Below are 113242 nucleotides of genomic sequence, written 5' to 3' on the forward strand. Positions count from 1 at the left end.
AGCGCACTCGGGAACATGCCGCCCGAAGAATATGAACGCAACTATTACGCTGAAACAAACGGCCCGATAAATATCGAAGCCGCCAACAAAACGGCGGCATGAAACCCGGGACGGTTCATCGCCAGGCGGAGCTCGTCCCGGGTGGCCCAGCGTTGCCGGTCGAGGACGTTCTTCTGCAGCAACGCGAAGAACGACTCCATCGCGGCGTTGTCGCCACACGCGCCGACGCGGCCCATCGATCCAGTGATGCCGTTGTTCTTTAGCACCCGGACGAAGGCGTTAGACCGGAATTGCGACCCGCGGTCGGAGTGCAGGATCGTCCCCTCGATGGTCCGCTGCCCGATCGCGTTCCGGGCGGCGGCGACGGCCAGCGACGCTTTCATTCGGGAGTCGATGGAGTAGCCGACGATCTTGTTCGAGTAGACGTCCTTGATAGCGCAAAGGTAGATCTTGCCCTCGTCGGTGCGGTGCTCGGTGATGTCGGTCAGCCAGAGCTGGTTCGGGCGCGTCGCGGTGAACTTCCGTTTGACGAGGTCGTCGTGCACCGGCGGCCCAGCCTTCCGCGTCAGGCCACGTTTCTTCGCGAACACACTCCACAGCCGCTGCTGGGAGCAGAGCCGCCAGACTCGGTTCTCACCCGCAGCGAGGCCCGCGCGGCCCAGTTCGTCGGAGATGAACCGGTAACCGAACGCGGGGTCGTTTTGGTCGGCGTCCCAGGCGGCGTTGGTGAGGTGGGCGTCATCCCAATCGCGTTGCGACACCGGGTTACGAACCCATTGGTAGAAGGCTTGCTTGGAGAAGTTCAATACCCGGCAGGTCACCGTGACAGGGATCCTGTCGACGGCCAGTTCACGGACCAGCGGGTACATCATTTTGGGTTGACGTCCCGGGAGAGATCGGCGACGGCACGGCGCATGACCTCGGCTTCTTGCTCAAGCAGCCGGATACGTTTCTTCGCATCCCGCAGTTCTGCGGACTCCTTCTCGGTCATACCCGGCTTGACGCCTTCCTCGACGTCGGCTTTTTTCAGCCAGTTCATGAGGCAGGACTCCGAAATTCCGAAGTCTTTCGCGATCTGGTTCAGCGGGGCTTCGTGCTTCCGGGCGACCGCGACAACATCACGGCGAAACTCGGGTGGGTAGGGCTTGAGCATGATGACATCTTTCCAGTGAAGACGAAGCTCCACAGGTCAGGAGTCAACCAAACCGGGGGCAGTCCCCCCCTGATTGCGAAGAGCCCCAAAACCCGGGGCTTGACACACAACGAAGTTACTGACGGGCCCGATAGCAGGCAAAGCTTGAATCCGGGACAGCACCGGGCCGGTGTGAGTATTCATTCGCCCGCCGTGTCCTTGAGACCGCACCCTCATGCGGCGCGGTACTTATCGGCCTAGGACTTCTTTGGGCATCGCTGACCTGTCGACAAGCAGTGCTTCAATAAGTTTCAAGTACTCGTGCGCATAGATTATCGAGGATCGTGTCGTCAGGACCGATTCCATGCCGGCCAAGCCCAATACATGACGCTCTTCTGTGGACAGAGTCAAGAACCGCCGCAAGACAATCTGCGCGTCGTGTACGGAGGAGGGCTCAAATAGCATTCCATTGACGCCATCCTGTATAAGTTCAGGCACACCGAAAACGTTCGTTCCCAGGACCGGCAGACCAAACGCCATCGCCTCCAGCATTGAACGTGGCAGTGACTCGATGTCAGATGCCAGAATGAATGCATCGGCGCTGACATACCATTCATCAATGTCCGGCGTCATTGCGATGAGGCGGATTCTCTCTCCAGACTCCAGGTTGTCAACAACACGATGAACAGCGTGGGAATATGGTCCATCGAAGTCGCCGACCATGGCCAAGACCGCTTTCGGAAAATCAACGGCAATCTGCTCGAATGCCAGGGCCAGCAGTCCCTGAGCCTTCCGAGGTTCATATGTCCCGATGCAGAGAATCACGATTTCTTCGGGCGCAATGCCGAGCCGCGCACGAGTCGCTGTTCTGTCAAGGATAGCTTTCGCCGTAGCTATGGAATCAAGATCGATTCCATAATCAACGCGAACACCTCGCTCTGGCCGAACCACGTGATCGAACATTGCTCGAGTGGCGTCCGCTTCAAAGACTGCAACATCCACAAGATCAAAAGCTCTTAGGAAAGCACTCCGGACGCCAAGGTCTGGCTGGACCCCGAATCCAATTCGGAGGAAGACCTCCGGGCTGAAGCTCTCGTGAATCGCCCAAATCGACGGTATTCCGAGACGTGATGCCAATTCCACACCCCAAAACGAACCCAGGGTGTTCGCGATTGCAAAGTTGATGTCCGTCAAGCTCACTAGTGAAACTAGCTGATACATCCACTGCTCGAATTCAACGGATTGGCTAGGCGCGAATCCAACAATTTGCACCTCAGCCCCTAGGTCCTCCAATTCATCTCGGAGAACTCCATCGTGCATTGCAAGTACCGTGCACTTTACAGAACCGGTGGCAAGCATGACCTTTAGAACTTCGTGCAAGTAGAGCTGGCCACCACCTAGACCGAGATGGTGCGTCGCGATCAGAATGTGAGGTATCCGGGCCGTGTCCCGCTCTCTCCCCGCGATTGCCGCGCTCCGGCATTGCAATACGGCGACTCTTGCCGAGTCTAGAGTCGGTTCGGCCGAACGTTCACTGAGGCAGAGGACGCGTTGTCCTATGATTTCCTGCCCCTCCGCACCGACGGCTAACGCCGTTACGACGAACTCCGCGCCGTATTCACCAGGCATTTCAATAGTCGCTTGCCACCCTGCCAACGCTGCGTCAGAATCCGCAATGTGTTCCTCCAGGTCGGGCCTCGGTATCGATAAGATTCTGGCTCGGACGAAGAAAACATCGTCAATGAGAATATCTAGATGGTCATAGCCGAGGCCGGAGCGAAACCATCCGGACAAGTTCACGACCCTGTCACAACTGCGTGCCTCGGGTAGCGGCAGGTCGAGTGACCCGATTTGTTGCACTGTCGGCAGAACGACTGATCTTTCGCCCACTAAATCTTCGGTAAGGCCCCCTTCCAAGACCAAGACAGCCGAAACAGCAAAGGTCAGACGCCCGATTGACGCCCGATCGAGATCGACTGTCCAGCCGGCAGTTGCACCCCAGGCAGTAGCCTGCGTACCGGCCTCAGCGACCGGCGTTGCGATGCCAGTCGTTGCTTGAGCACATATCACACCATCAACAGCGATCAGAACTGCACGGATGCTCCCATGCGGGAGGGCCGCCCATCCTACTATCTGCACAGCATCCGGGAAAAGTCGAATTTCGAGAATCTGGCCGGGAATACGACCGGGTCCAGCACTCAGAATTGAACGAGATACACGTTTTAAGTGCGATTTTGTCCGAGAAAGTGATCGTCGTGCCACATGCTTGATTTCGGAGAATTTGACGTGCGACATATACAGGAATTTCCAGACTGATAAATTTAAGGGAACGTATATGAATGCAGGCTACGCAGTCAGTGCGTTCCAGGTCTGTTCGACACCAATTTTAAAGTCAATGGGTGAAAGCCCGGTAAGTGCTTGGTAGGAGGAGGAGTCGAGCACGATACTTTCAATATCAAACCCCCGAGATTCGAAAAAGTTCAACTCGATCCGTTCACCACTGACTTCTTGCAGAATTTGGTGTAATTGAAGCAGCGAAGTCCCGACGCCGGTGCCCACATTCAACACATTCGGGCCACCAACACCTAACGTGGCGACCACCGCAGCTGCAACGTCTTCTACGTGAATGTAGTCGCGAACAGATCGTCCCGTTCCGAAGATAGACAGCGGCCGCCCGTGGATAACTGAATTCATAAATTCTGCGATCACACCTTGATTTCGACCGACGGGCTGAAGGGGACCGTAAGCATTGGCGACGCGGAGAACTCGAGCTCGGACTCCGTATAGGTCTCGATACATTCCAATATATTTTTCAGCAGTGAGTTTCATGATCCCGTAGGACGTCAATGGGTCGGTCGGGTGATCTTCCGGGACGGGCAGAACCCGAGGATTGCCATAGACCGTACCGCCAGAGGACAAGAAAACAAGCGACACATCGGGTCGCGTCCGAAGGGCTTCCAACAGACTAATGAGGGGGCTCAATGATTCAGCGATATCGGTGAGAGGAGAAACATTGGACTGGTAGGGCAATAGCCCCGTGAAAGAGTAGACGACGTCCGTCACTCCGTCGAGTATTCTCTCGTATGCGTTGACATCGGAAACTTTTTGTTCCACAAAGTTCGCCCGTCCGAGACCAAGCGGCATCCTTTCGGGGCGCCGACGGCCCACAACCGATACTCGATGGCCATCAAGCAGGAGGTGGCGACTGACCGATGTGCCGATGAATCCTGTTCCACCCAGTACGACCACGGAACGAGTGGTCGAATCACGAAGGATTCTCTTACGCGGGTCAGCGTCTAAATGACCTGGCAGTTGCAGCATCGGCATCGCTTCAAGCACAGGCCCCACACCCCCCGGAACATTCGTTTCAACTTCATATGACTTTACAGGAAAATTCACCATAAACACTCCCTAGCGAAACGCAGGGTCAATCGACTGCGCAGAGCGGGCTCGGGCTTTTCCACATTGTCACCGATCGACCGTCTGGCAAATCGAATTCAGCGTCAATGTCGAACCCCACAGATACAGCGGCACGAACCAAGGAAGAAGTGTCGATTCTGGGCTCAAATTCGTTGATCCCACTCGGCGATGTCAGTAGCCAACAGGTCGTGCTAGCAGGTCCGGATTCCAGCCATTCCTTGTATCCGAGAAGGCTATCTGGAATCGTTGTCGGATCGACCTGCGCGACGCCGATTCCGTACTCAAGCCGGTAGAGAACGGGCACTTGAACACTATTCACGTTAAAGAAATGATGGCGAAACCCGAAGGCGACGCTCGCTGTCGTTGGGACTCTAGTGATTCTGTCGGCAACAAATTCGTTTGCCACCCGCCATCCCGGTGCCGAGTCACGGTCGCTGATGACCCCCGCCGTCGTGTCCAAGTATGCAGGATTTACGGCTAAATCTTGTGTCACCATTAGCCCGCTGACACCTGGAATGTCGATTGTTCGCTCACGTGCGAGAGGAGAGTTCACAAAAAACGATTGCGTCGAAATCACGAGCGGCAACACAAGGAGCGTTGCGATTACGACCGCCTGCAACCCTCGTTGACGATCTCTAACCAACACGCTCACAAAGCCCCAGGAGGCAACAACAATTGCAAGAGGAATTAGGGGGAGACAGAATCCGACGCCGCCATTTTCGGAAGTAGCAATCGCGAAACAACCGACGACAACCATGAGCGCACAAGCGAAGACTGGTGATGCAACAGCGATCCGCACCGCCTCCAGTCTCCGGCCCCGCCTAGCGAATTTCAGGCAGACTCCGAGCGCGCAAGCCCATCCGAGCAAGATAATCAGGAAGTGCGGCAGATAGAGCATGGAGGTCAGGCTCAGTATCGTCGACGAGAGCATTGTAGTGGTACTTCTTGCGTACTCCTCGCTATGAGCCCCATACCCATAGCTGGTTAAATACTCGAAGACCAGTGTTCCGCTCGGAAGAAGCCACATGCCAGCCACGAGGAGCGAGGCAGTGATTGCGATTCCGGTATTGATGAGTCGTCGACCCCGACCGTCCCGGGCAAACACCACCTGTGCGAGCACGACCACTGCGATACCCGGAATGAAGGCGAGGGCCATTGTTCGAGATAGCGGCATCAGCCCGATGCATATACCCAGCACTATTGCCCACCGCCAACTCGTCATTTGCTTCGTACGCATGAGCGCATATGCCGTAGCCACTGTGGCAGCGGTTGCAGGAATGGCAAAGTAGTACAACCGCGTCATCTGAATGAACCCCGGTGATGTTGCAAGCAGAATTAAGGAGATCCAAATCAAGGGTTTGGATCCAAATTGCTTGGCAATGACAGCGGTAAGCCCCAGGCTCAAGGCAGCAAGAAGAACGACAACGGCCATCGCAGAGGCAAACGTCGGTCCAAATGCCAGAAAGAGTATTGATGAAAGGGCAGAAGTGAGCGGCGCCTGGACCCCAGGTGCCAAGACTGTGTCGAACCAACCGGACGGACCGGAACGCACACCACCGAAATAATTGTTTAGCGCCATCGCAAAATAGCCATCTTCATCGATGTTGTGCGGCTGACCAGCCCGATTCTCGAGTAGCCACGCTAAGTTGGCGGCAACCCAAATCGTAATGAAAAGGACGACGGCAATTCCGCTTATATGCCTGCGAGCCTGTTTGACAAAGCCAGTTTCGCCCCGGTCTAGTAAGCCCCGGCGCGCCACGACTCGACCGCCATTCATCCCAAAGAGCAATTTCTTCATTATGAAGTCAATTCTACTAGGTTGTCGTTCCCCCCCTGGCAGCAAGTTAGGCTGGCCGAATGCCAAACAAAAAGGTTGGTCCCATATGAGCACTGCTCAGGTTTTGTCCAATATCGACGCACGAGCTCTTCGTGTCCTGGTTATTATTCCTACCTACAATGAAGTGCAGAACCTCGCCGAGATAGTGGTTCGCACATTCACCCACAGCCCGCATGCACACGTCCTAATAGTCGACGATGGCAGTCCAGACGGGACCGGTGGACTCGCCCATCAGATGGCAACCGAAGATCCACGGGTGCATTTGATTGCACGGACTGGAAAACTGGGACTCGGCTCGGCATATCTCGCCGGTTTTCAGTGGGGATTAGCGCGCAACTATGAAGTTCTCGTGCAAATGGACGCCGACGGCTCGCATCCTCCCGAAGCACTGCCCGGAATGATATCGACGCTCACCTCTGCATCGGGTGACGGGGTTGATCCAGGGCTCGTAATTGGGTCTAGATGGGTTCGAGGTGGCGCTGTCGAAAATTGGCCACCTTCACGCCAGCTCTTGAGCCGTGGTGGCAACGTTTACGCGCGTATAGCCCTCGGCATCCGCATCAAGGACGCCACGGCAGGCTATCGCGCGTACCGAGCTGAAGTCCTCCAAGCCATCGACTTCGACACCGTGAATTCCCACGGTTACTGTTTTCAGGTCGACCTCACTCTTCGCACACTGGGGTCCGGCACCAGCATCATTGAAGTTCCAATCACGTTCAGAGAGCGTGAACGCGGCGAGTCCAAAATGAGCCGAAATATTGTGCTCGAAGCGATGATAAAGGTAACAATCTGGGGTGCTGCACGACGCGCTGGTCAGATGCGCGACTTCCTGCGCAAAACCCCGCGTGGTTCGCCTTTAGAGCAGGATAAAAGGAAATCATCTGGCATCCGCTTGCCCTTCTGAGGCGCTCTCTGCGGTCGCGTCTCTCCATGCCCAGATGTTGCACTGGAGATCCATACCGATGGCCGACGGCACCGTTCTAAAGGGACGCACCGCAGCGACGGGCGTAGTTAGATGCACTCGGAACCCTTGGCGACGTAATAGTGATAACAAATCTGGCAGGCTCTGAGCCTGACCCACGAATGAGTGGTATTCCACAAATACTCTCTCGACTTGCCAAAGGTGCGTTTCCGCGTCTAGAAGGACCTCCGTTTCAGCACCCTCAATATCCAACTTCAGCAGGTCAACATGCCCGAGCCGATCAATAGCTTCTCCCAGGTCATCCGTGCGGACCGTCAGCGTGTCGTCGGAGTGAACCGCGCTTAATTCCAGTCTTCCCCCGTCGCTTCCTTGCACGACGAACTTTGAGCCTAATTTGCTTGTACTCAGCGCTGAACAGTGGAGTTCCGGGCTTGAGTAATGCCTGAGATTGTGACGCAGAGCATCAAAAATCTTCGGATCTGGTTCAAAAGCAATTACTTTCGCCTTGGGCCAGCGTGCCAGCCACCATAGACAGGCAACCCCAATATTTGCTCCACCATCAATAATTGTTGGTCGATCGCCCTCGAAGTCAAAATCATAGATTTCCAGCACCACGATTTCCCGATACTGAGATACAAATGACGGACCATCCATGAGTTGGATAGACGCCCCCATTAAGTCTGTTTCTGCGGAGACTAAAATCGGAGATTCCCAGAGACGATCAAGTTCTACTTCGTAGTCAGTTTCAGCCATCGTGTGTCCTCGTGAAGAGATTATTGTTTGACGTCGGCTTTCACGAGCAAGCAGAAAGCCGTTCTGCTCCATTTTCAGTCTTCTTTTAGCCTACGTGGTTGGCAAGTGAATCTGGGCCCCCCCAGTCAATTAGCAGAAGTCCCCGAACAATTTTCAGTGCCTTTAGTGGAAGTTTCGGGCTTATACACGATCCAATCGCCCGACCGGATGCTCGCCTACATGATCCGAGACACCCCCTGCAGGGCGATCCAAGAAAGGCTCAGTTTGTTGTTCGTGGGCACGTCGCGGGACCTTGCCCGGTTCGTGAGTGTGCACCTGGTAGCGATCGGCATCAATGCCGCGGCGCTTCTTCTGCTCGTAGAGGTAGAGGTGGCAACGGTGCCGCCGCTGCTCGCGCCGCTGATCATTCTCATGGTCACTACGCTGCTGAGCTTCTTCGGGCACAAGAAGTTCTCGTTTCGCCGCAGCAGTGAGTGAGCGGACTGGGGTGCGTGGCGGCCTCCGGTTTCTCGCGCTGCGGGTCGAGGCTGGTGGGGTCTCAATCGCTCGTTCCTCACGCCTCGACCAGCGGGTTTGGGCTGGCGGCCTGAGGGCTACGGGGCCGGGGTCGCCGTAGGGGCTGGAGCCAGCGCAGAGGCTATCATGGCCTGGATGGCGGCGTAGTCGGGGTTCTCGGGGTCGATACCGTTTTCGGGGATCAGGGGCACCGACACGACCGGCAGTTCCTTCGTCTTCGCTGCCAGGTTCACGAAGTAGCCGAGCATTCCCTGCGGCACGTCGGTCTTCACGACGCGGGTGCCGGCGGCGGCCACTCCCTGAAACTTGGTGAGCACGTTGGCGGGGCTGGCCTGCGCGAGGAGGGCTTCCTGCATCTGGGTCTGGCGTTGCATGCGGTCGTAGTCACTCGTGCCGTGACGGGAGCGGGCGTACCAGAGGGCGTGGTAGCCGTCCATGTGTTGCATGCCCGGCTCGAACCAGAACAACACCGTGGTGAAACTCTCGTCGGTGTGCACGGGAACGCGGTTCTTCACGTCGATGTCGACGCCGCCGAGGGCGTCGATGAGGTCAGAGAAACCCTGCATGTCGATCAGCACGTAGTACTGAATGGTGAGCCCGGTGATGCCCTGCGCCGCCTCCAGCGTCGCCTGAATGCCCGGGGAACTTCCCTCGGCCACGGCATTCGGGTAGTACTCGGGGCGTTTGAGCTCGGCTTCGGTAAAAATCGAGTTGAGCATGCACGCCGAGACGTCGCATCCGTCGATCGATCCGTATCCCTCGGGGTACAGCGCGCCGAGCGAGGAACCGGCCGAGAACGGCACGTCCTCGAGGTTGCGCGGCAGGCTGATGGTCGTGGCCTGGCCGGTCGTGGCGTCGATGCTGACGACGGAAAGACTGTCGGGGCGCAGCCCGTCCCGGTCAGCGCCGGCGTCCCCGCCGAGCAGCAGGATGTTGTAGCGGCCATTGACCGGCGGTTCACTCGGACCGGCGACGAAGACGGAGGAGAGGAATCCGCTCGCCGAGGTCGCGACAAAGGCGCCATAGCCAGCCGTGCCGCAGACGACGACCATGAGGGCCGCGGAGAAGGCGGCGATCAGCGGGCGGGCGCCGGGCGCGGCTTTCAGCAGGTTGATCAGGCTGAGGGTGTTGACGGTGAGCACGAGCCAGGTGAGCGCGTAGAACGCGAGCACTGCGGCGGCGACCCAAAGGCCGATCGTGCTCGTGAACACCGTGAGCACGGCCTCGGGCCAGAACAGGTAGACAGCCCCGGCGACGATTGCCGAGGCCACCAGGATGAGCGTGGCGCCGAGGCCGAACCGGCCGAGTCGTCGATTGCCGGCGAGTACCTGCGCCGAACCGGGGAGCACGAAATTGAGTACGACCAACCACCACGCACGCGTCGTCATGATGCGCGTGGAGCCGGAATTCGGGTGCCGGATCGGGTCAGTCACACTGCTCATAATCGCTCTTGGAGGTCCCGGTTCTTCTGCTCGACCAGGTCGGCGAGTGCGACGGAATAGTCTTCGAGCTTCACGCGCAGCGCGTCATCGCTCGTGGCGAGAATCTTGATCGCGATGAGCGCGGCGTTCTTGGCCCCTCCGATCGACACGGTCGCGACCGGCACGCCGGCCGGCATCTGCACGATCGACAGCAGCGAGTCGAGGCCGTCGAGCAGGCCGAGCGGAACAGGAACCCCGACCACGGGCAGCGTGGTCATGGCAGCGAGCATACCGGGCAGGTGCGCGGCTCCCCCGGCTCCGGCGATGATCACCTTGAGTCCACGGGCCTGCGCGTTGCGGCCATAGTCGAGCATCTTCTCGGGGGTGCGGTGCGCAGAGACGACCTGCACCTCGTGCGCCACCCCGAAGTCCTTGAGGGTCTGCGCGGCGGCACTCATGACGGTGAAGTCGGAGTCGCTGCCCATGACCAGGCCGACGAGCGGCGCGCTGGATGTCTCGGTGTTGTTTGGCACGCAGATGATCCTATGGCTCAGTCCTGAAAGATTTGTGCAGTGGCGCGCGCCTGGTAGGCGACTTCGTCGAGATCGTCGCCGCCGGCGGTGACGTGCCCCACCTTGCGGCCGGGCCGTGAGGCCTTGCCGTAGTTGTGCACTTTCACCAGCGAATGCTGCGCGAGCGCCGTCCCATACCGGTCGCCCAGCGAGCCTGAGGCTGGTCCGCCGAAGATGTTCACCATGACCGTCCACGGGTCCCTGGCACCGGTCGCACCGAGCGGCAGGTCAAGCACCGCCCGGAGGTGCTGCTCGAACTGGCTGGTCGTGGACCCGTCGATGGTCCAGTGACCGCTGTTGTGCGGGCGCATCGCCAGCTCGTTGATGAGGAGGCGCTCATCCGTGGTCTGGAACAGCTCGACGGCGAGCACCCCGGTGACGCCGATACCCTCGGCCACGGCCATCGCGATGTCGGTGGCGACATCGGCGAGACGCCCCATGGAGTGGGGGGCCGGCGCGATCACCTCGGCGCAGACGCCGCCCTTCTGCACGGTCTCCACGACCGGCCAGACGGCAATCTCGCCGCTCGGACGACGGGCAACCACCTGGGCGAGCTCGCGGCTGAAGTGCACCAGCTCTTCGACCAACAGCGCGCCGCCGTTGCCATCTTCAACGAGCGCCTGAAACCAGTCGTCGACGTCGTGGGCGTGACTGACCACGCGCACACCCTTACCGTCGTAGCCGCCACGGGCGGTCTTCACGACCGCCTGGCCGCCGTGGTTTTTCAAGAAGTCGGCCAAGCCGGTGACATCGGTGATGCGCGCCCAATCGGGCACGGGCAAGCCAAGTTCGGCGAGCTTTTCGCGCATGAGCAGCTTGTCTTGCGCGTAGAGCAGGGCGTCGGGGCCGGGGTGAACTTTCACGCCTGCGCGCACGAGCTCGCGCAGAATCTCCTGTGGTACGTGTTCGTGGTCGAACGTGATCACGTCGACGGTTTTCGCGAAGGCGAGAACGGTGGGCAGGTCGCGGTAGTCGCCGACGGCGACAGCCGCGAGCTCGGCGGACATACCGTCGGCTTCGGCAAGAACCAACAGATCAATGCCGAGGTTCACGGCCGCTGGAATCATCATGCGGGCCAGCTGTCCTGCGCCAATCACACCGACAATCAAAGCCATCTGTTCACCATTTTCTATGCCAGGGTTCAGCTAAACGCGCGTGGATACGCAGCCCGGGGGTTGTGAACCGCCGTAGACTGCGAGACTTCAGTGCTTTTCTACTTTACCGAACGTCGGACGGACGCATGTCGATCACCCTGAAGCAGCGCCTGCTCAGCTTTCTGAGTCAGGGCCTCAAGTTCGGCGCCGTCGGCGCGCTGGGCTTCGTGGTGGACCTCACCGTCTTCAACCTGCTGCGCACGACCGTGCTGGACTCCACCGAGGTACACGCCGGCCCCATCTACGCCAAGATCATCTCGACCGTGCTGGCTATTCTGGTGAACTGGCTCGGCAACCGGCACTGGACCTTCAGGAAGAATCGCCAAAACCATACGGCACGCGAGGGCCTGGAGTTTCTCGCGGTGAGCCTGGTCGGTATGGGCATCGGCATCGGATGCCTCTGGTTCAGCCACTATGTGCTCGGCTACACCAGCGTTCTCGCCGACAATATCGCCGGCAACGTGGTGGGTCTTTTTCTGGGCTCGGTGTTTCGCTTCACGCTGTACCGCTACTGGGTGTTTGCGCCGAGTCGCAGCGGCGCGTCGGCATCCGCTGCCCATGCGGACACTCGCAGTGGCGCGATTGCGCTAGCGGCGGCCCCAGAACGCTGACTCGTCGGCGTGCGCCGACTGCTCCTGCCGGCGGGAACCCATGACGGTCACCGACTGCTCCATCAGGTCGTGCAGCACGCTCTGCACCAGGTCGACGTTGGGAATGTCTTTCAAGATGAGCGGATGCTCCAGCCCCGAATTGATCAGCACCGTGCCCGAGTGGAACCCGGCCTGCAGCCAGTTCTGCCGCACGCTCACGTCGTAGCCGCGGCTGTGCAGCAGTTCTTGCCGGGTGCGCACGAAGAATCCGTGGCGAAAGATGATGCGCCGGGTGGTGATCGTGTAGCGCTTGGTCAGCCAGGCGGCGAGCGGCAGCAGCCAGCCCAGCACGGCCAACACGATGGCGCCCGGCAGCAGGGCCGCGTTCTGCCAGGGTTCGGGCAGGTTGCCGGCGAAGTAACCGGTGGCGCCGGCCAGGGCGAAGAGCAGCAGGGTGGGCCAGAGCAGCACCCGGGCGTGCGGGCGTAAGCGGGCGACGACCTCCTCCGGCCGACTCTCCCGGGCGTAGCCGGAGGGTTCGGTCTCGTTGGTCTCTGTCTTCTTCGGTTTCATTACTTCTATTAATACCTCAGGTGGGTGACATCGCCGGCGGCGACAGACCGTTCTTCGCCATCGGCCTGGTTGACGACTCTGAGCCGTCCCTCGGCGTCGATGCCGGTGGCGGTGCCGACCAGGTCGACTCCGCCGGGCAGTTCCACCCGCACGACGCTGCCGAGGGTGCCACAGAGTCTCGACACTTCCGCGTGGAGACCGCTCTTCTGTGCGTCACCGTCGGCTTCGACGAAGGCCCGATACAGGGTGACAAGCTCGTGCAGGTAGGCGGCGAGTACTGCGTCCGGGTCGGGCGCGGTGCGGGTGACTAGCAGGAGCGAGGTCGAGGTGAGGGTGGGCAGGTTGTGTTCATCGAGCGAGAGGTTGAGGCCGGCGCCGATGACGATGCCCTTGCCGTCGGGCAGGAGTTCGCACAGGATGCCGCACACCTTGTAGCCGTCGATGAGCACGTCGTTGGGCCACTTCAGGGTCGTGTCGTGGCGGGGATCCTCGGCCTCTTTAAGATTTACGTCGTGCACCGGCGGCGTGCTGGCCTCAACGATGGTGCGCACGGCCCGGGTCATGGCGGCGCCGGCCAGGAGGGAGAACCAGCCGAGGCTGTGCGGCGGTAACTCCGGGCGAATGAGTACGGAGATGGCCAGGGCTTTGCCGGTCGGGGCCAGCCAGACACGACCGAGCCGGCCACGCCCCTGAGTCTGGTTGTCGGTGACGACCACCGAGAGGTCGGGCCAGGCTGCGGCATCCGCCTCAGATAAACCAATAGCACTGGCGAGATCTTTGAGCACATCGTTGGTGGAGGAGGCCTCGGCACGGTATTCGAACCGGCTCACCTCGTTGCGGCTGAGCGAAAAATCCATCGTGCCTACCCTCTCGTGTGCATAACTCCTGCAATTCTCTCGAATCCGGCCTCAAAACACCTATTTCGGGCAGTTTCTGAAGAAATTGCAGGAGTTATGCACGGGGAAGTCCGGTTTCTGCAGTCCGAGAGGGACCCGATGGAGGGGGAAAGAACCAGTGTTGCGGGGCAAAGTTGTAGAACATCGTCAACGAGGAGCGGTCGGGGGGTGCCGGTAGAGTGAAATGGTGACTGACAAGACGCCCGCCGCGGCACCCGACCTGTATACGACGGCGGGAAAACTCGCCGACCTCAAGCTGCGCTATCACGAGGCTGTGACCGCCAGCGGGGCCACCGCCATCGAGAAGCAGCACGCCAAGGGCAAGATGACCGCCCGCGAGCGCGTCGACCTGCTGCTCGACCAGGGTTCTTTCGTGGAGCTCGACGAGTTCGTGCGGCACCGCACCGTGGCCTTCGGCATGGAAAAGAAGCGTCCCTATGGCGACGCCGTCGTCACCGGCACCGGCACGATTCACGGCCGCCAGGTGGCCGTGTACTCCCAGGACTTCACGATCTTCGGCGGTTCGCTCGGCGAGGTCGCCGGCGAGAAGATCATCAAGGTGATGGACCTCGCCCTGAAGACCGGGGTGCCGATCATCGGTATTCTCGACTCCGGCGGAGCGCGCATTCAGGAGGGCGTTGTGGCCCTCGGCAAGTACGGAGAAATCTTTCGCCGCAACACGGCCGCCTCGGGCGTCATCCCGCAGATCTCGATCATCTGCGGCCCGGCCGCCGGCGGCGCGGTCTACTCTCCAGCGCTGACCGACTTCGTGATCATGGTCGACAAGACCAGCCAGATGTTCGTCACCGGCCCCGACGTGATCAAAACCGTCACCGGTGAAGACGTCGGGATGGAGGAGCTCGGCGGCGCCCTCACCCACAACAAGGTCTCCGGGGTATCGCACTACCTCGCGAGCGATGAGCCCGACGCGCTCGACTTTGCCCGCGCACTGCTGAGCTACCTGCCCGACAACAACCTGGCCGAGCTGCCGGTGTTCGACAACGAGGTGGAGCTTGAGACAACGGATGCTGACCGTCGGCTCAACACGATCATCCCCGACTCCCCCAACCAGCCCTACGACGTGAAAACGGTCATCGAGCACATCGTGGACCGCGGTGAGTTTCTCGAGACGCAGCCACTGTACGCCCCGAACATCGTCGTGGGCTTCGCCAGGGTCGAGGGCCGCTCGATCGGCATCGTCGCCAACCAACCCAACGCCATGGCGGGCACGCTGAACATCGAGGCCGGTGAGAAGGCCTCACGGTTTGTGCGGTTCTGCGATGCGTTCTCCATTCCCATCCTCACCCTGGTGGACGTGCCCGGCTTTCTACCGGGCACCGACCAGGAATGGACCGGCATCATCCGTCGCGGGGCGAAGCTGCTCTACGCCTACGCCGAAGCCACCGTGCCGCTGGTCACCGTCATTCTGCGCAAGGCCTACGGCGGCGCGTACATCGTGATGGGGTCCAAGCAGCTCGGTGCCGACACCAACCTGGCCTGGCCGACCGCGGAGATCGCCGTCATGGGCGGCCAGGGCGCCGTGAACATTCTCTACCGCGCTGAGATCAAGGCGGCCGAGCAGGCCGGCGAAGACGTCGCCGCTGTGCGCACCCGCCTGGCCAACGAGTACACCTACAATGTGGCGAGCCCTTTTCTCGCTGCGGAGCGCGGGGAGCTCGACGGCATCATCGAGCCCGCCGCCACCCGTGTGTCGGTCGTCAAGGCCCTGCGCGCCCTGCGTACCAAGCGGGCCACCCTGCCCGCCAAGAAGCACGGAAACATCCCCCTCTAATGCCCAAGCCCTCAGAGTTCGATCCCTCGGAGCTCATTTTCGTCACCGGACACGTCAGCGACGTCGAGGTGTCGGCGGTGAGCGCCATCATCCGTGGGCTGTTGCGGGAGGAATCCGACGAGCGTCGGGCGGCTCCCGTACAGCACCGGAGCGCTTGGCAGCAGGGCCAGCGCGCCATCCGCCAGCCGGTGCACCCCGGCGCCGGCCGCTGGCGCGGCTTCGCTGGCTGACCCCCGCCGACGCCCCACCTTCTTCATGGACGGGGCCAGTTTAGAAACTGGGCCCCGGTTCACAAGGTGGGCCCGGACGGAGTGGAACCAACCTCGTGTCTGTCCTCCTAAATGCCGACAGCGCGAATTTGAAGAATAGTGCATACTGGAATTGCTCGGTGGAACTCCTGGAGTTTCACCACCAATCATTCGCTGACTAGGGTAAGCGAGCGAATGTGTTGGGGGCGAGAACGGATGGCATTCGGGTTGTCGTCCTTTCTCGAATAAACGGTAGGGGACCAGCTTCGGCTGGTCCCCTTTCGCGTACCCAGGGTCCCGAACAGGGAGCAGGGTGATTAGGGCGTGATCTGACGAGGGATTTCCAGCCACAGGTTGACCTCATCGTCACCCGCAGAGTCCGGCCCGAGGGCACTCACCGCCGGGTCGGGGCTCGACAGCCCCACCACGGTCACCGCGACGGTCGCGCTGTCGGCCGCGGTACGCACAATGATCTTGTCGGCGCTCGTCTGCTCAAGGGCGAGGGCGAGGGTGCCCAGCACGTCATCGAGGGCCCCACCGCCCAGATCATCGATACCGCCCTCGTCGAGGAGCGTAACGCTGGCTCCGCGACGCCGGGCAGCCATGACCTGTTCCCGCACCGCGTGGTTGAGCAGGCGGCGGCCGCGGATCTCATCGCGAATGGCCGCTTCGAGAAACCGGCATTCCTGCTGTTCCTCTGCGGTCAGCTCACCGTCGGTCTCGCTGATGCGTCGCAACATCGGCATGGCAAGGCGCATGGTCTGAGTGAGACGCACCTGGCGCTCGTAGAGGTGAGCCTCCTGGGCTGCGTGCCATCCGCTCGCCTCGCGCTCGGCTCGGGCATACTGGCGGGCGTCCCGGCTGGCCTTGACCAGGGCACGGGAGAGCACCGCGGCTGCGACCACCCAGACCACGCTTCCGATGACGCCCAGTCCCCCGAGTTCGCCGACTCCGGCCCAGATCACACTGTGGATGACGAGCACGGCCACACCCAGCAGGGCCAGTTGGGGACGCTTGCGGGTGGCAGTGATGGTCATCAGCGTGCCGATGGCGGCGACGTACCAGGTGGCGTAGCCGAGATTACCCGAAGAGCCATCGAGCTGGCTGCCCACGATCAGTGGGAGTGCCGCGCTGACCGCGACGTTGAACAGCGCCAACGGCAACGACATGCGCATCGGGCTGCTCGGCCACAGACTCGCCGTTGTCGCCCCCACATACAGGCCCATGGCGACCAGGATCGGCACCGACGACGCCGGCTCTTGGATCGAATACAGCCCGAGAATCACGTGATAGCCCGAGAACAGAGCCGCTACGACGAGGGTGAGCGTGCGCGACACCCCGACAACGCTGGTCATCAGCGATCACCCGCCCGGTCGGCGTCGAGACTGGTGACGACATACTCGACCGAAGCGGGCGCCACTCGAAGCCCCGCATCACTGCCCCCATCCGTTTCGCTGTCGGCGGAGACCTCAACCCGCGGCCAGCTGATGACCACGGTCGTGCCCTGGCCGGGGCTTGAGTTCACCACGGCGACGCCACCCACGCTGGCGATCCGGTCGCGAATAGAGACTCGCACGCCGAGCCGGGCACTGGCCACGCTGGTCGGATCAAAGCCGCAGCCGGTGTCGCTGATCTCGATGCGGCATCCGCTTTGACCGTTGCCGCAGATCGTCAGGCTGCGCATTTGCGCTGCGCCGGCGTGCTGCACGCTGTTGACCATGGCTTGCACGCTCGCCGCGTACAGGGCCTCGGCGACGAACTCCGGAATGCTCAGGCCGTCGACCCCCCGCTCGGCGACGGTGAAAGCGCCGGTGTTCAAGGCGGCGCCACGAAGGCGGTCCACCAGACGGCTCACGTCGGTCGTCGCATCGTCGAGGGTTCGTTCGCCATTGGCCTCCTGCAAGCGGATGATGGCGCTGCGAGCCATAGCCGCGGCCAGCTCGGCTCCCTTGGCATTGCGCACACCGGCGGCCGAGAGCAGAGTCGCGAGAACGCTGTCGTGCACGATCGAGTCGACCTCGACGCGTTCCATCTCGGTCGCGTGGTGGCGCACCGCCACGGCGTATTTTGCCAGGGCATTGGACTGGGCGGTGTCGACCTTGTCGGTCGCGTCGCGGAGCACGTAGATGATGATGAGCACGACACCGCCGAGCAGCATGGCGTAGCAGGTGTCGAGGGCGGCGAGCAGGTTTTCGGCCGCACCGCCGGAGGGCAACACCCGCACGAGTCCAAAGACGACGGGCGTGACGACTGTGTAAATAATGGCCCAGAGCAGCGGAAACGCGATCGCCGCGCACGAGGTCGCGACGGTGCACAAGTACCAGAGCCACGGTTTGCTGTCGAGAACGGCCGTGGGGTCGCGCATGACGAGCGGCCAGACGATGAGGGCGATGATGTAGACGGCCGCGATAATGCCAGCCGTAGTGCGGATGCCGCGCCGAACCAGCGTTGCGGCCACGAACACCAGAATTGACAGGCCCAGGACGATCCCGATGGGCACGGCGGAACCGGGCTTGCGACTTTCCAGCTGTTCGAGCATAAGCGGCAGCGTCTGGAGAGCGAAGACCACCGCGACACCGGCCACCGAACGGGACAGGGCGATCTCGATCTGGGCGTGGCTGATCGGATTGCGCGGGTGCCGGGGCCGTCCGAACAGGTCGTCCTGGAAGTCGGCCGGATTGACCGCGCCGAACGCGGCCGTATCGGTTGACACCAGGGCGCCCGGGCGGGCGGCCCGTTTAGACACCGCGGTCACCGTCGGAGGCGTCGAGTCCTGGCAGGATTCCGTCTTCGACGGCGCGGCGCAGCAGGTCGACCTTCGTCGGCGCTGGGCGGCCGACCTCGACGTACTTGACCCGGATTCGGTCCAGGTATTCCCGCGCGGTGGAGTGCGCGATGCCGAGCTGCAGGGCAACCATCTTCAGTGGCAGGCCCGAGGCGTACAGGTGCAGAACGTCGCGTTCACGGCGACCGAGCTGAGCCTTGGCGAAGTCGCGGTCGGCGTCGATCGCGGTGGCCCACTCGAGGTTGTTGAGCACGTCGCCCCGAGCAACGGATGCCACGGCGGCCATGACCGTGGTGGTCGGCGAGGACTTGGGGATGACTCCGGCGGCGCCGGCGGCGAGTGCCTCACGCACCGAGGCAACCCGGTCGGCGATGCTGTGCACGAGCACGGCCGAGCCGGTGCTCGCGACGAGGTGCACATTGTCGGTCACGAGCGAACCGTCGCCGAGCGAGAGGTCGAGCACGATCACGTCGCACGCTCGTCCGGCGAGGCCATCCACAAGGGCCTGAGCGGTCGCGGCGGCGAACAGCACCTCGTAGCCGGAGTTTTCGCAGGCGGCCTGCAGGCCCAGTCGCACCGATTCGTGGTCGTCGACGATACCGACGCGAACGGACTGCTCGGGGGTGCTTGGGGTGGGATCAGGTAGTGCGTGACTCACGGTGTCGCTGTCCTTCTCGTTGGCTCGTCTTAAGGATAGCTATTTGCTGAGCAGTGCGACGGCCTCAACGTGATGGGTATTGGGGAACAGGTCGAAGGCTCGGAGGGTGCGCAGCTGGTATCCCTGCTTCTGGAACAGCGCAACGTCACGGGCCAGGGCCACCGGGTCGCAGGCCACGTAGACGATTTGCCGGGGGGCCAGGGCCACCAGCTGATCGACGACGGCGGTGCCGGCGCCGGCGCGCGGCGGGTCGAGCACGACGGTGGCGGCGGCGAGACGGGCGCGCTCCGCGGCATCCGCCTCGCGTAGCAGACGCTGCAGATAGCGGTCGACGCGGTCGGCCTCGGCGGTGGCGCCCGCCCATTCCTTGAGGTTGCGGGCGGCGAAGGCGACCGCTTCCGGGTCGCTTTCGACCGAGGTGATGCGGGTCGACGCGCCGAACTTGTCGCCGACGGCCGCGGCGAGCAGGCCGACACCGCCGTAGAGGTCGAGGTTGGAGGCGCGCGGGTCGAACTGATTGGGGTCGATGATGTTCTGCACCGCGTGGTATAGCGTGTCGGCGGCCATGGAGTGCACCTGCCAGAATCCGGACCGGTCGAGTTCAAACTCGCGGCCGTCGACAACCTCGTGAATCAGACCGTGCGGCACCCGCTTGGGCTTGCCGTTGGAATCCTTGGCCGAGACGAGCACCTGCACATCGCCCTTGCTCGGTGCGACCAGGTCAACCTTCGCGGCGTTGTGAAACAGGGTGTCGAGCGGGGCGCGCAGCTCGAGTTCGTGTTCGGCGAGCGGCAGATCGTCGACCGGGATCACGCGGTGGCTGCGGGCAGCGTACGGGCCGATGGTGCCGTCGGCGGCCACGTGCAGGCTCACCCGGGTGCGCCATCCGGTGCCGTCCATCGCGTCGCCGGGGCTGGCCTTGGCGCTGACCGCGACCGGTTCGACGACCACGTCGCTGTCGATCCCGGCCATGCGCGTCAGCGCGTCGGCGAGCACCTGGCGTTTGAGCTCGCGCTGAAATCCGAGCTCAATGTGCCCGAATTCGGCACCGCCCGCGCGGTCTTCGGGGGCGCGATCAACGGATGCTGCGCTCCAGATGTGCGGCTGGCGTTCCGGGGCGGCGTCGAGCACGGCGACCGTCTCAGCCCGCCAGAAGCTCTTGTGGTTGGCCTCGGTAAGGCGCGCGCGCACCCGTTCACCGGGCAGGGTGTCGCTGACGAAAATGACGCGACCCTCATGACGGGCGATGAAGATTCCGCCGTGCGCGACGTTGGTGATGTCAAGCTCGAGCTCGCTGCCGACCGTTTCGGAGGGGGGGCTGGCGGCGGCCTGGGGCTGGTGACTCGAATTGCTCATTCCTTGATGATCCCACACCCCCTTCCTCTCGTGCTCGATCGAGCCTGATTGAATGGAGTCACCGAAACTGCGAAGGACAAGCATGCGCCTCTATCTGGCCTCCACCTCTCCGGCCCGGCTGGCCCTGCTCCGGGCGGCCGGCATCGAACCGGTGCTGATCAACCCTGACGTCGACGAAGCACGAGTCGTCGCCGAGACCGAGGCTGCCGCCGGAGCCGCGCTCGCGCCGCGGGATCTCGTGCTGCTGCTGGCGCGGGCGAAAGCTGAGGCGGCGGCATCCGTTCTGCCAGCGGAGCCGTTGAACGGGCTGCTGCTGGGCGGCGATTCGGTGTTCGTGCTGGACGAGGTCATCTACGGCAAGCCGCATACCGCCGAAGCGGCGCGGGAACGCTGGGAGCGCCAGCGCGGGCGCACCGGAACGCTGTACTCGGGGCATTGGCTGATCGAGCTGACAGCCGGAGTGCCGAGCGACGCGGTCGGTGCGGTTGCGGTGGCCGAAGTGACCTTCGCCGACGATCTCGACGATGCCGAGCTCGACGCCTATATCGCGACCGGCGAACCGCTCTATGTGGCGGGAGCGTTCACGATCGACAGCCTCGGCGCTCCCTTTATTACGAGCATTGTCGGCGACCCGTCCACCGTGGTGGGGCTGTCACTGCCGACGCTTCGACGGCTGGTGCGCGGCCTCGGGCACGAGTGGCCGACGCTGTGGAATCGCCCCGGAGCGCTGTCATTGTAGGCATCCGCAAGAATCTGGCCGGTCTTTTTGTGGGAGAGAACCAAAATGGATGCGGTGCGGCCCAATAGGCTAAGTGATTGTGTCACTCATAACGAAGGTCCTCATCGCCAACCGAGGCGAGATCGCCGTTCGGGTCATCCGTGCCGCGAAGGACAGTGGAATTCTCTCTGTTGCCGTCTACGCCGACCAGGATCGCGATTCCCTGCACGCCCGTCTCGCCGACGAGGCGTACGGTCTCGACGGCACCAGCGGTGCTGAAACTTACCTGGTCATCGACAAGATTCTGTCGATCGCCCGCCGGAGCGGCGCTGACGCCGTGCACCCCGGCTACGGCTTTCTGGCCGAGAACGCTGACTTCGCCCGCGCCGTGATCGGCGCCGGACTGATCTGGATCGGGCCGTCGCCCGAGGCGATCGAGCAGCTCGGCGACAAGGTTTCCGCCCGCAAGATCGCCGAAAAGGTCAACGCGCCGATGGCGCCCGGCACCCTGAACCCCTGCACCGACGCCGCCGAGGTACTCGCCTTCGTCGACGTGCACGGTCTGCCCGTTGCGATCAAGGCCGCCTTCGGTGGCGGCGGCCGCGGCCTCAAGGTCGCCCGCACCCGCGAGGAGGTCGCCGAGATGTTCGACTCCGCCACCCGCGAGGCCATCACGGCTTTCGGTCGAGGCGAATGCTTCGTCGAGAAGTACCTCGACTCCCCCCGCCACGTCGAAACGCAGTGCCTGGCCGACCAGTACGGCAACGTCGTCGTCGTGTCGACCCGCGACTGCTCGCTGCAGCGCCGCCATCAGAAGCTCGTCGAAGAGGCGCCGGCGCCCTTCCTCACCGAGGCACAGACGACCGAGATGTATCGTGCGTCCAAGGCCATCCTCAAAGAGGTCGGCTACCTCGGCGCTGGCACCTGCGAGTTTCTCATCGGCCAGGACGGCACCGTCTCGTTCCTCGAGGTCAACACCCGCCTGCAGGTCGAACACACCGTCTCCGAAGAGGTCACCGGCATCGACCTCGTGCGCGAACAGTTCCGCCTCGCTGAGGGCGGCGAGCTTACCTATGGCGACCCCGTCGCATCCGCTCACTCGTTTGAATTCCGTATTAACGGAGAGGATGCCGGCCGCGGCTTTCTGCCCGCGCCCGGCCCGATTCACGTGTTCAAGCCGTCCGGCGGCCCCGGCGTGCGCGTCGACACCGGCGTGCAGTCCGGCGATGTGATCAGCGGATCCTTCGATTCCCTGATCGCCAAGCTCATCGTCACCGGCGCGACCCGCGAAGAAGCCCTGGAGCGTTCGCGCCGCGCCCTCGACGAGTTCGAGGTTGCCGGCCTGCCGACCGTGCTGCCCTTTCACCGCAAGGTCGTGCGCGACCCGGCCTTCGCTCCGACCGACGGCAAGCCGTTCAGCGTCTTCACCCGCTGGATCGAGACCGAGTTCGACAACGACATCGAACCGTGGACCGGCAGCATGGAAGACGCCGTCGGACCGCAGAAACGCCACAGCATCGTCGTCGAGGTGGACGGACGCCGCATCGAGGTGACCCTGCCGACGCGTCTGCTGCCCGGCGGCGCAAGCGCGCGCTCGGTGGGCCCGGCCCCCAAGCGTCGCGGCGGTCTGCACACCGTCGATACCGCCACCGGAGACGCCATCAAGGCACCGATGCAGGCGACCATCGTCAAGCTACTGGTCGCCGAGGGCGACATTGTCGTCAAGGGCGACCTGCTGCTCGTGCTCGAAGCGATGAAAATGGAGCAGCCGCTCGTCGCCCACCGCGACGGCACCGTGGGTAACCTGGCCGCCGTCGTCGGCACGACGGTCTCCTCCGGTTCCGTTCTGCTGACGGTCTCCGACGCCGCGTAGCCCGCTCGACACCCGTCGATTGGCTGGCAGCACACCAGGCTTGCGCACGATTTTGCCGGCGGGGTTGGGGACAAGGCAACCGCTCCTCAGCTTCAACAATGCCGGTTTTCAGGAAGGCTCCGAGCGCACCATTCGGAGCCTTCCCACGCACCCGCGATGTCTGAGCGAGGAGCGGATGACCCGGTTTCCGCGGCCTACCGCCGAACCCCAACCCCGTCCACACAAGCAGGGGCAGGGCGTCGCGAACGCGGGCTACCCCGAGAACTGCGCGGGGATTTAGGGGCTAACGGACGACGTGCATGGCGCGCGCGGCATCCGTTATGGAACCGGTGAGCGAGGGGTAGACCGGGAACGTGCGAGCGACCTCGTCGACCGTGAGCCGGTGCTCGACCGCGAGAGCCAGCGGGAAGATGAGCTCGCTCGCCTTGGGGGCGACGATAACGCCACCGATGACGGTTCCGCTGCCGGTGCGGGCGAAGATCTTGACGAAACCGTCCTTGATTCCCATCATTTTGGCCCTCGGGTTCACGGCAAGCGGCAACTTGTAAATATCGCCCTGGGCGAGTCCGTCTTCGATCTGCTTCTGGGTGTAGCCGACCGTCGCGATTTCAGGCTGCGTGAAGATGTTCGCGGCGACGTTGCGAATCTCGATCGGGTTGACGGTGTCGCCCATGGCGTGGAACACCGCGGTGCGGCCCATCATCGAGGCAACGGATGCCAGCGGGAGCTCGGTCGTACAGTCCCCGGCCGCGTAGATGTTCGGAATGGAGGTGCGGGCGACCCGGTTGGTCTGGATGTGCCCGGACTCGGTGATCTGCACGCCGGCCTGCTCGAGGCCGATATTCGCGGTGTTCGGAATCGACCCGACGGCGATGAGGCAGTGGCTGCCTTCGACCGTGCGTCCGTCTTCGAGGGTAGCGACGACACCGGTCTTGGTGCGTTCCACCGAGGAAGCACGCGACTTGGAGAGCACGGTCATACCATTGCGCTTGAACACGTTCTCAATCACGTTGGCGGCGTCGGCGTCTTCCCCGGGCAGCACCTGGTCGCGGCTGGAGATGAGGGTGACCTTCGCGCCGAGGGCACGGTAGGCGGAGGCGAACTCGGCGCCGGTAACGCCGGAGCCGACGACGATGAGGTGTTCGGGGATCGCCTTGAGGTTGTAGAGCTGGGTCCAGGTGAGAATGTGCTCGCCGTCGGGAAGTGCGGAGGACAGCACGCGCGGGCTGGCCCCGACGGAGACGACGAGGGTGTCGGCGTCGATGCGGTCGAAGTCGGTCGCGGTCGAGTCGCCGGAGGTGGCGACGATAATACCGGTGGTGCCGTCGAGCCGTCCGTGGCCCTGCACGTAGCGCACACCAGCGCGAATGAGCGTGGCCTTCATATCTTCGGACTGCTGGCGCGCCAGCGCGAGGAGGCGCTTGTTCACTGCGGCCAGGTTGATGGCGACTTCGGGGCGCGTGGGCTTGCCGGTTTCGCCGCGCACGAAGAACTGCACACCGAGGTCGGTAGCTTCTCCGATGGAGTTGGACGCCTCGGCGGTGGCGATGAGGGATTTGGAGGGGACGACATCCGTTATCACGGCGGAGCCGCCGACACCGACGCTTTCGATGAGGGTGACGTCGGCACCCTGCTGTGCTCCGGCGATGGCCGCTTCGTATCCGCCGGGCCCTCCACCTAATACTGCGATGCGTTGCTTGCGTTCGAACTCATAGGCCATGTAGTCCATTCTCGTGGCCCGCGCACCCCCCGCCAAACCGTGGGTATGTTCGCGGCGCGCGGATCGTCCGCCAAATCGGCCCAATTCGAGCCGTATTGTCGCCAGAGTGCCGGTTCGGCGCGCCGATGGGGAGAATTCGCGCAAAATCTCCGCCTGGTTGGCGGGGGTTCTAGAGTAGTGAAATGTTTACGAACGAGATCAACCCGTTAGACCTGCCCGAAACTGACCCGTTTGAGGCAGCTCGGTCGGCCGCAGCGGAGATCGCCGGCATCACGGGAGTGCCCCGGCACGACATCGCCCTGACGCTCGGCAGCGGCTGGGCCAAGGCGGCCGACCTCATCGGCGAGACCACGCACACCGTGGCCGCCGCCGACATCACCGGGTTCAGCGCCCCCGCGCTGGCCGGCCACGCCGGCACCCTGCGCTCGATTCTGCTGCCCGGCGGCAAGCGCGCGCTCGTGATCGGCGCCCGCACGCACTACTACGAGGGTCACGGCGTGCGCCGGGTCGTGCACAGTGTGCGCACGGCAGCGGCCGCCGGAGCGACGACGATGATCCTGACCAACGGGGCCGGCGGCATCCGTGAATCGTGGAAGCCGGGAACTCCGGTGTTGATCAGCGACCACATCAACCTGACCTTCGATTCGCCGATCGAGGGCGCGAACTTCGTTGACCTGACCGATTTGTACTCGAAGCGGCTGCGCAATGTCGCGCGCGGCATCGACCCTTCCCTCGATGAGGGCGTGTACTGCCAGTTTCGCGGGCCGCACTACGAGACGCCCGCCGAGGTACAGATGGCCAAGGCGATCGGCGGCCACATCGTGGGAATGTCGACCGCGCTTGAGGCCATCGCTGCTCGGCAGGCCGGCATGGAGGTGCTGGGTCTTTCACTCATTACCAACCTCGCCGCCGGCATTCAGTCGACCCCGCTCAGTCATGGCGAGGTTATCGAGGCCGGTGCTCTGGCCGAACCTGTGATCAGTGCGCTCCTCGCGCGGATCGTGGCAGCGCTGTGAGCGGCCCGGATCGCGACAACGTCGAGCAGCCGGTCGAACGTAGTGGCGGTCGTCACTCCGGCCCGCCAGCGGATGCGACTGTCGAAGTCACCCCGCCAGGCACGCCGGCTTCCCCGCACGTCACCGACGCCGACCCGGCCGACGAGACCGCGACTCCCACCCGCGCCCTCCCGATCGTGCAGGACAGCGACGACGCCGGCTCAGAACCGACCGTCGCCATTCAGACCATTGTGCCGGACAACGACGATGACACCGTGCAAGCGACGGTTGCCATTCAGACCATCACGACCGACGATGGCGCTGAGATCGACGACCTAGCGACCGCGCCGGTGACCCACGAGACCCCGGAGACCCCGACCGACCGCACCGCGACGCTGTTACAGGCCGCGCGGGCCTGGCTGAACCAGGACCCAGATCCGGAGACGCAGGCACAGTTGCGCGCTCTCATCAATGCCGTCGGCGACGGCGACACCGCAGCGCTGTCCAATCTGCATTCCCGGTTCGATACCCGGCTCGCCTTCGGCACGGCCGGGCTGCGCGGTGAGATTTCCGCCGGACCGAACCGCATGAACCGCGTGCTCGTCTCGCAGGCCGCCGCTGGCCTGGCCACTTACCTGCTGCGACACGCTGCGCCCGGGGTGACCCCGTCAGTCGTCATCGGCTACGACGGACGCAAGAACTCACACGTTTTCGCGACCGACACTGCGGCGCTGATGGCGGGCGCGGGGGTGCGCGCCATCCTCTTGCCGCGTCTGCTGCCCACGCCCGTGCTCGCCTTCGCCGTGCGGCATCTCGACGCAAGCTGCGGCGTGATGGTAACGGCCTCGCACAACCCGCCGAACGACAACGGTTACAAGGTGTACCTGGGCGGCGTGAACAATGGCGCTCAGATCGTCTCCCCCGACGACAAGGCCATCTCGGACGAGATTCTGCGCGTCGCCGCCGACGAGCACGTGCCGCACCTGCCGCGCGCCAGCTACGAGACCGCCGAAGAAACCGTTGTCCAGGCCTACATCGCCGAAACGGCCAGCATCGCCCACACACCGCGGGCGCAGGTGAATGCGGTGTACACCGCCATGCACGGCGTCGGCTGGGACACCACCCGCCGCGTGCTCGAAAAATCCGGTTTTGATCTGCCGACCCTGGTTGACGCGCAGATCGCGCCCGACGCGGCCTTTCCCACCGTCGCCTTTCCGAACCCTGAAGAGCCCGGCGCGATGGACCTCGCCTACGAGACTGCGCGTGAGGTGAGCGCCGAGCTCATTATTGCCAACGATCCCGACGCCGACCGGCTTGCCGTCGCCATTCCCGACCTCTCAAGCGCGAGCGGTTATCGCCGGCTCAGCGGCAACGAGGTCGGAGCGATTCTGGGCTGGCGCGCCGCGGCCCTGGCTACTGCAGACGCCTCAAACCCGGGCGCGCTCGCCTGCTCAATCGTGTCATCGCCCGCCCTGCACGCGGTAGCGGATGCCTACGGCCTGCGATTCGTCGAAACCCTCACCGGGTTCAAATGGGTGTCGCGGGTGCCGGGCCTGGTCTACGGTTTCGAAGAGGCGCTCGGCTACCTGGTCAACCCGGACAGCGTGCGCGACAAGGACGGCATCTCGGCAGCGGTCGCCCTGCTCTCGCTGGTCAGCGACCTCAAGTCGGAAGGGACGACCCTCGCCGGCTACCTTGACCGGTTCAGTGAGAAGTTCGGACACTACGCCTCGGGGCAGATCTCGGTGCGGGTCTCCGAAGTCTCCACGATCGCCCTGGTCATGACGCGCCTACGGGAATCCCCGCCGACCCATGTCGGGCGCATTCGCGTCGACGAGATCGACGACTTTCGGTGGGGGCTGGGTGACCTGCCGCCGAGTGACGTGTTGCGCATCCGTTTGACCGACGGATCGCGCGTCATGGTGCGCCCGAGCGGTACCGAACCCAAGCTCAAGGTGTATATCGACACCCGAAGCACGGTCGGCACCCTGGTCGAGCGCCGTGCCGCGGCGCAGGCCGCCCTCGACGAGCTCGACCGCGGAATGCGCGCGCTGATCGAGTAGGTTCTGGCCTGCGGTTCGTCGTGAGGTGCTTGCGATTCACACCGCGGCATTTGTTGCGGACCTGATCGAGTCGGTGGCGGCGTCCGCTCGCCGGGCCCACCCTAGGGCCCTGGGCCCGTGATTTATCATGGGCCCACCGACCGGGCCCGGGCCCGGTCGGTGTTCGGGAGCTAGCCGAGCAGGGAGACCGCCCGGGCGATGACGAGGGCCAGCAGCACGAAGCCGCCGAACGACTCGATCCCCATGAGCGCTTTAGCCCGGAGCGAGAGCGGCATCGTGTCGGTCGGGCTGAACGCCATGGAGTTCGACAACGAGAAGTAGACATAGTCGAAGAACGAAGCGACCCAACCGGTACGCTGCGACGACCTGGCGGCGACCTCCTCGATAGCGTCGTGGTCTTCGTCCTGGGGAAAGCGAAAATCAGCCGGCGGAAAGTCGGCCCGGTCGGTATGACGCCTCGAGACCGGGCCGCCGCGGTCGAGTTCCCAGTAGACCAGCGCGAAGGCGATGACGTTGGTGACCCACACCTGCAGGGCAGCGAGCAGCAGTGTCGGCCCGTCATCCTTACCGCCCGACGTGAGCTGGATCACGAGTTGCACGAGGGCGACTTCGTTGGCCGCGACCAGCAATACCGCCTGGCCGGTGGCGAGGTACTTCGACCAGCGGGTTTCGCGATGCAGCCGGTGGGGGTTGAGGGCGAGGAGCGGAATCAGCATGGCGAGCCCGATCGCGACGACCGTGTAACGCAGCCCGGGCAGGAACGTACTCGGCAAGGTGGCATACAGCGTGAGAGCTACCAGCAACCCCAGTACGGCCGGCCAGCGGTGTTCGGCCCGTGCACCCTGCTTCACGCTGTCGCTCATGCGCTGAGCCTAGGCCCGTCGCGGGCGCTCGCGCCACTGCTCGAGGCGTCGCCGTCCAGGCCGTCGGTGTGCTGCCCGGCGTGCCGCTCGGTGTGTTCGCCGCCGGGCCCACCTTACGGTCCTGGGCCCATGATCTATCATGGGCCCACTTTCCGGGCCCGGGCCCGGAAAGAAACGCGGCCCGGAACGCGGCGGGGCTAGGAGCCCAGCGCGATGTCGAGCTTGGCGACGAGTTCGTCGACGTCGAAGTAGTTGTTGATGACGATCACATCGGCGTTGGTTTTGCCGATCGCGTCGACAAGCTCCGAGGAGGTCAGGATAACCTGGGCGTCGGCCGCGGCGGAACGCACGCCGGCGACATCCGTTGCCTGTACGCTTGCCTCGATCTCAAGCCGTTCGAGCGCGCGCTCGGCGTTGACCTTGAGAATGGCCGAGGTGCCGAGGCCGACGCCGCACATCACGACGATCTTCACGAGAAGACGCTCTGCACGAATTCCGCGGTGGTCGCGCCGGCCAGCGCCGGAATCACCGCCGGGTCATTGAACACGTTGGCGAGTTCGGCGACGAACTGCAGGTGATCGTCGGCGCCGGCCACGGCCAGGCCGACGATCACGCTGACCGGGTCGTTGTGCGGGTGCCCGAAGGCGACCGGCTCAGCCAGAGTGACGACGCAGAGTCCGTCGGTGAGAACATCCGCTCCCGGCCGCGCGTGCGCGAGTGCCAAGCCGGGCGCGATAACGATGTAGGCACCGAATTCGTGGATCACCGCGATCATGCGATCGGTATAAGCGGATGTGGCGGCGCCCGAACGCACGAGGGCGTCGCCGGCGGCCGTGATGGCCGCGGTCCAGTCGTCAGCGTGCGCGCCGATGGTGATGGCGTCAAGCGGGAGGTGCGGGAGTGGCATGGTGTCTTTCGGTTATGCGGGGTCGTCCTTGGTTGGCCGGCGGGGCTAGGCGTCGCCGAAGCCCGCCTCGATGGCTTCGACGAGTTCTTCGCGGTCCTCCAGCGGCAGGAAAGCAGCGTGGGCAGCGTTGAGCTGGAAAGTCTCGAGGTCGCCGAGGTCGTAGCCGAAGGCATCCGAGAGCAGGGCGAGTTCCTGGGACAGGGTGGTGTCACTCATCAGGCGGTTGTCGGTGTTGACGGTGACTTTGAAGCCGAGCTGGTACAGCAGGTCGAAGGGGTGGTCGAAGAGTTCTTCGCCCCAGGCGGCGACCGCTCCGGTCTGCAGGTTCGAGGACGGGCTCAGCTCGAGGGTGATCTCGCGGTCGCGCACCCACTGGGCCACCGGTCCGAGGGTGACAAAGGTGTTGTCGTCGTCCTGGCGTTCGATCGTGACATCTTCGGCGAGGCGCACGCCGTGGCCAAGGCGCAGGGCGCGGCCGTCGAAGAGGGCGCCGCGGATGCTGTCAAGCCCGTCGGCCTCGCCGGCATGCACGGTGACCGGCATGAATTCGCGGGCCAGCAGGTCGAAGGCCGCGCGGTGGTTGCCGGCCGGGAAGCCGGCCTCGGCGCCGGCGATGTCGAAGCCGACGACGCCGTCGAAGCGGTAGCGCACGGCGAGTTCGGCGATTTCGAGGCCGCGGTTCGCGTGGCGCATGGCGGTGATGAGCTGGCCGATGCGGATGCTGCGGCCGGACTGCTCGACGTTCTCAATGCCGGCTTCGATACCGTCCTGCACGGCTTCGACGACCTCGTTCAGGGTGAGGCCGCGAGCCAGGTGCTGCTCGGGAGCCCAGCGGATCTCTCCGTAGATGACGCCGTCATCGGCGAGGTCTTCGACGAATTCGCGGGCGACCCGGGTCAGGCCCTCGCGGGTCTGCATGACGGCGGTCGTGACGTCGAAGGTCTTCAGGTATTCCACGAGCGAGCCGGCATTGGACTGGTCGGAGAACCATTCGCCGAGCGCGTCGGCATCCGTTGTGGGAAGCACGAATCCGATGGAGTCGGCCAGCTCGATGATGGACTGCGGACGCAGACCGCCGTCGAGGTGGTCGTGCAGCGAAACCTTGGGCAGGGTGTTGATGCTCGTGCCGCCACCGGGCATGAGGAATTCCTCGATCAAAGTCATACGAACAAGCTCCTCGGTACGGGGGCGGGTGTGAACTACAGCCGCGCGCCCAGCTTATCGGAGCGGCTCTGGGCGGACCATGAGAAATGCCCGAGCGGATGCGCCGCCTCGCGTCGCTGCCGCTGCCCGCGCGCGCCGGGCCCACCTTCGGCAACGGGGCCCATGATCTACCATGGTCCCGGTTTCCGGGCCCGGGCCCGGAAAGGGGAAGACCACGTACCCTGAGTTGTGCCCACCAAAATCATCCTCGACTGCGACCCCGGCCATGACGATGCGATCGCGCTGCTGCTCGCACACGGCAATCCGAACATCGACCTCGTCGCCGTGACCACGGTGATGGGCAACCAGACCCTCGCCAAGGTCACTCGCAACGCCCTGTCCGTCGCCCGCGTCGCCGGCATCACCGGGGTCCCGTTTGCTGCCGGATGCCCGCGCCCACTGGTGCGGAAGATCGAGACGGCGCCGACGATTCACGGCGAATCCGGCCTCGACGGCCCCGTTCTGCCCGAGCCGACACTCGAACTCGACGGGCGCCACGCCGTCGACCTCATCATCGACACGATCATGGCGCACGAGCCGGGCGAGATCACCCTCGTGCCGACCGGGGCGCTGACCAATATCGCCCTCGCCGCCCGCAAGGAGCCGCGCATCGTCGAGCGGGTCAGGCAGGTCGTGCTCATGGGTGGCGGCTACCACGTGGGCAACTGGTCGGCCACGGCCGAGTTCAACATCGTCATCGATCCCGAAGCCGCCCACATCGTCTTCAATGAGAAATGGCCGCTGACCATGATCGGGCTGGACCTCACCCACCAGGCCCTCGCCACCCCCGACATCGTCACCCGCATCGCCGCCGTCGGCACAGCGCCGGCCCGGTTCGTCGGCGAGCTGCTCGCCTTCTTCGCGGAAACCTACAAGGATGCCCAGGGTTTCGACTACCCGCCGGTGCACGACCCGTGCGCGGTCGCCTACGTGATCGACCCGAGTGTCATCACCGTGCGCAAGGCTCCGCTCGACGTGGAACTGGCCGGCACCCTCACGCTCGGCATGACCGTGGCCGACTTTCGTGCGCCGGCCCCGGCCGACTGCACCACCCAGGTGGCCGTCGACCTCAACCACGAGAAGTTCTGGGCCCTCATCGTCGACGCCCTCGAGCGCATCGGCGACCCGCCCCAAAGTTAGGCGGCCGGGAACGGATGCCCCCTCGTCGCTTCCCGAGATGCACCTGCCCCGGAATGCTGCGCGAGGGCGGCCACCCGTGAATCTGCCCGGGCTCGCGTCCGCCGCGTGACTTTCCCCGCACGAACGGGTTGGCTAAATTACCACCACTACTCGGGAGCACCATGACCAAGACCGCGCCAGCCAGCACGAGCAAACCCCTTCCCGACATCCAGGTTCCCGATCTGCACGGCCAGCTGGCCGTCGTCACGGGCGCTAACAGCGGCCTCGGCCTGACCGGCCGCCTCGCCCGGGCCGGCGCCGAGGTCATTCTCGCCGTGCGCAACGAGGAGAAGGGCGCCGCGGCCGTCAAACTCCTGAACGAGCAGGCCCCGGAGGCGAGCGTCAGCATCCGTCATCTCGATCTGGCGTCGCTCTCGAGTATCGCCGGATTCGGTGAGGAGCTCAGGAACGAGGGCCGCCCGATCGATATTCTGCTCAATAACGCTGGCCTCATGATGCCGCCGGTGCGCGACGAAACCGAAGACGGCTTCGAGCTGCAGTTCGGCACCAACCACCTCGGACACTTCGCGCTCACCGCGCATCTGCTTCCGCTGCTGCGGGCGGCCGGCACCAGCAGGGTCGTGAGCCTGTCGAGCCTCATCGCCCGCGGCGGCCGCCTCGACTTCACCGACCTGCAGGGTCTGCGTTACCGCGCGCACCGCGCCTACGGACTCTCCAAACTGGCCACGCTCATGTTCGCGCGCGAGCTCAACCGGCGCAGCGTCGTCGGGAGCTGGGGCGTGCGCAGCGTCGCCGCGCACCCGGGCGCAACAGTCACGAACCTGCAGATCTCCGGCCCCACCCACAACGGGGCCTCGGCCCGCATCTTTCTCGCCGCCAACGAAGCCTCACACCGCATCGGCTGGATGTGGCAGCAGGTCGACCAAGGCGTTCTTCCCGCCCTGTACGCGGCGACCAATCCCGCGGCGGCGGGCGGCGGTTACTACGGCCCTGGCGGGTTCGGTGAGCTCACCGGCGCACCGGCTCCCGCCAGGCTGCCCAAACGTTCCCTCGATGAAGCGGATGCCCGCCGCCTCTGGTCGGTCTCGGAGGAACTCACCGGAGTGACCTACCCGGCCGTCTAGCTCAGCTGTCGATCACGTTCACCAGCACCCGGGCCAGGCGCCGGCGGATGATGTGGTCGTTGGCCTCGACCCGGTGCATGGTGACGTGGCGCATCCGCTCAATGATGGTCATGCTGCCCTGCGCGATGAACGCGTCCAACGCGCCGTAGATCACGTCGACCGGCACCTCGAGGCTCGCGATATCGCTCACCACGGTCTGCGATTCGATGCAGTGCTCCATCGATTTGATGAACGGCGTCCAGGTTTTCTCGGTCAGTTCAAAGATGCCCTTGGGGAGCAGCCGCGTAATGATGGACGCGTTGGCGAGTGTGAAATCCTTGTTGGCGCGCAGAAAATCGTAGGCCCGCAGGTAGGCGCTGACTCGCGCTTTGACTCGTGGGTCGCCGATATCGCTCGGTGACACATAGACCGGCGGCCCGACCAGCACCACGCGCGACACCGTGCCGCTGCCGGTCAGCCTCCGCCAGACGCTCGCCCCCGGGCCCTGCCTCTGCATCGCGGCGTAGCGGGTGCTGATCAGGCTGCCGAGGGAGTGGCCGACCAGCACGAACGGCTCGCGCAGTTTCAATGAGCGGATGGTCGCGGCCAGGGCCCCGACATGATCCTCCAGCCGGTACTCGCAGCCGTCCGGTGCCGGCGACTGCCCGAAGCCCAGAATGTCCACCGCGATCACCCGATGATTCGGGGTGAGCCGCGGGATCACCTCGTAGAAGGTGATCGAGGACGACGCGATGCCGTGCACGAGAATGACGACCGGGCCGGTACCGGCATCCGTTGCCACGTGCAACAGCGGTGGGCGGGACCGACGCGCTCGGCGCATCCGCTCCGCCCACCAGGTCATGGGCTAATTATCGTTGCGCAGCGTGGCCTTGAAGTCGTTCTTGGCCTCGGTGGCGTTGCGCTCGGCCTCGGCGTGCTTGACCTCGCCCTCGGCCTTCTTCACCTTGACGTCAGCCTTGGCCTCGTCGACCCGGTCTTCGACGCGGTCCTTGGCGTCATCAACCGCCCGGCCGATCTTTTTGCCGGTGGCATCGAGTGCATCCTTGGCATCGTCTACGAATCCCATGTTGTCCTCCTGATCGTGTGTGCAGTTGGGTTGAATGTGCAGTCGGGCTGCTCGCCGACTCCCTGACCTTACTTCGGGGGTAGGCGCCGAGTCCCAATTGTGACCCGACTCCCAGACTGCCCCCAGACAGCGCCCCCACCCCGCTCGATACGGTGAGTCATGAGACGAACCTGGGGAGTGATCGCGGTCCTGCTGACCGCCGTGTTGTTGGCGGGATGCACGGCTAATAGTGGTTCGGTGAGCACGGACTCGTCTGGGAGCACGGGCTCGGCGGACGGCGGCATCGGCGAGGTCGCGCCGGAACAGGACTTTTCGGTCGACAAAGCCCCCGACGGCAGCGTCGTCACCGGCACTACGGGCGACGTGAACACGTCCAACCGGGACGTCATCACCACCGGGTCCATGTCGATCACGGCCACTGATCCGGTCGCGGCGAGCGAATCCGCCGTCACGATCACCGAACAGGCCGGCGGACGCGTCGACAGCCGCAGCGAAAACCCGGGCACCGACGTCCAGCCAGCGAGCGCCACCCTCACCCTGCGTATTCCGTCCGACGAACTCGACCGTACCCTGGCCGAGCTCAAGAAACTCGGCCGGCTCAACTTCGTCTCGCTCAACGCCCAGGACGTGACACAGCAGAGCCAGGACCTCGACGCCCGCATCACGGCTCTGACCACCTCGGTTGACCGGTTGTTGGCACTGATGGCCTCGGCGACGAGCACGACCGACCTGATCAGCATCGAAGACGCTTTGTCGAGTCGGCAGGGTGAGCTCGAAAGCCTGCAGTCCCAGCGCGACTTTCTCGCCGATCAGATCGATTACTCGACCGTGCAGCTCGAATTGGTTTCGGAAGGCACCGTGGCCGCCGGCGGCCCCGACAATTTCTGGACCGGCATTATCGCCGGTTGGACCGCCCTCGTCGCCGCCGCCGGCGGCCTGCTGATCGGCCTCGGAGTTGCTCTGCCCTGGCTGGTCGTACTGGCGATTTTCGGGGCAATCGCGCTCGTGATCGTGCGGGTGTTGGCGCGACGGCGTAAGGCTGCATAGGCTTGTCCCTGTGACCGAGTTTCTCCCTGCTTTAACCCTGCCCGAAACCTCTCCGGCAGCGCCCGTTTTTGTTCCTTCGATCGAGCCGGTGCTGTCTGATCAGCTGCTGGCCGGCATCCGCTCACGGGCAGCCGGGTATGACCGGGCCAACGCCTTCTTCACCGAAGATCTCGAGGTGCTCGTCGCTGCCGGCTACCTGCGCGCCCTCGTGCCGGTGCAGTTCGGCGGACTCGGCCGCACCCTGCAACAGACCGTGCGCGAGCAGACCCGGCTCGCCGCGCACGCCCCGGCCACCGCCCTCGCCGTGAATATGCACCTGGTTTGGACCGGTGTCGCCGCCAGCCTGAACGCGCAGGGCGACCACTCGCTCGACTTCGTGCTCGAAGAGGCCATGCGAGGCGAAATCTTCGCCTTTGGCGTGAGCGAACCCGGCAACGACCTGGTGCTGTTCGGCTCGCAAACGGATGCCCTCCCCCAGCAAGATGGCGGCTACCGGTTCACCGGCACCAAGGTGTTCACCTCGCTCTCCCCCGCCTGGACCCGGCTCGGCACCCTCGGCCTGGATTCCTCCGCCCCGGCTGACCCCGCGATCGTCTGGGCGTTTCTCGATCGAGCGGATGCCGGCATCCGCTCGAAAGATGACTGGGACACCCTCGGCATGCGCGCCAGCCAGAGCCAGAGCACCGTGCTCGATGGCGCTCTCGCCCGCCCGGACCGGGTCGTGCGCCGCCTGCCGATCGGCCCGAACGGCGACCCGCTCGTCGCCGGCATCTTCGCCAACTTTGAAATTCTGCTCAGCGCCGTGTACACCGGAATCGGCCAGCGCGCGCTCGAACTCGCCGCCCTGGGCGCTAACCGTCGAACCTCGCTGAAAAACGAGGGGCGCACGCACGCGCAGGATCCGGTCGCGCGGTGGCGGATCGGGGACCTCGTCATTGCGATGGACGGCATCTATCCGCAGATCGACGCCCTCGCCCGGGCGGTCGACGAGCGTTTATTCGCGGTCGGACCGGCCTGGTTCGCGCAGCTCTCCGGGCTCAAATACCGGGCCACCCAGAACGCCAAGTTCGTCGTCGACACCGCCGTGCAGGTTGCCGGCGGCTCCGCCTACGCCGCGTCCTCCGAACTGGCCCGGCTCTACCGCGACGTGCTCGCGGGTTTCTTCCACCCCTCCGACGCGGACTCCGCGCACGCGACCGCCGCAGCATCCGTTCTCGGACCCCTCGATTTGCCTGCCTCATGAGTTTCAGCAAGACCACCGCCATCACGCTCGACCACTCCGGTTACACCCGGGCCGTGCTCGACCTCACCATGCGCCTCGCCGAAGTCATCTTCACCGCCGGCGCCGGCGCCGAAGACGCCACCGCCGCGATGATCGCGCTCACCAGGGCCTACGGGCTCAAGGGCACCGACGCGAATATCACCCACACGACCATCACGCTGACCCAGGAAGACTCGTCGACGCACGAGTCGATCATCCGCAGCCGCAACGTGAAGTACCGCACGCTGGACTATTCCAAGCTCACCGCCACCTCGGAGCTGATCGCGGACATTATCGAGAAGCCGATCGAGGTCGCCGAGGCCCGCAAGATCCTCGCGACCATCGTCAGCTCAAAACCGCAGGTGCCCAAACAGTGGCGCCGCATCGGCTGGAGCCTGGTCGGTGCCGGCGCCGCCGTTCTGATCGGCGGCGGGCCGACGGTGATCATCGCCGCCTTTATCGCCACCTGGATCATCGACTGGATCACGTCGGTGCTCGACCACCGCCAGGTTCCGCTGTTCTACCAGACGGTCGTCGGCGGGGCGATCGGCCCCCTCGTCGCCACGGTCGTGCGGGTGATCGACCCCACGGCCAACCCCTCGCTCGTCGTCGTCGCCACCATCATCATGCTTCTCGCCGGTGTCACCACATTCGGTGCCGTGCATGACACGCTCTCGGGGTTTTACCTGACCGGCACCGCCCGATTGGTGGAGGCCCTGCTGATCACGGCTGGCCTGGTCACCGGGGTGTCGGGATCCGCCCTGTTTTTGGTCCGGTTCGGGCTGCTGCTCGAGATCGACTCGAATCCGATCGTGACCATCGGCGTGCTGCCGGTACTGCTCGTAGCCGCCATCGTCATCGTCATCGGGTTTGCGCTGGCCGTGCAGGTACCGTGGCGGGCGGTCTGGGTGGTTTGCGTGCTCGGCGCTCTCGCCGAGTTTCTGTTCGTGGCCGCGCTGGCCGGCGGATTCGGACTGGTCGGGGCCTCGGCGGCAAGCGCCCTCGGCGTCGGCCTGCTGGCGGCGGTCGCTGCGCGCATCGTGCGCACCCCTCCGCTCGTCATTATGGTGACGGCGCTCGTGCCGCTCGTGCCCGGGCTCACCCTGTTTCGCGGGTTGCTCCAGCTCTCCGAGGGCGATATCAACGGGCTGCTCGCATTGCTCACCGCTGCCGGCATCGCGATGGCCCTCGCGGCCGGCGCGCTGCTGTCGCAGTATGTCGTGCAGATCGTCTGGGGTCCGGCGCGCAGGCTGCAGCGCCGCTTCGTCGGACCGCTCATGGCCCTGCCGGTGCGACTCGGCCGCGACGCAACCAAGCGCATTTAGCGCGCGCTGCAGCATCCGCTGTCAAACGGATGCCTGCGTCAGTTGGGAATGTCCGCCTCGCCGGCGTCGACGGCGTCTTCCTCGACGAAACGATACGGGATGGGCTCGTCGGTCTCACGGCCGCGCTTATAAGTGCGGGTGATCGTTTCGGTGTCCTCGACCGCTTCGAGCACCAGGACGTCCTGATACTCACCGTCGATGTATTCCAATTCGACCTCGGTTCCGGCGGCAATCGGGTTGGGTCCAAACAGAACTGCCCGGTAGGTGGCGCTGTGGCTCATGACATGACCTTTCGACGGAGAGCGGGTTCGTTGCAGCGACAGCATACGACAGACCGGCAGCCGTGCACAGGGCTCCGACCAGGTCTGGCGATTTGCGGTAGCGCGGTCGGCTGCGGAGATGACGGATGCCGCAAACCCGCGTATTCTCGAGGAGACGGAGCCCCACGGCTCGGCGCGAAGGAGTACACAATGGCTGACAAATCACCGAAAAAGGACGCAACCAAGAAGGTTGCCGACAAGTCCCTCAAGGAAAAGAGGGCCGACAAGAAGGCGAAGTCTGAAGAGACCGCTTCTCGGGCCCGCAAGAGCTAGATTCTGCATCTTCTCGGTGCTATGGGTTCTCCGCTCCTGGTATCGCGCGCTGCATCTGGCGCAGTATTAGCAAGCACGGGTGCCGCCACGATCGTGGCGGCACCTTTCTTTCGTCGGCGTGACCGACAACATCCGCTTGTGAAAGGACCAGCCATGACCCTGCCCACCGAAGACACCCGCGTGCTCTACCCGAGCGGCGCCGTCGACGCGCGGGCGTCCGTGCTGCACTCCGAGCCGCTGCCGGACGGACGCTCAGCCGTGCTGCTCGATGCGACCTGCGTGCATCCGGTCGATGCCGGCTGGCCCGACCAGGGACCCGACCAGGCCTTGCTGCATCACGGTGCCGCGTTCTGGCCGGTCGAGGACTGCATCGTCGGAGCCACCGATGGGTCCGAGCTGTATATCGGTGCGGACATTCCGGTGGCCAAGGGCACCCCAGGCTGGGCCTTCGTCGTGGTGCACGTCGTCGACGCGGCCGGGCTTTCAGCCGGCGACACCGTCACGGTCGAGGTTGACGAGGGCCTGCGCGACGCCACGAGCGCCGGCCACACCGCGTGCCATTTGGCCTCCCTCGCCCTGAACGATGCTCTCGCCGACCGGTGGAAAAAAGAGGTACGCGCCGACGCGCTCGGCCACCCCGACTTCGACGGGCTCGCCATCGACGAATCATTGATCGGCCAGAACGCTTCGGTCGACACCTACCGGCTCGGCAAATCGCTGCGCAAGAAGGGCTTCTCGGTCGATGGCTTCGCCGAGTCGCTCGCGGCGATCGAAGCGACCATCAACGCGACCCTGCTCGCGTGGACCATGACGGATGCCGCGGTACGCATCGACCAGGGCGGCGACCGGTTGACGGACCGCCGCTACTGGGTGTGCGAGCTGCCCGGCGCGACCGTGCGCATCCCCTGCGGCGGCACCCATGTCGCCTCGCTCGGCACACTCGGCGTCGTGACCGTGACGCTCGGCCTGCACGACCTGGACGGCACCGACGTGCTCACCATGAACACCTCCGCCACGCGCTAGTTTTCGCGCATCCGGGGCAATTTGCGAGCATAATCGGGACATCCATTAGGCACATTGCACGGTTAATCTGCGAGAGATTGCGCATTTCCGCTCCCAGGCGCAGAATTCAGGGGTACCCGGTCAGAGAGGACCAGCCATGAGCACCGTCGTTGAGAGTCCGAAGATCGGCGATACCGAAGTGGATGCGCCCAGCACCGAGTTTTACACCGGCCCCACCACCGATTTCTTTTCCTACCAGGACTTCCTCACCGTGGACGAGCAGAATCTGGTAGCCACAGCCCGCGCGGTGTTCGAACGCGAGATTCGACCCGTCGTCGCCGAGCACTGGAACAACGAGACGTTCCCGTTCGAAATCATCCCCGCCCTGACCGCCCTGAACCTCGTCGATCTGTGTGCGCGCGGCGACAATTTCTTACTCCACGGGTTCATGACCGTCGAGCTTGCCCGCGTCGATGCGTCCATTTCGACCTTTGTCGGCGTGCACAGCGGCCTGTTCGCAGCGGCAATCGCCCAGCTCGGCACCGATGACCAGCGCGACCGGTTCCTGGCCGACGCCATTTCCCTGCGCAAGATCGGCGCGTTCGCGCTCACCGAACCGGATCACGGCTCCGATGTCTCGCGCAATATGGAGACAACCGCCACCCGCACCGGCGACTCCTGGACCCTGAACGGCGTCAAACGCTGGATCGGCAGCGGAACCTTCGCGGCCAATGTGCTGGTCTGGGCGCGCGACACCGCCGACGACCAGATCAAGGGCTTCATCGTCGACGCGACCCTGGCCGGGTTCACCGCGGAGAAGATCGAAAACAAGATCGCCCTGCGCATCGTGCAGAACGCCACGATCACCCTGCGGAACGTCGTGGTCGCCGAACGCGACCGGCTGCCCGGTGCCACGAGCTTTCGCGATACCAACCGGTTGCTCACCAATTCGCGGGTCTGGGTTGGCTGGCAGTCCGTGGGCCTGCAATTCGCCGCCTACGACTATGCGTTGGGCTACGCCCTCGAGCGCCGGCAGTTCGGCAAGCCGATCGCATCGTTCCAGCTCGTGCAGGAGAAGCTGGTGCGCATTCTCGAGAATGCGACCACGTCGCTCGGCCTGATGGTGCGCATCGCCCAGCTGCAACAGGCTGGAACGCTGCGGCCGGAGCACGCCGCGATGGCCAAGGCCTCCGCCAGCGCGCGCATGCGCGAATCCGTGGCACTGGGTCGTTCGGTGTTCGGTGGCAACGGCATCTCCACCTCCTGGGGCATAGCCCGCGTCTTCGCCGACGCCGAAGCCCTGTATACCTACGAGGGCAGCTACGAGGTCAACACCCTCGTCGTCGGCCGCGCGATCACCGGTATCTCCGCGTTCCAGTAGCTGCTGGTTCGTCAGGCGGATGCCCGCGGCCGCCTCACGGGGCGCCCCAGGCATCCGCTCACCGAGGCGTGAGTTTCGCGATCCCGGGCGCACCGAGCCGTGAGTTTCGCGATCCCGGGCGCACCGAGCCGTGAGTTTCGCGACCCCGGGCGCACCGAGCCGTGAGTTTGGACACGATGTGTTGCCATTTTCGGGCTGAAACTCACGGCTCGATGACCGAAACTCACGGGTCGGCAACGCGCCCGCGTGGCCTGGCAGGCCACACCTAAAAACCCGACCGCCGCATCCGCTCGCCAGGCTGATCCGGGACACGGCCGGGCCGATCGTGGTTTGCCTGTGCATAACTAATATGTGCAATCGTGATTGGCGTCATGATCGCTGCATGCCCATCACACCTGAACGTGCAGCCCTGTCGTTTCGTCGTTTGCGGGCGGAGCGCGAGCATCCGGCGTCGACTTTCGACCTCGCCAGAGCATATTCCAAGCGGATGCCCGCTACCCACGTCTTCAGCCACTCGACGGCGGCCGTGATTCACGGGATCTGGTTGCCCAGCCGACTTGAAGGCGACCGCCGACTGCATGTCTCGGTGCCACCGGGGGTGCGGGCACCGCAGGTTGTGGGCATTATCGGGCACGAGGGGGTGGATGGCACGACGCAGCGGGTGTACGGATTCCCGGTGACCAGTTTGATCCAGACGTGGATCGACCTCGGCCTCCTGCTTGGCCGGGTTGAGCTCGTGGCGGCTGCGGATTTTCTCTGCAGCGGCCGCAATCCGTGGCACACGCCCGACGAGCTTCGCGCGGTCGCTGCGGCCCTGATCGGGAGACGCGGGTGTCGTGCCCTGCGGGAGGCTGCCGCTCTTGCTCGGGCGGCGGTCGATTCTCCGCAGGAGACCAGGACTCGCCTCTTCTTGCTGGATGCGGGTATTCCGGAACCGGTCGTCAACTTCGAGATCCTCGACGCGCGTGGCGTCTTCGTAGCCCGGGTCGATCTGGCGTGGCCGCGCTTCAAAGTCTGCGTCGAGTACGAGGGCGACGGACACCGCAGTAACCAGAGGCAATTCCGCGTCGATATCACCCGCCGCGAGCGGGTCGAGGATCAGAAATGGCGCATGGTGCGCATCACCGACGACGACTTGAAGACTGGTGGCCAGGAACTTCTGCGCCGGGTGCGGGCCGCCCTGGTCGAACGGGGCGCGCGCTGGTAGGTGGGTCGGCCATCCGCTCGCCGAGCCGTGAGTTTCCGGTTTCGCCGCTCGCCGAGCCGTGAGTTTGAGGCCATTTCGAGCGGGTTTTCGGGCCGAAACTCACGGCTCGGCGACCGAAACTCACGGCTCGGCGGCCGAAACTCACGGCTCGGCGACGGCAGACCAGGTCTTCGCCAAGCGGATGTCGTTAGGCGCGCTCGAAGATGGCCGCGAGTCCCTGCCCACCGCCGATACACATGGTTTCGAGGAGGTAACGGCCTTCGGTACGCTGCAGGTGGCGGGCGGCGGTGGCGAGGATACGAGCGCCGGTGGCGCCGACCGGATGGCCGAGCGAGATGCCCGAGCCGTTGACGTTGGTGCGGGCCCAATCTTCCGGGGTGAAGTTCCACTCCCGGCTGACGGCGAGTACCTGCGCGGCGAAGGCCTCGTTGAGTTCGATCAGGTCGATGTCGGCCAGGGTCAGGCCGGCACGCTCCAGCGCGAGCTCCGTCGCCGGTACCGGGCCGAGGCCCATGCGGGAGGGTTCGACGCCGGCCCGTGCCCAGGACGCGAGCCGCACCAGAGGGGTCAGGCCGAGCTCGGCCGCCCGCTCCGGGGTGGTCACGATGCACGCGGCGGCCGCATCGTTCTGCCCGCTGGCGTTACCGGCGGTGACGGTGGCGGCGGCATCCGCTTTGCCCATGATCGGTTTCAGGCCGGCGAGGGCTTCGAGGGTGGTTTCGCGCGGGGTTTCATCGACCGAGACGACGATGGGGCCCTTGCGTCCGGGCACGGTGACCGGCACGAGCTCATCCACGAAGCGGCCGTCGGCGACGGCGGCGAGGGCGCGGCGTTGGGATTCGACGGCGAGCTCGTCTTGTTCGACGCGGTCAAGACTGTAGTCGCGGCGCAGGTTCTCGGCGGTTTCGAGCATGCCGCCGGGCACCGGATAGTGGCGTCCGCCGGCGGTTTCGCGGCCACGGCCGAGGGCGTCGCGCAGCAGCACCCCGGCGGTTCCGGCCAGGCCCCAGCGGGAATCGACCATGTAGATGGGGGCCTGGCTCATGACGTCCACGCCGCCGGCAATGGCGAGGTCGCTGACCCCCGTCTGCACCTGCATCGCAGCGTCGAGGATAGCCTGCAGACCGCTGCCGCAACGACGATCGACCTGCACCCCGCCGACTGTGACGGGCAGGCCCGCGTTGAGGGCGGCGACGCGGGCGACCGGCGCGGCCTCGGCCGTGGGGTACGCCTGGCCGAAGATGACGTCGTCGATGACGGCACCGTCGAGGCCGGTGCGTTCCATCAGCGCGACAATGACGGCCGCGGCGAGGTCGGCCGGCGCGACGGTTTTGAACGCTCCGCCGAAGCGGCCGATCGGGGTGCGAAGCGGTTCGCAGATGACGATCTGGCGGAGGGTGGTGAGGGTCATACGGTGTCTCCGTTGCTGAGGATGGTGGTTTGGGTGGTGAGGACGGTCGCGGCGACGAGCATCATTCGGCAACGCCGAGCAGCGTCGTGATCGTGGTTGGCGGGGTGGGCACGAGCAGGGTCGCCTCGGTGGCGGCCTGCACCTCCAGGGCGGTGACGCCGGGCGCGACCTCGCGCAGCACGAGCCCCTCGGGAGTGACGTCGATCACGGCGAGGTCGGTGATAATGCGGGTGACGACGGCCTTGCCGGTCAGGGGCAGGTCGCAGACCTCTTTAATCTTGAACTCGCCCGTCTTGGTCACGTGTTCCATCACGACGATCACGGTGTCGGCGCCGTGCACCAGGTCCATCGCACCGCCCATACCCTTGATCATCTTGCCGGGCACCGCCCAGTTGGCGATGTCACCGACCACACTGACCTGCATGGCGCCGAGCACGGCCACGTCGATCAGGCCGCCGCGAATCATGCCGAAGCTCTGCGCCGAGTCGAAGTACGCGGCGCCGGGATTGACGGTGACGGTTTCCTTTCCGGCGTTGATGAGCTTGGGATCGGCCTCACCCTCCCACGGGTAGGGTCCAACGCCGAGCACCCCGTTTTCGGAGTGCAGCACGACGTGCACCCCCTCGGGCAGAAAGTTCGGAATGAGGGTCGGCAGACCGATGCCCAAATTGACATAGGAATCGGGGGCGAGTTCCTGGGCGGCGCGGGCCGCCATCTCATTACGCGTTAGGGCCATCAGCTCGCTCCAATTTCAGACGAAGGCCGCGGCCGCGTCGTCGTCTTCTCGATCGGCAGGTCGGCGGCGTCCACCGCGCCGAGCTGCACGATGCGATTCACATAGATACCGGCGAGGTGCACCTCATCCGGGTCGATCTGCCCCGGTTCCACCAGCTCATCAACCTCGGCGATGGTGATGCGGCCAGCCATGCCGGCGACCGGGTTGAAGTTGCGGGCCGATTTCTCAAACACCAGGTTGCCGTGCCGGTCGCCCTTCGCGGCCCGCACCAGGGCATAGTCGGTGACTATGGCCTCTTCCAGGACGTATTCCTTCTCGCTGCCGAGCGAAGAGAAGCGTCGTGTCTCCTTCGGCGGCGATGACACCGTCACCTCACCATCCGGGCCATAACGCCACGGGAGTCCGCCGTCGGCGACCATGGTTCCGACGCCGCTCGCGGTGTAGAACGCGGGAATTCCGGTGCCGCCGGCCCGCAGCCGTTCGGCGAGCGTGCCCTGCGGCGTCAGCTCGACCTCGAGTTCACCGCCGAGGTAACGGCGCGCGAAATCCTTGTTCTCACCGATATACGAGGCGATGACCCTGGCTATGCGACCCTCCCGAAGGAGTTCGCCAAGGCCCCAGCCGTCGACACCGCAGTTGTTCGACGCGACGTGCAGGTTCGTGCTGCCGAGGGCGAGCAGCGCACGAATGAGCACGATCGGCACGCCGACCAGCCCGAACCCGCCGACAGCAAGCGAGGCACCATCGGGGATGTCGGCGACAGCGGCCGCGGCGGAGGGATAGGTCTTGTCCATAAATCGAATCCTTTAGCTGGGCCGAATGACGGTGTCGTCGGGCGTGGTCGCGTCGGTATCAGGTTCGGTGGCAGCCGCATCGAGCCCGGCGAAGGTCTCCCGGGCTACGGCGAACGCGGCATTGGCGGCCGGCACGCCCGCATAGATAGCGGTGTGCAGAATGGCTTCGCTGATCTCGGCGCGGCTCAGCCCGTTGGTCAGGGCCGCGCGCACGTGCATCGCGAGCTCGCCCTCGTGCCCGCCGGTGATGAGCGCGGCGATGGTCAGGAAGCTGCGAGTACGACGGTCGAGCCCCGGCCGCGTCCACACTTCGCCCCAGGCATAGCGCGTGATGAAGTCCTGAAACACCGCGGTTTCGGGGGTGATCGCAGCCGTGGCCGCATCGACGTGCTGGTCGCCGAGGACCGCGCGACGCACGAGCATGCCGTCAGCGTAAGCGGATGCCGCGGTGCGGTCAGCCGATAGCGGCTCGGCCGAGTCGCTGGGTCGCCTTGCGGACGAGTCGCCCGCAGAAGCCCCCGCGGCTCCGGCCCGGGCCGAAGCGCCGGCCACCCATTCCCCGAGCAGTGCGCCGACCTCGATCGGCTGCTCGAGCGCCGGCAGGTGCGCGACCCCGGCGATCTCCACGGCCCGGGCGCCGGGAATGCGCGCCGCCAGCTCCTGCAACTGCACGGTCGGTGTCACCGTATCGAGTTCGCCCGACACGCACAGGACGGGCGTGCGGATAGCGCTGAGTGCATCCGTTTGATCGAAAATAGCGAGCGCTTCACAGGCGAGCGCATAGGATTCGTCGTCGATGTCGAGCAGCGCATCGAGCGCGTTTGATCCGGCCTTGGGGTCGCGACCGAGAAAGTCGGGGGCGAACCAGCGACTGGCGCTGCCGATAATGAGCGAGGGGGTGCCGCTCGCGCGTACGCCGGCGGCTCGATCGGTCCAGGCCTCCGCGGTGCCGATTTTTGCGCCGGAGCAGAACACCGCGAGGCTCGTCAGGCGGCTCGGGTGGTTCACGGCCAGGGCCAGGCCGATGGCCCCGCCGAGGGAGATTCCGGCGTAGTGAAAGCTGTCGACACCGAGGGAGTCGACCAGGCCGACGACGGCGTCGGCGATCTCCTCGATCGTGAACGCCGCCGTCGCACGAGGGCTGAACCCGTGCCCGGGCAGGTTGAAGCTGAGTACCCGGTGGGTCACGGCGAGCGTCGGCACGACGCCGGCCCAGAGGTCGGCCGTGGTGCCGAGCGAGGGGCCGAGCACGATCAGCGGCGCGTTCGCGTCGCCGGTCGCGGCCGGCTCGAGCGTGCAGAGGATGACGGGCTGGCTCATGAAATCCTTACGTCTTTGTTGGAGTGGGCTGCGCCGGTGCCTGCTTCGACCATATCGGTTGCGGCGGCTGCCTCGGCCCGCCGTTTCACGGCATCCGCTCGCTGCCGGAACGCGCGCACGACGCGGTCGACGCCCGCCGCCGACTGCCCCGGCTGGCCCTCATAATCGAAGGCCGCCCAGATCTGCGCGCGCAGTTCGTCGGAACAGCCCTCGGCGATGAGGATGCTCGCGAGCACGACCTGCAGCGGCCGGTTGGTCACGAAGGCCTCCCGCGAGGCGCGTTCGACCAGCGAAAACGCGGTGGACTTGCCGACGGTCTCGGCCAGAATTGTGGTGACCCGTTCGCTGAACACGAGTCCGTCGGTGACGTCGAGGTTGGCGCGCATGCGCTCCGGGTCCACGTCGAGGCGAGCGGCGAGCGACGCGGCGCCGGTCACCGCCGAGATCGTGAGCCGTTCGAGCACCCGCAGCGACTGCCATTCGGCATGCCAGGCCCCGCTCGGCCGCTGGTCTTCGGCGAGCATGCTGCCATAGAGAGTGGATGCCAGACCCGGCGTTTGCAGCGCAGCCGCCGTGATCAGCACGGCGGACACCGGGTTGCGTTTGTGCGGCATGGCGCTGGAACCACCCTGGCCGGGAGCGAGACGCTCGCTTACCTCGGCGATTTCGGTGCGGGAGAGCACGGAGACGTCGAGCGCAAAGGTACCGGCGACGCCGGTCGCGGCGGCCAGCACGGAGGCGAGTTCGGAGATGACGACCCGGTTGGTGTGCCAGCTCAGGCGTGGCACGACCAGGCCGACGTGGTGGGCGAAGCGGTCAATGATCGCGTCGAGCACGTCAGTGTCGACGGCTGCGCTGCGCCGGGCCCTGGCGATCTCGGTGAGTACGGCGAGGTTGCCGACTGCGCCTCCGAGCTGCACGGGCAGGGTGTCGCGAATGCCCTCCAGACGCCTGGCGATGAGCAGCACGGCGTCGAGCCAGCCGGCAACCACGAAGCCGAAGCTCGTCGGCGACGCCTGCTGGCCGAGGGTGCGACCGCTCATCACGGTGCCCCGGTGCGCTTCGGCCAGGTCGGCGAGGGTGGCGCCGAAGGAATCGAGCTGGTCAATGAGTTCGCAGGTCACCCGGCGGGCCACGATCATCGCGGCCGTGTCGAGAATGTCCTGGCTGGTCGCGCCCACGTGAATGTGGTCGGACGCTCCGGCCCGCACCTTCTCGGCGGCGCGGCCGAGGTGCTTCACGAACGGGATCACCGGGTTGCCGCCGCCCCTGGCCTCGACAGCGATCGCACCGAGGTCAAACTGGCTCGCGTTCCCGAGCGCGTCGCAAACGGCCAGCATCCACTCGGGGGCAAGCTCGGCGTCGACGAGCGCGCGGGTGAGGGCGAGCTCGGCGTCGACCATTGCCTGCAGCCACGCCTGGTCGCTGGTCAGCTCGGATTCCCGGCTGCCGTGGCTGAGCGGGTTGAGCAGCCCGGCATCAAAGCTGTGGTCAGGCATCAAAGTCCAAAAAGACGGTCTCGTTCTCGCCCTGCACGCGAATATCGAAGCGGTACGACTCGGCTCCCCCGACGATTCCCTCTGAGACGCAGATGAGCGTGCTGCGGCGGTCGACCGGAACCGCGCAGAGCACGGCGTCGGTCGCGTGCAGTGCGGCGTCCTCGGCGAAGTAGGCCCGGGTGAACAGGTGGTGCGTGACACCACGAGCGAACACCGTCACCAGGATGTAGGGCGCTGCTGAGCCGGCCGCACCGGGCTTGAGCGTCGTGAAGGTATAGTTGCCGGCGATCGTGGTCGCGCAGCGGCCGAAGCCGGTGAAGGTGAACCCGTCGCGGTCGATGCTGCCACGGGAGCGGCTGAGCACGCCGCTCTCGTCGGCCTGCCAGATCTCGAGCAGGGCGTCGAGAATCGGCTCGCCTTCGCCGTCGGTGACGGTGCCATGAAAGCGGATGGCGCGGGGATGGTACCCGGGGACCAGATCCGGCCCGCCCGCAAAGGGCAGGGCGTAGCCGTAAAACGGGCCGATCGTCTGCGACGGGGTCTGCAGAGCATGCTTCTGCGAGGTGCTGGTCTGCACGGCGGCAGCTACTTCGGCAAGGTCAGTCATGGGCTTCTTCGCCTTCCATCCAGGTGGACTTAGGTCCGGTGAGCACGATGTCCCAGGTGTAGCCGAGCGAGAACTCGGGCACGCTCAGGCTGTGGTCGTACTGCCCGATCAGGCGGGCGCGGGCATCCGCATCCGCTATCGACTGGTAAATCGGGTCGAGCGCGAACAGCGGGTCGCCCGGAAAGTACATCTGGGTGATCAGACGCTGAGTGAACGCGGTGCCGAACAGCGAAAAGTGAATGTGCGCTGGGCGCCACGCATTCACGTGGTTCTTCCACGGGTACGGCCCCGGCTTGATCGTGGTGAACGAGTACTCACCCTTCTCACCGGTGATGGCGCGGCCGACGCCGGTGAAGTTGGGGTCGAGCGGCGCTGGGTGCTGGTCGCGTTTGTGCACGTAGCGTCCGCCGGCGTTGGCCTGCCACAGTTCGATCAGCTGGTGTCGCACCGGGCGGCCTTCGCCGTCGAGCACCCGGCCGCTCACTGTTATGCGTTCGCCGATCGGTTCGCCGGCATGCTGGATGGTGAGGTCGCTCTCGAGCAGGTTCACGTCGGTGTGGCCGAAGGCGGGCGAGAGGCGTTCGACCTCTTCCGGGTCGACGCGCACGAGCTCGTGGGTGGGGTGGCGCAGCAGGGAGCTGCGGTAGGGGGCGTAGTTGCGCCGGTCGGCGGCACGATGTGGCCGGCGTCGCCGACCAGAAACAGGTTTCCGTAGGCCAGGCGGGAGGCCACGAAGCTGCGCATCGGGGTGATCGATTTGTCGGTGACCGTGCGGCCGATCAGCTCGTTGAAGTTCACGTTGTGGCGCTCGCCGGCATACTGCAGAAAAATTCCGTCGTGCTGCAGGCCCTCGGATGCGAGGCGGTCACCCACCCCGAGGCGGGTGAAGGTTTCGACCGACCCCTGTTCCAAAACACCGGCGCGGATGCGGCCGAGCACGTACTCCTGCGAACGATTTTCCACGACGATCGAGTTGATTCCGGTGTCACGCAGGGCCCATCCCAGCAAGAGACCGGCGGGACCGGCGCCGATGATGGCGACGCGGGTGTTTTCGTGGGGCGCAGATTCTCCTAGCGACAATGACAGGGTGTGTTGTCTTCAGTGTGCTGTACCGGTCAGGGCTCCGATGCCCTTCTTCCACTCAGTGAAAGTGCCGACAATCGGCCATTGCTCACGACTGCTGGGCACGCCGGCAGCCGAGAGCCCGACTGACGCCCTGCGCGGCCAGGCGTACCGCTTTCTCCTGCTCAGGGTCGACGGTGTCGGTCGTGCGGGTAACGATCGACACGGCCGCCACGACCTGGCCGGTGCGGTCCCGGATGGGCGCGGCAATCGAGCGCGACCCTGCCGTCATCTCCTCCGTCATACGGGCCAGGCCGAGCAGCCGGATCTCGGCCAACCGCGTGCGTACCGCCTCGGGCTCGGTGACCGTGCGCGGCAGAAAGCGCTCAAGGCTCGCAGCGAGATACTGCTGCACCACGTCCGGCGGAGCGTGCGCCAGAAGCACCAGCCTCACCCCGGTCGAGTGCAGGGGTAGGCGAGCGCCGACCCGCGAGATCAAGCGAACCACGTGGTGGCCCGAGAGCTTTTCCAGGTACAGTGCGTCGCGCCCGTCGAGAATGGCGAGGTGCACGTGTTCCCGCGTCGTCTCGTACAGGTCTTCCAGGTAGGGCAGCGCAATCGTGCGCAGGTTGCGGGCCGTCGGCGTCTGCACCCCGAGCTCCCACAGCTTCATGCCGAGCGAGTACTGCCCATTCTCGTGCTTGCTCAGGCCGCCCCAACTCACCCACTCGGCGACAAGCCGGTGCGTGGTGGAGAGCGGCAGGCCAGCACGTTGGGCAATGGCCGTCAGGGTCAGGGTGAGCGACGTCGCTCCGGCGGGCGCTGCGAACGCGTCGAGAATGGCGAAGAGCCTGGCCGCGACGGAACGATCGTCGACGGGGAGCGCAAGCGCCCCCTCGGGTTGGCTCGACCGCGCGGGTTTTCCTGACATCTATCCCCACGCTACTCGAAACCGGGGCTTCACCGAACTGGAGTTGTGTCGTGCGGGCCGTCTTCGTTAAGCGTGCGCCACTGCGCTTTTACCTCGCAGATATGATTTATCTGAACCTCGTTGCCAACGCGCGCTCGGGACAATCTGGTTGCAACGCACGGTGGCAGCGGAAAAGGGGGAATCATGACCGGGTTGCAGGAACGGCTGCTGCAACCAGCAGACGCGGTGACCTGTCGAGAGATTGTTCTGGACTTCTGGGTCGACCCCGAACTCGTATTCCTGCGTCTCCTGAAGTCTGAGAAAAACGCCTTCTGGCTGGATAGCGGGTTCGAAGCAGAGACCGGGGTGAGCTACCTGGGATTGCCCTCGCCATCGGCCCCGGTGGTCACGGCGTCCGGCGCCGGCGACACCGTCCTCGTCTCGGGAGTGGGCACGAGCGACAGGTTCGAGGGCTCGATCTTCGACCTGCTCCGGCTGACGACCACCCGTCGCGGAGCCGGCCCTGTGGCTGACCCGGTGGCTGACCCGGCCGACGGTCTGCGGATCGGTTGGGTCGGGTGGCTGGGTTATGAACTGGGGGCCAAAACGGTGGGGTCGCCGCGTCACGCGTCTGCCCTGCCCGACGCTGCCCTGATGTGGGCCGATCGCATTATCGCCTTCGACCACCGCGCGTCGACCATGTCCCTCCGCGTCCCCGCCGGGTCGCCGACAGCAAAGCTGTGGGTCCGGGACGTTCAGGCGACCCTCCGCTCCCTGGTCGGGAACACGGTACCGCCGCTCCCGGAAGCCGGGCAGCCGAGGAAGGCCTCGCTACGTCATACCCACGCGGAGTACGTCGACTTGGTCGAGCAATGCCGGGATGCCATCGCGGAGGGTGATGCCTACCAAATCTGCCTGACCAACGAGATCACCATCGAGGGAGCCCTGGACCCGGTCCAGACCTATCGCCGGTTGCGTCGCCTGAACCCGGCACACCACGGAGCGCTGATCCGTTTCGCCGACTTCGCGCTGTTGAGTTCCTCCCCCGAGCAGTTTCTGGAGGTGTGCCCGGACAAAACGATGACTACCCGACCGATTAAGGGTACGCGTCCCCGAGGCCGAACATCCGAGGAAGATGCCGGGCTCATCACCGAGCTGGCCGGTCATCATAAGGAGATCGCGGAGAACGTGATGATCGTGGATCTCATGCGCAATGATCTGGGTCGGGTGGCCGAAACTGGCTCGGTGCAGGTCCCCGATTTACTCCGGGTCGAGTCCTACCAAAACGTGCACCAACTGGTGAGCACCATCTCGGCGAGGATCGACCCACGACTTACCTGGGTCGACGCCGTTGAGGCATGTCTGCCGGCCGGGTCCATGACCGGAGCGCCAAAACACAGCGCAATGAGCATCATCGATCGACTCGAACGCGGTGCCCGGGGACCCTACGCCGGCGCCTTCGGCTACATGGGGGCAGACGGTCGCGTCGACCTGGGCGTGACCATTCGAAGCCTCGTAATTGGACCGACGACGACGACCATCGGCGCGGGTGGCGGCATTACCGCCTGGTCGGTAGCCGAGGAAGAGTACGAGGAAACGCTGCTCAAGGCCGCGCCGCTGCTGGCAGCCGCGTCTGCGGTGATCACCGCCTGACGAGGCCTGTCCGGTCAGGGCCTGCCCGAACTACCTATGCTTATTGTGACCCGCAAGACGGCGAAGGGAATCTTCGACACGCCCTGCTGGCGCTCCTCACCGTGGAACCGATGACCGGGTACGAGCTGTCGAAGGCGTTCCAGGCATCCGTTTCGCACGTCTGGCACGCGCCCGACTCGCAGATCTACCCGGAATTGCGCCGTATGGCGGCCGTCGGCCTGGCCGAGGTCGAGCACAACCCGCGCAACATCCGAATGCGCGCGCTCTGACCACGCTCGCGTTTCGGGCAGATTACAAGTTGAGCCAATATCCCCCAAACAGTTGCAGGGATTGTTGAACAATCATAGGCTTTCTCACAATCAGTGACCGCCGGTGCTGACTCGTATCCCAGAGAAGTGAGCAGCGCCCATGGCCACGTCCGTCACACCCGTCACGCGTAAACTGAAGAAACCCAGGAACAGGCACCGCGGGGCCCTGCTCGGAGCCATGTTCCTCATGGCCACGAGCGCGGTCGGCCCGGGCTTCATCGTGCAGACCACGACCTTCACAGTGCAGCTCGGCGCGGCGTTCGCTTTCGCCATCCTGGTGTCAATCCTCGTGGACATCGCCGTTCAGCTGAACGTGTGGCGGGTGATCGGAGTGAGCGGCAAGCGCGCCCAGGAACTCGCCAACACCGTACTCCCGGGCGCCGGCTGGTTTCTCGCCGCCCTCATCTGCATCGGCGGCCTCGTCTTCAATGTGGGCAACATCGCCGGAACCGGCCTCGGCACGAACGTTCTGTTCGGCATCGACCCGAAGATCGGCGGGCTCATATCGGCCGCCATAGCCATCGCCATCTTCCTGAGCAAGCGCGCCGGCGTGGCCCTCGACAAGATCGTGGTCGTGCTCGGCGCGGTCATGATTCTGCTTATCGGGTACGTGGCGATCGTGTCGCAACCACCGCTCGGTGAAGCCCTCAAGAATGCCGTCATTCCCGACAACGTCGACTTTCTCATCATCACCACCCTCATCGGCGGCACCATCGGCGGGTACATTACCTATGCCGGGGCGCACCGCATGATCGACGCCGGCGTCTCCGGCCCCGAAAACGTGGGCGAGATCACCAAGAGCTCCGTTCTCGGAATCATCATTACCGGTGTCATCCGCGTGCTGTTGTTCCTGGCGATTCTCGGCGTCGTCGCCGGCGGAGTGGCCCTCACCAGTGACAACCTCGCGGCCGAAGCGTTCCAGTCAGCAGCCGGCGACATCGGCCTCAAGCTGTTCGGCGTGATTCTCTGGGCCGCTTCGATCACCTCGGTCATAGGCGCCGCATACACATCGATCTCCTTCGTCACGACCGCGAAGACCTCGCCGCGGGTGCGCAGCATCGCCACCTGCGTGTTCATCGCGGTGTCGGCCACGGTCTTCACCCTGCTCGGCCAGGCCCCGGCCACGCTGCTCATCATGGCCGGCGCCGTGAACGGGCTCATTCTGCCCGTCGGTTTCGCGGTCATCCTCTGGGTGGCGTGGCGCCGCCGCGACCTGCTCGGCGGCTACATCTACCCCAAGTGGCTGCTCGTTATCGGTGTCGCCGCCTGGCTGCTCACCCTGTATCTGGGTTACCGCTCGCTCGGCGGCCTCGCGGCGCTGTGGGCGTGACCGCACTCGACCGGGCCGCTCTTTCGCCCGCCGAGGCCCGTGCGCTCTTCCGCGGCGGACTCGCCACACCGACGGCGGGCTGGTCGAGCGGATTCACCCAGGCCAATCTCATCATCGTGCCGAAGGAGCAGGCCTTCGACGTGCTGCTCTTCGCCGAGCGCAACCCCAAGCCGTGCCCGATTCTCGGGGTGCTCGAGGCCGGCCAGACCGCCGGCCCGCTGCTGTCCGGCGGCGACATTCGCACGGACGTCGGCCGTTACAGGGTCTACGAGAACGGTGTGCTCGTGGCCGAACCGACCGACCTGACGGCCTGGTGGCGCGACGACCTGGTCACCTTCATCGTCGGCTGCAGCTTCACCTTCGAGGCTGCATTGCAACAGGCTGGCATTCCGATCGCCCACATCGAGCAGGGTCGCAACGTGCCGATGTATCGCACCAACCGGCGCTGCGCATCCGCTGGCAGTATGGCCGGGCCGCTGGTCGTGTCGATGCGCCCCATCCGTGCCGATCGAGTAGCGGATGCCGCGCGCATCACCGCCCGCTACCCCGCCGTGCACGGCGCCCCCGTACACAGTGGGGATCCGGCCGATCTGGGCATCCGCGACCTCGCCAGCCCCGATTTCGGCGACGCGGTGACCGTGCCCGACGGCTTCGTGCCCGTGTTCTGGGCTTGCGGCGTCACACCGCAGGCGGCCGTGATGGAGTCCCGTCCGCCGCTCGCGATCGGCCACGCCCCCGGCCACATGCTCATCACGGATGCCCGAGACTCCGACTACCTCGTGCCGTAGGCCCGCTGGGCGCCGGTTTGCGCAAGCGGATGCCGCGTCGCTGCCCTACACGCGCGCGTGCGCCTCGAGCAGCTGTTGCTCGGCCCGGCGCAGGTAGTCGACCATGAGCGCGGCCGCCTCGGAGCGCTCCCCCGCCTCGAATTTCGCCAGGATGATGGCGTTGTCGTCGATGTAGGGCGCGTGGAATAGGGGATCGGCCACCATCGAGTGGAACACCAGCCGCATCTCGGCAAGCACCTGCGTCATCTGCGCATTAAGACGGTCGCTTCCGGTAAGCGCGACGACCCCGGCGTGGAAGTCCTGGTTGGCGCTGGCCATGCCCGGCACCGAACCGTCGGTGCGGGCTGACCGGGCACGCGCGATGGCGGTGTGGAGGGCATCCGTTGTGTAATCGGTCGACCAGGTGAGCGCGGCCGGTTCGAGAAAGCGGCGCACCCGGTAGATCTCGTGGATGTCGTCGGCGGTCGGGCGGGTCACGAACACGCCACGGTTGGGGATGCGGGTAACGACGTGTTCGCGGGCCAGGGTCGCGAAGGCCTCCCGCAAGGTGTTGCGGGAGACGCCGAGCACCTCGCACAGCGGTTCCTCCGACAGCTTCGCGCCGGGTGCGAGCTGACCGGCCGAAATGCGCTCGCGCAGCATCGACGCGGCCCACTGGCCCGTTTCGGCGTGGCGCACATCGACGCTCTGGCGACGCAGGTCGGGGAGGATCTCGTCGAGGGTCATACCCACACAGTATCGACTCTCGCGCTCAAGCCTCGATGGTCGCGACGACGGCGTGCACGGCCACCGCGTCGCCGGGAGTCACGATCAGCCCCACGAGGCGGCCGGAACGGTGCGCGACGACGGTCGATTCCATTTTCATGGCTTCGAGCACCAGCAGCGGATCGCCCGCGGCGACCGTGGCGCCAGCGTCGACGAGCCACTTGACCACGGTGCCGCTCATGGTGGAGCGCAGCTCGGCCGGATCGGTCAGCTCGATCGGCGCTGGCGCCACCGGCTTGCTGCCCTGCGCAAAACTGGCCAGCAGGTTCTCCGGCAGGCCGAGCGCCACCCGGCGCCCGTCGAGTTCGATCGTGATCGTGCGGCGAGCCAGGGCCGGGGCTACCGGCATGAGTGAGGAATCAGCGGCAATCTGCTCGGCGAACTCGGTTTCGATCCAGCTCGTGTACACGCCTAGCCGATCAGGCCCAATGAACGCGGGCAGGTTCACCACCGCACGGTGAAACGGCAGCACGGTGGGCAGGCCCGCGATCTCGAACTCGGCGAGCGCCCGGCGGGCCCGCCGAAGGGCCTGGGCCCGGTCGGCGCCGGTGACGATGAGTTTGGCGAGCAGCGAATCAAATTGCGGAGCCACCGCATCACCAGAGCGGATGCCGGCATCAACCCGAATTCCCGGCCCGGTCGGCACGGTGAACGCCGTCACTGTGCCCGGTGACGGCAGAAATCCGCGGCCGGGGTCTTCGGCGTTGATACGGAATTCGAAGGAGTGGCCGTGCGGCACCGGGTCGTCGGCGACCGGCAGCGGCCCGCCGGCGGCGATGGCGAGCTGGGCGAGGACGAGGTCGACGCCGGAGGTCTCTTCGGTGATCGGGTGCTCCACCTGCAGGCGCGTGTTCACCTCGAGAAAAGAGATACTGCCGTCGTCGGCCAGCAGGTATTCCACGGTACCGGCACCGACATACCCGGCCTCCCGGCAGATGGCTTTCGCCGAGGTGTAGATGAGGTCGCGCTGGTCCGCGGTGAGAAACGGTGCCGGCGCTTCCTCGACGAGCTTCTGGTTGCGGCGCTGCAGCGAGCAGTCCCGGGTGCCGACGACGATCACGGCGCCGTTGCCGTCGGCCAGAATCTGCGCTTCGACGTGGCGGGGCTTGTTCAGAAAGCGCTCCACGTAGCATTCGCCGCGCCCGAACGCCGCAACGCTCTCGCGCACGGCGGAGTCGAACGATTCCTCGATGGCATCCAGCTCCCAGACGACCTTCATGCCGCGGCCGCCGCCGCCGAACGCCGCCTTGATTGCCACCGGCAGACCGTGCTCCTCGGCGAAGGCGCGCACCTCGGCCGCGGTCTCAACGGTGCCGTTCGACCCCGCCACGAGCGGAGCACCCACCCGCACGGCGATCTCGCGCGCCGAGACCTTGTTGCCGAGCAGCCGAATGCTCTCCGGGCTCGGGCCGATCCAGACCAGCCCGGCGTCCTGCACGGCTTGGGCGAAGTCAGCGTTCTCCGACAGAAATCCGTAGCCGGGGTGTATGGCGTCGGCACCGGCGCGGCGCGCGATGGCCAGCAGTTTCGGCACGTTCAGGTAGGTGTCGGCCGGGCTGTTGCCGCCAAGCGCATAGGCCTCGGTGGCCAGCCCCACGTGCAGCGCGTCGGCGTCGACGTCGGCGTAGACGGCGACCGAGTCGAGCCCAGCGTCAGAACAGCCGCGAATGATGCGCACGGCGATTTCGCCACGGTTGGCGATGAGTACTTTCTGCACGGTTCAGCTCTCGTTTGAAGGAATTGGAGTGAAGCGGATGCGCGCGCCCGTTACGAGCTGCGCCGCCCGGTCGAGGTCGGCGTGCAGCACCACGCCGAGCACCGGGTAACCGCCGGTGACCGGGTGGTCAGCGAGGAATAACACCGGAACGCCCGAGGCCGGCAGCTGGATAGCGCCGGCGACGGTGCCCTCGCTCGGCAGTTCGCCGCCGTGCGCCCGCTCGAGGGCCGGCCCATCCAGGCGCAGGCCGATGCGGTTGGACTGCGCGGTGACGACCCAGTCGGTGCGGTCGAAATCGGCGAGGATGTCGGCACTGAACCAGTCGGCGCGCGGGCCGGGAACGTAGCGCAGCACGGTAACCTCCGCGGGCGGGGCCGGCGAGGGTTCGGCCGCCCCGACCACGCTCGTCGGCGCAGCCGGCAGCACCGTCAGTTCGGTGCCGGCAACGAGCGGCGCCGGACCGACGCCGGACATGGAGTCGGTCGAGCGGCTGCCAAGCACGAGCGGCAGGTCGAAACCGCCGCGTACGGCGAGATAACTGCGCACGCCCCACAGCGGGGCGCCGAGGGTCAGCCGTTCGCCGGTGTGCAGCGCGAACGGGGCGTCGGTGGGTACAACGCGGGGTGCGGCATCCGTTCTGCTGATCGTGATGAGAACGGATGCCCCAGCCACGGCGAGCACCTGCTCGGTGCTGGCGTCGAGCACGAGGCCGCCGAGGGCGTTTTCGAGCACTGCGGCGGAGGCGGGGTTGCCAACCAGTCGGTTGGCGCGGCGCAGGGCTCCGCGGTCGAGGGCACCGGCGCCGGCCACGCCGAGGTGGGCGAGGCCGGGGCGGCCGAGATCCTGCACGGTGGTCTGCGGCCCGGGCTGCACGACGACAAGGTCGGCGGGCAGGTCGGCGGGCGCCGTCGGGGCCGTCGGCGCGGCCCGCACGAACTCGTGCACGGCCCGAAATTGCACCCGGTTACCGGGCTGCAGCAGGGCCGGCTGATCGCGGTCGAGGCTCCACAGGGCGGCGTCGGTGCGGCCGATCAGCTGCCAGCCACCAGGAGTGACCCGCGGATACACCGCCGAATAACCGTCGGCGAGCGCCACCGCACCGGCCGGAACGGCCTTGCGCGGGCTGCTGCGCCGGGAGACGGTGAGCCGGTCGTCACCGACGAGATAGGCGAAGCCGGGGGCGAAGCCGCCGAACGCGGCGGTCCATAGCTGCCCGGTGTGCGCCGCGATCAGACCGTCGCGGTCGAGGCCGGTGAACTCTGCGACCTCTTCGAGGTCGTCGCCGTCGTAGATCACGTCGATGGTCACGAGCTCGTCCGGCCCGGAGTCGGCGGTGCGCGGCGCGATCGCGCGCAGCCCAGCCGCAAAGCCGCGGGCCGCTGCTGCCGAATCGGCAGTCACGAGCACGGTTTCGGCAGCGGCGACGACGTCGACCTGGCCGGGCAGCGGATGCTCACGCAGCGCCTCATACAGGCCGAGCACCTCACTCAGCCCGCCCAGCTGCACCAGCACGGCTCGGTCGCCCACGGCGCGAATGGATCGAATGGGGGTGGGCATCCGCTAGACGAAACTCGCCACGAAAACGCCGGCGGCCAGCAGCGCGGAGCGCACCGCGGCGGCCAGCCGCACGGCGTCGGGGGTGTCGCCGTGCAGGCAGATGCTCTCTGCCGGCACCGCGATGACCGAACCGTCGACGGCGACGACGGTTCCCTCGAGGGCGAGGCGCACGACCTGCGCCGTGACCGCCTCGACCGAGTGCAGCACCGCGCCGGGCAGCGTGCGTGACACCAGGCTGCCGTCGGCGTTGTAGGCACGGTCCGCGAAGGCTTCGGCCACGGTGCGGAGGCCCGCGGCCTGGGCGGCCCGTTCGATCTCGCTGTTCGGCAACACCATGAGCGGCAGGCACGGGTCGACGGCGAGCACGGCATCGACCACGGCCTGCGCCTGCACCGGGTGACGGGCGATCGTGTTGTAGAGGGCGCCGTGCGGTTTCACGTAACGCACCGCGGTGCCGGCAGCGCGGGCGAGGGCCTGCACGGCGCCGATCTGGTAAATCACGTCGTTACTAAGTTCGGCCGCATCCATCTCGATGAAGCGGCGGCCGAATCCGGCCAAGTCGCGGTAGCCGGGGTGTGCGCCCACCATGACACCGGCGGCAGCCGCAGCAGCGCAAGTGGCGCGAATGGTCGTGGGGTCGCCGGCGTGGAACCCGCCGGCGACATTGACGCTCGTGACCGAGGCGATAATGGCGGCGTCGTCGCCGAAGGTCCAGTTGCCGAAGGACTCTCCGACGTCGCTGTTCAGATCGATGGTTGGCATGGTCCCCGTCTTTCGTTCACCCTAGACTGCCGTATTTCTGTGTATTGTTCAACAATCTCTGTAAAATCAGCCCTGAATCCAGAGGAGTGCGACCTGGACTGACCGTTTTACACCCCTAATGGGCGCACCCCATAAGGGGTAGACAGCGAGTGCACTCCTCAATATTGTATTAATACCTGCGGCAACAAGGTCCGCTGGTTGCGATCGATAACTGGAGTGAAGCACATGATGCGAAGCAAAGTTAAGACCGGCGCCCTTTCGGCGCTTCTGATCGGCACGTTGGTCGGTGCCGGCGGTTTTCTGTCGGCCGGCGCAGCCTCGGCCGCAATCGCGCCCGAGTTGACAGGCACCACCTCGTCAGCGGATGTCGACCGCTGGGTCGTTCCGCAGACCCAACAGGGCGGTGACTACTGGACCCCGGAGCGTATGCAGTCCGCCATACCCGGCGAGGTCCTGGTACAGGACAACGTGGCGGCCGGAGCGATCGGTGCTGTCGCGGCCGGAGCCACCTCCCTGGTGTCCCCGCAGGCAGCGGACTCGAGCCCGTCGCCCACAGCCACCCAGGTCTCCCCGATTTCCCACATCGGTAAAATCTTCTTCACCCTCGGCGGCACCGACTACGTCTGTTCCGGCAACGCCATCTCCGCGACTAACGAGAACACTGTCGTCACCGCCGGGCACTGCGTCAACGAAGGCCCCGGCAATTTCGCCTCACGCCTCATCTTCGTGCCGGCCTACGAGAACGGCTCCGCCCCGTTCGGCCAGTGGAATGCCACCGAGCTCTACGCTCCCACCCAGTGGAGCAACAGCGGTGATATCAGCTACGACACCGGCTTCGCCGTGGTCTCCTCGCCCACCGGCACGTCGCTGAGCGACAGCGTCGGCGCGTCCGGAGTCACGTTCAACCAGAGCCGTGGCCTCACCTACACGGCCTACGGTTATCCGGCAGCTGCGCCCTTCACCGGCGAGACCCTGCAGTCCTGCTACGGCACGGCCAGCGCCGACCCCTACGGCCAGACCCAGTCCCAGGGAATCCCGTGCGACATGACCGGCGGCTCCTCGGGCGGCCCGTGGATGATCGGCAGCGGCTCCACCGGCCTGCAGAACTCGGTCAACAGCTTCGGCTACAACAACATCGCGAACACCATGTTCGGGCCCTACTGGGGCTCGGTCATCCAGAACGCCTATGTCGCCGCGTCAGCCTGACCCGAGCGGCGCAGACCCGGTTGCCCGGCAGCGCCTCAATCCCGACGCAACCGACTGGCCCGACGTAACCGACTGGGACGACGAACGGATGCGCGCGGCCCGGCCGCGCGTCATCCGCCTGAACCCCGACGGGTCGCGCGTGCACGACGCGACAACCGAACAATCGGAAGCCGACACGGAGACCCCGCCGCCGGCATCCTGAAACAGGGAAGGCCCCGTCCGAAACTCGGACGGGGCCTTCCCCTTCCCCTTGCCGGCAGGCGGCAGGCGGCAGGCGGCAGGCGGCAGCACGCTCCTCCTGCTCATAGCTCGGAGCAAGCTCCCCCTGCTAGCAGTTCGGCGCCAGCTCCCCCTGCTAGTAGCTCGGCGCCAGCTCCTCGACCGTGAAGGCGGCCTCGGTGGTGTCCTCGATGTCCTGCAGGCTCACGCCGGGGGCGCGCTGCCGCAGCACGAGGCCGGTTGGCGTCACATCGAAGACGGCCGTGTCGCTGATGATGCGATCCACGACGCGTACGCCGGTCAGCGGCAGGGTGCACTCGGTGACGATCTTCGGGGTGCCATCCTTGGCGACGTGTTCGGTCAGCACGACCACGCGCGGGGTTCCGGCCACGAGATCCATCGCGCCGCCCATACCCTTGACCATTTTGCCGGGGATGGTCCAGTTGGCGAGGTCACCCTGGCCGGAGACCTGCATGGCACCGAGGATGGCGACCTTCACGTGCCCGCCGCGGATCATGCCGAACGAGGTCGCCGAATCGAAGATCGACGCCCCCGGCAGCACCGTAACGGTCTGCTTGCCGGCGTTGATGAGGTCGGCATCTTCCTCGCCCTCCCACGGGAACGGCCCCATGCCGAGCAGCCCGTTCTCGCTCTGCAGCGTCACCTGAATTCCCTCGGGCAGGTTGTTGGCCACGAGCGTTGGAATGCCGATGCCGAGGTTCACGTAGTCGCCGTCGCTCAGTTCCTGCGCCGCGATCGCGGCCATTTCATCTCTGGTCCACGCCATGATCTACTCCCCTGCCTGTACACCGGCCAGCACGGGCCGACTGCGCACGGTGCGCTGTTCGATGTCTTTGACCCGGGCCGAGGCCTGAACCAGGCGCTGCACGAAGACGCCCGGAGTAATCACGTGATTCGGATCGATCTCGCCGGGCTGCACAATAATCTCGGCCTCCGCGATCGTCATAATGCCGGCGGTCGCGACCACCGGGTTGAAGTTGCGCGCGGTAAAGCGGTACTCGAGGTTGCCCAGGGTGTCGGCGCGCCAGGCCTTGACCAGCGCGACGTCGGCAACGATTCCGCGTTCCTGCAGGTAGGTCTCCCCGTCGAAATCGGCGAGCGGCTTGCCCTCGGCGATCAACGTGCCGACGCCGGTTTTGGTATAGAACGCGGGAATTCCCGCGCCGCCGGCCCGCAACCGCTCGGCCAGGGTGCCCTGGGGACTGAACTCCACCTCGAGCACGCCGGCCAGAAACTGTTCGGCGAACAGTTTGTTCTCGCCGACATAGGACGCGATGACTTTGCGCACCTGCCCGGCTTCGAGCAACACGCCCAGGCCTTTGCCGTCGACGCCCATATTGTTCGAGACGACGGTGAGATCTTTCACAGCGGATGCCCGCACCGCGTCGATGAGATCCGCCGGAATGCCGCTGAGCCCGAAACCGCCGACCGCAAGCACCATCCCGTCGCGCAGGACGTCGTGCAGCGCCTCGCTGGCGCTGGCCTGAACCTTGGACATACGTTCTCCTCATCGAGTTGGTGTTGCGCCTGCCGCCTTGTCCACCTTGTGGACATCGGCCGATATCGTCATGCTATTCAGGCCCGATAAGCCCTGTCAAACCTTAGATTTCTTAGTTTCCACCTCGTGAACAGTAGGATATTAATCATCCACAATATGGACACAGGAGGCGAAATGATCTCTCAACCAGCCGCATCGGACGTGCCGACGCCACCCGGCGCGTCGCCAGCACCGGCCGGGCAATCAGGTCGCGATGCCTCGGTTCACGCCGCCCGCCCAGAACGCGGCGCCCAGCCGGCTCAGAGCGCACACCCTGACCGTGGCGCACAACCCGCACAGTCGATTCCGGGAGCACAGGTCGTCGGCCGGATCGCCCTACTGCTGCGCCTGGTCGGGCGCAACCCGGCCGGCACTCCCTTGGCCGAGATCGTGCGGGACTCGGGCCTGACCCGGCCCACCGTGCACCGGCTGCTCACCTCGCTCGCCGCCGAGGGCCTGCTCGACCATGATCCAGTGCGCCGCACGTGGCACTACGGCCCCGAGGTGTTCGTCATGGGCACCGTCGCCGCGGCGCGCTATCCGATCGAAGAGCTCGCGCGGCCGAGCCTCGTGCGCCTGGCCGAGGAGACCGGGGAGAGCGCCTTCCTGTCCATTCGACGCGGCGCCGAAACCGTGTGTCTGCTCCGCGAAGAGGGCAGCTTTCCCATCCGCTCCTTCGTGCTGCACGAGGGGGTGCGCTTTCCGCTGGGCGTCGCCTCCGCTGGAATGGCCATTCTGGCCTACCTGCCCGAGACCGAAGTGGATGCCCTCCTCGCCGACACAGGATCCGTCGACACCGAGACCCTCGCGGCTCGCTGGGGCGCCCAGCACTCCCCCGCGAGCATCCGCGCTAATCTCAAACGCACCCGAGTGACGGGCTATGCGGTCAACCCAGGACTCATCCTCGAGGGCAGCTGGGGCATGGGCGCCGCGATCTTCGATCGCAGCGGTCGCCCGGGCTGGGCGCTCTCCCTCACCGGCATCGAGCCACGATTCAAGCCCGAGCGGCAGAAGGTTCTGGGTCAGCTTCTGCTCGACGAGGCCAGCCGCATCACCCAGACCCTGCAGCGCCCCCCGATAGCCTGACCGCCCGCGCAATGCCAGTTTCGGCCCCGCGTCCCTCGTTGTCGCGCGCAACTTGACGCCGTCGGCCCCAGCACCCGTGCCGCCCTGCATGGGGTGCCATCTTCAACCCCATGAACTCGGCCTGGCCACGCGAGGTACCCTCCCGGACCGGGCATGAAAACAGCCCCGACCGAGGCCGGGGCTGTTCTTACAGTCTGAGTGGAGCTAAGGAGATTCGAACTCCTGACCTTCTCATTGCGAACGAGACGCGCTACCAACTGCGCCATAGCCCCAAACTGCCTTTGAAGAATATCACGGGCTGGCCGCCACTTTCTCCGCTTCCCGCCCGAGCCGCCAATTAGACGGCGCGACGACGACGCAGCACGGCGTCGAGGTCGGTCATGCCGGGGCTGGTTTCGCCAACGATTCCCATCGACGCGAAACGGTTCGGCACCGCAGCCGCTGCGGGCCTGGCGATCGGCGTGGCGGCCCGGATTGCTTCCTCGGCGAGCGCTGCGGCGCGGCGCGTGACCTCCGCCTCGGCGGCGGCCTTTCGCAACTGATTGGCCGCTTCAACGGATGCCATCGCCGTCTGCGCAATGGATCCGCGCGAGAGATGCATCGCTCGCGGCACCGGCTGCGGCGTCCAGGTCGCCGCGGCAACCGGGGTCTCCTCAAGCTGCACGGGCTCAAAGGCCTGGCCGACCAGAACGGGCAACACCACGGGGGCGTCCACGCGCACCACACGCGCCGAACGGGCAACCGTGGCCAGCCCGCCGAGAATGCCGAACGCGGCCACCATGACAACCCCGCCACCGACAAAAGCGGTGAACGAGCCAGCCAGGGCGGGAGCGATCCCAGTCACGGCCAGCACGAATCCGGCCAGCAGAATCAGCGACACCAGGCCGCGGAAACGGCGCAGCCGCCGAAGCTTCGAAACGGGCGACTCCGCCACGCGCGGCGCTGCGGCAGCAGCGACGGCCGCAGCGGCGCGGCGAACGTCGCGGGCAGCATCCGCCACCGCTTGCGCTTCGGCCCGTTCGGCCTGCTCAGCCCGCGCCAGTACGCGTTGCTGCTCGGCCACGGTGCGGGCGGTCGCTTCGAGTCGCACCTGGTGCGGCACCTCGGCGGTTTCGGCCAGGATGCGCAGCGTTTGCTGCAGCCGCACGGCGTTTTTTTCGGTCGCCTGGTACTGCTTGCGGCGCGACCAGGTGGGCATCAGGTAAGCAACCCAGAGCACGGCGGCCACCGCCACCATGACCCCGCCACCCAATGCCTCATTACTCATGTTGACAACGGTAAGAGGCGCAGCGGCCAGAGCCGATGATTACCGGTGGCGTGTCACCGAAGTTAATACGCTGATTCCGCCCCCGAACGGGGCAAATCGGGGCGATCATCGAACGATGACCCGCACCGGATGCGCGGCCGACTCGAGATCGGCCGCGGTGACCGTGGCGGCATCCGCTGGCACCAGACCATCATGCCAGCGGCGCAGCACGCCCTGGGTGAGTTCCTCGGCGACCAAACCGAAGCAGAAATGGTCGCGCCAGTCACCGTTGATGTGAATGTAGCGGCGACGCAATCCCTCATAGCGAAAGCCGAGTTTCTCCACGACCCGCAGGCTCGCCTTGTTCTCCGGGCGGATGCAGATCTCCATGCGGTGCAGGCCGAGCTGATAGAAGCAGTAGTCGGTCGCGAGCGCCACGGCCATCGGCGTGATCGACTGGCCGGCGAACTTCTCACTCACCCAGTAGCCGATGGTCGCCGATGACAGTGATCCCCAGGTGATCGACGACACGTTCAGCTGGCCCGCCAATTCGCCGTTGCTTTCGATGATGAATGGCAGACCGTTACCCGACCGCGAATGCGTCAATAGGCTCCGGATGCTCGCGCGCGTGTCGAAAGACATCGGCGCGTACGGGTTCGTCGCCTCCCACTTGCGCAGCCAGGAACGGTTGGCCAGAAGTTCGCCCTCGAGGGCGCGGGCGTCGCGCAATCGGATCGGGCGCAGGGTGACGGCCCCCTCGCGAAGGGTGGGAATAGCGATCGGCACGGTTCGCCTGTCTGTCGTGGGCTGAAATCCCCGGTGGGGCTCTGTAAAACGTTAGTCGAGCGTGGCGACGAATTCGTGCAGCCAGGGCTTGAGGTCGCGCCCGAGGTCTTCGCGATCGACGGCGAGTTGCACGATGGCCTTGATGTAGTCGAGCCGGTCGCCGGTGTCGTAACGACGCCCACGAAAGATGAGGCCATAGACGCCGCCAGTGGTTTCGGGGTTGACGGCCATTTCCTGCAGGGCATCGGTCAACTGAATTTCATTGCCCTTGCCCGGCGCGGTGTGCTCGAGAATGTCGAACACCTCCGGACGCAACACATAGCGGCCGATAATGGCGAGGTTTGAGGGAGCATCTTCTTGGCTGGGCTTTTCGACCAGCCCGGTGATGCGCACGACGTCAGGGTCGTCGGTCGTTTCGACCGCGGCCGCGCCGTACAGGTGAATCTGCGACGGGTCGACCTCGAGCAGCGCCACGATGCTGGTGTTGCGCTTGCCCTGCTCCTCGAGCATGCGGGTGAGCAGGGGGTCGCGGGCGTCGATGATGTCGTCACCGAGCAGCACCGCGAAGGGCTCGTTGCCCACGTGCATGCGCGAGCGCAGCACGGCGTGGCCGAGGCCGCGCGGGTCACCCTGGCGCACATAGTGGATATCGGCGAGTTCGTTGGATTCGCGCACCTTGGCGAGCCGGGTCTGGTCGCCTTTGCGTTCGAGCATGGCCTCCAGCTCGGTCATGCGGTCGAAGTGGTTCTCCAGGGCGTTCTTGTTGCGCCCGGTGACCATCAGCACGTCGCTGAGCCCGGCCGCAACGGCTTCCTCAACGACATACTGGATGGCCGGCTTGTCAACGACGGGCAGCATCTCCTTCGGCATGGCCTTGGTCGCTGGGAGGAAGCGTGTTCCGAGTCCAGCTGCGGGAATGACGGCTTTAGTAATCGGGGTACCCATGGGCACTAGGTTAGTGGCAAGTAGGATGCCTTATATGGACTCCGACATTGGTCATCGAAAGCGTGCGCTAAGAGCGGAGCTGCGCGAGCGTCGCCAGAATATGACCTCCTCGGAGCGTGAATCGGCCACGGCCGGATTCACCGCAAACCTGCAGAGCCTCGTCCTGGACCTCTCCGCCCGATCGATTTCCTGCTATCTGTCGGCGCGCAATGAACCCGATACCCGGCCCTTTCTCAACTGGGCAACGGCAGAGGGCATCCGTATTCTGTTTCCCATTTCTCGCGAAGACGGTCTGCTGGACTGGACCGTCGGCGACGGCGAAGAAGAATTCACCGGCATTTCCGGGGTTCCCGAAGCGGTCGGAACCTTGCTCGGCCCGATCGCCATCAACGATGTCGACCTCATCATCGTGCCGGCAGCGGCCATCGACGAGTCCGGTCTGCGCATGGGCTGGGGCCGCGGCTACTTCGACAAGACCCTCGGTTCGATGGAAAAGTGCCCGCCGGTCTACGCCGTCGTCTTCGACAGCGAATACCTCGACGAGGTTCCCCGCGAGGTGCACGACCAACCGGTCAACGGGCTCGTCACCCCGACCAGAATCATCGCGTTCTGACCATTTAATACCGCTCGTGAGCCCCTTTCTGCATGTGACGGGGCGCCAGCGCGCCTAACCTTAGTTCTGGCGGGCATTTTGCCTGTCGGCTCAACCAGCTGGAGATGCAGTGCCTACCTACTCTTACCGTTGCACCGAGTGCGACACCGCCTTCGACATCCAGCAGGCCTTCACCGACCACTCGCTCACGGTGTGCCCGACCTGCCAGGGCAAACTGCGCAAGGTGTTTTCGTCGATCGGCGTGACCTTCAGCGGCTCCGGTTTCTACAGCAACGACTCCAAATCGGATGCGAAGCGGTCCAACCCGAATCTCGACCGCAAGCCGAGCGAAAGCTCGAGCGACAAGTCCGACTCCTCGGCGAGTAAACCGGCCGAGACCAAGACCGAGAAGAAGGCGGACAGCACACCCGCCAAGTCCGCGGCCCCCTCCGTTCCGGCCGCCAAGGCGTCCTAGAGCATGGCGCTGACCAAGACGGTCGCCCAAGTCATTCGTTTGGAGCACCCAGTGATCAACGGTTTCAAAGAATTCATCATGCGCGGCAACGTAATCGACCTCGCCGTCGCCGTCGTCATCGGCACGGCGTTCACCGCCCTCGTCACGTCGATCGTTACGAGCATTTTCAACCCGCTCATCGCGTCGATCTTCAAGGCGGACTCGCTCGCTAAAGCGCTCCCGTTGACTCTTCCCGGTGGCGACAAAATTCTGTTCGGAGCCGTCATCGGTGCCCTGATCAACTTTCTACTGATCGCCGCGGTCGTCTATTTTCTGATCGTGCTGCCGCTGAACAAGCTCAAGGAAGCCCAGGACCGACGCCGCGCAGCCGGGGTTCCCTCCGAGGTCGTCGCCGACCCCACGACCGAGCTCGACCTGCTCACCGAGATCCGCGACCTGCTGGCCAAAAATGCCGCCGCAACGCCGCCCGACCAGGGGCCCAAGCACTAACTACCAGTGCGGCGGGCGATCCTGCCGCAACTGTGCCTCATTCGCGCTGGGCCCACTTCCCGTGTGCGCAACGCCACCCTCTTCGCGCAGCACCGGCGGGTGCGGGTTCGGGTCGGTGTCCGGTGCCGGCAGCAGCTTGGCGCGGCGGGCCGTGCCTGCGGCCTTCACGATCGGCTGACGCTCGGTACCCAGGCGCTGTGCACCTTCTGAAGCGCTCACGCGTTGGGCCGTCTCGGGTCGATGGTGGGCGCGTCACCGGTCGCAAAGGGACGAGCATCCGTTTGAGGAACGCCGGCGATCGCGGCGACGCGTGCGGCGACGGCGTCTGGATTGCTGAACAGTTCGAAGCTGTGCACGCGCAGGTAGTGCCAGCCGAGGCGGCGCAGCACTTCGGGGCGCAGCCGCAGGGACTCGCGCAGGCTCGCGCGGCCGACCACGGCATCCGTTTCAACGACGATCGCGCGGGTGCCGTAGGAGGCGGCCAGGGCGAGCTTGCCGCGGTGCCCGAGACGCACGCTGAGGCCGAGCTTTTCGAGGCGGCCGCCGAGGTCGACGAGCATGGCCTCGCTCGCGTCGGGCACCTGCACCTCGTCGCGGCGTGCCTCGGTCTCGCTGAGCACCTGCGACAGCGCCAGGATGCCGTGGCGCTGGCGATCCACCTCGATGTCTTCGGGGCGGAAGCACGAGACGATGTCGAGGGCACGGCGGGCGCGCGTCATACCGATCGCGAGCAGGCGTTCGCCGCCGGGTTCACCGAGCGAACCGAAGTTCGACAGCAGGCGGCCGTGCGGGGTGCGGCCGTAGCCGATCGAGAAGATGACCCGGTCGCGGCTCTGCGCCACGGCCTGCTCGAGAGTGAGCACGGTGAACGGTTCGCTGCGGTCCTTCAGAATGAAATCCGACAGGTCGGTGCGTTTGGCGAAGGCGGCCAGCACGGCCTGCTGCACGCGCACAGCGTGCCGGGTGCTCGCCGTGATCACCATGAGCGATTCGCGTGGACGCTTTGACGCGTGGTCGAGCACGAGGTCGACGACCTTCACGACCTCCGCATCCACGCTCTCAATCGCGCCGCTGTCGGCGTCGGGCATGCCGCGGCCGCCGGCCACATAGTTGATGGTGAGGCTGCCGTGACCGAGAAAACTTCCGGCCCAGGGCAGCGAATCGATGCGGCCACCGTAGAAGCGGTGGTTGACCAGTTCGGCGAGGTCTTCGCCGCCGGCCCGGTAGCTGCGGGTGAGCGTCAGTGTCGGCAGTAGTTCGCCGAGCCGGGCCAGGGCGGAGTCGGCGTGCAGGGCGTCGACCGACACGTCGGGCGCGGCCGTCTCCCCTGAGCCGGCGATACCGGTCTCGAAGGCCGACGGTGTCTGGGTGACCGGGTCACCGAACGCCACGATCTGGCGTCCGCGGCGAATCGCGCCGACGTTTTCGGCGAGGGTCGTCGCTCCGGCATCGACGAGCAGCACGGTGTCGAAGGTGATCTGGTCGCTGATGCCGGCGATCTCGTAGGGCGAGGCGAGCCAGACCGGCGCGAGCACGCGGCCGAGGTGCGGGGCGACCTCGTTGAGCCGGGCTGGCGTGGCCCGGTCGGCGCGCAGCAGGCGGCGCAGCTGGTCGGCCTCCTCGGGAAAGTCGACGACACCGATCTTCCAGGTTTCGGCCAGCAGCCAGGCCAGCAACTTGCCCGAAGCGGATGCGTGCGCCTCGTCGACGAGTTTGAAATCGGCTTCGAGGCGGTCCAGTACCGCCGTGTTCGCGTTCAGCAGTGCCCGGTCGCTCGCGAGCATGATCTCGAGCACGGACTGCCACCAGGCCAATTCGAGTTCGGCAGCGACGTTCTCCTCCGACACGTGCCGCTGGGACAGGTCGGTCATCAGCGGGTCGAGGTTGTGCTCGCGCAGCGTTGCGAGCAGCGCGGTGCGCTCGTGCAGGTTGGCGAGCACCTCACTCTCGGCGGCGAGGCCCGAGATCATCGCGGTCAGCTCACCGATCTGACGCCCGGCGAGGATGCGCGGTGTGCCAGTGGTGCCCAGCGGAACGTCGAGCAGACCGAGGTCTTCGGAGACGCGCTGAAAAGCGACGTGCACGTCGTTGATGCCGACCGGTACCTCGGGCGTCACTCCGGCGGCGGCGTAGCGCTGCCAGAGGGTGCGCTGGTCCTGGATCCGGCGCAGGCTCTCGTTCATATCGCTGACCCGCACGCCGGGGCGCTGGTACTCCTCGGCGAGCTTGCGCAAGCGGCGCCGGCTGGCCGAGCTCATCTCGGAGGATTCACGCCGCGACGACGTGGCGGCGATCAGTTCGGTCAGCGAGCGGTCGTAGACGCCCGGCTGGAATTTGTCGAGGGTTTCCCGAATATCGAGCAGCAGGCGCAGGTAGATGCCGAGTTCGTTGATCGTCTCGAACGGGCGCAGCCGGGTCTGGCCGATCAGGCCGTTGGCGCGTTCAAGCAACCGCGGCAGTTCAACCTGGTTGATGCGCTTGGCGAGTTGATGCGAGTTGGCGGCATCCGCTGAGGAGGTGAAGGAGGCGCCGTACCAGGGTGAGTCGCCGGGGCCGTACCGAAACTCGCCGAGGATAGCGGCTTTGATCAGGGTATTGGCGGCGGCGGATCGGGAGTGAGCGAGCAGTTCGAGAGCGTGCCGGTCGAGCCGGGCCGTCGTCGACGGCGGCTGCGGCAGCTGCGCGAGGCGCGCGAGCTCACCGAGGGCGTCGAGGACAGAGACGCCGAGCGCCGAATCGCGGCGGGTGAGCGCCGAGCGATAGTCGAGCAGCACCTTGCGCAAGCGCACTAGGGCATCGTCCACGTCGCCGACCCGCGGCTGGGTGGCCTTCTCGTTGCGTGTGATCGACTGGATCAGGTCGCGGCGCAGCGTGCGCGGAGTCACGGCGATGCCGGGCAGGCCCACCTGCACCAGGCGACCGGCGATTCCGTCGAGGCTGGAGCGGCGGGCGCTGACCACGAGCACGCGCTTATGCTGGGCGACGAGCGAGCCGATCGCGTTGACGATGGTCTGGGTGCCGCCGGTTCCGGGCAGGGTCTTCACGACCAGGGAGTTTCCCGCCGCGATCTGCGCGACGACATTCTCCTGCTCGGGGTCTGCGTCGCCGAGCAGCGTGTCGGTGGCGGGCGGGCGGGCATCCTGGCCGATCGGCACCACCGGGTTGTAGGCGGACCCGATATTGCGCTTGGCGGTCATATTGCCGGCGACGGCGTCGAGCAGCGGGTGGTCGAGGTTCGAGGCGTCGGCGGCGAGTGCTTGGCCGCAGGAGGCGAAACTCGAGACGACGAGCCGGGGCACGACGTTGAACCAGGGCAGGTGGGAGGTCAGGCCGCGCAGGCGGTCGATGACCGGCTGCGGTTTGAATGCACCGTTCGTGACGGCGAGCGCCACAAAAGCGTCGGCGTCGAGGACGATCTGAAACTGGTCCTTCAGCGCGCGGGCCAGTTCGGGGTTGAGAAAGGGCTGGCCCTTGAGCTTGAGCTCGTAGTCACGGCCGTAGCGGCGGATCGCAAGCGGGCGCAGCAGCACCGGCGCACTGTACTCGACGTCCTGGTAACGCCACTCGGCGAGGCCGATGGCGAGGTTGACCGACTCGATGCCGCGCATCGAGCGCAGTTCGATGCCCTTCTGGGTGATCTCGTTCGCGGCCAGCCGGGCGTTGCGGAGCGCGAGTTCATCGCGAATGAGGTTGGACAGCAGGGTCGTCTTGCCGATGATGAACTGCGGCAGGCCCCCGGGATGGGTGGCGCTGAGCTCGATGCGGGTGCGGGCTTCGTCGGTGAAGTGCAGCAGCGGGGAGCGCCCGCCGAGCGCGGCGAGTTCATCGCGCCAGCGCTGCCAGACCGGCTCGGCGATGTTACCGGCGGTGAACGCCGGATCGCCCAGACTGAGGTTGTGGGGACTGGTCACGTTTTGCGGGTCGATGGGAACGACGTCCAGGTACTTGGAAAGCACGTCGTCGTCGTCTTGTTTTCTATCGAGGTGCCACACAGGGATACCCTAATTGCGAAACCACTGTTTTTGCCTGAGGCGGCCGGGGTTTCGCGTGATTTGGCCCTTATAGCCAGTCCCGACGCTTGAAGACGAGGTACAGGGCGCATCCCATCGCGAGCATCAAGGCGAGCGCGAACGGGTAGCCCAGGGTCCAATGCAGTTCGGGCATGTGGTCGAAGTTCATGCCGTAGATGGTTCCGACCAGGGTCGGCGCGAACAGGATCGCCGCCCAGCTGGAAATTTTCTTGACCTCTTCGCTCTGCGCCAGGCTGGTCTCCGACAGGTGCCGCATTTCGTCGTTCTGGGCCTGTCCCACGAGGGTGCTGTGCACGGTCAGCGCGTTTTGCAGCAGCTGCCGAAAGGCGTCGCCACGTTCAACGATGCGCAGGGTATGGTCGAGCACATCGCGCAGGTGCCGGTGCAGTTCCAGGTCGACGTTGTATTTGTCGAAGCCACGCTGCATGGACTCAAACATACCCACGAGCGGTTGGGTGGCTCGTTGAAACTCGATCACTTCGCGGGACAGGGCGTAGATGCGTCGGCTGACCTCGGGGTCACCGTCGAAAAGTTGGTCTTCGATCTCATCGATGTCATTTTCGAGGCCGGCCACGACCGGCCCGTACTCGTCGACGACCTGGTCGAGAATCGCATACAGCACGGCTTCCGGGCCGAGGGCGAGCAGGTGCGGTGCCTGCTCCATCCGCTGGCGCACCTGGGCGAGGTCGGGCGATTCCGCGTGACGGATGGTGACGACGAAGTCCGGGCCGACGAAGACGTGCAGCTCACCGAATTCAACGCGTTCCTCGTCGTCCATATAGCGAGCGGGGCGCAGCACCACGAACAAAATATCGCCGAACCGCTCGATCTTCGACCGCTGATGGCCCTTGAAAGCATCCTCAATGGCCAGGTGGTGCAGGCTGAACTCGGTGGCGACGGCCCGCACTTCCTCCTCGCTCGGCCGGTACAGTCCGATCCAGGCGAAGCCCTTATGCTCCTTCATGACCTCGAAGGTCTCGTCGAGGCTGGGCGGTGTCGAAACCCGATGCCCGTCCACGTAAACCGCGTTGTCCACCAGGGCCATGGGCTCTCCTTGTTCGCTCCTAGTTTGCCACCGCGTACGGTTGCAGAGTGACGCAAACGGATGTCTCCCTCTTCCTGGCTTCGCGGGCGCCGCACCCCGAGACCGACCGTCTGCACCTGGCCGAGGCCGTCGCCCGGGTCTGCCGGGTTGAGCTCACCGAGGTCACCATCGCGCAGCGCTGCGAGCGCTGCGGCGGCGCACACGGGAAACCCCGCGTACTGCGGCCCCCGAGCACCTTCGTGAGCCTGAGCCGCGCCGCCTCGACCGTCGCCGTCGCCGTGTCGCTGGCCGGGCCGATCGGTGTCGATATCGAGAGCGTCAGCGCGGTCGGCCGGGCCGGGTTCGACGACGTCGCGTTCAACGGGCCCGAGCAAGAAGCCCTGCGGGCGGTGCCGATAGCGGCACGCGACCGGGTGCGCGCGACGCTCTGGACGGCGAAGGAAGCGGTGCTCAAACTGTCCGGGGCGGGGCTGACGGTGGACCCGCGGGAGCTGACCGTTGTATACCCGAAAGCGGCGTCATCCGTTCTCGTGATGGAGCCGCGGTGGCAGCTGCTGAGTTGGCCGGGCGCTTCCCTCGATCTGGCCGACCTGCACCTGGCGGGCTTCGACGCCGGCCCAGGCCTGGTCGGCACGGTGGCCACCCTCGGCCCGGACGCGCCCCGGATCGTGCTGCTCCCCCAAACGTGAGGCGCAGCGTAACGGATGCCTGTTGCTGGTGCCCACAGGCGCCGCCGCCGGCATCCATTTCATGCTGCGCGGGACTTGCGCCGCTGCGCAGGAGGGCCACCTCCCGCGCGGCGCGCCACACGCGCGACCCGCCCAGCGCGGCTATCGGCTCGGCAGAGCCCGCTACCGCACCCAGCGCAGCTAGAGGCTTGGCAGGGGCCGCTCCTGCACCCAGCGAGCCACGAACCCGCCGATTGCCCGACTGCCGGTGTGCTCGGCGAAGAACTCGATGAAGTCATCGGTGGAGACATACCCGTGCCGCCGGGCCGACGTGTAGGCGCGCAGGGCCGAAAAGAAGGCCTCGTCGCCGAGCGACTTGCGAATGGCGTGCAGGGCGAGCGCTCCCCGTTTGTAAACGCGGTCGTCGAACATGGCGTGCGGGCCCGGGTCTCCGACGACGATGTCGTGGGGCAGCGCAGCGACCTTGCCGCGGTGCAGGGCGGCCAGAACGTCGGCGGTGCGACCGCCGCGTTCCTCTTCCCAGAGCCATTCGGCGTAGCAGGCGAAACCCTCCTGCAGCCAGATGTCCTGCCAGCGGGCCACGGTGAGGCTGTTGCCGTACCACTGGTGCGCCAGTTCGTGGGCGATCAGCCGGTCTTCGCCGTGGTTGCCGTCGACGTGGTTGCTGCCGAACACGGCCAAGCCGTGCGCCTCGAGCGGAATCTCCAGCTCGTCCTCGGTGACGACGACGGAGTATGACGCGAACGGATACGGCCCGAATCGGTCGGCGAAGAACGCGATCATCTCGGTGAGGCGGGCGAAGTCGGTGCCGACCCGGGTGGCCAGTTCAGCCGGAAAGTACAGGCTGTGCGCGACCGGCCGGGCGGCGAGGTCGCGGCGGCGGTACCGACCGATCAGCACGGTCGCGAGGTAGGTGGCCATTGGCTCCCGCACGTCGAAGGTCCAGCTGGTGCGCCCGGAGCGGCTCGACTGTGCCGACAGCGCCCCGTTGGACACCACGGTGTACCCGGATTCACAGCCGACGGTGATGCAAAAGGTGGCTTTGTTGCTCGGATGGTCGTTGCACGGAAACCAGGAGGGGGCCCCGCAGGGCTGCCCGGAGACGAGTACGCCGTCGTCGAGTTCTTCCCAGCCGACATCACCCCAATTGCTGCGCACCGGATGCGGCGCCCCGCGATAACGCACCACGATCTCAAACAGGGCCCCGGCTTCCACCGGTGTGGCGAGCGTGATCACGAGTTTGCGGGCCGTGTGCGTCACCTTCGCCGGCCGCGCGCGGTTCACTGTGACTTTTTCCATGCTGAGGCCGGCGAAATCGAGACTGAATCGGTCCAGCCGCATCAGCGCCCGCGCGGTGATGATCGCGGTGGCGTTCAGCCGGTTGGTGGCCACTCGGTAGTCGAGGGTCAGCTCATAGTGCTCGGCGCTGTAGCCGCCGTTGCCGGAGGTGGGAATATAGGGATCGCCGGCGCTGGCGGCACCGTAAGTGGTCTGCAGAGTCTGGCCCATCAGTCAACTATTCCACGCTCGACCACGGCGGCTGGTGCCACGGCGTGATCGGGTTGCCGGACCAGAGCGACCCGGTCGGCACGCGTTCGCCGCGCATCACGAGCGAGCCGGGGCCGACGGTCGCTCCGGCATCGATTGACGCCGCTGGCAGAATGACACCGTTCGGGCCCAGGGTGGCACCCTCGGCGAGTTCGACGGCGTCAAGCTGCATGATCCGATCGTGAAACAGGTGGGTCTGCACGACGCAGCCGCGGTTGACCGTGCTGCCGGCACCGAGTCGCACGAGATCGGCTTCGGGCAGCCAATAGGTTTCGCACCAGACACCGCGCCCCACCGTGGCGCCGAGGGTGCGCAGCCACACGGCGAGCGCCGGCGTGCCCGATGCTTTCTCGGCGAACCACGGGCGAGCCACCATCTCCACGAAACTGTCCGACACCTCGTTGCGCCAGATGAACGATGACCAAAGCGGATGCTCCGACGCGTCGATCCGCCCGACCAGCGTCCACTTGACCACCGTCGTGACCCCGGCGGCGACCGCGCCGGCCACGAGCATGACCACGCCGGACAGGGCGATGGCCGCGCCAAGTCCGAGCCAGAGCCAGACCAGGTCGAGCAGGGCAAGCACGAGCAGCGCGATCCAGGCGGTCGTGAAGCCGGCCACGATCCGCAGCAGTTCCCAGAGTGACCGGGCAACTTTCAGGCGAACGGGAGGGTGGAACGTTCGCGAGTCGTCGGCATCCGTTTGCCTGCGCCGCAGGCGGGCCGGCGGGTTACCGAGCCAGCTGGAACCGCGCTTGGCCTTGCGCGGCGTCGAGGAGAGCACAGCGACGAGCCCGTTGCGCGGCACGGTACGACCGGGGCCGGCCATGCCGCTGTTGCCGAGAAAAGCCTTGCGGCCGATCTTGGCCGGGCCAATGTGCATCCAGCCGCCGCCGAGTTCGTAGCAGGCGACCATGGTGTCGTCGGCGAGAAAAGCGGCCGGCGCGATCGTCGTCAGCGAGGGCAGCAGCAGCACGGTTGACGCCTCGACGTCGGCGCCCACCTTGGCGCCGAGCAGGCGCAGCCAGGTCGGGGTGATCAGGCTCGCGTAGACCGGAAACAGCACGTTGCGAGCGCCGTCCAGGATACGTTCGGTCATCCAGACCTGCCAGCCGATGCGGCTGCGCACCGGATAGTAGCCCTCGCGCAGCCCGATACCGAGGGCTCGCACGAAGGCGATCACGAGCAGGGCGTAGGCGAGTCCACCGGCCAGAACCGCGACCGGCAAGATCAGCGCTGCCCGCAGCGCGGCGACACCGAGACTGCTGGCGTCGCCGACGGCACCGCCGACGATGACGGCGCCGAGCGCGAGGGCCAGCGTGGGAATGGCCGTCATCGCGACGGACCCGGTGGCGAACGCGCCGAGCCACCGGCTGGCCCTTGCCGGCCGCTCGGCCGGCCACGGACGCCTTGCCGACCCCGCCCGGCGGGCCGGGGAACCAGCCCAGCGCTCCCCCGGCGGCACGCGGGACGAAACTGCAGCGCCGGGTTCGATCTCCGCGCCGTTCCCGACGTGGGCCCCGCCGAGCAGGGTGCTGCGGGAACCGATTCGGGCGTCGGCACCGACGTGCAGGTGGCCGATCCGCAGCACGTCGCCGTCGATCCAATGGCCGGCCAGGTCGACCTCGGGCTCGATCGAGGCCTGGGCGCCGATGGTGAGCAGACCGGTGACCGGTGGCAGCGAGTGCAGGTCGACGTCGCGGCCGATCTCGGCGCCCAACGCCCGGGCGTAATAGCTGATCCAGGGGGCACCGGCCAGGCTCGCTGCGTCAACGAGCAGCGCCACCTGCTCGGCGAGCCACAGCCGCAGGTGCACGGAGCCGCCGCGCGGATAGTTACCCGGCACCAGGTTGCGCAGCAGCAGCCTCGATGCGATCACCGCGATCAGCATTTTGCCGGGCGGCGTCACGAACAGCGCAAAACCGAGTGCCACCCACCACCAGGACAGAGTCGGCGCAAAGGTCGCCCCGGCCAGGCTCAGCAGGTTGTTCGCGATGGCGAGGTAGACCAGCCATCGGGCGCCGCTGAGCACGTGCAGGGGAATGCCGAGCAGGGTCTGGGCGAGCTGGCTGCGCGCCGGTGTCGGCAGCACGGTGCGCACGACTGGGACTTCCACGGGAGTGCGCGCGTCGAGTTCCTCGGCCAGGGAGCCGATGCGCGGGTGGTCATAGAGGTCGGCGACGGTGGTTTCGGGGTGCCGGGCCCGCACAGCCGACACGAATTGCGCGGCTGAGAGCGAACCGCCGCCCTGGGCGAAAAAATCATCGTCGGGGCCGGTCACCGGCACGCCCAAAATGGATGCCCACGCCTCGGCCAGCCACTCGGCTGTCGGTGACAGCGCCGCGGTCTCGTCGGCCGATTGAGGCAACGGCCAGGGCAATGCAGCCCGGTCGACCTTGCCCGAGGTGCGGGTCGGCAGCGCGTCGACGATGGCCAGCAGCGGCACCAGTGCGGCGGGGAGTTCCTCGCGCAGCCGGTCAATCGCGGCCGACCGGTCAAACGGAGCGCTGGCGAGGGCGAGGGCGACATAGCCGACCAGAATGTGGTTGCCGGCCGGGGTGGTCTGGACCACGGCGGCGCCGCCGGCGACTCCGGGAAGAGCGCCCAGGGCCGCATCCACTTCACCGAGCTCGATGCGGCGGCCGCCGAGTTTCACCTGGTCGTCGGCGCGCCCGGCAAAGACAAGGCCCGCCGTTTCGAAGCGCACCAGGTCCCCGCTGCGGTAGGCGCGATCCCAGCCGAGCTGCGGGTGCTGCGCATATTTCTCGGCGTCCTTCTCGGCGTCGAGGTAGCGGGCCAGACCAACACCGCCGATGATGAGCTCGCCGGTCTCCCCCGCGGCGACCCGGTGCCCGGCCGCGTCGACGACGGCGAGGTCCCAGCCGTCGAGCGGGAGGCCGATGCGCATCTCGCCGATGCCGTCGACGAGGGCGCCGCAGGCCACGACGGTCGCTTCGGTCGGGCCGTAGGTGTTCCACACTTCGCGTCCGCGGGTGGCAATGCGGGCGACCAGTTCGGGCGGGCAGGCCTCACCGCCGAAGATGAGCAGCCTAACGGCCTCGAGCGACTCTTCCGGCCAGAGCGCGGCGAGGGTCGGCACGGTCGAGACGACGGTGATGCCGTGGGTGATCAGCCACGGGCCGAGGTCGGCGCCGCTGCGCACGAGCGAGCGCGGGGCGGGAACCAGGCAGGCGCCGTTGCGCCAGGCCAGCCACATTTCCTCACAGCTCGCGTCGAAGGCCACAGAGAGCCCGGCCAGCACGCGGTCTCCGGTCCCGATCGGTTCGTCCCGCAGAAACAGTCCGGCCTCGGCGTCGACGAACGCAGCCGCCGACCGGTGGGTGACGGCGACGCCCTTGGGCACACCGGTCGAGCCGGAGGTGAAGATGACCCAGGCGTCGTCATCGGGCGTCGGAATGTTGCCGGTCGGAAAGACCAGCGCGGGATCCTCGTGCGGTCCGACACAGCGAGCGCGCAGGGCCTGCACGTCGAGGCCGTCGCGAGGCGCAAACACGCCGCCCTCCCCGATGATGCCGACCACGTGGGCTTCGGCGAAGACCAGCCGGGCGCGTTCCTCCGGGTCGTCCGCGTCGACCGGGACGTAGGCGGCACCCACCAGCAGCGTGGCCAGGATCGACACATACAGGTCGCGGGTGCCGGAGGGAATGCGAATTCCCACGGTGTCGCCGCGCCGCACCCCGGCCAGGCTCAGCGCATTTGCCTGTGCCTGCACGCGTCGCAGCAGGCCGCGATAGCTGATCGTTCCGGCCGCATCTTCCAGGGCCAAAGCCTCCGGATGCTGCGCCGCGGTTTCCGCAATAATGTCGGCGAGGGTGCGGGCCGGCTTGGCCCGGTGGCCCGCCGCCAGCACCTCCTGGCCGTGCCCGCCCCGGTCGGACGTGATCGGGTGACTTTGGCTCTGGTGCTCGCTCACACTGCTCCTTGATCAGGTCGTGGCAGTGGTGCACGGCGCCAAAACACCAGTCTAGAACTCACCGGTAACGCGGAGGTGAACAACCCCGCCACCGGGGGTCATCCGGCCTGGCAGTGGCGTGCAGAGTCTCAATGAAGCGTGCTTGCGCATCCGCTCCCCCTGGGTCGACACCTCGGGGAGCGTCGCAACAGCATTTCCCGGCTCGCAGCCGCGGATATTGGGCAACGTCCCGCCATCCCGGGACGAATGGAGTACTTGACCTTGAAGCACGTATCGAACTCCACCTGGACACGTCTGAAGGAAGAGGCGGCCGTTCACCTCTACGACGAACTACACCAGGACGCGCGCGGCGTGAGCGCAGCGGCCCACGACACGGAAACCTCGCCAATCGAAGTGCAACGCCCCGTGGATTCCTAAACCCTCGCAGCCTTCCGCACAATCATCGAATAGGCAAGCTGAGACTCGCAGCGGCCTTCACCGCGAGCGTCTCCACGGCAACGTGTGTCAGCGAGGTGTTGGCCCCCGGCACCCGAGAAACACAAAAACCCTGCATCTCAGATTTTGCGAGGGATGCAGGGTCGTAAACCGGTGTGCCCCTGGAGGGATTCGAACCCCCAACCGTTTCCTTAGGACGGAACTGCTCTTCCGTTGAGCTACAGAGGCTGGCCGGGCAAGTTTAGCCTGCGCAACGTCGCTGACGCGAAAGCCCGCAGTCCCCCACGTGCCGCGGACGCTGCTGTAGCCCCGCTGCAGCAGTCGCACTGCAGCAGTCGCACTGCAGCAGTCGCACTGCAGCAGTCGCACTGCAGCAGTCGCTCGGACGTACCTTAAGGGCGCACGCCAGCGCATCCGCTTTGCTGCCGTCAGGCGGCGGGTGCCAGATAGGCGTCCCAGTCCTCCAGCGGTCGCTCGATACCGCGCACGACCCAGGTCGTGCCCTGCGGCATCCGCGGGGTGAAGCGCAGTTCCCACCCCATTTCGGCCGGTGTGTGGTCGCTCTTGAGGTTATTGCAGCGCAGGCAGCAGGCGGCGAGATTGTCCCAGGTGTCGCGGCCACCGCGCGAGCGCGGCAGCACATGGTCGATCGTGGCCGCGGACTTACCGCAGTAACAGCAGCGGTGATCGTCACGGCGCAACACTCCGCGGCGACTGACCGGCACGAGTCTCGACATGGGAATGCGCACGTACCGCGTGAGCAGAATAACGCTCGGCCGATCCCACGAGCCCGAGGCCGCGAAAACGGGGTGATTCTGATCGGACTGCACGATCGTCGCCTTCTGGTTCATCACCAGAATGAGTGCTCGTTTGAATGAGACAACGGCGAGGGGCTCATAGCCCGCATTGAGTACCAGTGTGCGCATGCGCTCCCTTTCGAAGGAGGCTGGACGGCTTCCAGCCATTCGAACTACATCCGATGCGTACAGAACAGGAGCGTGACAGCGCGAGAGAGGGTACAAAAAAAGGCGCCGTCACAATGACAACGCCTTACGGCTGCTCACGCAGCTCTTCTCGCTCTGACAACTATGCCGAAAGCACTCGCGACCGCGCACATCCATGGTGTGGATAGTGCGTCGCTCATGCATGGGCTCTCCTAAAGACCTACAACTACATCAGGGCACTAGGTTAACCCACAAATGGCGCAACAGGGAAACCTGTGTGCGCCATCGGTGTGAGCTGTTACCCAGTGTTCACCGCGGGGGCGACTTAGATGCCGATCCGCACGATGTAGTAGTCGCTAGTCCAGATGGGCTGGATCCGCACGGACTGGCCCGTATAGGGCGCGTGCAAAATGTTGCCGTTGCCGGCGTAGAAACCGTCGTGGCCGTCCATGATCACGAGGTCGCCGGGCACGGCATCCTCGATCGCGATCTTGGTTCCGGCTGCACCCTGGCCCGTCGAGGAGTGCGGCAGGCTGATACCGAACTGCGCATAGACGTACATAATGAAGCCGGAGCAGTCGAAGCCGGCCGGGGTGGCGCCGCCGTAGACATAGGGCACGCCCTGATACTGCGAGGCCACATTGAAAACGGATGCGAGATCAAAATTCGGGTAGGTCGGGTTGGCCAGGTAGTCGGCGACGCTCGGGCCGGAGTAGCTCGCGGCGTACGAGGTCATCTGCGCGGCAACTTCGATGCGGCGGGTTTCGGCCGCGGCAGCAGCAACGGCAGCCTCAAGTTCCTCCGGGGTGGTGGCGGTGAATCCCTCGCGAGCAACACTCACGGTCGCTGCCTGCGCGTCGACTTCAACGGCTTGAGCCTGAGCCTTGGACATCTCGGAGGATTCACTGGCCTGAAAGCTGGCTTCGTTCGAACCGGGGGCGAAGGCATAGGCCGGGAGGGCCATCGTGGCGATCATGCCGGTAGCGAGGGTCATGACGACGGCATTGCCGAAGCGGCTGCGGCGCTTCTTCGGGGCCGTGCGGGGCAGCGCTCGGTGGGTGTTTGCCGTCGATTCCACTGTTGCCAGGGCATCGGATGTTCGGCTCAGCCCGCGGCGGGACCTTCTCGTTCCTAATGCAGCCAAAGTTTTAACCTCCGGCGCCTCGACAACACTAGGTTGTTGTCCCGTCCACTTCGCTAATCGCGGGTGTGTTCCTAGTCAAGAGACGGGGCGAACAGGCGTCCTAACTAGAGTCCTTCGACCGTTTCTGATCTGTGGGACTCCCCGAGGCTACAAGAAGCACACCCATTTGTCACCCTGAAATACCATTTTTCTAACGAATTGGTAACGGAACGAGTGTCCCCGGGAGGCGACCGGCGGCATCCGTCGACCAGCGATGCCGGCTGGATCTCAGTGAGCGACCGGGATGTAGCCGTCCGGTGTGCTGACGAAAATGTGACTGGCGACCTCGCTGGGCAATTCCAGGCCGGCACCAAAACCTTCGACCTGTACTAGAACGTATGATCCGGCCACCGAGAAGACTCCGGTGGCGCCGGGCATGACGCCGCTCTGCTTGAGCTGCAGCAGCAGCTCGGGGTCGAACTGCACCGGTTCCCCCAGGCGACGGATGACCGCGGTCACCGGATCGGGTGAACTCGCCACCACCGCCACCACGCTGGTCACTCCCGCCATGAACGCCACGGCCGCCGATTCGCCGAACTCGTCCAGACCCGGAATCGGATTGCCATACGGAGACTCGGTGGGGTGACCGAGCAACTCCAAAATCTTACGTTCCACCTGTTCGCTCATCACGTGCTCCCAGCGACAGGCCTCATCGTGCACGAACTCCCACTCGAGCCCGATCACGTCGCTGAGCAGGCGCTCGGCCAGACGGTGCTTGCGCATCACGTGCACGGCCTTACTGCGGCCCGCCACCGTCAATTCCAGGTGCCGGTCGCCGGAGACGACGACGAGGCCGTCCCGTTCCATGCGCGCGACGGTCTGAGAGACCGTGGGGCCGGAGTGCCCGAGGCGCTCGGATATGCGCGCCCGCAACGGCACGATCTCCTCTTCCTCCAGGTCGAGGATGGTGCGGAGATACATTTCGGTGGTGTCGATCAGATCGCTCATCCGCAGCCCTTCGTTCAGCTCGTGCGCGCACCGCTCATCTGGTGACGGAAGGGTGCCTCGTTGGCGGCCTCGGCAATGGCCCGCACAGCGTTACAAGCCTACCTGCCAGTGGGAGGGCAACTAGAATTACGGCATGGCCGACCTTCTCATACCCACCGATCTGCTCCCCCTCGACGGACGATTCGGCTGCGGCCCATCGAAAATCCGGCGAGAACAGCTCGACCACCTGCTCGGATTCGGCACGGGAGTGCTCGGCACCTCGCACCGCCAGCCCCCCGTGAAGGACCTCGTCGGCCGAGTACGTGGCGGCCTCGCCGAGCTGTTCAGCATTCCGGACGGCTATGAAGTCGTGCTCGGCAATGGCGGCTCGACCGCCTTCTGGGACGCCGCAGCGTTCTCCCTGATCGAGAAGCGCGCGCAGAACCTGGTCTTCGGCGAGTTCGGCGGCAAATTCGCCAAGGCGGCTGCCGCCCCGTGGCTCGACGCCCCCGACGTGATCAAGGCCGACACCGGCTCGCGCAGCGACTTCATCGTGAAGGGCGGCATCGACGTTTACGCTTGGCCCCAGAACGAAACCTCGACCGGCGTCATGGCCCCGGTCACCCGGGTCGCCGGCGATGCTGGCGCCCTCACCGTCATCGATGCAACGAGCGCCGCCGCCGGCATCGACTTCGACGCCAGCCAGGCGGACGTCTATTACTTCGCCCCGCAGAAAAACCTCGCCTCCGACGGTGGCCTGTGGATCGCCCTGTTCTCCCCGGCGGCCCTCGAACGAGTCGAACGTATCGCTGCGAGCGGCCGCTACATTCCGGAATTCCTCAGCCTCAAGAACGCCGTCGACAACTCGCGCCTGAACCAGACGCTCAACACTCCAGCCCTCAGCACGCTGCTGCTGATGGAGAACCAAATCGACTGGATCAACCAGAGCGGCGGACTGGCGTGGGCGTCCGCGCGCACCCAGGCATCGTCATCCGTTCTGTATGACTGGGCGGAAGGCGTCGATTACGCGACCCCGTTCGTGGCGGACCCGACCCACCGTTCGCAGGTCGTCGTCACGATCGACTTCGACGACGCCATCGATGCGTCAGCGATCAGCAAGACGCTGCGCGCCAACGGCATTGTCGACACCGAGCCGTACCGCAAGCTCGGCCGCAACCAGCTGCGCATCGCGACCTTCACCGCGATCGACCCTGAGGACGTCAAGAAGCTCGTCGCGTCGATCGAACACGTCGTCGGCCACCTCGGTAACTAGCGCGAACCGCGGGCGAAAGGATCGGGCCATGCGTCTCTGGTTGAAAGACAGTGAACGGCGACCCGATCCGCTGCCCGCCAGAACGGATGCCCGCACGGCACTGGTCGTGGGCACGCTGCTCTGGCTGATGGCCCTCGGCGCCGCACTCGTCGTTGAGTTCACGGCGCCGCGGTCGTCAGGGGCGGCGAGCGCGGCGGGACCGGGTTGGTGGCTGTGGTGCGCTGTGATCGGCGTCGGACTCGGACTCGCCGGTCTCGCCTGGGTGCAGTTCCGCCGCCGCTAGCGCCTCATCGAAATCGATGCCGTCGAGGGCGTCAAGCGAGTCGTCGTCGGACTCATCATCGTCGTCGTCGTCGTCGTCGCCGGACTCATCGTCGTCGTTGTCGTTGTCGTTGTCGTTGTCGTTGTCGTCGGACTCATCGTTGTCGTCGTCGTCCGAGTCGTCGTCTGAGTCGTCGTAATTCTCTGAATCTGAATCGTCGACATCCGCCTCCGAGTCGTCCTCGACCAGTCGATCCGACCACGGCACCCACTCGGGTGCGAGCAGGGAATCGTCGCCGGGGGTGAGCTCTGTCTCGAGCACCGTCGGCGCGGCGTTTTCATCGACTCGAGCCAGGGATACCGTCCAGCGCCAGCCCGGATAGCCCGTCATCAGGCAGTCGAACAGCAGCGAGATCACGAGTTCGCCCTCATCGAGGTGCCCGATCACCTCGCCGATCGTGTCCTCGTCGGTGATCTCCAAAAGCGCAGCGCGGGCCAGATCGACAGCCGCGAGCAGGGTGGCGTCGGTCGGTTTCGCCGTCGTCGGCCGGGCGTCGGTCGGCTGGGCGTCGGTCGGCTGGGCGTCGGTCGGCTGGACGTCCGACAGGTCAGGCATCCAGTTCCTCGGCGACCTTGCGCAGCATCGCCGCGATCTTCTTACTATGGCTCGACTCGGGGTAGCGCCCGCGCTTGAGGTTGGTGCCGATGCCGTCGAGCAGCTTCACCAGGTCTTCGACGATGATCGCCATGTCGTCGGCGGGTTTGCGGTTGATCTTGGACAGGCTTGGCGGAGCTTCAATCACGCGCACCGAGAGCGCCTGAGCGCCGCGCTTGCCATCGGCGATGCCGAATTCGAGCTTCGCGCCGGCCTTGACGTTAACGCCGGAAGGCAGGGCGGAAGCGTGGAGAAAGACTTCCTGGCCATCATCGGAAGTGATGAAGCCAAAACCCTTCTCCTCGTCGTAAAACTTGACCTTGCCGGTAGGCATCTGAACCTCACTGAGTTTTGGGCGCACGAAAAAGTGCGGGGTGTGCACCCAGCATATTCGGTTGCGGCCGCTGCGTGCCCGTATCCTTAGGCTGTGACCAATCAAACTCCACGACCCGTCAGCCGGATAGAACGTGTTCTCGCTTACATGGTTGCGAGCGTGGTCGGGTTGTCGATCCTCGCCTTCATCGCGGTGATCGCGGCTACGGCGATGGGCGTCAAGGCGGCGCAATTCGGGCAGGGCATCTGGCCATCCGTTATTGTGCTCCCGACCTTCGGTCTGCCGGTTGGATTCCTGCTGGTCATCGCGCTCATGGTCACGGTGGGAGTTCGCCGCAGTCGCGAAGCCCGACGAGACCGCGAGTAATGCTCGGCCTCGCGTCACGACTCCGGGCCCTGTCCGATGCCGAGCTGCGGCACGTGATCGGGGTGCGCGGTGTGAGCGCGAGCGGCATCCACGATTTCTTTGACCTCGCCGAGGCACTGCTGCACCCCGACAGCATCCAGCTGGCGCTCAGCCACCTGGACCGGTCCGTCCTGGCCGTCCTGGCCGTCGCCGGCGAGTGCACGAGCGCTGATTCGGTACCCAGCCTGCACGCCGTCGCAGGGCGGCTCTCAGCACTGAGTTCCGCCGAGGTCACGGCCGTCGATGTGGCCGCCCGCGCCGACTCCCTCGACGCCCTGCTGCTCACCGTTCGCGCGGACGGATGCTGCATCCCCTACGACGCCGTCTCGGCTCACCTGACTAAATGGCCGGCCCAGGGCCTTCCGGGAGCCGCCGATCTGGCCATCACGGTCTCCCCCGCCGCCGTAGCCGCCGTGCCGGACGCCGATATCCCGTTCATCGACCAGCTGGCCGCCGAGCGCGCCTTCTCGGTTGTATCGTCGATCGCCGAGCTGGTCAATGAGCTCAGCCGCGAGCCGGCCCGCGAGCTCAGCCGCGGCGGACTCGGCCTGCCCGACACGAAGCGCCTGGCCGCCATTATGACCGTCGAACTCGAGCTGGTCGCCCCGATTGTGGCTCTGGCCGCGCGCGCAGACCTGCTGGCCCGCTCCGACGGGTATTGGATGGAAACCGAGGCCGGCGAGGCCTGGCTGCTCGAGGGCACTACCTCCCGCTGGGCCGCCCTGGCTGCGGCCTGGCAGGCGGCCCTTCCGCCGATCGTCGCCGACATTCTGCCGCGGCAGGCTGGACTGTTCTGGGGCGAGGCGCTATCGGGATTCATAGCCTGGCTCTACCCGGCAGGCGGCGAGTGGATGCAGACGCAGCTGGCCGAGTTTGCCCGTGACGCCGAACTGATCGGAATCACCGCCCACGACACCACGAGCACCGCCGGCGCGAGCGTGCTGCGCGGCGACCCCGAGGCGGCCGTGGCGACCATGGTGGCCGCCCTGCCCACCGAGGTCGGTGCCGTGTATCTCCAGCACGACCTGTCGATGGTGTCCCCCGGCCCGTTGGCCCCGTCGATCGATGCCCGCCTGCGCGGGATGGCCGACGTGGAAAGTCGGGAACTGGCGTCGAGCTATCGCATCACCGCGGCATCCGTCAATCGTGCGCTGGCCGCAGGCGAGGACGCGAAGTCCCTGCTGGCCTTCCTGGCATCGATCTCGCTCACCGGAATTCCCCAGCCGGTGGACTACCTCATCAACGAGTCGGCCGCCCGCTACGGTCGTGTGCGGGTGGGTACCCTGGCCGAGGACGCCGCCCTCGCGTTGAGTTACGTTTCTTCAGCGGATGCCGCGCTGCTGAACACGATCGCGGTCGATCAGACCCTCGCCCCACTCGGGCTGGTGCGCGCCGACGACGGCGAGCGCCTGCTCAGTCGGTTCGGCGGCGACGCGGTGTTTTGGGCGCTCAGCGATGCGCGCTATCCCGTTGCCGCCGAGAATGAACACGGCGAGATCGTGCACCTGCGGCGACACCAGGTCGCCCGGATCACCGAGACGCCGCCGAAAGATCCGGCCCTGAACCTGGTCGAGAAACTCCGCGCCGGCGACGGCCACGGCGTGTCGGTAGCGGATGCCTGGCTCGCCCGCCAGCTCGACTCCGCCATCAAAGCGAAGCAGACCATCCTGGTCAGCATCGCGATGCCCGGCGGCTCGGTCGTGGACTATCTGCTGCAACCGGCCAGTGTCAGCAACGGTCGCTTCCGAGCTCGCGACCGACGCGCCGACATCGAGCGCACCCTGCCGCTCAAGAGCATCCTGAGCATCACCCCGGTACCCTGACCGATCGGGACACCCAGCGCGAGCATTGGCTGAGTGCGCGGAACCAGCCGGGTACCGGGGACGTCACCCGGACGCGAGCATTGGCTGAGTGCGCGGAACCAGCCGGGTGCCGGGGACGTCACCCGACGCGAGTAGGATTAGGCGCTATGTCTGATGGCCCCCTGATTGTCCAAAGTGACCGCACGGTGTTGCTCGAAGTCGCCCACCCTCTTGCCGAGGATGCTCGTCACGACCTCGCCGTCTTCGCCGAACTCGAACGAGCCCCCGAGCACATCCACACCTATCGCATCACGCGGCTGGGTCTGTGGAATGCCCGGGCGGCCGGCCACGACGCTTCGGACATGCTCGCCACGCTGGAGAAATATTCTAAATTCGCCATACCCCAGACGGTCAGCGTGGACATCACCGAGACTGTCGGCCGCTACGGGCGTCTCGTCATTGAACGCGACTCCGAGGGCGCTCTCGTGTTGCACAGCAGTGACCAGGCCGTTCTCACCGAGATAGCAGGAGCCAAGCGCATCGCGCCGCTGCTGATCGGGCATCCGTCGCCGGAAACGTACCTGGTGGAGCCGTGGGCGCGCGGGCAGCTCAAGCAGGAGCTGGTGAAGCTCGGCTGGCCGGCCGAGGACCTCGCGGGGTACACGCCGGGCACCCCGCACGACATCGCCCTGCGCGAAGACGGCTGGGCGCTGCGCGACTACCAGAACAAGGCCGTCGCGAGCTTCTTCGACGGCGGCAGCGGTGTGGTCGTGCTGCCCTGTGGCGCCGGTAAGACACTGGTCGGTGCCGGAGCCATGGCCACCGCGAAGACCAACACCCTCATCCTGGTGACCAACACCGTCTCGGCGCGACAGTGGCGCGACGAACTGCTCAAGCGCACCACGCTCACGCCCGACGAGATCGGCGAATACTCCGGGCAGGTCAAAGAGGTCAAGCCCGTCACCATCGCGACCTATCAAATTCTCACCGCGAAGCGCAAGGGTGAGTACGCCCACCTCGAGCTGCTCGATGCCATGGACTGGGGCCTGGTGATCTACGACGAGGTTCACCTGCTGCCAGCACCCGTGTTCAAGCTCACCGCCGAGCTGCAGGCGCGCCGCCGCCTCGGCCTGACCGCCACCCTGGTACGCGAAGACGGCCGCGAGGGCGATGTGTTCAGCCTGATCGGCCCCAAGCGGTTCGACGCACCGTGGAAGGAGATCGAAGCCCAGGGCTTCATCTCGCCCGCCAACTGCTATGAGGTGCGCATCGACCTGCCACAGTCGGAGCGGCTCAGCTATGCCGCGGCAGCGGACGACGAGCGGTACCGCATGGCCGCAACCGCACCGGCCAAGCTCGGCGTGGTGCAGGCCCTGATCCAGAAGCACGAGGGCGAACGCATCCTGGTGATCGGCCAGTACCTCGACCAGATCGACGAACTCGCCGCGGTCTTGAACGCTCCCCAGCTCACCGGTGCCACCCCAATCGACGAGCGAGAACGGTTGTATCAGGCGTTCCGGGTGGGCGAGGTCAAGGTGCTCGTGGTGTCGAAGGTTGCCAATTTCTCGGTCGATCTGCCCGAGGCGACCGTGGCCATCCAGGTGTCCGGCTCGTTCGGCTCCCGCCAGGAAGAGGCCCAGCGTCTCGGCCGGCTGCTGCGCCCGAAGGAGTCCGGCCTGTCGGCGAACTTCTACACCCTCGTCGCCCGCGACACGGTCGACCAGGACTTCGCCCAGAACCGCCAGCGCTTTCTCGCCGAGCAGGGCTACAGCTACACGATCCTCGACTCGCACAGCCTCGAGGCCGCCTAGCTCCTCTCCCGTGCGTCTGATTACTTCCCGGGCCCGGGCCCGGAAAGCGGGCCCATGCTAGATCATGGGCCCGCTTTCGCAAGGTGGGCCCAGGCGGATGCCGACGCCGGGGTCAGCGCATAATCCCGCCTAGCGCCACGGCCACCGACCCGTGAGTTTGCAGTGTCGACCCGTGAGTTTCGCGGCGTTGAAACGTTTAATTCGCCCCAACACTCACGGCTCGGCAACGAGCGCGCGCTCAGGATCGGGCGTAGCGCAGAAAGAGCATGTCGCCGGCGCGCAGCACGTGCAGCAACTCCATAGCGCGGGTCACAGCACTAGCGCCAACGGCGATACGCCCGGCAGAGCCCCCCACCAGCACCGGGCTGAAACTCAGGCACAACTCGTCGACACAGTCCGCCGCGAGCAGGTCGCCGAACAGGTGCGGCCCCCCCTCGCACAGGATCTGCGGCAATCCGCGTTCGGCGAGCGCCGCCACCACACGGTGCGGCTCGACTTCTTCGTCGCCGCACACGATCACGTCGGCCACCGCGGCGAGCGCGGCCCGCCGGTCTGACGGGGCGGCCGCGTGGGTCAGCACGATAGGGCGGGTCGCGGCTTCCCTGAAAAGCGGATGCCGCGGGTCGAGATCCAGACGCCCCGACACCACGGCCAGCGGAGGCTGGGCGGCCAGACCCGCCTGCGTGCGCCAGGCCGCGTCATCCGCTGATAAATGAATGCCGCCGTAGCCCTCGGCCCGAACGGTGCCGGCCCCGATGAGGATCACGTCGGTCAGTAGCCGCAGGGTGTCGAACACGAGTTTGTCGTCGGCGTTGTTCAGGCCGCCGCTCAGGCCGTCGATGGTTGCGGCGCCGTCGAGGCTCGCGATGAAGTTGACGCGCGTCCGCGGCGCCCCGCGGTCGGCCACCCGGTAGTGCTCGATCAGTTCCGCTCGTGGCGGCAGCTCGGCGCGCATCAGGTGAGGTTGTGACGCTCGTAGGCGGGCTGCCGAAGCCCGAGGATGGCCTCGGTCATGCGCACGGCATCGACCGCCGCGCGCACGTTGTGCATGCGCACGATCCGCGCCCCCTGCAGAATGCAGACCGTCATGGCGGCCAGCGACCCGTCGACCCGTTCGCCGCGCGGCCGATCGAGGCTCTCCCCGACGAAATCCTTATTGGAGACGGCCACCAGCGTCGGCAGGCCGAGCCCGGTAATCTCGCCGAGCCTCCGGGTGAGTTCGAGCGAGTGCCGCGTGGTCTTGTTGAGGTCATGGCCGGGGTCGATGATGATGCGGTCGGCCCGCACCCCCCGCCCGAGGGCTCGGTCGACGCGGGCGAGCAGAAACGCGCTGATCTCGCCGACAACATCGTCGTACTGCGGCGCAGGGTAGGGCATGCGCGGCGCCGCGAGGCTGTGGGTGATCACGAGGGTGGCATCGCTGTCGGCGACGACGTCGGCCATCGCCGGGTCGTGCACGCCGGTGGTGTCGTTGATCACGTGCGCGCCGGCGGCAATGCTCGCGGCGGCCACGGCCGGGTGGAAGGTGTCGACCGAGATGACCACGCCGGCGCCGCGCAGCGCCTCGACCACCGGAACGACCCGGTCGATCTCCTCCTCGATCGGCACGATTGGCCCGGGCGCGAACTTGGCGCCACCGATGTCGACCCAGTCTGCCCCGTCGGCAATGGCCTTCTGCGCCGCCAAAACGGACGCGTCGAGCGCGAACGTTGCACCCTGGTCGTAGAACGAGTCCGGCGTGCGATTGACGATGGCCATCACGGCCACCTCGCGATCGAAATCGAAGGTGCGGCCGCCGATCAACCGGCGCGGAGCATCCAGTCGAGGAAGCATCACTCCCGGAGCGGAGTTGATTCTCGTGCAGGTCATAACGGTCCTCACCATTGGAACAAATCGATTATTCCATTCCATCATGTCGCCAACTCCTGCCGCGGAACGGATCGTCGGCCGCCGATCCCCCGTACACGGACTTACTCTCAGCAAAGCTCCAGCTAACACGCAGATACTGGGTGCATGACTGACGGCCCCCGCATCCTTATCGTCGATGACGAACCCAATATCCGCGACCTACTCACCACCAGCCTCCGCTTCGCCGGCTTCGCCGTACGCGCAGTGGGCAACGGCGCGCAGGCTATCTCCGCCGTGCTCGAGGAGGAACCCGACCTCATCATTCTCGATGTCATGCTGCCCGACATGAACGGTTTCGGTGTCACCAAGCGCCTGCGTTCGGCCGGCTACACGGCCCCGATCCTTTTCCTGACGGCCAAGGATGACACCGAAGACAAGATCACCGGCCTCACCGTCGGCGGCGACGACTACGTGACCAAGCCGTTCAGCCTCGACGAGATCGTCGCCCGGATCAAGGCCATCCTGCGTCGCACCATGCACGCCGATGAAGATGCCGTCATTCGCGCCGGCGAACTCACCATGGATCAGGACACGCACGAGGTTCTCGTCGGCACCGAGGCGATCGAACTGAGCCCGACCGAGTTCAAGCTGCTGCGCTACCTCATGCTCAACCCCAACCGGGTGCTGTCGAAGGCGCAGATCCTCGATCACGTCTGGGAATACGACTTCAACGGTGACGCCGGAATCGTGGAGAGCTACATCTCGTACCTGCGCCGCAAGGTCGACGTGCACTCGAGCGAACCGCTGATTCAGACCAAGCGTGGTTTCGGCTATATGCTCAAGGCCGCCAAAGCGTAGTCACGGCGTTCGTTATACACAGCGAGCTTTCGTAGACTAAAACCTCTTATGCACGAAACCCTGTCCAGGCGGTGGAGCAGCATCTCCCTCCGTTCCAAGATCACCGGTGTCACGGTGTTGATGCTCACGCTCGGCCTGCTCGTTTCCGGCATCGGCACAATGGCCATGCTCAAGCAGTATGTGGTGACCCAGGTCGACACCCAGCTGCAGGTCGACACGCAGACCGCGCTCAGCGGTTACTCGTCGAGCGTGTTCTCGCAGGGTGATACCGAGGGCGTCGCCTCGGACTATTTCGTGGCCCTGTACGACCAGGACGGCGCGCTGATCACCCGCACCTGGCAGGAACGCGACCACGCCGAGCTGCCGGTTGTGGGCATGCCGCTCGACCTGAAACGGGTCTCGCAGCTTGACGGACAGATTCAAACTCTGTGGGACGCCGCCCACGACACCGAGTTTCACGCGATCATGGTTCCCGTGGTGATCAGCCCCACCGGCACCTACGGCACCCTCGTCATGGCCGTGTCGCTGCGGCCCACCGAGAACACCATGGCCACCTACCTCACGATCTTTCTGGGTTTCGGCGCCGGGGTCGTGCTGATCGGCGCCATGCTCACCCGCGTGCTCGTCACCACAACATTCGTGCCGTTGCGCGAGGCGGAGCAGACCGCCGCGGCGATCGCCGACGGTGACTTCAGCCAGCGGCTCGGCGGCGCAACGCCGAACACCGAGGTCGGACGCCTCAACCGCTCGCTCAACATCATGCTCAGCCGCATCGACCGGGCCTTCAAAGACCGCGCCCGCACCATTGACCAGATGCGCCGCTTCGTCGGCGACGCCAGCCACGAACTGCGCACCCCCCTGGTTTCGGTGCGCGGCTACGCCGAGCTGTACCGCATGGGTGCCCTGCAGACCCCCGAAGATGTCGCCCAAGCCATGGAACGCATCGAAAAAGAGGCCATTCGTATGGGCGGTCTGGTCGAGGATCTGCTCGAACTCGCCCGCCTCGACGAGACCAAGCCGCTCGCGCTCACCCCGGTCGACCTCGTTCCGCTGGCCCGCGACGCCGCCCTCGATGCCATGGCCAGCTCACCGGGCCGCCAGGTGACGGTGGTGATTCCCCCGCCCGTGCTTGTGTCACTCGAGGCTGACGCCGATTTGGACCACCACTTCGGTGACTCCGGCGAGATCGACAACGATGGAACGGAGAGCGTCACCACCGGCACGATTACCCGGCCGTCCGGAACGGGCACTCCGACCGGTGCCATTGCCTTCGCCGGCGCCACCCTGGCCCGGCTGCGCACCCGCAAACCGCGCCGCACAACCGCTGTGCTGCCCGATGCCGGCCTGACTGTGTTGCCCGTCGTGCCCCAGCTGCCGCCCGTGGTGATGGCCGAAGAGAACAAGATTCGCCAGGTCATCACCAACCTGATGGGCAATGCGATGCGGTTCACCGCCTCGGACAGCCCGATCGAACTCGAGGTCGCAGTCGACCCGCGCACCCTGCGGGCATCGATCGCCATCGTCGACCACGGCGAGGGCATCCCGCCGCAGATTCGGGAGAAGATCTTCCAGCGCTTCTGGCGCGCCGACTCCAGCCGCGCCCGCGAAACCGGTGGCAGCGGCCTCGGCCTCGCCATCGTCGCCGCCATCGTCGCCAGCCACAACGGCACCGTCGACGTCGTCGACACCCCCGGTGGCGGCGCCACCTTCCGGGTCTCGCTCCCCCTCGCCGGCACGCCGAGCGCGCCGCTGCACGCCCAGCCCGTCATTCCGTAGCGGCCCTCCTGCACCGGCCGCGGCAGGCGGCATCCATTCACAAATTGACTGCCGGGCAGCGGATGCTGCACGCTCGCCTTCTACGCTCATGGTCACCAACATCCATGTTTGAGTAGCAGGAAGGCACACCATGACGAGCTTTCAGGTCGACAGCGATGCGGTGCAGAGCACCGCCAACACCGCACGCGGCACGATCGGGCGAGTGCAGGCCGATGTGGCCGAGCTCAACGCCCAGCTCACCAGCCTCGAAGGGTTCTGGACCGGCCAAGCATCTGCCGCGTTCCAGGGGGCTTTCGCCGAGTGGCGCGGCATGCATCAGCAGCTGGAAGAGAGCCTGACCCTGCTCAACCAGGCGCTGAGCTTGGCCGGGCAGCAGTACGCCGAGACCGAGCAGGCCAACACCCGGCTGTTCGCACGGTAGGCGATTCGTGGCCGGTCGGAGTGTGTTATCACGCGCGGGATATCACTACCGCACCCACCGCATCCCGAAAAAGCCCGGAAAGACGCGGATTTTCGGTTGCTAGACTGACAGATGCGCTTACGCCGCCACCGCGGCCACTCGGACAGCCAGCCCGCGCACACGCGGCCGGCGCCACCCCGACATCACACCAAGTACCAAGGATGAGATGACTCTCTCTGCCCACACTCCCGCCACCGAACCATCGACCGGACCGCCTGGCCTCCCCCCGGAGAACAAGACCCGGGTGAACAAGACGGTCTTCTTCGGTTCAGCCTCCGGCATCATTGCCATCGCCCTCTGGGCGATCCTCGCCCCCAGCAACGCGAGCGACGTCATTGCCGCCGTCGTCGGCTGGGTGTCGGTCAACCTCGGCTGGTATTACTTTCTGATCGTCACTGTCGTGCTGGTCTTCGTCATCGTCGTCGCGCTGTCCCGGGTCGGCAAGACCCGCCTCGGGCCAGACCACTCCAGGCCGCAGTTCAGCCTGTTCACCTGGACCGCCATGCTGTTCGCCGCCGGAATCGGCATCGACCTCATGTTCTTCTCGGTCTCCGAACCGGTCACCCAGTACCTCGCCCCGCCCACCGGTGATGGCAGCTCCGTTGAGGCCGCCCGCCAGGCCATGGTCTGGACCCTGTTCCACTACGGCATCACCGGCTGGGCCCTCTACGCCCTCATGGGTCTGGCCCTCGGCTACTTCGCCTACCGGCATAACCTGCCGCTGAGCATCCGTTCGGCGCTGTACCCGATCTTCGGCAAGAAGATCCACGGCCCGATCGGCGACGTGGTCGACATCGCCGCGATCCTCGGCACCATTTTCGGCATCGCCACGAGCCTTGGCATCGGCGTCGCCCAGCTCAACTACGGCCTCACTTTTATGTTCGGAACGCCGGAGACCCTGCTCGTGCAGGGCTCGCTCATCGCCCTGAGTGTGGTCATGGCCACGATCTCCGTCGTCTCCGGGGTCGAGAAGGGCATTCGTCGACTGTCCGAGCTGAACGTTCTGCTGAGCGTCGGCCTCATGCTGTTCATTCTGATTGCCGGCAACACGAGCTTTCTGCTCGACGCCATCGTCCTCAACATCGGTGACACCCTGAGCCGGTTCCCGGCCATGACCCTCGACACCTTCGCCTACGACCGCCCCGATGAATGGCTCAACTGGTGGACCCTGTTCTTCTGGGCCTGGTGGATCGCCTGGGCGCCGTTCGTCGGGCTGTTCCTGGCCCGCATCAGCCGCGGCCGCACCATCCGCGAGTTCGTCGCCGGCACCATGATCGTGCCGTTCGCGTTCATCCTGATCTGGATCGCCGTGTTCGGCAACAGCGCCCTCGCCATCGTGATCGGCGGAGATGCCGGCTTCGGCGAGGTCGCCATGAATTCGCCGGAGCGTGCGTTCTATTCGCTGCTGGCCGAGTTCCCGTTCGCCCCGGCTACCGCCGCGATCGCGACCTTCACCGGGCTGCTGTTCTATGTCACGAGCGCCGACTCCGGCGCCCTCGTCATGGCCAATTTCACCTCGCATCTCAAGGACTCCGAGTCCGACGGCCCGAAGTGGCTGCGCATCTTCTGGGCGGTGACCACCGGAGTGCTGACCATGGCGATGCTGCTGGTGGGCGGCATCCCAACCCTGCAAAATGCCACGATCATTATGGGGCTGCCCTTCTCCGCGGTGCTGCTGCTCGTCATGCTCGGGCTGTATCGGGCGCTTCGGTTGGAGCAATCGCTCACCGACAGTTACCGGGCCAGCCTGCCCGGCCTGTTGTCCGGCCGCAGCACCGACCCGGCCCGGGCGCGCAACTGGCGTCAGCGGCTGACCCGCGCCATGAGCTACCCTGGCCCACGCCAGGCCGAACGCTTCGTGTCGAGCGTGGCCCTGCCCGCCCTGCAGGAAGTGCGTGACGAGCTCGTGACGCAGGGTGCCGAGGTGACGCTATCGCAGGGTGTGGTCGATGGCCTGCAGATTCCGAACCTCGACCTCAACGTGTCGATGGGCGACGAGCGTGGTTTCAAATACCAGATCTACCCCGTGCAATTCGACACTCCGACCTATGCGGTGCGTTCGGCGAGCGCCAGCGGCAAGTATTACCGCATGGAGGTTTTCTCCCTCGAGGGCAGCCACGGCTACGACCTCATGGGCTACAGCAAGGAGCAGGTCATCACTGACGTGCTCGATCATTACGAAACCCACCTCGACTTTCTGCACCTGAACCGGGCAGAGCCGGGAAACACCGCCCTCGCCGAGGACCAGGTGGCTAAAGACAATTGGGAAGCCGATTTCGAATCGGACGAGGTCAAGCAATGAACACACCGATCGATACCGCGCCGCCGGCCACGCTGTTCATCAGCGGCGCCTGGGTACCAGCGAGCGACGCCGGCACCCGCGAGATCCACTGCCCGGCCGATCAGAGCCTGGTCGGCACGGTCAGCGAGGCGACCACAACGGATGTCCATGCTGCGATCCGCGCGGCCCGCACCGCCTTCGACAGCGGCCTGTGGAGCAGCGTTCCGGCGCCCGAGCGTGGTGATTTTCTGCTGCGCGTCGCCGCTGAACTGCGCGTGCGCCGGGCCGAGTTCGCCCGCGCCGAAACGCTCGACACCGGCAAGCGTCTGGTCGAGAGTGAAATCGATATGGACGACATCGCGAACTGCTTCGCCTACTTCGGCAAGATCGCCGGGCAGGACAGCGGACGCATCGTCGATGCCGGCGATGAAAACGTCGTCAGCCGCATCGTGCACGAGCCCGTCGGGGTCTGCGGTCTGATCGCGCCGTGGAACTACCCATTGCTGCAGGCCGCGTGGAAGATCGCCCCGGCCCTCGCCGCCGGTAACAGTTTCGTGCTCAAGCCGAGCGAGCTCACCCCGCACACCAGCATGCTCATGATGGTGCTGCTGGACGACCTCGGTCTGCCGGCCGGCGTCGCCAACCTCGTGCTCGGTGCCGGCGCTGTGGCCGGGGCCCCGCTCTCCAGCCACCCCGACGTCGACCTGGTCTCGTTCACCGGCGGTCTCGAGACCGGCCGGAAGATCGCAGCGGCCGCCGCCGGAACGGTCAAGAAGGTCGCCCTCGAACTCGGCGGCAAGAATCCCAACGTGATCTTCGCCGACGCCGACTTCGACGCCGCCGTGGACAACGCGCTGAACGGCGCGTTCGTGCACTCGGGGCAGGTCTGCTCGGCCGGCGCGCGCATCGTGGTGGAAGCATCCGTTGCCGAGAAGTTCGTCGACGAGCTCGTGCGCCGGGCCAACCAGATCCGTCTCGGCGGACCGTTTGACCCGGAAGCCGAAACCGGGCCGCTGATCAGCGCAGCGCACCGCGACAAGGTCAGCGCCTACGTTGCGAAGGGCATCGCCGAGGGCGCCCGCCTGCGCTGCGGAGGAACCTGGGGCGCAGGCGACCTCGCGCAGGGCTTTTATTACACGCCGACCGTGCTCGACCAAGTTTCGAGCGGTATGTCCGTCGTGATCGACGAGGCTTTCGGTCCGGTCGTGACGATTGAAACCTTTGAGACCGAAGCCGAGGCCGTGCGCATCGCCAACGACACCGTCTACGGCCTGGCCGGAGCGGTCTGGACCCAGGACGCCGGCAAGGCCCAGCGTATGGCCAAGGCATTGCGGCACGGAACCGTCTGGATCAATGACTTTCACCCCTACCTGCCGCAGGCGGAATGGGGCGGCTACGGCCAGTCCGGCGTTGGTCGCGAGCTCGGCCCGATGGGCCTCGGCGAGTACCAGGAAACGAAGCACATTTACCAGAACACCGCACCGGCCGTCACCGGCTGGTTCGCCGCACGTTAGGACCACCGATGACCGTACTGACCCAGACCGACTTCGACTACATCGTGATCGGTGGTGGTTCCGCCGGGGCCGCTGTCGCCGCCCGGCTGAGCGAGGATCCTGCCCTTGAGGTGGCCCTCGTGGAGGCCGGTCCCGACGACCGTGGCATCGACGTCATCCTCCAGCTCGACCGCTGGATGGAGCTGCTGGAGAGCGGCTACGACTGGGATTACCCGATCGAGCCGCAGGAGCACGGCAACTCGTTCATGCGCCACGCCCGTGCCAAGGTGCTCGGCGGCTGTTCCAGCCACAACTCCTGCATCGCGTTCTGGGCTCCGGCCGAAGACCTGAACGACTGGGCGTTCAAGCACGGAGCCACCGGCTGGGACGCCGCCAACACCTTCCCGCTGTTCCAGCGTCTGGAAACCAACGAGGACCAGGCCCCGCACCACGGCCAGGACGGCCCCGTGCACCTGATGAACGTGCCGGCCACCGATCCGTGCGGCGTGGCTCTCCTCGGCGCCTGCGAGCAGACCGGAATCCCGCGCACAACGTTCAATTCCGGTACGACCGTTGTGAACGGCGCGAATTTCTTCCAGATCAACCGGCAGGCGGACGGAACGCGCGCGTCGTCATCCGTTTCGTATATTCACCCGATTCGGGATCGTACCAATTTCACCCTGCTCACCGGCATGCGGGCCCGCAAACTCACCTTCGACGGGAACAAGCGCTGCACCGGCGTGCAGGTCGTCGATGCTCTCGGCGGCAAGACCCACCAGCTCACCGCGCGCGCCGAGGTCATCCTCTCGGCCGGTGCCATCGATTCGCCCAAGCTGCTCCTGCTTTCCGGCGTCGGTCCGGCCGCGCAGCTTGCCTCCTTTGGCATCGAGGTACTCGCGGACTCCCCCGGCGTCGGCGAGAACCTGCAGGACCACCCGGAGGGCGTGATTCAGTGGGAAGCGAAGCAGCCGATGCCCGAGACTTCCACCCAGTGGTGGGAAGCCGGCATCTTCACGACCACCGAGGAGGGCCTCGACCGCCCCGACCTCATGTTCCACTACGGTTCGGTGCCCTTCGACATGCACACCGCCCGTCAGGGTTACCCGACGACGGAGAACGGGTTCTGCCTGACGCCGAACGTCACCCGGGCACGCTCCCGCGGCACGGTCAAGCTGCGCTCGAGCGACTACCGCGATAAGCCCATGGTGGATCCGCGCTACTTCACCGACCCACACGACATGCGCGTCATGGTCGCCGGCATCCGCAAGGCCCGGGAAATCGTGGCCCAGCCGGCCATGGCCGAGTGGGCCGGCGAGGAACTGTATCCGGGCGCCGCTGTGCAAACGGATGCCGAAATCACCTCGTACATCGAAAAGACCCACAACACGGTCTACCACCCGGCCGGAACCGTACGGATGGGCGCCGTCGACGATGTGCTCGCGCCGCTCGATCCCGAGCTGCGGGTCAAGGGAGTCACCGGCCTGCGCGTCGCCGACGCGTCGGTCATGCCGGTTCTCGTCACCGTAAACCCGAACATCACCACGATGATGATCGGTGAGCGCTGCGCCGACCTGGTGAAGGCGGCCCGCAGCATCCGCTGACCTGCGCCGAGGTGTGAGTCCGGGTCCGATTTTTGCGAATAATGCGGTCAGCCTCACACCGCGGCGGCGGAACATGAAAAAAGTGGGCGCCTCCCGAGGGAGACGCCCACTTTAGTGTGGTGCTAGCTGGCGGGGACTTAGAAGTCCATGCCACCCGAGGGGTCGCCGGCCGGAGCCGAGTTCTTCTCGGGCTTGTCGGCAACGACGGCCTCGGTGGTGAGGAACAGTCCGGCAATCGACGCGGCGTTGAGCAGCGCGGAGCGGGTGACCTTCACCGGGTCATTGATACCGGCAGCGATCATGTCGACGTACTCGCCGGTGGCGGCGTTGAGGCCCCATCCGACGGGCAGGTTGCGCACCTTGTCGGCGACAACGCCGGGCTCCATGCCCGCGTTGAGTGCGATCTGCTTGAGCGGAGCGTCGATGGCGACGCGCACGATGTTCGCGCCCGTTGCCTCGTCGCCGACGAGAGCGAGAACTGCTTCGCTCTCGAATGCGGTCTTGCCAGCCTGGATCAGTGCAACGCCACCACCGGCGACGATGCCCTCTTCGACGGCAGCCTTGGCGTTACGCACTGCATCTTCGATGCGGTGCTTGCGCTCCTTGAGCTCAACCTCGGTTGCGGCTCCGGCCTTGATGACAGCAACGCCGCCAGCAAGCTTGGCGAGGCGCTCCTGGAGCTTCTCGCGGTCGTAGTCGCTGTCGGTGTTCTCGATCTCGGCGCGGATCTGCGAAACGCGACCGGCGATGGCTTCGACGTCGCCGGCACCCTCTACGATCGTGGTCTCGTCCTTGGTGATGACGACCTTGCGGGCGTTACCAAGCAGGTCGAGCGTGACGTTCTCGAGCTTGAGGCCGACCTCTTCCGAGATGACCTGTCCACCGGTGAGGATGGCGATGTCCTGCAGCTGAGCCTTGCGACGGTCTCCGAAGCCCGGAGCCTTGACGGCGACGGACTTGAAGATGCCACGGATCTTGTTCACAACGAGCGTGGCCAGGGCCTCGCCGTCGACGTCTTCCGCGATGATGAGGAGCTGCTTGCCGGTCTGGATGACCTTGTCCACGATGGGGAGCAGGTCCTTGATGTTGGAGACCTTGGAGTTGACGATCAGGATGTAGGGGTCTTCGAAGACCGCTTCCTGACGGTCGGGGTCGGTGACGAAGTACGCCGACAGGAAGCCCTTGTCGAAGCGCATTCCCTCGGTGAGCTCGAGTTCGGTGCCGAAGGTGTTCGACTCCTCAACGGTGACAACACCTTCCTTGCCGACCTTGTCGATGGCCTCGGCGATGATCGCGCCGATTTCGGTGTCGCCGGCAGAGATGGAAGCCGTGGCCGCGATCTCTTCCTTGGTCTCGATCTCCTTGGCGCTGGCGATGAGCTCGGCGATGACGGCTGCCGTGGCCTTCTCGATGCCGCGCTTGAGGCTGATCGGGTCGGCGCCGGCTGCGACGTTGCGCAGGCCTTCGCGAACCAGTGCCTGGGCGAGGACGGTTGCGGTGGTCGTTCCGTCGCCGGCTACGTCATCCGTCTTCTTGGCGACCTCTTTGACGAGCTCGGCACCGATCTTCTCGTACGGGTCGTCGAGCTCGATCTCCTTGGCGATGGACACACCGTCGTTGGTGATCGTGGGGGCGCCCCACTTCTTCTCCAGAACGACGTTGCGGCCGCGCGGGCCGAGGGTGACCTTGACGGTGTCGGCGAGAATATTCAGGCCGCGCTCAAGCCCACGACGGGCCTCTTCATTGAATGCAATGATTTTTGCCATATGTGTAACTCGTCCCTCCCGGACGTTCCAAACGATGATGGGGTTAGCACTCAGATGACGAGAGTGCTAGATCGATTCTGGCACTCTGGGGTCGAGAGTGCAAGCGAGCATCCGGGGTGATGCCGGGCTATCTGCAGCTGTCAGGGAACGAGATCGGCCGAGCCAGTGCCGTTGGGCACCAACTGGAACCAGGTATTGCCCGGTGCCAGCCGAATTGTCACTCCGTTGGCGTCGATGAGGCGGATCGGCGACGTCTGGGCGTCCTTGCTCCAGGTGGCCGCGAGGGTTTTGCCGCCGGACGAGATCGACGCTTCACCGGAGGCGATCAATTCGGTCTTGGGGATACTGTCGGAGACGGTTACATCGACCCGCAATACGACCACGTTGGTGGCCTTGAGCTGGGCCCCCTCGGGGGTCAGGTCGGGCGCGCCATCCTGAGCGCGCAGGTACGCGGCCGCCTCGGCGTTCCAGGTCCAGCTGCGGGCGCTGGAGTTGGAGAACCTGGTGTTGATCACCGAAATCGGCGTACCGTCCGTGGCAGCGGATGCCGCGGCGAGGGTGGCCGCGTAGGCGTACTGCTGGGCGGGCGGGGCTACGGAGGCATTGCGGTTGACGAATTCCGACGCGGCGAGGATCACGTTGTGCGGGGCTGAAGTAGCGGAGGACCGGGAGAACAAGCCGCTCGTGTCGTAGTCGAAGATGGCGCTGATCTGGCCGGTCGCGTTCATCGCGTCGACGAATCGCTGCTGGCCGCCGGAGTAGGCGACCAGTCCACCGAAGGGGGCGATAATGTCGGGATCCATCGGCCGAATCGACCGCACCGGTCCGAGCTGATCGGGAATGCTTGACTGCCAGACCGCGACATAGCGGGTGATGCCGCCCTCGACCAGTTCTTCGAACACGAGGTCGGTCCGGTCAATGGCAACCTGCGGCCGGGCCGCAACGTGGTTGTCGATCTTGGCCGCCAGCGACGGGTGGGCCGACGAGCCGCCTTCGACGCTCAGCCCGGTTAGCGGTGCGATCTCGGTCGCCGCCGGGGCGACATAGTCAGAGGTCCAGGCCGTGCCGGTCGGTGTCGAGGATGGGGCCGGGGTGCTGCCGCTGCACGCGCTCAGGAGCAGTGCCGGCAGCACGAGGGCGAGCAGCCCCGCGGCCTGAAGCGGTCGAGCGGTGCGGGCCGTATTTTTCATAGTCACCGGTAAACACTAACGCCGCCCGTTGCAGCGGGCGGCGTTAGTGTGAAATGCGAGGCGGGTTAGGCCGGTCGAACCGATTCAGCCTGCGGGCCTTTAGCTCCGGCACCGACCTCGAAGACGACCTGCTGGCCTTCTTCAAGAACCTTGTACCCGCTCATGTCGATGGCGGAGTAGTGGACGAAGACGTCTTGCCCTCCCCCGTCGACAGTGATGAAGCCGAAACCCTTTTCAGCGTTGAACCACTTTACGGTTCCGTTCGCCATGTGTTACTCCTTGCTCAGTTTTCAACGGCAACGGCCCATTGGCTGTTCCGGGCCGTGCCGCAGAGATTGCGTTCATCCTGTGCGAGCAGCAAATCCCCGAGAGCAAGACGTCTGTTGCAAGTTACCTACTGGTGCAAGTTTCCTTGGGCGAGCTTTCTTGATCCGGGCGGGTATTGCCCGAACAAAATGTGTGACCAAGACGCACATTACTGAAATCGGAACAGAAGACTAGGGGCTTGACGAATCAAATCGTGGCCGCTAAGACCACGGCTTTCGCGTTTTGCTCAGTCAACCGGTGAAACATAGTCGTTGCCGACGACGACGGTCATACTGGCGCCGGAATCAACGAAATTGGTGGAGACCACGATCTGCGCTCCCGAAAGGGAGGCAGCGACGCCGCGGGCGGCGCCTTCCTGGCTCGCATCGGCGTAGTAGATCACCGTGGTCGCCTCAGTGTCGGTGCTGGCGTTCCCGGTGGCATTGACCACCCAGCCGGCAGCGGTGAGTGTGTCCCTGACGGATGCTGCAACGCCGTCGTTCGCGGACCCGTTGAGCACATTGATGGTCTGCGCCGGGTCGACGGTGGCAACGGCCGTGGGGACGGCGGTCGCTGTCGGCGTCGCGCTTGCACTGCTCGCCGGCAACCCGGGAATGTTGGAGAAGTCGAGGCGATTGTTGATTGCGAGGATGCCGACTGCACCGATGGCGATCAACAGCCCGGTGGCCCCCAGCGCCCACCAGAATCCGATCCAGCCGCGTCCTCTCTTGCCGGGGGCGCGGTGGGCTCCCACCCGGTCGAGGGCATGCGTGTGGGTGTCGAAACGGTCTTTCGCAAATTTTTGCGCCATGGTGGTGGAATCCTTGGTTGGCCGGCCGGACCGGAATCGAGCTGCAGGGCAAGGTTCCGTGCTGGCCGAAAAGCGGGTGGGTGCCTAGTCGCGGGTGGGCAGCGAGCGACTTGCGCGTGCCTCGGATCGGACGGAACGCATCCGCTGCAATCGTTTCACCAGCATGGGATCAAAAGCCAACGCCAACGGTGAGTCGACCAATGCGCTCAATAGTTGATAGTACCGGGCGGTCGACAGGCTGAAGGTGGCCCGGATGGCCTCCTCCTTGGCGCCGACGTGCCGCCACCATTGCCGTTCGAAGGCGAGCACGGCCTGGTCGCGTTCGCTCAACTGGGTTGTCGGGGCGTGCTCAGTCATTGCTGCATCCCTCCCCCGGTTGACTGTCTGTCAGGCTCATCCTATTTGCGGGCGGCTGAATGTTGCCTCCGGCACGCCCTGCCGCGGTGGGACACGCCGTGAGGAATGCGCGCGGGGCCAAGCGAGTTTAGGCTTACTAGACGCGGCCAGTGCCCGGTCGCCGGAACGAAGGGATCTGAACATGGACTACGAAATCAAGAAGTCAGACAGCGAATGGCGCTCCGAACTGGGCGCGGAGAAGTTTGCGGTGCTGCGCGAAGCCGGCACCGAACGTCCCGGCACCGGCGAGCTGCTCGACGAGGGTCGGGCCGGCCTCTACACCTGTGGCGCCTGCAACGCCGAGCTGTTTCAGAGTGGCACCAAGTTCGATTCCGGCTGCGGCTGGCCGAGCTTTTACGAGTCAGTTCGTCCCGAAGCGGTCGAACTGCTCGAGGACCGCTCCATGGGAAGCGTGCGCACCGAGGTGCGCTGCGCAAACTGTGGCTCGCACCTCGGCCACGTTTTTCCCGACGGTTTCGGCACTCCGACCGGCGACCGGTACTGCATGAATTCGCTGTCGCTCAATTTCACGCCCGCTGAGTAGCGCGGTGTCAACGACGGAGGCTGTTGCCAGCTCGGAAGTGGCAGGTTCGGCCGAAGCGAATCCTGGTCTTCCCAGCCGGGATACGACCGGTTTCAGAACGGATACCGCGGCGGTCTTCAAAGCTGTCGCTGACCGGCGCAGTTACTCCAAGGTGACGACGCTCGCCCCCAACCGGGCGGAGTTACTTCCGCTCGTGGCGGCGGCCGCGCGGGTGGCCGATCACGGCGCGTTGCGTCCGTGGCGGCTGCTCGAGCTGCGCGGCGACGCCCGCGACCGGCTCGGAGCGGCGTTTGTGGCGGCATCCGCTTGTGAAGGGCTCGAAGCGATCAAGCTGGCCGCCAAGCCGCTGCGCGCACCGCTGCTGATCGCGATCGTCGCGTCGCGGCAGACGAATTTCAAGGTGGCTGGCTGGGAACAGGATGCCGCGGCTGCGGGCGTCGCGCACCTTCTCACGCTGCTGCTCGAAAACGCCGGCTGGGGAGCGATGTGGCGCACCGGGCCGTTGGTGCGATCGGCGCCGGTGCGAGCGTTGCATGGCCTTGCCGACGGGGAAGAGCTGCTTGGCTGGCTCTACGTTGGGGGAATTCCCGAGGAGTCGAAACCGTGCGTGCGGCTGTCGATTGATCCGGAGGAGTTTTTGGGGGTGCTGTAGCTCGGGGCCGTACGCTTCGTCCCCGGCCCACCTTGGACCGCCGGCCCGTGATCTATCAGGGGCCCCTTTCCGGGCCTGGGCGGAAGGGACAGGACGTTCAAGGGCTGCGGTCAGGTGCGGGCGTGGCCGGGCCGGTGCCAGCGCACCGCGGCGATGACCACGGCGACGAGGGCGAGCGCGGTTCCGGCTAGGGTCGTCACGCCGAGCGGATGCCCCTGAGTGGGCGCGAGCAGATCCAGCGCAAGGGCGCAGAGCAGCTGGCCGGCGACGATGCACAGGCCGAGCATGAGCACGCCGGTGGTACGCACGACGAGCGCGGCGCCGGCGATGAAGATGCAGCCGATGAGCCCGCCGGTATAGAGCCACGGGTTGCCCGGCAAATCGAGGGCGAAACCGACCAGCACACCGTGCACGAGCGCCGCGAGTACGAGCGCGACGGATCCGGTGAGAAAGTTCAGAAAAGTTGCCGTGAGCGCACTTTGCGCGGTGACCCGCACCTGACCGTTCACGGCCTGCTGCCAGCCCTGGCCGATACCCGCCACGAGGGGTAGCACGAGCAGCCAGAGCGCGTCGCTGCCGCCCAATTCGCCGCTCACCGTCCAGGCTACGGCGACCAGGGCGAGCACCGCGCCAACTATTTTGGATGCGTGCAGCGGTCGGCGCCCACCCGGACCGATGCCAAACCGGTCCATGACTACACCGCTCACGGTCTGACCGGCCACAACGGCGACAGTAAACAGGGCGATGCCGAGTGGCGCGGCGACAAGGCCCTGCGACAGTACGAACAGCGCGCCGGCCAGGCCACCGAACAGGTGCCACCAGGACAGGGTTTTCGCTCGCACCGCGCGAGTGACGAGTTGCAGGCCGCGGCGCCCGCTTCGGAACACGACGAGGCCAAGGCTGAGAATGACCAGCCCGGAGCCGAAGGAGATGACGGCGGCAGTGAATCCGTCGCCGATTTGATGCCCGAGTTCGCCATTCACGCGCGATTGCACGGCATACATGGCCCCGATCAGCACCGAGAACAGAAGCGCCAGCCAAATCGGGACAGCGGATGCTGCTGGCGCGGCTTTAGCATCCGTTCGGGTCCGTGCGCTGTCCTCTGTCACTTGGCAATACTACGAGATGGGTGCGTGCGGGTTCGGCCCGGTGCTACCCAGCCGGGCTCCGATTCGCCCGGGGCCCACCTTAGGTCGCCGGGCCCATGATCTATCATGGGCCCAGTTTCCGGGCCCGGGCCCGGTCGAAAACAGCGCGCGGGGCGAGGCTTGGCGCGTCAGGCGGCGCGCACCTCGATTTCGCCGGGGGCTGCACCCTCGCTGCCGAAGACCAGGCGGCGGTTGGCGATCTTGTCGGTGAAGAAGCGATCGTGGCTGACCACCACGACGGCCCCGGGAAAGTGCACGAGGGCGCGTTCCATCACCTGGGTGCTCGACATGTCGAGGTGGTTGGTCGGCTCGTCGAGCAGCAGCACCGACGCTCCGGAGAGCAGGCATTGCGCCATGGCGACGCGGGCGCGCTGACCGCCCGAGAGAGCACCGATCTTCTGTTTGAGGTCGGCCTCGCTGAACTGGAACATGGTCAGAAAACGGTTGACCGACTTCTTGGTCGCGGTGAGGGCGAGGCTGCCGGGCATGGCGTTGACGGCATGACTGACGGTGTCGCTCTGGTCGAGTTCGGCGAGAATCTGGTTGTACGAGACAACGCCGGCGCCGCTGGCCCAGGCGACGTCACCGTGGTCGGCGCTCTCCTCGCCGGTGAGCACCCGCAGCAGGGTCGTCTTTCCGCTGCCGTTACTGCCGAGCACGACAATGCGGTTGCCGCGGCGCACCTCGAAACTGAGGTTTTCGAACAGCACCTTGTCACCGAAGCTTTTGGCCAGGCCGTCGACCCGGCAGAGGACGTCCTTGACGTGCAGGTTGCCGTAGATCTCGGTGATGATCTGGTCGACCGGGCGCGGTGTGCGCGACTTCTTGATGTGCGCCAGCTGGTTGCCGAGCTGACGACTCTCGGCCTTGGCGGCCTCCCGACGGTCGGCGATCCCCTCGGCTTCGAAGGCGAGCAGCTCGGATTCGTGCACGAACTGTGCCTCGAGGGTCTTGAGCCGAAACTGCTTCTGCACGATGTACTCGCCGAAGTTGCCGGGGTACTCGTGCAGGTGAAAGTTCTCGACCTCGATGATGCGGGTGACGACAGCGTCGAGAAACTTACGGTCGTGCGAGACGACGATGGCAGCACCCTTGAAGCTCTTGAACCAGGCTTCGAGCCACTCCACCCCGGCCACGTCGAGGTAGTTGGTCGGCTCGTCGAGCAGCAGTACGTCGGGAGCTTCCAGCACGATCTTGGCCAGGGCAGCCCGGTTACGCCAGCCGCCGGAAAGCTCATCGATCGCGCAGACACGGTGTGCCTCGTTGAATCCGAGGGTGGTCAGCGCGGTGTCGATGTGCCGCTTGTAGTCCCAGCCGTCCAGCCGATCCATCTCCTCGAACAGCTCGCCCTGCCGCCCGATCAGCCGGTCGAGTTCGGCGCTGGCCGAGGAATCGAGGGCGATCGCCGCATCAATCGCGGCGAGCTCGGCCTCGACTGCCTTCACGGCCACGAACAGTTCGTCGAGCACCTCGGTTATGGTCTGTGCACCGTTGAGTTCGGAGAACTGGGAGAAATAGCCGACCCGAATGCCATCTTCGAGGGTGACCTCGCCGGCGTCTGGCGAGACCTGGTCGAGAATCAGCTTGAGAATGGTGGACTTGCCGGAGCCGTTCTTACCGATCAGGCCGACCCGGTCGCCGGGTTCGAGGCGAAAGAACGCCTCGCGCAGAATCTGCGTGTTCTCAAAGCGGATGCTGACATCGTTCAGCCGGATCAGGCTCATGTGTGTTTCCTCCCGGGGTGTCTGCAGCGGGCATCCGCTCGAAAAACCCCAGCCATTAGTGTACGTGGCGGCCCTGCGGGACCCTGGCGGCGCAGAAAAACCCCTACATCCCAGTGGGCAGTAAGGGTTGAGAGGGCCGGCCACGGGACTTGAACCCGTAACCCCCACTTTACAAGAGTGGTGCGCTACCAATTGCGCCAGGCCGGCATGAGACCAGGGCCTCGAAAGACCATCCTAAATGATTCCCGGGCCTTTGCCGCCATCGGCCAGGCGAAACGGATGCACCGGCACGAGCAGCAGCATCCGCTTCAGAGCTACCCGGCGGGTGTCGGGGTGGGGGTCGGCGTCGAGGTCGAGTAGGTCTCGCCGAGGGCCTGCTGCACGAAGGAGGCGAATTCCTTGGGGTCGTCGAGCGAGCCGGTGTAGGGCTTGCCATTGACCAGAACGGTCGGGGTTCCGGTGATGGCCTTGATCGACGAGTTGGCGATCGGACCGTCGAGGGATCGGTCGGTGGCGGCCTGAACCCAGGACTCGAAGGTTCCGTCGTCGATGCAGGTGTTGATGCTGGAAAGCGCGGTGCGCACTCCGGAATCCTTGACCACGGCCTTGAGCTCATCGTTGCTGCGGCCGGGCTTGTTTTCCTCGGGCTGGTCAACGAACAACGCCGAGTTGAAGTCGAAGAAGTCATCGGGCGAATAGTTGGCGACGCAGGCTGCAGCGTTGGCCGCTCGCAGGGAGTACTTGGTGCCGGCGGACTTGCTCTTGAGAATCGACACCGGGTGAATTTCGATGGTGGCGGCACCGGAGTCGACCCACTCGGCGATCTGCTCGGTATTGGCTGCTTCGAAGTCCGCACAGAACGGGCAGAGGTAGTCAAGGTAGACGCGAATGTTGGCGACGGCGCCGGTGGGATCGGGTTCGGAGGGCCGAGCGGCGGCGTCGGGCTGCAGCGCCGGGGTGAGGGCCGTGATCATGCCTTCGCCGATGAGGACACCATCGCTCGCCATGTTCCTGGGGCCGGGACCGGCCGGTTTGATCGAATTCACGATGATGACGGCAACGAGCACGACGATGGCGATGCCCGCGATGCCGATTCCGCCCTGCAGGAAAACCTTGTTGCGGCGGTCCTTCTTCTTCTGGCTGACGCGCAGCTGCTTGGCCTTGATGCGGGCCGCGTCACGGCGTCGGTTTTTTGAGGGACTGCTGTCGCTGGGTCCGCCAATAGTCATAAAGATCGCTTTCGAGGAGTGAGTGCGCGCGTTAGCGCACCTTTCGAATAGTAGATCCCCTGACTGGGAATCGACCAAACGGGGCGGGCGGGCGAAAACCGGCAGCGGGGCATCCGTCGTGCAATAATAAAAAAGTCGTGAGCTTCGGCGTGCGGCGGATAATTCCTATTCACAACGGATCGTCCGGCACGTTCCTGCCGGTGAAGGAGTAATAATCATGGCTTCAGTGACCTTTGACAAGGCAACTCGGCTCTACCCTGGCTCCACCAGGCCCGCTGTTGACCAGCTCGACCTGCAGGTCGCCGATGGCGAGTTCCTGGTTCTGGTCGGCCCGTCCGGCTGCGGAAAGTCCACCTCGCTGCGGATGCTCGCCGGCCTCGAAGAGGTCAACGACGGCAACATCCTCATCGGTGACCGCAACGTGACGGATGTTCCGCCGAAGGACCGCGACATCGCCATGGTCTTTCAGAACTACGCGCTGTACCCGCACATGACCGTCGCCGAGAACATGGGCTTCGCGCTCAAGATCGCCGGCATCAACAAGGACGAGCGTGCCGCCCGCGTACTCGAGGCCGCCAAGCTGCTCGACCTGGAGCCCTACCTCAGCCGCAAGCCGAAGGCCCTCTCCGGTGGTCAGCGTCAGCGCGTTGCGATGGGACGCGCGATCGTGCGTCAGCCGCAGGTGTTCCTGATGGATGAGCCGCTCTCCAACCTTGACGCCAAGCTGCGCGTGCAGACGCGTACCCAGATCGCCTCGTTGCAGCGCCGACTCGGCGTCACGACCGTCTACGTGACCCACGACCAGACCGAGGCGCTCACCATGGGCGACCGGATTGCTGTGCTGAAGGACGGCATCCTGCAGCAGGTAGGTTCGCCCCGCGACCTGTACGCGAAGCCGCAGAACGTCTTCGTGGCCGGCTTCATCGGCAGCCCCGCGATGAACCTGTTCCTCGCGGACACCGTCGACGGCGGCATCAAGTTCGGCACCGCGACCGTTCCCGTGCAGCGCGACACCCTGGCCAGCTCCACCGGCAAGAAGGTCACCGTCGGAATCCGTCCGGAAGACATCCAGATGTCGTCGACCGCCGGCGAGGGCCTGCAGATCGAGGTCGACCTGGTCGAGGAGCTCGGCGCCGACGGCTACCTCTACGGTCACTCCACGATCGAGGGCAAGCGCACCGACATTGTCGCTCGCGTCGACGGCCGCTCGCACCCGAACGCCGGCGAGACGGTGTACCTCACGGCTACCCCGAACCACCTGCACGTGTTCGACGCTGAAACCGGCCTGCGCCTCGGCGGCGCCGTCACCGACTAGTCAGCTTTTCGAGTATTTTGGCTTTCGGCTGGGGGGAGTTCGCTCCCTCCAGCCTTTTTCTTAGGGTCACACTATGAGCGGTTCCCTCAATATCACCGCGGCCACGGCCGACCCGGCGCTGCTCGACCTGCCGTGGCATCTGCCCCTGGACGCCTGGCCGAACGAGAACATCGCCTCGCTGCCCAAGGGCATTTCCCGGCACCTGGTACGGTTCGCTCACCTGAGCGGGCGGGTGGTCGCCATCAAGGAGACCACGAGCGAGATGGCCAAGCGCGAGTACGACATGCTGCGCACCCTGGCCAACCTCGAGATTCCCTGTGTCGAGCCGGTCGCCGTCATCACCAATAGAACGGATGCCGACCTCGACCCCCTGAATTCGGTTCTGGTCACCCGGCACCTCAAGTTCTCACTCCCCTACCGCGCCCTGTATTCGCACGCCCTGCGCCCGGATACTGCCACCCGGCTGGTCGACGCCCTCGCCGTTCTGCTGGTACGGCTGCACATGATCGGATTCTTCTGGGGCGACGTGTCGCTCTCGAACACCCTGTTTCGGCGCGATGCCGGTGCCTTCGCGGCCTATCTCGTCGACGCCGAGACCGGACAGTTGTATTCCGGTGGGCTGTCGAACGGCCAGCGCGAGAACGATTTGGAAATCGCCCGGGTGAACATTGCCGGCGAATTGATGGACCTCGAAGCCGGCGGCCGCGTCGCCGACGAACTCGACCCGATCCGGGTCAGCAACGGCATCGTTGCGGCCTACCGGCTGCTCTGGAAGGAGCTCACCGGCTCCGAGTCGTTCTCCAGTTCCGAACGGTGGCGCATCACCGAACGCGTCGAGCGCCTCAATAACCTCGGCTTCGACATCGAGGAACTCGCGATCAAGACCGATGGGACCGGTTCGCGCGTGCGGATTCAGCCCAAAGTTGTCGACGCCGGACACCATCAGCGTCGCCTGCTGCGCCTGACCGGCCTCGATGCCGAAGAGAACCAGGCTCGTCGGCTGCTCAACGACCTCGACTCCTACCGCGCTGCGTATGGTTCGCCGGCCGCCGACGAGGAAATGGTCGCGCACGAGTGGCTCGTGCGCGTGTTCGAGCCGGTGGTGCGAGCGATACCCGTGGAGATGCAGGGCAAGCTCGAGCGGGCGCAGGTGTTCCACCAGCTGCTCGATCACCGCTGGTACATGGCGCAGAACCAGTCGCGGGACATTCCGCTGGCCGAGGCCGTGACCTCGTATGTGCAGGATGTACTGCGGCACCGCCGCGACGAGGCGACCGTGATGGACCCGCTGACTGGCGCAATCACGCTGCCGATCCGCGTGCAGCTCGGCGACGATACCTCGGTCGACCCCGATGACGCCGACGACTGGACCCTCAAGGTCTAGCTCTTCTCCCCCTTTTCGTTCGGGGCCCGGCCCGTCTTTGTGCCCGGCTGCTCGCCTCTTTCGACCGGGCCCGGGCCCGGAAATGGGGCCCATGATAGATCATGGGCCCCATTCCGCAAGGTGGGACTGGAGCACCAGAACACCTCTCTGACGCCAAGGTCGGATCGTGAGGCGGCGGGCATCCGCTTTGCTGATTAGGCTCGGGGAACGTCGTGCTCGGTCAGGAATTCGTAAAACAGGCGGGGCGAGTAGGCCGTATCCCAGTCCCACCGATCGAAGCTGCTGACACCGGGTCTCAGCAGGTTCTCGCGATCCTTTTCAACGATGACAACTTCTGAGGGATGACGGTCCCCCAGAATGGCACCCCGGGTGTACTTAATTTTGCCGTCGAACTCGCCGATCTTGCGCACTCCGCGCCAGAAGAAGTCGACCCAGTACTCGCGCCCCTTCACCACAAAACGCACCTGAAGGTCGGGAATCTCGAAGCCCAACTCGGCCATGCGAACGCGACTGAGGGACTCGCCCGGGTTAGCTGAGAGCGGATTCGCGAATTCAATTGCGCGGCGCGCCTGGGCGCCTCCGTTCCGCGGATGCACACTGGTGAGTTCGGCATACGGAGCGTCTTTGGTGAGGGCCGGGGGGCCAAGGGTTCCATGCCGACGTTCCGCCTCCGCGCGCTCCTGCTCCACTCGTAGGGCGTGGTCCATCATCGTGACGCCGACGAGAAAAGTCGAATTGGCTGCCACGTCGATGAGGGTGCGGGGAAGGCTGGTGGCGGCGCATCCGTTCACCGTGACTGTTTCGGGCTCGACCACGCTGCGATGACTCGTGGTGAATCGGGCACTGCTCCCGCCAGCGGTGTCATTGTTGATCGCGTGCACGACCTGCGGCCACGGGCCGATGATGGGCAGGCCATGCAGCACCGCCGCCGAATGATGAGAGAGTAGCAGCGGCTGCTCGGCCGCGAGGACGGTGGCACGTACGAAGAGTCGATATCGGTCCTCGCTGTGGCCGGAGCGCCAGGCCGCCCCCAGGGCGTAGATTCCACGACGGATGCGCACCAGCTGCCCATTCGCAAGGAGCGCGCGCACGGCATGGGTGGTGAGTCCCGACGCGAGCAGGGATTCGGCAAGAATGAGGCCCTCGTTGCGGGCATTTGGTAGATCCAGGCTGTCAAGCATGGCTACTTTTTACCGGGTACGGGTCTCGAGCGTCGAAAAGTTGGCGGACTTGTGTGAACTGGATGGCG

General features: G+C 65.6%; 102 protein-coding genes, 3 tRNA genes and 3 pseudogenes. 44 read left to right on the forward strand and 64 right to left on the reverse strand.

Going from position 1 to position 113242, the window contains the following annotated elements; translation table 11 throughout:
• Positions 1–119: 119 nt before the first annotated feature.
• From E3T46_RS00080 to E3T46_RS00095, 4 genes and pseudogenes are all read right to left on the reverse strand, one after another.
• Positions 120–1153 (reverse strand): annotated as a pseudogene (locus E3T46_RS00080) (IS3 family transposase); the annotation flags it as partial.
• 228 nt (positions 1154–1381) lie between these two features.
• Positions 1382–3427 carry a glycosyltransferase family 4 protein gene (locus E3T46_RS00085; RefSeq protein ID WP_134576983.1) on the reverse strand — a complete coding sequence of 682 codons (2046 nt, stop codon included), beginning with the start codon at positions 3425–3427 and terminating at the stop codon, positions 1382–1384.
• A 51-nt stretch (positions 3428–3478) separates the two neighbouring features.
• Entirely contained in the window at positions 3479–4534 is a 1056-nt protein-coding gene (locus E3T46_RS00090; RefSeq protein WP_134576984.1) for an NAD-dependent epimerase/dehydratase family protein, read from the reverse strand.
• Positions 4535–4559: 25 nt separating this feature from the next.
• Positions 4560–6350, reverse strand: coding sequence for a glycosyltransferase family 39 protein (locus E3T46_RS00095; RefSeq protein ID WP_134576985.1), 1791 nt, complete (start codon positions 6348–6350; stop codon positions 4560–4562).
• An 85-nt stretch (positions 6351–6435) separates the two neighbouring features.
• On the opposite strand from E3T46_RS00095, the gene E3T46_RS00100 reads away from it, so the two are divergent.
• Positions 6436–7293 (forward strand): polyprenol monophosphomannose synthase, encoded by an 858-nt coding sequence (locus tag E3T46_RS00100; protein WP_134576986.1) that lies wholly within the window; start codon positions 6436–6438, stop codon positions 7291–7293.
• Here E3T46_RS00100 and E3T46_RS00105 read toward each other — a convergent pair.
• A complete protein-coding gene (locus tag E3T46_RS00105; protein ID WP_134576987.1) occupies positions 7267–8136 on the reverse strand; it encodes an FkbM family methyltransferase in 870 nt (289 codons plus the stop codon). The genes E3T46_RS00100 and E3T46_RS00105 overlap by 27 nt on opposite strands.
• A 201-nt stretch (positions 8137–8337) precedes the next feature.
• Between E3T46_RS00105 and E3T46_RS17705 the strand changes: the two genes are divergently transcribed.
• Positions 8338–8541 (forward strand): GtrA family protein, encoded by a 204-nt coding sequence (locus E3T46_RS17705; RefSeq protein ID WP_166790133.1) that lies wholly within the window; start codon positions 8338–8340, stop codon positions 8539–8541.
• A 116-nt stretch (positions 8542–8657) separates the two neighbouring features.
• Here E3T46_RS17705 and E3T46_RS00115 read toward each other — a convergent pair whose 3' ends face one another.
• The 3 genes from E3T46_RS00115 to E3T46_RS00125 form a co-directional block, all read right to left on the reverse strand.
• Positions 8658–10022, reverse strand: a complete 1365-nt coding sequence (locus tag E3T46_RS00115) for an LCP family protein (RefSeq protein ID WP_241980375.1) — start codon at positions 10020–10022, stop codon at positions 8658–8660.
• Positions 10019–10486, reverse strand: coding sequence for a 5-(carboxyamino)imidazole ribonucleotide mutase (gene purE, locus E3T46_RS00120; protein ID WP_092452378.1), 468 nt, complete (start codon positions 10484–10486; stop codon positions 10019–10021). Before purE ends, E3T46_RS00115 begins: the two co-directional genes overlap by 4 nt.
• 65 nt (positions 10487–10551) lie before the next feature.
• Positions 10552–11688 carry a 5-(carboxyamino)imidazole ribonucleotide synthase gene (locus E3T46_RS00125; protein WP_134576989.1) on the reverse strand — a complete coding sequence of 379 codons (1137 nt, stop codon included), beginning with the start codon at positions 11686–11688 and terminating at the stop codon, positions 10552–10554.
• Positions 11689–11813: 125 nt separating this feature from the next.
• Between E3T46_RS00125 and E3T46_RS00130 the strand changes: the two genes are divergently transcribed.
• Positions 11814–12338 (forward strand): GtrA family protein, encoded by a 525-nt coding sequence (locus tag E3T46_RS00130; RefSeq protein WP_134576990.1) that lies wholly within the window; start codon positions 11814–11816, stop codon positions 12336–12338.
• Here the strand turns inward: E3T46_RS00130 and E3T46_RS00135 are convergent.
• Both E3T46_RS00135 and E3T46_RS00140 read right to left on the reverse strand, forming a co-directional pair.
• Positions 12315–12890: a PH domain-containing protein gene (locus tag E3T46_RS00135; protein ID WP_134443740.1), complete on the reverse strand. Its 576-nt coding sequence runs from the start codon at positions 12888–12890 to the stop codon at positions 12315–12317. The two genes, E3T46_RS00130 and E3T46_RS00135, sit on opposite strands and share 24 nt — an antisense overlap.
• An 8-nt stretch (positions 12891–12898) precedes the next feature.
• On the reverse strand, positions 12899–13747 hold the full coding sequence (locus tag E3T46_RS00140) for a biotin--[acetyl-CoA-carboxylase] ligase (protein ID WP_134576991.1): 849 nt from the start codon (positions 13745–13747) through the stop codon (positions 12899–12901).
• A 226-nt stretch (positions 13748–13973) separates the two neighbouring features.
• On the opposite strand from E3T46_RS00140, the gene E3T46_RS00145 reads away from it, so the two are divergent.
• Together E3T46_RS00145 and E3T46_RS00150 are read left to right on the forward strand one after the other, a co-directional pair.
• Positions 13974–15578, forward strand: coding sequence for an acyl-CoA carboxylase subunit beta (locus E3T46_RS00145; protein WP_241978943.1), 1605 nt, complete (start codon positions 13974–13976; stop codon positions 15576–15578).
• Positions 15578–15808, forward strand: coding sequence for an acyl-CoA carboxylase subunit epsilon (locus tag E3T46_RS00150; protein WP_092452307.1), 231 nt, complete (start codon positions 15578–15580; stop codon positions 15806–15808). Before E3T46_RS00145 ends, E3T46_RS00150 begins: the two co-directional genes overlap by 1 nt.
• Positions 15809–16143: 335 nt before the next feature.
• On the opposite strand, the gene E3T46_RS00155 is transcribed toward E3T46_RS00150, so the two are convergent.
• From E3T46_RS00155 to E3T46_RS00170, 4 genes are read right to left on the reverse strand one after another with little or no spacing between them, the layout of a single operon-like run.
• Complete coding sequence (locus E3T46_RS00155; RefSeq protein ID WP_134576992.1) at positions 16144–17181, reverse strand: hypothetical protein; 1038 nt, start codon at positions 17179–17181, stop codon at positions 16144–16146.
• On the reverse strand, positions 17181–18572 hold the full coding sequence (locus E3T46_RS00160; protein WP_134576993.1) for an ATP-binding protein: 1392 nt from the start codon (positions 18570–18572) through the stop codon (positions 17181–17183). The genes E3T46_RS00155 and E3T46_RS00160 overlap by 1 nt, the downstream gene beginning before the upstream one ends.
• Positions 18565–19269, reverse strand: a complete 705-nt coding sequence (locus tag E3T46_RS00165) for a response regulator transcription factor (protein ID WP_134576994.1) — start codon at positions 19267–19269, stop codon at positions 18565–18567. The genes E3T46_RS00160 and E3T46_RS00165 overlap by 8 nt, the downstream gene beginning before the upstream one ends.
• A gap of 39 nt (positions 19270–19308) precedes the next feature.
• Positions 19309–20625 (reverse strand): TRAM domain-containing protein, encoded by a 1317-nt coding sequence (locus E3T46_RS00170; RefSeq protein ID WP_134576995.1) that lies wholly within the window; start codon positions 20623–20625, stop codon positions 19309–19311.
• Between the two features lie 82 nt (positions 20626–20707).
• Here E3T46_RS00170 and E3T46_RS00175 point away from each other — a divergent pair, with 82 nt between their 5' ends.
• Entirely contained in the window at positions 20708–21364 is a 657-nt protein-coding gene (locus E3T46_RS00175; protein WP_134576996.1) for a Maf family nucleotide pyrophosphatase, read from the forward strand.
• A 79-nt stretch (positions 21365–21443) separates the two neighbouring features.
• Positions 21444–23216, forward strand: a complete 1773-nt coding sequence (locus E3T46_RS00180) for a biotin carboxylase N-terminal domain-containing protein (protein ID WP_134576997.1) — start codon at positions 21444–21446, stop codon at positions 23214–23216.
• Between the two features lie 283 nt (positions 23217–23499).
• Here the strand turns inward: E3T46_RS00180 and E3T46_RS00185 are convergent, their stop codons facing one another.
• Positions 23500–24936: an NAD(P)H-quinone dehydrogenase gene (locus E3T46_RS00185; protein WP_134443749.1), complete on the reverse strand. Its 1437-nt coding sequence runs from the start codon at positions 24934–24936 to the stop codon at positions 23500–23502.
• Between the two features lie 182 nt (positions 24937–25118).
• Here E3T46_RS00185 and E3T46_RS00190 point away from each other — a divergent pair, with 182 nt between their 5' ends.
• The gene (locus E3T46_RS00190) at positions 25119–25952 is read left to right on the forward strand and encodes a purine-nucleoside phosphorylase (protein WP_134576998.1); all 834 of its coding nucleotides are present in this window, start codon (positions 25119–25121) and stop codon (positions 25950–25952) included.
• 329 nt (positions 25953–26281) lie between these two features.
• Positions 26282–27994 carry a phospho-sugar mutase gene (locus E3T46_RS00195; protein ID WP_134577046.1) on the forward strand — a complete coding sequence of 571 codons (1713 nt, stop codon included), beginning with the start codon at positions 26282–26284 and terminating at the stop codon, positions 27992–27994.
• 170 nt (positions 27995–28164) lie between these two features.
• Here E3T46_RS00195 and E3T46_RS00200 read toward each other — a convergent pair whose 3' ends face one another.
• The 4 genes from E3T46_RS00200 to E3T46_RS00215 form a co-directional block, all read right to left on the reverse strand.
• The gene (locus tag E3T46_RS00200; RefSeq protein WP_134576999.1) at positions 28165–28857 is read right to left on the reverse strand and encodes a DUF1345 domain-containing protein; all 693 of its coding nucleotides are present in this window, start codon (positions 28855–28857) and stop codon (positions 28165–28167) included.
• Positions 28858–29054: 197 nt separating this feature from the next.
• Positions 29055–29330: a PTS sugar transporter subunit IIB gene (locus E3T46_RS00205; protein WP_134443752.1), complete on the reverse strand. Its 276-nt coding sequence runs from the start codon at positions 29328–29330 to the stop codon at positions 29055–29057.
• On the reverse strand, positions 29327–29764 hold the full coding sequence (locus E3T46_RS00210; protein ID WP_134443753.1) for a PTS sugar transporter subunit IIA: 438 nt from the start codon (positions 29762–29764) through the stop codon (positions 29327–29329). Before E3T46_RS00210 ends, E3T46_RS00205 begins: the two co-directional genes overlap by 4 nt.
• A gap of 45 nt (positions 29765–29809) precedes the next feature.
• Complete coding sequence (locus E3T46_RS00215; protein ID WP_092452338.1) at positions 29810–30928, reverse strand: adenosine deaminase; 1119 nt, start codon at positions 30926–30928, stop codon at positions 29810–29812.
• A gap of 228 nt (positions 30929–31156) precedes the next feature.
• Here E3T46_RS00215 and E3T46_RS00220 point away from each other — a divergent pair, with 228 nt between their 5' ends.
• Both E3T46_RS00220 and E3T46_RS00225 read left to right on the forward strand, forming a co-directional pair.
• Positions 31157–32107: a nucleoside hydrolase gene (locus E3T46_RS00220; protein ID WP_134577000.1), complete on the forward strand. Its 951-nt coding sequence runs from the start codon at positions 31157–31159 to the stop codon at positions 32105–32107.
• A gap of 161 nt (positions 32108–32268) precedes the next feature.
• The gene (locus tag E3T46_RS00225; protein WP_134577001.1) at positions 32269–33231 is read left to right on the forward strand and encodes an SDR family oxidoreductase; all 963 of its coding nucleotides are present in this window, start codon (positions 32269–32271) and stop codon (positions 33229–33231) included.
• Between the two features lies 1 nt (position 33232).
• Here the strand turns inward: E3T46_RS00225 and E3T46_RS00230 are convergent, their stop codons facing one another.
• Both E3T46_RS00230 and E3T46_RS00235 read right to left on the reverse strand, forming a co-directional pair.
• The gene (locus E3T46_RS00230) at positions 33233–34072 is read right to left on the reverse strand and encodes an alpha/beta fold hydrolase (RefSeq protein ID WP_134577002.1); all 840 of its coding nucleotides are present in this window, start codon (positions 34070–34072) and stop codon (positions 33233–33235) included.
• 3 nt (positions 34073–34075) lie between these two features.
• Positions 34076–34297, reverse strand: coding sequence for a hypothetical protein (locus tag E3T46_RS00235; RefSeq protein WP_134443757.1), 222 nt, complete (start codon positions 34295–34297; stop codon positions 34076–34078).
• Positions 34298–34456: 159 nt separating this feature from the next.
• Here E3T46_RS00235 and E3T46_RS00240 point away from each other — a divergent pair, with 159 nt between their 5' ends.
• The 3 genes from E3T46_RS00240 to E3T46_RS00250 all read left to right on the forward strand — a co-directional run bounded on the left by E3T46_RS00240 (position 34457) and on the right by E3T46_RS00250 (position 37930).
• Positions 34457–35344, forward strand: a complete 888-nt coding sequence (locus E3T46_RS00240; protein WP_134577003.1) for a DUF4349 domain-containing protein — start codon at positions 34457–34459, stop codon at positions 35342–35344.
• Between the two features lie 79 nt (positions 35345–35423).
• Positions 35424–36587, forward strand: coding sequence for an acyl-CoA dehydrogenase family protein (locus tag E3T46_RS00245; RefSeq protein ID WP_134577047.1), 1164 nt, complete (start codon positions 35424–35426; stop codon positions 36585–36587).
• Positions 36584–37930 carry a threonine/serine exporter family protein gene (locus tag E3T46_RS00250; RefSeq protein ID WP_134577004.1) on the forward strand — a complete coding sequence of 449 codons (1347 nt, stop codon included), beginning with the start codon at positions 36584–36586 and terminating at the stop codon, positions 37928–37930. The genes E3T46_RS00245 and E3T46_RS00250 overlap by 4 nt, the downstream gene beginning before the upstream one ends.
• A 38-nt stretch (positions 37931–37968) precedes the next feature.
• Here E3T46_RS00250 and E3T46_RS00255 read toward each other — a convergent pair whose 3' ends face one another.
• Positions 37969–38211, reverse strand: coding sequence for a hypothetical protein (locus tag E3T46_RS00255; RefSeq protein WP_134443759.1), 243 nt, complete (start codon positions 38209–38211; stop codon positions 37969–37971).
• A gap of 189 nt (positions 38212–38400) precedes the next feature.
• On the opposite strand from E3T46_RS00255, the gene E3T46_RS18645 reads away from it, so the two are divergent.
• The 4 genes from E3T46_RS18645 to E3T46_RS00270 all read left to right on the forward strand — a co-directional run bounded on the left by E3T46_RS18645 (position 38401) and on the right by E3T46_RS00270 (position 42113).
• The gene (locus E3T46_RS18645; protein WP_255408738.1) at positions 38401–38523 is read left to right on the forward strand and encodes a hypothetical protein; all 123 of its coding nucleotides are present in this window, start codon (positions 38401–38403) and stop codon (positions 38521–38523) included.
• A 153-nt stretch (positions 38524–38676) separates the two neighbouring features.
• Entirely contained in the window at positions 38677–39546 is an 870-nt protein-coding gene (locus E3T46_RS00260) for a metal-dependent hydrolase (RefSeq protein ID WP_134577005.1), read from the forward strand.
• 136 nt (positions 39547–39682) lie between these two features.
• Positions 39683–40906: an acyl-CoA dehydrogenase family protein gene (locus E3T46_RS00265; RefSeq protein WP_134577006.1), complete on the forward strand. Its 1224-nt coding sequence runs from the start codon at positions 39683–39685 to the stop codon at positions 40904–40906.
• Between the two features lie 382 nt (positions 40907–41288).
• Entirely contained in the window at positions 41289–42113 is an 825-nt protein-coding gene (locus E3T46_RS00270) for a hypothetical protein (RefSeq protein ID WP_134577007.1), read from the forward strand.
• Between the two features lie 187 nt (positions 42114–42300).
• Here E3T46_RS00270 and E3T46_RS00275 read toward each other — a convergent pair whose 3' ends face one another.
• The 9 genes and pseudogenes from E3T46_RS00275 to E3T46_RS00315 form a co-directional block, all read right to left on the reverse strand.
• Positions 42301–43524 carry an acetyl-CoA C-acetyltransferase gene (locus tag E3T46_RS00275; RefSeq protein WP_134577008.1) on the reverse strand — a complete coding sequence of 408 codons (1224 nt, stop codon included), beginning with the start codon at positions 43522–43524 and terminating at the stop codon, positions 42301–42303.
• 61 nt (positions 43525–43585) lie between these two features.
• A complete protein-coding gene (locus E3T46_RS00280) occupies positions 43586–44260 on the reverse strand; it encodes a 3-oxoacid CoA-transferase subunit B (RefSeq protein WP_134577009.1) in 675 nt (224 codons plus the stop codon).
• Positions 44260–45054: a CoA transferase subunit A gene (locus E3T46_RS00285; RefSeq protein WP_134577010.1), complete on the reverse strand. Its 795-nt coding sequence runs from the start codon at positions 45052–45054 to the stop codon at positions 44260–44262. Before E3T46_RS00285 ends, E3T46_RS00280 begins: the two co-directional genes overlap by 1 nt.
• A gap of 12 nt (positions 45055–45066) precedes the next feature.
• Positions 45067–46374 (reverse strand): 4-carboxymuconolactone decarboxylase, encoded by a 1308-nt coding sequence (gene pcaC / locus E3T46_RS18790; RefSeq protein ID WP_134577011.1) that lies wholly within the window; start codon positions 46372–46374, stop codon positions 45067–45069.
• Positions 46371–47873, reverse strand: coding sequence for a lyase family protein (locus E3T46_RS00295; RefSeq protein ID WP_134577012.1), 1503 nt, complete (start codon positions 47871–47873; stop codon positions 46371–46373). The genes pcaC and E3T46_RS00295 overlap by 4 nt, the downstream gene beginning before the upstream one ends.
• Positions 47866–48480 carry a protocatechuate 3,4-dioxygenase subunit alpha gene (pcaG, locus tag E3T46_RS00300; protein ID WP_134577013.1) on the reverse strand — a complete coding sequence of 205 codons (615 nt, stop codon included), beginning with the start codon at positions 48478–48480 and terminating at the stop codon, positions 47866–47868. Before pcaG ends, E3T46_RS00295 begins: the two co-directional genes overlap by 8 nt.
• Positions 48473–49144: pseudogene (gene pcaH, locus E3T46_RS00305) on the reverse strand (protocatechuate 3,4-dioxygenase subunit beta); the annotation flags it as partial. The pseudogene pcaH and the gene pcaG, both read right to left, overlap by 8 nt.
• Positions 49027–49560 (reverse strand): FAD-dependent monooxygenase, encoded by a 534-nt coding sequence (locus E3T46_RS18315; protein WP_277870911.1) that lies wholly within the window; start codon positions 49558–49560, stop codon positions 49027–49029. The gene E3T46_RS18315 and the pseudogene pcaH, both read right to left, overlap by 118 nt.
• A gap of 91 nt (positions 49561–49651) precedes the next feature.
• Positions 49652–50473 carry an IclR family transcriptional regulator gene (locus tag E3T46_RS00315; protein WP_134577015.1) on the reverse strand — a complete coding sequence of 274 codons (822 nt, stop codon included), beginning with the start codon at positions 50471–50473 and terminating at the stop codon, positions 49652–49654.
• 183 nt (positions 50474–50656) lie between these two features.
• On the opposite strand from E3T46_RS00315, the gene pabB reads away from it, so the two are divergent.
• The 4 genes and pseudogenes from pabB to E3T46_RS00335 all read left to right on the forward strand — a co-directional run bounded on the left by pabB (position 50657) and on the right by E3T46_RS00335 (position 54531).
• Positions 50657–52105, forward strand: coding sequence for an aminodeoxychorismate synthase component I (gene pabB / locus E3T46_RS00320; protein ID WP_134577016.1), 1449 nt, complete (start codon positions 50657–50659; stop codon positions 52103–52105).
• An 83-nt stretch (positions 52106–52188) separates the two neighbouring features.
• Positions 52189–52338: pseudogene (locus tag E3T46_RS00325) on the forward strand (PadR family transcriptional regulator); the annotation flags it as partial.
• Between the two features lie 175 nt (positions 52339–52513).
• Entirely contained in the window at positions 52514–53743 is a 1230-nt protein-coding gene (locus E3T46_RS00330) for an NRAMP family divalent metal transporter (protein ID WP_241980376.1), read from the forward strand.
• Positions 53734–54531, forward strand: a complete 798-nt coding sequence (locus tag E3T46_RS00335) for a putative hydro-lyase (RefSeq protein WP_134577017.1) — start codon at positions 53734–53736, stop codon at positions 54529–54531. Before E3T46_RS00330 ends, E3T46_RS00335 begins: the two co-directional genes overlap by 10 nt.
• A 45-nt stretch (positions 54532–54576) precedes the next feature.
• On the opposite strand, the gene E3T46_RS00340 is transcribed toward E3T46_RS00335, so the two are convergent.
• The 4 genes from E3T46_RS00340 to E3T46_RS00355 are packed head-to-tail and all read right to left on the reverse strand — an operon-like array spanning position 54577 to position 59332.
• The gene (locus E3T46_RS00340; protein WP_134577018.1) at positions 54577–55257 is read right to left on the reverse strand and encodes a GntR family transcriptional regulator; all 681 of its coding nucleotides are present in this window, start codon (positions 55255–55257) and stop codon (positions 54577–54579) included.
• A 25-nt stretch (positions 55258–55282) separates the two neighbouring features.
• Positions 55283–57013: a biotin carboxylase N-terminal domain-containing protein gene (locus tag E3T46_RS00345; RefSeq protein WP_134577019.1), complete on the reverse strand. Its 1731-nt coding sequence runs from the start codon at positions 57011–57013 to the stop codon at positions 55283–55285.
• Positions 57014–57016: 3 nt separating this feature from the next.
• A complete protein-coding gene (locus E3T46_RS00350; protein ID WP_134577020.1) occupies positions 57017–58570 on the reverse strand; it encodes a 5-oxoprolinase/urea amidolyase family protein in 1554 nt (517 codons plus the stop codon).
• A gap of 3 nt (positions 58571–58573) precedes the next feature.
• Positions 58574–59332, reverse strand: coding sequence for a 5-oxoprolinase subunit PxpA (locus E3T46_RS00355; protein WP_134577021.1), 759 nt, complete (start codon positions 59330–59332; stop codon positions 58574–58576).
• Between the two features lie 225 nt (positions 59333–59557).
• Here E3T46_RS00355 and E3T46_RS00360 point away from each other — a divergent pair, with 225 nt between their 5' ends.
• Together E3T46_RS00360 and E3T46_RS00365 are read left to right on the forward strand one after the other, a co-directional pair.
• Positions 59558–60538: a hypothetical protein gene (locus E3T46_RS00360; protein ID WP_347232594.1), complete on the forward strand. Its 981-nt coding sequence runs from the start codon at positions 59558–59560 to the stop codon at positions 60536–60538.
• On the forward strand, positions 60519–60740 hold the full coding sequence (locus E3T46_RS00365) for a hypothetical protein (protein ID WP_134470092.1): 222 nt from the start codon (positions 60519–60521) through the stop codon (positions 60738–60740). Before E3T46_RS00360 ends, E3T46_RS00365 begins: the two co-directional genes overlap by 20 nt.
• A 153-nt stretch (positions 60741–60893) precedes the next feature.
• Here the strand turns inward: E3T46_RS00365 and E3T46_RS00370 are convergent, their stop codons facing one another.
• Together E3T46_RS00370 and E3T46_RS00375 are read right to left on the reverse strand one after the other, a co-directional pair.
• Positions 60894–61544: a CoA transferase subunit B gene (locus tag E3T46_RS00370; RefSeq protein ID WP_134577022.1), complete on the reverse strand. Its 651-nt coding sequence runs from the start codon at positions 61542–61544 to the stop codon at positions 60894–60896.
• A 3-nt stretch (positions 61545–61547) separates the two neighbouring features.
• A complete protein-coding gene (locus tag E3T46_RS00375; protein WP_134577023.1) occupies positions 61548–62276 on the reverse strand; it encodes a CoA transferase subunit A in 729 nt (242 codons plus the stop codon).
• A gap of 174 nt (positions 62277–62450) precedes the next feature.
• Here E3T46_RS00375 and E3T46_RS00380 point away from each other — a divergent pair, with 174 nt between their 5' ends.
• Positions 62451–63401: an IclR family transcriptional regulator gene (locus E3T46_RS00380; protein WP_134577024.1), complete on the forward strand. Its 951-nt coding sequence runs from the start codon at positions 62451–62453 to the stop codon at positions 63399–63401.
• A 199-nt stretch (positions 63402–63600) separates the two neighbouring features.
• Here the strand turns inward: E3T46_RS00380 and E3T46_RS00385 are convergent.
• The 4 genes from E3T46_RS00385 to galU form a co-directional block, all read right to left on the reverse strand.
• Positions 63601–63673: transfer RNA gene (locus E3T46_RS00385), tRNA-Ala, on the reverse strand.
• A 65-nt stretch (positions 63674–63738) separates the two neighbouring features.
• On the reverse strand, positions 63739–64668 hold the full coding sequence (locus tag E3T46_RS00390) for a hypothetical protein (RefSeq protein ID WP_134577025.1): 930 nt from the start codon (positions 64666–64668) through the stop codon (positions 63739–63741).
• Between the two features lie 105 nt (positions 64669–64773).
• Complete coding sequence (locus tag E3T46_RS00395; RefSeq protein ID WP_092451036.1) at positions 64774–65433, reverse strand: GNAT family protein; 660 nt, start codon at positions 65431–65433, stop codon at positions 64774–64776.
• 51 nt (positions 65434–65484) lie between these two features.
• Positions 65485–66378 (reverse strand): UTP--glucose-1-phosphate uridylyltransferase GalU, encoded by an 894-nt coding sequence (gene galU / locus E3T46_RS00400; protein WP_134577026.1) that lies wholly within the window; start codon positions 66376–66378, stop codon positions 65485–65487.
• 34 nt (positions 66379–66412) lie between these two features.
• On the opposite strand from galU, the gene E3T46_RS00405 reads away from it, so the two are divergent.
• The 3 genes from E3T46_RS00405 (at position 66413) to mscL (ending at position 67934) form a co-directional block, all read left to right on the forward strand.
• Complete coding sequence (locus tag E3T46_RS00405; protein WP_134443790.1) at positions 66413–66991, forward strand: 5-formyltetrahydrofolate cyclo-ligase; 579 nt, start codon at positions 66413–66415, stop codon at positions 66989–66991.
• Between the two features lie 109 nt (positions 66992–67100).
• Positions 67101–67445 carry an FmdB family zinc ribbon protein gene (locus E3T46_RS00410; protein ID WP_134470107.1) on the forward strand — a complete coding sequence of 115 codons (345 nt, stop codon included), beginning with the start codon at positions 67101–67103 and terminating at the stop codon, positions 67443–67445.
• Between the two features lie 3 nt (positions 67446–67448).
• Positions 67449–67934 (forward strand): large conductance mechanosensitive channel protein MscL, encoded by a 486-nt coding sequence (mscL, locus tag E3T46_RS00415; protein ID WP_241980377.1) that lies wholly within the window; start codon positions 67449–67451, stop codon positions 67932–67934.
• On the opposite strand, the gene E3T46_RS00420 is transcribed toward mscL, so the two are convergent.
• The 3 genes from E3T46_RS00420 to E3T46_RS00430 form a co-directional block, all read right to left on the reverse strand.
• The gene (locus E3T46_RS00420) at positions 67935–68153 is read right to left on the reverse strand and encodes a hypothetical protein (RefSeq protein ID WP_241980378.1); all 219 of its coding nucleotides are present in this window, start codon (positions 68151–68153) and stop codon (positions 67935–67937) included.
• Positions 68150–71926, reverse strand: a complete 3777-nt coding sequence (locus tag E3T46_RS00425; RefSeq protein ID WP_134577027.1) for an ATP-binding protein — start codon at positions 71924–71926, stop codon at positions 68150–68152. Before E3T46_RS00425 ends, E3T46_RS00420 begins: the two co-directional genes overlap by 4 nt.
• Before the next feature lie 67 nt (positions 71927–71993).
• Positions 71994–73010: a magnesium and cobalt transport protein CorA gene (locus E3T46_RS00430; RefSeq protein ID WP_134577028.1), complete on the reverse strand. Its 1017-nt coding sequence runs from the start codon at positions 73008–73010 to the stop codon at positions 71994–71996.
• Between the two features lie 47 nt (positions 73011–73057).
• Between E3T46_RS00430 and E3T46_RS00435 the strand changes: the two genes are divergently transcribed.
• Positions 73058–73699 carry a 4'-phosphopantetheinyl transferase superfamily protein gene (locus E3T46_RS00435; RefSeq protein ID WP_134577029.1) on the forward strand — a complete coding sequence of 214 codons (642 nt, stop codon included), beginning with the start codon at positions 73058–73060 and terminating at the stop codon, positions 73697–73699.
• A 180-nt stretch (positions 73700–73879) separates the two neighbouring features.
• Here E3T46_RS00435 and E3T46_RS00440 read toward each other — a convergent pair whose 3' ends face one another.
• Positions 73880–75208 (reverse strand): M1 family metallopeptidase, encoded by a 1329-nt coding sequence (locus E3T46_RS00440; protein WP_134577030.1) that lies wholly within the window; start codon positions 75206–75208, stop codon positions 73880–73882.
• A 7-nt stretch (positions 75209–75215) separates the two neighbouring features.
• Positions 75216–79118, reverse strand: a complete 3903-nt coding sequence (locus tag E3T46_RS00445; RefSeq protein WP_241980383.1) for a Pls/PosA family non-ribosomal peptide synthetase — start codon at positions 79116–79118, stop codon at positions 75216–75218.
• Between the two features lie 324 nt (positions 79119–79442).
• Between E3T46_RS00445 and E3T46_RS17710 the strand changes: the two genes are divergently transcribed.
• Positions 79443–79598: a hypothetical protein gene (locus E3T46_RS17710; RefSeq protein WP_166790134.1), complete on the forward strand. Its 156-nt coding sequence runs from the start codon at positions 79443–79445 to the stop codon at positions 79596–79598.
• A gap of 174 nt (positions 79599–79772) precedes the next feature.
• Here E3T46_RS17710 and E3T46_RS00450 read toward each other — a convergent pair.
• From E3T46_RS00450 to E3T46_RS00465, 4 genes are all read right to left on the reverse strand, one after another.
• A tRNA-Arg gene (locus tag E3T46_RS00450) sits at positions 79773–79844 on the reverse strand.
• A gap of 200 nt (positions 79845–80044) precedes the next feature.
• Entirely contained in the window at positions 80045–80542 is a 498-nt protein-coding gene (locus E3T46_RS00455; protein WP_092451054.1) for an HNH endonuclease, read from the reverse strand.
• 343 nt (positions 80543–80885) lie between these two features.
• Positions 80886–81638 carry a C40 family peptidase gene (locus tag E3T46_RS00460; RefSeq protein WP_241980379.1) on the reverse strand — a complete coding sequence of 251 codons (753 nt, stop codon included), beginning with the start codon at positions 81636–81638 and terminating at the stop codon, positions 80886–80888.
• A gap of 333 nt (positions 81639–81971) precedes the next feature.
• Complete coding sequence (locus E3T46_RS00465; protein WP_134577031.1) at positions 81972–82691, reverse strand: metal-dependent transcriptional regulator; 720 nt, start codon at positions 82689–82691, stop codon at positions 81972–81974.
• Between the two features lie 133 nt (positions 82692–82824).
• On the opposite strand from E3T46_RS00465, the gene serC reads away from it, so the two are divergent.
• Entirely contained in the window at positions 82825–83943 is a 1119-nt protein-coding gene (gene serC / locus E3T46_RS00470) for a phosphoserine transaminase (protein ID WP_134470121.1), read from the forward strand.
• Between the two features lie 175 nt (positions 83944–84118).
• On the opposite strand, the gene E3T46_RS00480 is transcribed toward serC, so the two are convergent.
• A complete protein-coding gene (locus tag E3T46_RS00480) occupies positions 84119–84820 on the reverse strand; it encodes a DUF3027 domain-containing protein (protein ID WP_134577033.1) in 702 nt (233 codons plus the stop codon).
• Positions 84813–85193 carry a cold shock domain-containing protein gene (locus E3T46_RS00485; protein ID WP_134577034.1) on the reverse strand — a complete coding sequence of 127 codons (381 nt, stop codon included), beginning with the start codon at positions 85191–85193 and terminating at the stop codon, positions 84813–84815. Before E3T46_RS00485 ends, E3T46_RS00480 begins: the two co-directional genes overlap by 8 nt.
• A gap of 93 nt (positions 85194–85286) precedes the next feature.
• Here E3T46_RS00485 and E3T46_RS00490 point away from each other — a divergent pair, with 93 nt between their 5' ends.
• The 3 genes from E3T46_RS00490 (at position 85287) to E3T46_RS00500 (ending at position 89211) form a co-directional block, all read left to right on the forward strand.
• Positions 85287–85559 (forward strand): multidrug ABC transporter ATPase, encoded by a 273-nt coding sequence (locus E3T46_RS00490; RefSeq protein WP_134443801.1) that lies wholly within the window; start codon positions 85287–85289, stop codon positions 85557–85559.
• Positions 85559–87421 carry a helicase-associated domain-containing protein gene (locus E3T46_RS00495; protein WP_134577035.1) on the forward strand — a complete coding sequence of 621 codons (1863 nt, stop codon included), beginning with the start codon at positions 85559–85561 and terminating at the stop codon, positions 87419–87421. Before E3T46_RS00490 ends, E3T46_RS00495 begins: the two co-directional genes overlap by 1 nt.
• A gap of 146 nt (positions 87422–87567) precedes the next feature.
• Positions 87568–89211 carry a DNA repair helicase XPB gene (locus E3T46_RS00500; protein WP_134443803.1) on the forward strand — a complete coding sequence of 548 codons (1644 nt, stop codon included), beginning with the start codon at positions 87568–87570 and terminating at the stop codon, positions 89209–89211.
• Between the two features lie 238 nt (positions 89212–89449).
• Here E3T46_RS00500 and E3T46_RS00505 read toward each other — a convergent pair whose 3' ends face one another.
• Positions 89450–90166: a pyrimidine reductase family protein gene (locus E3T46_RS00505; protein ID WP_134577036.1), complete on the reverse strand. Its 717-nt coding sequence runs from the start codon at positions 90164–90166 to the stop codon at positions 89450–89452.
• Complete coding sequence (gene folP, locus E3T46_RS00510) at positions 90166–91080, reverse strand: dihydropteroate synthase (protein WP_174845358.1); 915 nt, start codon at positions 91078–91080, stop codon at positions 90166–90168. The genes E3T46_RS00505 and folP overlap by 1 nt, the downstream gene beginning before the upstream one ends.
• Positions 91081–91224: 144 nt before the next feature.
• Here folP and E3T46_RS00515 point away from each other — a divergent pair, with 144 nt between their 5' ends.
• From E3T46_RS00515 to E3T46_RS00540, 6 genes are all read left to right on the forward strand, one after another.
• Positions 91225–91917 carry a response regulator transcription factor gene (locus tag E3T46_RS00515; RefSeq protein WP_092112483.1) on the forward strand — a complete coding sequence of 231 codons (693 nt, stop codon included), beginning with the start codon at positions 91225–91227 and terminating at the stop codon, positions 91915–91917.
• 48 nt (positions 91918–91965) lie between these two features.
• Positions 91966–93693, forward strand: a complete 1728-nt coding sequence (locus E3T46_RS00520; protein WP_092451074.1) for a HAMP domain-containing sensor histidine kinase — start codon at positions 91966–91968, stop codon at positions 93691–93693.
• 130 nt (positions 93694–93823) lie between these two features.
• On the forward strand, positions 93824–94114 hold the full coding sequence (locus tag E3T46_RS00525) for a WXG100 family type VII secretion target (protein WP_092451076.1): 291 nt from the start codon (positions 93824–93826) through the stop codon (positions 94112–94114).
• A gap of 205 nt (positions 94115–94319) precedes the next feature.
• Complete coding sequence (gene betT / locus E3T46_RS00530) at positions 94320–96455, forward strand: choline BCCT transporter BetT (RefSeq protein ID WP_134577038.1); 2136 nt, start codon at positions 94320–94322, stop codon at positions 96453–96455.
• Positions 96452–97948 carry an aldehyde dehydrogenase family protein gene (locus E3T46_RS00535; protein ID WP_134577039.1) on the forward strand — a complete coding sequence of 499 codons (1497 nt, stop codon included), beginning with the start codon at positions 96452–96454 and terminating at the stop codon, positions 97946–97948. Before betT ends, E3T46_RS00535 begins: the two co-directional genes overlap by 4 nt.
• Positions 97949–97956: 8 nt before the next feature.
• Entirely contained in the window at positions 97957–99528 is a 1572-nt protein-coding gene (locus E3T46_RS00540) for a GMC oxidoreductase (protein WP_134577040.1), read from the forward strand.
• A 137-nt stretch (positions 99529–99665) separates the two neighbouring features.
• On the opposite strand, the gene groL is transcribed toward E3T46_RS00540, so the two are convergent.
• The 5 genes from groL to E3T46_RS00565 form a co-directional block, all read right to left on the reverse strand.
• Positions 99666–101294, reverse strand: coding sequence for a chaperonin GroEL (gene groL / locus E3T46_RS00545; RefSeq protein WP_092451084.1), 1629 nt, complete (start codon positions 101292–101294; stop codon positions 99666–99668).
• A gap of 140 nt (positions 101295–101434) precedes the next feature.
• Positions 101435–102484, reverse strand: a complete 1050-nt coding sequence (locus E3T46_RS00550; protein WP_241980384.1) for a DUF3048 domain-containing protein — start codon at positions 102482–102484, stop codon at positions 101435–101437.
• 65 nt (positions 102485–102549) lie between these two features.
• Positions 102550–102753: a cold-shock protein gene (locus E3T46_RS00555; protein WP_035834941.1), complete on the reverse strand. Its 204-nt coding sequence runs from the start codon at positions 102751–102753 to the stop codon at positions 102550–102552.
• Between the two features lie 284 nt (positions 102754–103037).
• Positions 103038–103601 carry a LytR C-terminal domain-containing protein gene (locus E3T46_RS00560; RefSeq protein WP_134577042.1) on the reverse strand — a complete coding sequence of 188 codons (564 nt, stop codon included), beginning with the start codon at positions 103599–103601 and terminating at the stop codon, positions 103038–103040.
• Positions 103602–103685: 84 nt separating this feature from the next.
• Positions 103686–103958: a DUF3263 domain-containing protein gene (locus E3T46_RS00565; protein ID WP_134443813.1), complete on the reverse strand. Its 273-nt coding sequence runs from the start codon at positions 103956–103958 to the stop codon at positions 103686–103688.
• 181 nt (positions 103959–104139) lie between these two features.
• Here E3T46_RS00565 and msrB point away from each other — a divergent pair, with 181 nt between their 5' ends.
• Together msrB and E3T46_RS00575 are read left to right on the forward strand one after the other, a co-directional pair.
• Positions 104140–104541: a peptide-methionine (R)-S-oxide reductase MsrB gene (msrB, locus tag E3T46_RS00570; RefSeq protein WP_134443814.1), complete on the forward strand. Its 402-nt coding sequence runs from the start codon at positions 104140–104142 to the stop codon at positions 104539–104541.
• A 4-nt stretch (positions 104542–104545) separates the two neighbouring features.
• Positions 104546–105193, forward strand: a complete 648-nt coding sequence (locus E3T46_RS00575) for a nitroreductase (protein ID WP_277870912.1) — start codon at positions 104546–104548, stop codon at positions 105191–105193.
• Between the two features lie 110 nt (positions 105194–105303).
• Here E3T46_RS00575 and E3T46_RS00580 read toward each other — a convergent pair whose 3' ends face one another.
• From E3T46_RS00580 to E3T46_RS00595, 4 genes are all read right to left on the reverse strand, one after another.
• A complete protein-coding gene (locus tag E3T46_RS00580) occupies positions 105304–106302 on the reverse strand; it encodes a DMT family transporter (protein WP_241980380.1) in 999 nt (332 codons plus the stop codon).
• A gap of 167 nt (positions 106303–106469) precedes the next feature.
• Entirely contained in the window at positions 106470–108065 is a 1596-nt protein-coding gene (locus E3T46_RS00585) for an ABC-F family ATP-binding cassette domain-containing protein (protein ID WP_134443816.1), read from the reverse strand.
• A gap of 134 nt (positions 108066–108199) precedes the next feature.
• Positions 108200–108272, reverse strand: a tRNA-Thr gene (locus tag E3T46_RS00590).
• Positions 108273–108379: 107 nt separating this feature from the next.
• A complete protein-coding gene (locus tag E3T46_RS00595; RefSeq protein WP_092451095.1) occupies positions 108380–109294 on the reverse strand; it encodes a thioredoxin domain-containing protein in 915 nt (304 codons plus the stop codon).
• A 217-nt stretch (positions 109295–109511) separates the two neighbouring features.
• Between E3T46_RS00595 and ugpC the strand changes: the two genes are divergently transcribed.
• The gene (ugpC, locus tag E3T46_RS00600) at positions 109512–110609 is read left to right on the forward strand and encodes a sn-glycerol-3-phosphate ABC transporter ATP-binding protein UgpC (RefSeq protein WP_092451097.1); all 1098 of its coding nucleotides are present in this window, start codon (positions 109512–109514) and stop codon (positions 110607–110609) included.
• A 73-nt stretch (positions 110610–110682) separates the two neighbouring features.
• Positions 110683–111993: a DUF4032 domain-containing protein gene (locus E3T46_RS00605; RefSeq protein ID WP_134443817.1), complete on the forward strand. Its 1311-nt coding sequence runs from the start codon at positions 110683–110685 to the stop codon at positions 111991–111993.
• A 194-nt stretch (positions 111994–112187) separates the two neighbouring features.
• On the opposite strand, the gene E3T46_RS00610 is transcribed toward E3T46_RS00605, so the two are convergent.
• Positions 112188–113174: a type IV toxin-antitoxin system AbiEi family antitoxin domain-containing protein gene (locus tag E3T46_RS00610; RefSeq protein WP_134577043.1), complete on the reverse strand. Its 987-nt coding sequence runs from the start codon at positions 113172–113174 to the stop codon at positions 112188–112190.
• Between the last annotated feature and the right edge of the window lie 68 nt (positions 113175–113242).

The organism is Cryobacterium sp. Hh11 (genome assembly GCF_004404045.1).
Lineage (GTDB): Bacteria > Actinomycetota > Actinomycetes > Actinomycetales > Microbacteriaceae > Cryobacterium > Cryobacterium levicorallinum.

What these genes read in the sequence shown, in the direction of transcription:
- E3T46_RS00085 (WP_134576983.1), bottom strand. Translation starts at nt 3,427, where the DNA reads ATGTCGCACGTCAAATTCTCCGAAATCAAGCATGTGGCACGACGATCA.
- E3T46_RS00090 (WP_134576984.1), bottom strand. Translation starts at nt 4,534, where the DNA reads ATGGTGAATTTTCCTGTAAAGTCATATGAAGTTGAAACGAATGTTCCG.
- E3T46_RS00095 (WP_134576985.1), bottom strand. Translation starts at nt 6,350, where the DNA reads ATGAAGAAATTGCTCTTTGGGATGAATGGCGGTCGAGTCGTGGCGCGC.
- E3T46_RS00100 (WP_134576986.1), top strand. Translation starts at nt 6,436, where the DNA reads ATGAGCACTGCTCAGGTTTTGTCCAATATCGACGCACGAGCTCTTCGT.
- E3T46_RS00105 (WP_134576987.1), bottom strand. Translation starts at nt 8,136, where the DNA reads ATGGAGCAGAACGGCTTTCTGCTTGCTCGTGAAAGCCGACGTCAAACA.
- E3T46_RS00115 (WP_241980375.1), bottom strand. Translation starts at nt 10,022, where the DNA reads ATGAGCAGTGTGACTGACCCGATCCGGCACCCGAATTCCGGCTCCACG.
- purE (WP_092452378.1), bottom strand. Translation starts at nt 10,486, where the DNA reads ATGGGCAGCGACTCCGACTTCACCGTCATGAGTGCCGCCGCGCAGACC.
- E3T46_RS00125 (WP_134576989.1), bottom strand. Translation starts at nt 11,688, where the DNA reads ATGGCTTTGATTGTCGGTGTGATTGGCGCAGGACAGCTGGCCCGCATG.
- E3T46_RS00130 (WP_134576990.1), top strand. Translation starts at nt 11,814, where the DNA reads ATGTCGATCACCCTGAAGCAGCGCCTGCTCAGCTTTCTGAGTCAGGGC.
- E3T46_RS00135 (WP_134443740.1), bottom strand. Translation starts at nt 12,890, where the DNA reads ATGAAACCGAAGAAGACAGAGACCAACGAGACCGAACCCTCCGGCTAC.
- E3T46_RS00140 (WP_134576991.1), bottom strand. Translation starts at nt 13,747, where the DNA reads ATGGATTTTTCGCTCAGCCGCAACGAGGTGAGCCGGTTCGAATACCGT.
- E3T46_RS00150 (WP_092452307.1), top strand. Translation starts at nt 15,578, where the DNA reads ATGCCCAAGCCCTCAGAGTTCGATCCCTCGGAGCTCATTTTCGTCACC.
- E3T46_RS00155 (WP_134576992.1), bottom strand. Translation starts at nt 17,181, where the DNA reads ATGACCAGCGTTGTCGGGGTGTCGCGCACGCTCACCCTCGTCGTAGCG.
- E3T46_RS00170 (WP_134576995.1), bottom strand. Translation starts at nt 20,625, where the DNA reads ATGAGCAATTCGAGTCACCAGCCCCAGGCCGCCGCCAGCCCCCCCTCC.
- E3T46_RS00175 (WP_134576996.1), top strand. Translation starts at nt 20,708, where the DNA reads ATGCGCCTCTATCTGGCCTCCACCTCTCCGGCCCGGCTGGCCCTGCTC.
- E3T46_RS00185 (WP_134443749.1), bottom strand. Translation starts at nt 24,936, where the DNA reads ATGGCCTATGAGTTCGAACGCAAGCAACGCATCGCAGTATTAGGTGGA.
- E3T46_RS00190 (WP_134576998.1), top strand. Translation starts at nt 25,119, where the DNA reads ATGTTTACGAACGAGATCAACCCGTTAGACCTGCCCGAAACTGACCCG.
- E3T46_RS00200 (WP_134576999.1), bottom strand. Translation starts at nt 28,857, where the DNA reads ATGAGCGACAGCGTGAAGCAGGGTGCACGGGCCGAACACCGCTGGCCG.
- E3T46_RS00210 (WP_134443753.1), bottom strand. Translation starts at nt 29,764, where the DNA reads ATGCCACTCCCGCACCTCCCGCTTGACGCCATCACCATCGGCGCGCAC.
- E3T46_RS00215 (WP_092452338.1), bottom strand. Translation starts at nt 30,928, where the DNA reads ATGACTTTGATCGAGGAATTCCTCATGCCCGGTGGCGGCACGAGCATC.
- E3T46_RS00225 (WP_134577001.1), top strand. Translation starts at nt 32,269, where the DNA reads ATGACCAAGACCGCGCCAGCCAGCACGAGCAAACCCCTTCCCGACATC.
- E3T46_RS00230 (WP_134577002.1), bottom strand. Translation starts at nt 34,072, where the DNA reads ATGACCTGGTGGGCGGAGCGGATGCGCCGAGCGCGTCGGTCCCGCCCA.
- E3T46_RS00235 (WP_134443757.1), bottom strand. Translation starts at nt 34,297, where the DNA reads ATGGGATTCGTAGACGATGCCAAGGATGCACTCGATGCCACCGGCAAA.
- E3T46_RS00240 (WP_134577003.1), top strand. Translation starts at nt 34,457, where the DNA reads ATGAGACGAACCTGGGGAGTGATCGCGGTCCTGCTGACCGCCGTGTTG.
- E3T46_RS00250 (WP_134577004.1), top strand. Translation starts at nt 36,584, where the DNA reads ATGAGTTTCAGCAAGACCACCGCCATCACGCTCGACCACTCCGGTTAC.
- E3T46_RS00255 (WP_134443759.1), bottom strand. Translation starts at nt 38,211, where the DNA reads ATGAGCCACAGCGCCACCTACCGGGCAGTTCTGTTTGGACCCAACCCG.
- E3T46_RS18645 (WP_255408738.1), top strand. Translation starts at nt 38,401, where the DNA reads ATGGCTGACAAATCACCGAAAAAGGACGCAACCAAGAAGGTTGCCGAC.
- E3T46_RS00260 (WP_134577005.1), top strand. Translation starts at nt 38,677, where the DNA reads ATGACCCTGCCCACCGAAGACACCCGCGTGCTCTACCCGAGCGGCGCC.
- E3T46_RS00265 (WP_134577006.1), top strand. Translation starts at nt 39,683, where the DNA reads ATGAGCACCGTCGTTGAGAGTCCGAAGATCGGCGATACCGAAGTGGAT.
- E3T46_RS00270 (WP_134577007.1), top strand. Translation starts at nt 41,289, where the DNA reads ATGCCCATCACACCTGAACGTGCAGCCCTGTCGTTTCGTCGTTTGCGG.
- E3T46_RS00275 (WP_134577008.1), bottom strand. Translation starts at nt 43,524, where the DNA reads ATGACCCTCACCACCCTCCGCCAGATCGTCATCTGCGAACCGCTTCGC.
- E3T46_RS00280 (WP_134577009.1), bottom strand. Translation starts at nt 44,260, where the DNA reads ATGGCCCTAACGCGTAATGAGATGGCGGCCCGCGCCGCCCAGGAACTC.
- E3T46_RS00285 (WP_134577010.1), bottom strand. Translation starts at nt 45,054, where the DNA reads ATGGACAAGACCTATCCCTCCGCCGCGGCCGCTGTCGCCGACATCCCC.
- pcaC (WP_134577011.1), bottom strand. Translation starts at nt 46,374, where the DNA reads ATGAGCCAGCCCGTCATCCTCTGCACGCTCGAGCCGGCCGCGACCGGC.
- E3T46_RS00295 (WP_134577012.1), bottom strand. Translation starts at nt 47,873, where the DNA reads ATGCCTGACCACAGCTTTGATGCCGGGCTGCTCAACCCGCTCAGCCAC.
- pcaG (WP_134577013.1), bottom strand. Translation starts at nt 48,480, where the DNA reads ATGACTGACCTTGCCGAAGTAGCTGCCGCCGTGCAGACCAGCACCTCG.
- E3T46_RS00315 (WP_134577015.1), bottom strand. Translation starts at nt 50,473, where the DNA reads ATGTCAGGAAAACCCGCGCGGTCGAGCCAACCCGAGGGGGCGCTTGCG.
- pabB (WP_134577016.1), top strand. Translation starts at nt 50,657, where the DNA reads ATGACCGGGTTGCAGGAACGGCTGCTGCAACCAGCAGACGCGGTGACC.
- E3T46_RS00330 (WP_241980376.1), top strand. Translation starts at nt 52,514, where the DNA reads ATGGCCACGTCCGTCACACCCGTCACGCGTAAACTGAAGAAACCCAGG.
- E3T46_RS00340 (WP_134577018.1), bottom strand. Translation starts at nt 55,257, where the DNA reads ATGACCCTCGACGAGATCCTCCCCGACCTGCGTCGCCAGAGCGTCGAT.
- E3T46_RS00350 (WP_134577020.1), bottom strand. Translation starts at nt 58,570, where the DNA reads ATGCCCACCCCCATTCGATCCATTCGCGCCGTGGGCGACCGAGCCGTG.
- E3T46_RS00355 (WP_134577021.1), bottom strand. Translation starts at nt 59,332, where the DNA reads ATGCCAACCATCGATCTGAACAGCGACGTCGGAGAGTCCTTCGGCAAC.
- E3T46_RS00360 (WP_347232594.1), top strand. Translation starts at nt 59,558, where the DNA reads ATGATGCGAAGCAAAGTTAAGACCGGCGCCCTTTCGGCGCTTCTGATC.
- E3T46_RS00365 (WP_134470092.1), top strand. Translation starts at nt 60,519, where the DNA reads ATGTCGCCGCGTCAGCCTGACCCGAGCGGCGCAGACCCGGTTGCCCGG.
- E3T46_RS00370 (WP_134577022.1), bottom strand. Translation starts at nt 61,544, where the DNA reads ATGGCGTGGACCAGAGATGAAATGGCCGCGATCGCGGCGCAGGAACTG.
- E3T46_RS00375 (WP_134577023.1), bottom strand. Translation starts at nt 62,276, where the DNA reads ATGTCCAAGGTTCAGGCCAGCGCCAGCGAGGCGCTGCACGACGTCCTG.
- E3T46_RS00380 (WP_134577024.1), top strand. Translation starts at nt 62,451, where the DNA reads ATGATCTCTCAACCAGCCGCATCGGACGTGCCGACGCCACCCGGCGCG.
- E3T46_RS00390 (WP_134577025.1), bottom strand. Translation starts at nt 64,668, where the DNA reads ATGAGTAATGAGGCATTGGGTGGCGGGGTCATGGTGGCGGTGGCCGCC.
- galU (WP_134577026.1), bottom strand. Translation starts at nt 66,378, where the DNA reads ATGGGTACCCCGATTACTAAAGCCGTCATTCCCGCAGCTGGACTCGGA.
- E3T46_RS00405 (WP_134443790.1), top strand. Translation starts at nt 66,413, where the DNA reads ATGGACTCCGACATTGGTCATCGAAAGCGTGCGCTAAGAGCGGAGCTG.
- mscL (WP_241980377.1), top strand. Translation starts at nt 67,449, where the DNA reads ATGGCGCTGACCAAGACGGTCGCCCAAGTCATTCGTTTGGAGCACCCA.
- E3T46_RS00430 (WP_134577028.1), bottom strand. Translation starts at nt 73,010, where the DNA reads ATGGCCCTGGTGGACAACGCGGTTTACGTGGACGGGCATCGGGTTTCG.
- E3T46_RS00440 (WP_134577030.1), bottom strand. Translation starts at nt 75,208, where the DNA reads ATGGGCCAGACTCTGCAGACCACTTACGGTGCCGCCAGCGCCGGCGAT.
- E3T46_RS00455 (WP_092451054.1), bottom strand. Translation starts at nt 80,542, where the DNA reads ATGCGCACACTGGTACTCAATGCGGGCTATGAGCCCCTCGCCGTTGTC.
- E3T46_RS00465 (WP_134577031.1), bottom strand. Translation starts at nt 82,691, where the DNA reads ATGAGCGATCTGATCGACACCACCGAAATGTATCTCCGCACCATCCTC.
- serC (WP_134470121.1), top strand. Translation starts at nt 82,825, where the DNA reads ATGGCCGACCTTCTCATACCCACCGATCTGCTCCCCCTCGACGGACGA.
- E3T46_RS00480 (WP_134577033.1), bottom strand. Translation starts at nt 84,820, where the DNA reads ATGCCTGACCTGTCGGACGTCCAGCCGACCGACGCCCAGCCGACCGAC.
- E3T46_RS00485 (WP_134577034.1), bottom strand. Translation starts at nt 85,193, where the DNA reads ATGCCTACCGGCAAGGTCAAGTTTTACGACGAGGAGAAGGGTTTTGGC.
- E3T46_RS00495 (WP_134577035.1), top strand. Translation starts at nt 85,559, where the DNA reads ATGCTCGGCCTCGCGTCACGACTCCGGGCCCTGTCCGATGCCGAGCTG.
- E3T46_RS00500 (WP_134443803.1), top strand. Translation starts at nt 87,568, where the DNA reads ATGTCTGATGGCCCCCTGATTGTCCAAAGTGACCGCACGGTGTTGCTC.
- E3T46_RS00505 (WP_134577036.1), bottom strand. Translation starts at nt 90,166, where the DNA reads ATGCGCGCCGAGCTGCCGCCACGAGCGGAACTGATCGAGCACTACCGG.
- folP (WP_174845358.1), bottom strand. Translation starts at nt 91,080, where the DNA reads ATGACCTGCACGAGAATCAACTCCGCTCCGGGAGTGATGCTTCCTCGA.
- E3T46_RS00515 (WP_092112483.1), top strand. Translation starts at nt 91,225, where the DNA reads ATGACTGACGGCCCCCGCATCCTTATCGTCGATGACGAACCCAATATC.
- E3T46_RS00520 (WP_092451074.1), top strand. Translation starts at nt 91,966, where the DNA reads ATGCACGAAACCCTGTCCAGGCGGTGGAGCAGCATCTCCCTCCGTTCC.
- E3T46_RS00525 (WP_092451076.1), top strand. Translation starts at nt 93,824, where the DNA reads ATGACGAGCTTTCAGGTCGACAGCGATGCGGTGCAGAGCACCGCCAAC.
- betT (WP_134577038.1), top strand. Translation starts at nt 94,320, where the DNA reads ATGACTCTCTCTGCCCACACTCCCGCCACCGAACCATCGACCGGACCG.
- E3T46_RS00535 (WP_134577039.1), top strand. Translation starts at nt 96,452, where the DNA reads ATGAACACACCGATCGATACCGCGCCGCCGGCCACGCTGTTCATCAGC.
- E3T46_RS00540 (WP_134577040.1), top strand. Translation starts at nt 97,957, where the DNA reads ATGACCGTACTGACCCAGACCGACTTCGACTACATCGTGATCGGTGGT.
- groL (WP_092451084.1), bottom strand. Translation starts at nt 101,294, where the DNA reads ATGGCAAAAATCATTGCATTCAATGAAGAGGCCCGTCGTGGGCTTGAG.
- E3T46_RS00550 (WP_241980384.1), bottom strand. Translation starts at nt 102,484, where the DNA reads ATGAAAAATACGGCCCGCACCGCTCGACCGCTTCAGGCCGCGGGGCTG.
- E3T46_RS00555 (WP_035834941.1), bottom strand. Translation starts at nt 102,753, where the DNA reads ATGGCGAACGGAACCGTAAAGTGGTTCAACGCTGAAAAGGGTTTCGGC.
- E3T46_RS00560 (WP_134577042.1), bottom strand. Translation starts at nt 103,601, where the DNA reads ATGGCGCAAAAATTTGCGAAAGACCGTTTCGACACCCACACGCATGCC.
- E3T46_RS00565 (WP_134443813.1), bottom strand. Translation starts at nt 103,958, where the DNA reads ATGACTGAGCACGCCCCGACAACCCAGTTGAGCGAACGCGACCAGGCC.
- msrB (WP_134443814.1), top strand. Translation starts at nt 104,140, where the DNA reads ATGGACTACGAAATCAAGAAGTCAGACAGCGAATGGCGCTCCGAACTG.
- E3T46_RS00585 (WP_134443816.1), bottom strand. Translation starts at nt 108,065, where the DNA reads ATGAGCCTGATCCGGCTGAACGATGTCAGCATCCGCTTTGAGAACACG.
- E3T46_RS00595 (WP_092451095.1), bottom strand. Translation starts at nt 109,294, where the DNA reads ATGACTATTGGCGGACCCAGCGACAGCAGTCCCTCAAAAAACCGACGC.
- ugpC (WP_092451097.1), top strand. Translation starts at nt 109,512, where the DNA reads ATGGCTTCAGTGACCTTTGACAAGGCAACTCGGCTCTACCCTGGCTCC.
- E3T46_RS00605 (WP_134443817.1), top strand. Translation starts at nt 110,683, where the DNA reads ATGAGCGGTTCCCTCAATATCACCGCGGCCACGGCCGACCCGGCGCTG.
- E3T46_RS00610 (WP_134577043.1), bottom strand. Translation starts at nt 113,174, where the DNA reads ATGCTTGACAGCCTGGATCTACCAAATGCCCGCAACGAGGGCCTCATT.